The following is an 84,145-nucleotide window of genomic DNA, read 5'->3' as shown; positions in this document are numbered from 1 at the left end:
ATTTACCCTCCACCCCCAATCACCTCTTCCAGGCCGGTCTCGGGGGGGGTTAGTGGTTTATCCTCTCCGTGGGGGTTGGGTCGGGCCCGGGGCCGCCGCCGGGGGGGCCGCGGTCTCGGATTCCTCTTCCAGCACCAGCCAGCCATTGAAGCGTGGCGCTGCACTGGCGATGTCGATCACCGCCGCGGTATCGCAGACGCCCTTGCCGAGCATCGCCCATGTGCCGCTGGCATCGACATCCTTCAGGTGCACGTAGCGGATGCGGTCGCGATAGGTGGTGAGCGTATCGGCCATGTTCCGATGGCCACGCAAGATGTGGCCGGTATCCGGCACCCAGCCGACGAGCGACGGATCGACCAGCCCAAAGATCCGGTCGTAGTCGGCGCGATCGAAGAGCAGCGTGTTGTGGTGCGAACTCGGATGCACCGCGACCTGGACGCCCGCCTTGCGCCCTAGCTCCCCCGCCTTGTTGTAGACCTCCGCGGCGATGGCAAATTTGTCGTCGCGCGGGCCGTCGGAGACGACTGTCGCCGAGCCCATCGACACCAGCGTGTCCGGAAAGGCAGCAGCGAAGTCGATCCATCGCTTCGCGGTCTCGAGGTCGTTGCCGATCTTCTCCTTGAGCGTGAAGCCGCTCTTGGAACCGAAGGCGAAGGAGACGAGCGTCAGGCCTGACGCCTTGAGCGCGGTCGCGAACTCCGCCGGCTTGTCGGCATATCGGCCGATCATCGTGTCGGTGATCTCGATGCCGGCATAGCCGCCATCGGCGATCGCCTTCAAGAGATCGTCCGGGCCGCCGGCAAAGCCCTCTCCGAGCATTTCCCAGGTAAAGGTCTGGCAACCGACTTTCAGGTCTTTCACGATCGTCCTTTCATTCCTTGATGCCGCCCCGCGTTAGCCTTGCGGTCCTGCCGTTCGTTGAAGGCCTTGATTAGGTCGCCAAAGGTTTCCTTGCCGAAGAAGGCGGCGCTGGCAAGCTGATTTCGGAACGTGATTGCGCCCGCGCCGGTCGAATGCCGAGACCCGTGTCGAGCGCTGCGGCGCCCAGCATGCCGGCGCCGATGAGAAATTGCCGGCGATCGGCGATGGTGACGTGACCCACAGGCTTCGTAGCGGCGGTCGGCCGTTTTTCATGTCAGTCATTTCCTCCCCTGAAGGCTGGGGCCTCCAATGTTGCGCCAGCATTTTCGCATGTTCTGCAAAAATTTTACGCGCGTCAATATTTAAAGTGCTGTATAGCGGGCTGTGATTGCGGCTCGCGACCGATTCAGCAGGCCCGCCGAAGTGTCATCGCGTTGGGAGGCAGACTCGAAAATGCAAGCAAAATCACAGATTAAGCTCGGTATCGGCATTGTCGGATGCGGCAACATCTCGATGACTTATCTGCGCAACGCGGCGCTCTTCGGCGGCCTCGAGTTGCGTGCATGCGCCGACATTTCCACCGAACTGGCGGCACTGCGCGGCAGCGAATACGGCATCCGGGCAGTCAGCGTCGACACGCTTCTAGCCGATCCGGACATCGACCTTGTCCTCAACCTGACCGTCCCGGCGGCGCATTTCGACATCTCGTTTTCGGCGCTTTCGGCGGGCAAGCATGTTTTCACCGAAAAGCCGCTGTCAACCTCGGCTAGGGACGGCCGCCGGCTTGTCGCCGAGGCGGCGAAGCGCAATCTGCTCCTAGGCTCGGCCCCCGACACTTTTCTCGGCGCAGCCGGACGGCGGGCGCGCCGCCTGATGGACGAGGGCGCGATCGGCCGCGCCGTCACCGGCACCGCCTTCATGATGGGGCGCGGCATGGAGCACTGGCATCCCAATCCGCAATTTTACTATCAGCCGGGCGCCGGCCCAATCTTCGACATGGGCCCCTATTACCTGACCATGCTGGTCAACCTGCTTGGGCCGGTGGCACGCGTGATGGCGATGGCGACTCGGGGACAGGAAGTGCGCCTTATCACTGCCGAAGGTCCCTACAGGAACACCAGTTTCAAGGTCGGCACGCCGACCAACATCCTATCGCTGCTGGAGTTCCGATCGGGCGCCACCGTCACCTTCGGAGCCTCCTGGGATGTCTTCAGACACTCCAATCACCCTATCGAACTGCACGGCACGGAAGGCTCACTGCGCCTGCCCGATCCTGACACGTTCGGCGGCACCGTATCGCTTTCGGAACGCGGCGCCGACTGGGCCGACTTCCATAGCGAGAGCGAGCTCTACGGGGGGCGCAACTGGCCTTACGCCGCGCCCGACCGCGCCAACTACCGCATGCTTGGCGTCGCCGATCTGTCGCATGCGCTGAGGACGGGCAGAAAACCCCGCGCCTCCGGCGATCTCGCTTTGCATGTGCTGGAGATCATGGAGGCGATCCTCGCTTCGGGAGAAAGCCGCGAGTCCGTCGCCGCCAACGGGGCGGTCGACCAGCCGCCGCTTCTTGGCGAGGACGAGGCGACGAGCCTGCTTGCCTGAGGCGTAGGATCAGTCGATGGCTACGTTGCTTTCATCATTTCTCGATCCGGAAGCCCGGCATGTGCTCGACCTCGGCCGACAGGCTCCTGCGCGGCCGTTCGACGCCGGCACGCCTGAAGAGGCGCGGCGCGCCTATGAGGAGAGCTTTCCCACACTGCAGGGTGAACGCGAGCCGGTCGCCTCACTGAACGAACGCTTCATCGACGGGCCTAGCGGCCCGTTGACGCTCAGGATCTATCACGGGCGACGGGCGGCCTTGGCCAGTGCCCCAGCGTTGCTTTATCTGCATGGCGGCGGCTGGGTGATCGGCAATCTCGATTCCCATGACGAGATCTGCCGCTGGTTTGCCAACATGGCGGCCTGTGTGGTCGTCTGTCCCGACTATCGGCTGGCGCCGGAACACAAATTCCCGGCCGCCATCGAGGATTGTCGCGCAGCATTTGCCTTCATGCAAAGTGCGGCCGACGATCTCGGCATCGACGCGGAGCGGATCGCTGTCGCCGGCGACAGCGCCGGTGGCAATCTCGCTGCGGTGCTGTGCCTGATGGTGCGTAGGAGCAAGAATCCGCCGACCGTGCAATTGCTGTTCTATCCGAACACGGATGCCTCGCAGACAGCGGACAGCTATCGCCGTTTTGCTGAGGGCTATGGTCTCACCGCGGCAACGATGGCCTGGTTCCGCGACCACTATGTCAACCATGCCGGGGATATCGACGACTGGCGCGTGTCGCCGCTGAAGGTCGCCAGCCTTGCCGGCGCAGCACCAGCCTTTGTCGCGATCGCCGGTCATGACATTCTCGTTGACGAGGGTGAGGCTTACGCAAAGCGTCTGCAAGATGACGGCGTGCCTGTCGTGCTGAGGCGCTGGCCTGGCCAGATCCACGGCTTTGTCTCGATGGGCCGCCATGGTCCGGCCTCGCGGCAAGCCGTCGGCGCGGCGGTTGCCGCGTGGCGCGGCTTCGATGGAAAGCTCAGGCCGATTGACGCATAACCAGCGTCGCGTCGAGATTGACCTTAGCGGCAACCTCAGCTCCATCCTCGTTCAGCAGGGCCAGCAGCGTCTCGACGCTATATCCCGCCATGGCGGCGAAGTCCTGCGCCATGGTGGTGAGGCCTGGACATGTGTAGCGGCTCAGCGGGTGATCGTCATGAGCTGCGACACGCAGGTCGCAGTCGGCCTTGCGACCGACCTTGAGGCCTTGCGCGTAGGCGGCCGCCATCACGCCGAAGGCGAGACGGTCGTTGTTGCACAGAATGGTCTTGCCCGACAGGCCGCCATTGCCGAGCATTTTTTCCATTTGCTCGTAGCCGATCCGTTCGAAATCCCATGTGTACTCGTCGGTGTTGCCGATGACGACAGGCTCATGCCCGAGCCGCTTCATAGAAGCGATATAGCTTTTCAGTCGTTCTGGCGAGTTGTGGTTGACGTGCGGGATATCGAAATAGACCGGGGCGTCGCCGGACCGGCACAGATACTCGACGATGGTCGAGACGCTCTGGGCATTGTTGTTGCCGACGAACGGCGTTCCGCCTTCGAGATAGGTGTCGAAATAGACCACCGGTATGGCCTGCGTCAGCTTCTCCAGCGTGCGGTGGTCCGAGCGCAGGCCGAGCGGCGCGATGAGTGCACCGGAGACCTTCAGCGACAGGATGGTTCGCGTTGCCTCCACTTCGAGCTCGCGCGAGCCGTGCGAGGAGATCACGATCGGCCAGTAGCCTTCGTCGCGCAGCCTTAGTTCGATGCGGCTGACCATCTCCGAATAAAAGGGGTCGGCCACTGTCGGCACCATGATGCCGATGCTGCGGGTCCGCTTGCGGTTCAGGTTGCGTGCAAACAGATTGGGCTGGTAGTCGGACGAGCGCAGCGCCTCTTCGATACGCTGCCGTGTCGCTGGCTTGACGCTGGTCGGATCGTCGAAATATTTCGACAGCGTCGGCCTGGAGACGCCGCAAGAGCGGGCAAAATCATCCATCGTCTTGTGCGTCGTCGGCAATTCAAACGCCTCGCGTTCTGGACATCCAATCACTGGGTTGCCCTAGCGCTGCCCCAGGGTACCCGCATACGCTGCCGTGCAACGGCAAGGCAAAATTTTACAGAGAGCTTCAGCAGTTTCAACGCGTATCGCTGAATTTTTTCACGCGTAAATTTATTAGTTGACGCGAAAAGTACAAGCCATATTGACTCCGAATATCGGTTGCCGCCAGGCAGAATTGCACGCGACTGAGAGGGGTCGTTCGAGTCGGGCCCTGGGGAGAAACGCCGGGAGGTTCCGCGAGGTGAAGAAGCTGGTCTCAGCCGGCGAGATCGAGCTTCGGCGATTGACGCAGCGTCGGCACCGAGATGCTGAGGGCAGCAACAGCGCGCTTTCCAGTCTAGCGCGATATGAAGATCCTTAATGTGCTAAATTTGTCTTCGTACTCCGAAACGTCGGTTGCCAATGGGACACGCTGCCAATTCTGGGCACCACAATCCGGAAGGCACCTACACATAGCGCACTTCGACTCCCAGCTTGTCCAATCGACTGCGAATCCCATAGGGCATAGCGGTGTCGGTGATGATCAGATCGACACGTGACAACGAAAATGCCTTAGATGAGGCGCCAATATCCCATTTGCTTGAATCCGCCACAAGGATCACGCGCCTGGCCATACGAACCAGATTGCGTTTTGTGCGCGCAATGTCTTCTGAGACATCGACGACATCGAATGACTGATCGATCGCATGCGCGCTGAGGAACGCTTGGTGGGCCACAAGGCCGCCCACAGCCCTATCAAAATCCGACACGATCGTGCTGACCGTCGAGGGATAGACCCGACCGCCTATCATATGCACGTCCAGCCCAGGGCGATACATCAGATGCTGTGCAATGTTCATCGCGGTTGTGGCTACTACCACATTGTTGACCGGGGGCATCTGCATTGCGACCTGCAGCAACGTCGAGCCGCTGTCGAACACCACGGACTGGTTGTCTATGATCTGGCGCGCCGCCATCTGCGCGATACGCCGTTTGGCATCGAAATTGCGAGACATCCGCTCTTCGAAGGCCGCCGCTGGCGAATCAGCGGGCAAGGCGATCGCACCGCCATGCGTTTTGATCAACTGCTTTTTTGCATCCAGAATTTCCAGGTCGGACCTGATGGTCACCTCGGAGACGCCGAAGTTTTCCGCCAGTTGGCTGGTACGCGCCTGGCCGGTCCGCTGAAGCGCGAGCATGATCTGATGTCGCCGTTGTTCCGCAAGCATGTGTAACCCCGAATTGCTGTTTGGATAACTGCACGCCAACCTTTCGAAAATCGAATAGGAAACCGGCCTGCGTTTGAGAATTCGAGGGATACCGCCTCACCGCAGCGAACGCTAGCCGTTGCAGTTGCAACCTATATCGAAACGAAAGAAATCGAAATATTGAATATTGTTTTGCTTTCGAGTTAGGGTCCTCAACGTCAGATCAACAATTGCGAAGGGACTGCACTGATATGGGCCTTGGAACTAAAATTCGCTTGTCGCGGCTGTTCTCGCATCGATCTGGGAACCTGTTCGGTGGTGCCGTCGACCATTTCGTAGGGTACGGCAACGTCCGCGAGGGAGGCCTTGCGGATCTGCCCGGCGCGCTCAAGCGGGTGATGGCCGGAGAGCCAGATTACATCAGCATTCAACCTGGTGCGGCGCGTCATTTGTGGCCGGCTTACGCCGGCAAGGCAGCGCTGGTCATTCAGGCGGGATGCTTTACGCCCGACGATCGGATCAGTCAGTTGATCGCGACGCCCGAAGATGCAGTGCGCTATGGTGCCGATGCGCTGGCGGTCGCCATTCCGGTGCGGGGCGATACCGAGGGTCACTACATTCGTTGGCTTACCGATACGGTCAACGCGGCTGCTCGTTTCGAAATGCCGGTCGTTGCACATGTTTATCCCCGCGACTATTCAAACGGCTGCAAGATCGTCTTCACCCCCGACGAAATCGCCTACGCAGTGCGGATTGGTTTTGAGACCGGTGTTGACGTGATCAAGGTCGGATACACCGGGGACTTCGACTCATTCAAGGAAACCGTGGCAACTTGCCCGGTTCCCATCGTTATCGCCGGCGGTCCGAAGACCGAGGATCTTCTGGGCGCTCTCACCCAGACGTCTGAAGCCCTGCGCGCCGGTGCGAAGGGTGCCGTCGTGGGGCGCAATCTGTGGGGGCACGGTGACACCACGATGGCAGCGCGTGCATTCAAGTGCGTCATTCACGATGGGATGGCACCGCAAGACGCTTTGGCGGCTGCGGGCACGTGAGCTGTGACCGGCAATCTGCAGGTTTTGGGCTTCGGAGCCTTGGCGATTGACGACATCATCTATGTCGACAGCCCGCTGGGTGCTGGCAAAGGGAAGGTGACAAATCGCACGAAGGACCACGGCGGCAATGTGGCGACGGCACTCGTTGCTGTCGCCAAGCTGGGGGGGCGTGCCGGTTTCATCGGCTGGCTGAGTGATCAGCCACTTACGGATGTCGGCGCCCACGAGCTTGAACGACACGGCGTCGACATATCTTTCGCGCCACGTCGTGCCGATGCCAAGCCGATCCGGTCGGTTATTACGGTCGCGCCCGATGGTGACAGGTTCATCGCCTATGATGATGATGTGCCGCACGGGACCTCCGATGCGCTGGCCGATAGCGTCCTTGCGCAAGCCCAGGTGCTGCTGATCGACGGTTACGCCACGCACGCTGACATGATTGTTGCTCGTGCCCGTAAGCTGGGTCTGGCGGTGGTGGCCGATATTGAGTGGACTGTCGGACCTGCGACCGAACGATTGATCCGCCTGTCAAATCACCTGGTATTGCCTCTGAAATTTGCCCAAACCTATACTGGCGAGGCCAAGGCGACAGCGATCCTGCGCAAGCTGTGGTCAGATGACCGCTCCGCGGTCGTGTTAACCGAAGGCGATCGAGGAGCCTATATCCGGCAAAAGGACGATGTCGTTTTGTGGCACGTTCCGGCCTACAAGGTCAGGGCAGTGGACACGACCGGCGCGGGGGATTGTTTTCATGGCGCCTATGCCTTCGCCCTTACGCAGCGAAAGCAGCCTGTCGCCTGCGCTGTTTATGCAACTGCCGCGGCCGCGATCTCAGTGACGGGCCGGGGTGGCCGCATGGCTCTGCCGGATCACAACGCCTGTGTCGCGTGGATGGCGAAAGAAAATGCACCTGTGCCCATACCGATTACGTCGCCAGACTGAGAATTCATCACTCGGATATTGCCGCTGCTGGTGGGACGTCCGAGGCGCGCGGTTAACCGCGCAGATAGCAATGCCGGTTCGATCTGCAGTCGCGCCGCGCGGAGGCTATTCGATGTTTAGGTAGCGCTGACAATAGGGAGGATGTGACGTGGCTGTTGTTGTGTTGGACAAAATTTGCAAGACCTACGGGACGAAATTCCAAGCCATCAAGGATCTTAGCCTGACGATAAACGACGGCGAGTTCCTCATTCTCGTTGGCCCTTCGGGATGCGGAAAATCGACAGCCTTGCGCATGATCGCGGGGCTGGAGGAGATCAGCAGCGGAACCCTGACCATTGGTGGAGAGAATGTTGAGGATCTAGCGCCGAAGGACCGGGATATTGCGATGGTCTTTCAGAACTATGCCCTTTATCCGCATATGACAGTGTTCGACAACATAGGCTTCTCGATGAAGCTTGCGGGGAAGAGCAAGGCCGAGCGGACGAAGCGCGTCCATGAAATAGCAAAGACCCTGCAGCTGCACACGCTGCTCGACAGTAAGCCGGCCGCGCTGTCTGGCGGACAACGCCAGAGGGTCGCCATGGGGCGCGCGATGGTGCGCGAACCGGCAGCCTTTCTCATGGATGAACCCTTGTCAAACCTCGATGCCAAGCTGCGCGTGCAAATGCGCGCGGAAATTGTCAGCCTGCAAAGACAGCTGGGGGTGACCACGATTTATGTAACACACGATCAGACCGAAGCCTTGACCATGGGCGACCGGGTTGCGGTCTTGAAAGGCGGTGTCCTTCAGCAGGTCGACACGCCAAAGACGCTGTATAATCGACCAGTCAATGCCTTCGTCGCGGGTTTCATCGGCTCGCCGTCGATGAACCTGTTCGAAGGCCGTTTGCACAATGGCAGGATCAACCTGCCGACCTTTTCGATACCGGTGCCGACGAGTGCGTTTGAGCGCTCTCCTGGTCTGAGCGCCTTCGAAGGCAAGACGCTCATTTTCGGCATACGCCCCGAGGATCTTTACGACAGCAGTCTGGAATCGGGATCGCGACATGCCACTCTACCGGCCATCGTGAAGACGACAGAGGAATTGGGATCCGAGCTTATCGTTCATTTGAAGGTCGACGCGGTTCGAATCGATTCTGGCGACCCAGATGCTGTTGAAGATCTAAGCGGCGCAGCAAATGTCGTAGCGAGGTTTGAAGCCGTCAGCGCGGTCCGGCCGGGCGCGTTGATTGATCTGGCGATCGATGCGGCCAAGTTGCACTTCTTCGATCCCCAGACGCACCTCACAATCTAGCGTGATCCGCGATGGTTGACCCGGCTAAAGGGACGGAGACGCAAATGTCGCTTCCGTCTTCTGGTCCATTTGCGTAGGTGACGGTAGACGCTGGCTTCGCTCTCCTGGGCAATCCGACCAGTTCTCGCTCGCCCATCACAGCTCGGGCCGTCTTCGTTGGCAAATGGTGAGACTTGCTCGACATCGGTTCAGCGCGCGACAGCCGATTTTTCCACCGGAGGTGGAGATCGTCTTGTGCCCGGCGGCACCCTGTCATCGACAACCAAAACGATCGCCTGAACGCCTCTGAATTGCGACGTCTACGCGAGCGCGCGACCCCACCGAATGGCGTTTTTTCTCTTCGAATATACGACTTTCATTTGTTTTCTTTTTAGGGGAGTGGCTTTCATTTGTTTACGAAAATAGAGAAAGAAGCGGCACAAGCAATGTGCACAAGGGAAAAACTAACCCCAGAGAACTTAAGAAAACCATATACCAATCAATGGCTTACATTCAGTCATAACGTCCCGGCATCCTACCCATTTTTCACGATTGCAGTTCTTGATTGACACAAAGACCCGGAAAAGAACCTAGTTTGATCGCGATCGGGAGGATCGAGCCAAACGTCGCTCCTAGGAGGAAAACATGAACGTCAGAAGATATATTGCTGCGGCCACGTCCGCTGTGGCTGTCTGGGCACTGTCTGCTACCTGCGCCTTTGCTGAGACCAATCTCGAATTCATCCAATGGTGGGAGCCGGAAATGCCCGCCGGTGCTCTGCGTAGCATCATGGACGACTTCGAAGCCAAAAACCCTGGTATCAAGGTGACGCTCGTCAGCGGTCCCTATTCCGCCACCCATGATCAGATCGTAGTCGGCGCCGCGTCGGGGACGCTCAGCGACGTCGTCGGCCTGGACGGAGCATGGGTCAATGGCCTTGCAAAGCAGGGCGCAATCGCTTCCATGGACAGCCTGATGGCTGACGCCAAATATGATCAGAGCCAGATCGCTGACATCATCAAGGTCAACGGCCAAAGCGTCATGTTCCCGCTCGCCTCGTTCGTATACCCGGTCTTCGTCAACCTCGATCTGGCCAAGGCTGCTGGTGTCGACAAGATGCCGGCCAACCGCACAGAATTCGCCGCTGCCGCGAAGAAGATGACCAATGCGGACAAGAACGAGTACGGGTGGGTGCTGCCGCTATCGCTGCAAAACCCCGGCGGCATCCAGAACGACGTGATGTCTTGGGTCTGGGCTTCCGGAGCATCGATGCTCAAGGACGGCAAGCCCGACGTGGAAAATGAGGCCGTGGTCGGTACACTCGAATACGTCAAGTCGCTACAGGACGCCGGCGTCATATCGCCAGGCATCTTTGCCAAGAAGGAACAGGACAAGGTCGAAGAGTTCGTCAACGGCCGTGTCGGAATGATGATCGACTCGCTGGCTCATATCAATCTTATCCGCCAGCGTAACCCCAATCTCAAGTTCGGTATCTCTGCGCTTCCTGCGGTCGACGGCTATACGGGTAAGCGCGGACTGCCCTATGCCTCTTGGGGCATCGGCATTAGCAACAGCACCGAGCATAAGGCAGAAGCCTGGAAGCTTGTTGAATATCTGATGAGCCCGGAAGTGAACGGCCGCCTGGTATCGCTCGCAAATGCCTTTCCGGGCAACGTGCAAGCGAAGCCTGACTTCTCGAAATCGGACCCGCTGTTCGAGGAAGCCTTCAAGATCTTCCAAAGCGGTCACTTGGCCAATGAATTCGTGGGCTTGCCGGTGGCCGAAGACCTGATGCGCGACATGAACGTCGAAGTGCAAAAGATGTTCGACGGCCAGCAAACCGCAAAGGAGGCCGCTGCCAACACGCAAAAGCAGTGGTTGCTTGACTTCGCCAAGTAGGCGCTGCTTCAGACAATTCGGCAGCGCGATAACATCTATCGCGCTGCCGCTGCATCGGAACCGGACCATACGGTCGATGACCAAGCGGATTGTACCTCATGAGCCTCGCCAACGAAGGTTTGATCGTCACGCGAACGAAAATGCGCAAGCGTGGCATGCTTTCTTACAAGACGAGAAAGCGGCTCACTCCGCTGTTTTATGTGGCACCCGCCACGTTTTTGTTTTGTCTGCTAATGCTGTTTCCCATGATCACGGTCCTGCGCTATTCGCTGATGGACGGCGCAATCATGAAAAAGGACGCTGCTTTCATAGGGTTGCAGAACTACGAGACGATCTTCACAGATCCAGTCTTCTGGCAGTCGGTCGGGCAGACCCTCTATTTCACGGTGATGAGCGTCATTTTCCACCTTCTAATCGGCCTGGCCTTCGCCCTATTGCTGAACACCCAACGCGTCCCTCCGATGATTAGAAGCATCCTGCGTGTTCTCTACATTTTGCCATGGCTCTTTACGGCAGTCATCATCGCGATCATCTGGCGGCTGCTTTTGGATCCCAATGGCGTGGTCAACAGCATTTTGATGACGCTCCATATCGTCAACTTCAAGGTCGAGTGGTTCTCCTCGACGAAAACCGCGATCCATGCGTTGACGTTTGCGAACATCTGGGCGGGATACCCTCTATATATGGTCAGCTTGCTCGCCGGTCTCCAGGGCATCCCCAAGGACCTTTACGAAGCCGCCGGCATCGATGGCGCCAATGAGTTCCAAAAGTTTCGGTACATCACGATCCCGCAGCTGATGCCGATCATCATCAGCATCGCCCTGCTGGATTTCATCTGGACGATGCAAGTCTTCCCCCTGGTCTGGATGACAACGGGCGGTGGACCGATCCATTCGACCGAGGTGCTGAGCACGTATACCTATAAGCTTGCGTTTTCGAGTTACGAATTTTCACAGGCTTCGGCGAGCGCGATCTTCATCTTGATCATCTCGATGGGCGCGACTTACTTCTACATCAAACACCAGAAGGCCAGGTGACCGGCAATGGCAAAGCGCTCCTTCAAAAACACCGTTTTGCCGACCGTACTGACATATCTCGGGCTCGCGGCCGGTCTGGTCTTTGCAGGCTTTCCAATCCTGTGGATGTTTTTCACTTCGTTGAAATCGAACACCGAGATCTTTGCCCTGCCGCCGAGACTGCTGCCCGACCATTTCACGAACGTGGCCTATCTTTCGATCTTCAATGATCCGACCAAGGTGCGCTTCTTTCTCAACAGCTATCTGGTCGCGGGAGTGGTAACCCTTCTGACGTTACTGATCGCCATTCTGACGGCCTATGGCTTCAGCCGCTATTCATTCCGGCTTAAGAATACGCTTAACGTCTTCATCATCAGCACACAGACCGTACCGCCGATCACGCTTCTGATTCCCTATTTCGGCATGGTCGTCGCCTTCGGCATTTTCAACACCTATTTCGCGCTGATTCTAACCTACATGGTATTCACCCTGCCTTACGCAATCCTTCTGATGACCGGCTATCTCAATACCCTGCCAAAGGAACTCGATGAGGCAGTGCTGGTCGATGGGGGGTCAAGTTGGACAGCGCTATGGCGTGTGATTATCCCTCTTTCAGTCCCCGGCGTCGTCGCGACCGCGGTCTATACGTTTCTGTTGGCGTGGAACGAGTTCCTTTTTGCGCTTACTTTGACGAAGTCGACGGACATGCGGACCGTTCCGATCGGTATCGAGTTGCTTATGGGCCAACATGCGTTCGAATGGAACGAGATGATGGCGATGAGCGTGCTGGGATCACTCCCGCTTCTGATCCTGTATCTGATTGCACAACGTTACTTCCTCGCGGGCCTGGCCGCCGGGTCGGTGAAGAGCTGAGCAAACTGACTGCCAGTTCGCTGTTCGCTGCTGAACACATCAACCCATTCCGGCCCCGAAGGTCCGGTCTTTGACAGCGCCAGCGCTATGCCAAATCCTGCACGTCGAGGGTCGTGCAGGCCGAAGGCGGCGACTGATCGCGCTCGACATCTCTCCCGCGGTTTCCCAACTGTTTCGCCCCGATGGCCCGGCGCTGACGCCGCTGCCGTCGACCTGAGTGGCGCACTCGGAAGTTGAATCCGACTGCTGACCAAGCCGGCTTCTAGCCTGGCCTCGGCATCCCCTGCCTTGTCGATTTCGCCATCTGATGCCGCGATCGCTCGACACCGGTCTGCTGCAATGCAGCACATCAAAACCCGCGGCACACCATTTTAAATCTTGACGCGTGTCAAATTTTTATAAAACATGCGGAAACGCGGACAAGGCATCGATCAGCGCGGCTGGAAGTGACGAAAGCCGGCGTCGGCGGTCCTGTGACGCGGACATACGGGCCGCTCTATGGCGATGCCTTCTCCAATGAGCTCGAAAGCTTCCATCGCCACATCATGGACGGCACCAAACCTCTGACCGATCTCGCGGACTCTCGTCGCGACTTGGCGCTGATGGCGGAGATCATTGATCGCATGAAACAGACTACGGGGATTATGCGCTGAAGCTGCCCTTTTAGGGTAGATCCTACGAGGAGATTGCATTGGCTCCCGGCTGGCGGGTCTACGCTTTCCGGCTCGCGGTCTATCCGCCAACCATCAGCTTGACGACTTCGTCATGGTTGGTTTCCGATATCTTGCGCTCGCCGGCCTGGACGCCGCGCCGCAGCACGATGATGCGGTCGGACACGGCGAAAATATCCAGCAAATTGTGCGAGATGAAGATTACGCCCCTGCCTTGGGCCTTGAGTTGGTGGATGAGCGAAATGACCTTGCGCTGTTCGGGCACGCCGAGGGCCGCGGTCGGTTCGTCCATGATCAGGATCTGCGCGTCCCAATAGACGGCCCGGCCGATGGCAACAGCCTGCCGTTGACCGCCGGAGAAATTGCTGACCGGGGCATCGAGCCGGCTGACATGGAAGTCCAATCGCCCCATGGTCTTCTTGGCGGCGACGGCCATGGCCTTGCGATCGAGCACCGGCAAGAAACCGAAGGCCTTGCGCATGGGTTCACGGCCAAGGAAGATATTGGCGCCGATGGACAAATTGTCGGCGAGAGCGAGATCCTGATAGATGGTTTCGATGCCTTTTTCGCGCGCCTCATGCGGTGTCGCAAATGTCACCGGCTGACCCCTCAGCAGAATTTCACCGCCCGTCGGCTGAAAGACGCCCGATATCGCCTTGATCAGCGTGGTCTTGCCGGCGCCGTTGTCGCCCGCCAGGGCCACCACTTCGCCCGGCCGCACGACCATGGAGAAATCGTTGAGCGCCCGGACGGCGCCGAAGTGCTTGGAAAGATTCCGGACTTCCAGGAGGGGGGTGGTCTGGCCTGGGCTATTCATCCTGACGGGCTCCACTGAACCGGCGCTGCGCCTGGTCGATGAGAACGGAAATGATGATGACGACGCCGACGGCGATGAACTGCCAGAACGGCTCGACATTGACGAAAACCAGCCCGTACTGAATGACCGCGATCACCAGCGCACCGGCGACCGTCCCGAAGATCGTGCCCGATCCACCGAACAGGCTGGCGCCGCCGATCACGACGGCTGCGACGCTGTCGAGCAGCAACGGCTCGCCGGCCTGGGCCGCGCCCGCGGTGAAGCGCGCTGCATAGAGGGCGCCACCGAGGCCTGCGCACATCGCCGAAAGCACATAGAGGCGCAGGATATGGCCTCTGATGTCGATGCCGGCACGACGAGCCGCCTGCACATTGGCGCCGATGGCGTAGTTATGCTGGCCGAACCGGGTCTGGCTCAGGATGTAGTGCATCGCGACGACGAAAACGGCTGCAATGATGACGAGATAAGGCACACCGTAGAACCTGCCGTTGCCGAGCAGCGCGAACCAGGAATTCTGGACCGGCACCGTCGTGCCGCCGGCGAGCAGGAAAGCAGCGCCGCGCGCGACGCCAAACATGCCAAGCGTGCCGATGAAGGGCGGAATTCTGAGGCGCGAGATCAGCAAGCCGTTGATCATGCCAGGGACTCCCGCGACGATCACGGCCGCCAGAATGCCCACCATCATGGCCAGAGGCACCGGCATGGCGGCGCCAGCCAGATTCGTGGCATGGGCCGCAACAACAGCAGCAAGGCCCATGATGAAGCCCAGCGAGAGGTCGATGCCTCCCGAAATGATGACGAATGTCTGTCCGGTCGCAAGCAGCAACGGCGCCACGGCAAATATCGCAATGGATTGCACGTTGAACGGATTGAGCACGAAGGTCGCGCCGAAGGAGGCCCTCGACCAAACCTCGAAACAGATGATCAGGCCGGCGAGAAACAGCCAGGCGCGCCCTTCGGCGATGCGTCCGAGCCAGGTCCTGGCCGGATCACCATGGTCGGCCTGAGGGGCGACATGGGTTTCGCTCTGCTCGGTTGGTGATGTTGAAGTCATTGACACATCCGATCCGCAGCGCGGCCTCCGTCAACAGGGTCCCAGAGACCCGGCGCTGGTCTCCTCCCGGCAAGCCGGAAGGGGACCAAGCTGGTTGGAATCATTCGGAATAGAGGTACTTCGAGATGTTCGGGTCCGCGATGTTTGACTTGTCCATGATCGTAAAGCCGGTGCCGATCGCAACCGGGATCGACTGGCCGGTCAGGTGGGCGTAGGCAGAAACGACACCAAAATAGCCGATCTCGGCCGGATGCTGGGCAATCGCAACGTCCACCAAGCCGGTGTTGATGTTGTCGACGATGCTGACCGGTGCGTCGAACGCGACGACCTTGATGGTCCCGCTTTGCCCTGCCTGCTTGACGCCGTTCGCCGCGCCGATCGCCGAGAACAGATTTGCACCGAACACACCAACGAGATCGGAGTTGCGCGCGAACGTCGCTTGGAGCTGCGAGGCAGCCTTGTTGGCGTCGTCGTCGTTGAACTGCGTCTCGAGCACGGTGATGTCCGGATGCTTCGCCATCTCCTTCTTGAAGCCCTCTTCACGCTGATCGGTGGTCGAAATGCCGGGCTTGACGTTGGAAACATAGACCTTGCCCTTGCCGCCTATGGCCTTGACCAATGCCCGCGCGGCGATCTCGCCGCCCAGAATGTTGTCCGAAGCAATATAGGACAGCGGGAAATCCGCCTCACCGGCACCGGTCTGGTAGACGCCGCTGCCGATGAAAGTGTCGACGGTGATCACCGGGATGCCGGCATCATTGGCCTTGCGGAGCGGCTCGACCAATTGAACCTTGTCGGTTGGCGCGATCAGGATCGCGTCTGGCTTCTTGGCGATGACCGCGTCAAGCACGGGGACTTGCGTTACCGGATTGAAATCCGAAGCGCCCTGGAACACCAGGGTCACGCCAAGGGCATCGGCCGCCGCCTGAGCGCCTTTGCGCATGGTGATGTAGAAGCCGTCGGTGGTAAGGCCCGGAACGAGAGCAATGGTGAACTTCTTGTCCTGCGCCAAAGCGGGCGTGATCAGCGCCGTTGCGCAGATGGCGAGAGCCGCCAGGGCGGCAACAATCTTCTTCATAACATCCTCCTCATAATTGTTGGCAGATTTGCCGTTGCGATTGATATCGGGAATGGCCGTCAATCTGTTCAGGCTACGAATCGTAAATGCGCTGACGGCCGGAAAACGGGTTTCGCCTGCTTGCTGTTACGGGCAGCTCCTCCCAGGCGCCCAGTCATTAGATCAGCCAGTCGAAACCGACCAGCCCTGCTGCCCGCAGTCCCGTTTCCTCGCATCCGCAAGGTCCAGAGAACTGCGCCGCGCGGCGCGCATGCCCGCCTAGCGGCAGGTTGTAACACTTTGCTGAAAGAAATTGCAACCGGTACTTCCCTGGCCGGAACGCTTTTCAAACCGGACAACATCTGTCTGCTCCGCAGGGCCCGCACGGCAGACTATTGCCCCCAAGTCCCTGACGAGACAACAGGTGATTTCGGGGCCCCAGGCTCCCGGACCGCGTGGCGTCAATCGGTTCAGGATTGATCAGGCGCGCCGATGTCGCGCATCATGGTGTCCGCCTTCTATCGAGGCACGAGAGCCACGAGGATGGCTTGCGCCGTTTTCGTGTCCGTTATCAGGGCATTGATGAGTCTCGCGCGGACGGCACCGATGATGGCCGTCGCCTTCTCCGGCGAGGCGGCAACGCCGATGACCAAGGGGACGGTTCGAAGCTGGGCCGGCGACATTGCGATCATCCGGCCCTCCCCTTCCCACGGGATAAGGGTGCCTTCGGCGTCGAAGTAATGGCGGATGACGTCTCCAGCCGCATGAAACAGGGCCTGTTCGCCCAGTGTGGCCGCGCTCGCCTCGGGCGGATTGATGGCATGGGGCAGGCCGATGCCGACGATCGCAACGTCGGTCCGGTCCCAAAGCGCGACGCTGTCGCGGATGGCCGCATCGCCAAGGAAGACCTCACGCAATTCGGTGGACGGCAGATAGGGCGCATGGATGAAATGCGGCGTCCCGCCGAACTCTTCGGCGGCCAGCCGTACAAACTCGTTGATCTGGAAATGCGCCGCCTGCTGCTGCATGCCGCCGGTGGCAGCGACGGTAAGGACCCCGGGAATGCGCGGCAGGCCTGCCCGGATCACCTCGCGGATGGCTCGCCCCCAGCCGACGGCAACCACCGAGCCGGCCGTCAGTTCCGCTTGCTTGAGCAAGGCGCCGAGCGGTGCGGCGAGCGCCGTCAGCGCTCCGGCTGCCGGCGTTTCGACGACCGCGGCGTCGCGCAGCCCCAACCCGTCAATCAACTGCCTGGTGATGTCCTCGGGCGTCACAAGATCGAGAACCTCGATCCGCACGATGCCCTCTGCTCTCGCCCGCTGCAGCAAACGCGATATGGTGGCGGTGGAGACACCGAGCCGGCGCGCGATGTCGACCTGCGACATCTCCGCCTCGTAGTGCATTTTGGCGACCGTATGCAGCATCGTCCGCGATGCGGCCGCATCTTGTGTGGGAGGGACAGACAGCTTGCAATTCCTTTCAGCAATGTGTTACAGACCCATCAACCGATGGGAGTTATCGCGCAATTCCGGCAGACTCGCAACTCGGGTTCGTTTCCACCGAACGTTGCGGCCAAGCCAGATTTCCCGGTTCGATAGCGCATCAAAGCGGCAAACCTTCCTGCCGGCGGGCAGGCAAAAACTGAAGATTTCTTGTTCCACGGATCTGCGCCTTGGTGAATGGGCGCCAACATCGGACAAAAGACCATGACAAAGATGACGACGGCGGAGTTACGCGGCTATCAGCAGATATGCGGCAAGGACGGGGCCATGATGGCCATCGCCTGTGACCAGCGCGGCGGCATGCGGACCTTGTTGGCGTCGGACCCTGCCGAACAGGCCAAGATCACCAACGACATGCTCGGCGACACCAAGGCGGACATCACGCGATACCTCGCCAGCCAGGCATCCTGCGTGCTGCTCGACCCGCTCTGCGCGGTGCCGCGGGTTGTCGATGAAGGGGTGCTGAACCGAGATACGGCTCTGCTCATCGGCCTCGACGCCTCGGGCTTCGACGTCTCGCCCGCCGGCTACCGCCTGTCGCGCCTCGTCCCCGACATCGACGCACGCCGCGTCCGCGAACTCGGTGGCACCGGCGGCAAGATCATGGTCTATCTCAGGGCCGACAGACCGGAGGCGAACGAGCATAACGTCGCCATTCTGCGCCAGTGCATCGCCGACTTCGGGCAAGAGGACCTGCTGCTCGTCGTCGAATTCCTGACCTACCAACTCGAAGGCGAAAGCCTTGAAGATCATGCGGCCAAGATCCCCTGGCTTGTCGAAGAGGGCACACGGATATCGCTGGAATGTGGGGCAAAGGTACTCAAGCTTCCTTATCCCGGAACGCCGGAAGCCTGCGCCAGGATCACCAGCATGGCTGGCGAGGTGCCGTGGGCGGTCCTCTCCGCCGGCGTCAACCACACGACCTTCCTGGGCCAGGTCGAGATCGCGATGAAGAACGGCGCGTCAGGCGTCATCGCCGGCCGGTCGCTGTGGAAGGACTGCATCTCGCTGGACCGTGACATTCAGCGGGAAAGGCTTAAGACCATCGCAGTGTCGAGATTGCACGAGCTTCAGGCCGTGATCGGAAACTACCGGCAGAAAGCCGCTTAGTCATTCGCCGTTCACACCGGGCACACACGGGACGTCATGCCTCATAGTTCGATGGCCATCGGGATCGATATCGGCGGCACCAATCTGCGCGCCGCCCGCATTTCCGGCACAGGCGAAATCCTTGACCGCATGTCCGAAAAGAGCGCGCCGGACCCGGCGCTCATGCTCTCCCGGATCGCCGAGATGGTGCGCCGGCTCGATTCTCCGGAGGTTGCCGCCATCGGCATCGGCGTCCCGGGACGCGTCGATGTGCGGCGTCGCGCCGTCTTGTCCGGAGGCTATGTCAACCTCGCCTCGGTCTCCCCGGCACAACGGCTGGAAAGCCTGGCGGGCAAGCCCGTCGTGATCGACAATGATTGCAACATGGCACTGGTCGCCGAGATGGCTCGAGGCGCCGCCATGGGTCACGAAAACATCGTCATGTTCACCATCGGGACCGGCATTGGTGGTGCCGTGGCTCAAGACCGGCAGATCGTCCGCGGCAAGGGGACGGCGGGGCAGCTCGGCCATATCACTGTCGACATATCAGGCGAAGCCTGCGTCTGCGGCCGGCGCGGCTGCGTTGAAACCACCAGCTCCGGTACAGCACTTGGCCGTCACATCTCACGCGCAGGCCTCGGTCCGGATATCTCGGTCGATCAGCTTTTCGCCCGGGATGCGAGCGGCGACATGCCGGTGCGCGGGATACTGGAAGCCTGGGCCAGACCGTTGCGTGCGGCAATCGATACAGCGGTGGCGATGTTCGCCCCCGATCTGGTGCTGCTCGGCGGCGGACTTGGCCAGGCGGCCCATCAGGCGCTTGCCAAGGCTCCGGCCTTGGCTCCCTGGTACCAATGCCCGGTTGAACCGGCGCAACTCGGCGACGACGCCGGCGTCATCGGCGCCGGTCTGCAAGCGCTGGCAGGGCAGGCGGCAGTTACGGCCTCGCCGGTGACCTCGCCATCCGCTGGACTCAACCCGGGCCGGCGTGCCGTGCCCGGCCAGCGCGCCGTGCTGGTCAACGGCATCCCCGCCAGCGGCAAAAGCACGGTCTCGCGCGGTATCGCCGACCGCCTAGGATGGCCATTGCTTACGCTCGATACCATTAAGAACCCGTTCCTCGAAGTGCTCGGCGGCGGCGATCGTGAATTCAACCGCTCGCTCGGTCGCGCCAGTTATGAAGCCATCTGGTCGGTCGTCGGCGAAGCTCCCGCGGGCACAACAGTTGTCGTCGATGCCTGGTTCGGCTTCCAGCCGCGCCAGGTGCTCGAGGATCACCTGCGAAGGGCTGGTGTCGAGCGGACCGCCGAAATCTGGTGTCATGCACCCGGCGAGGTTCTTGCCGAGCGCTATCGCGCACGGCTCGACCAGCGTCCCGCTGGCCACCCCGGGGCGGCCTATGTCCCCGAGCTGATCGAGCTGGCCAAGCGCGCCGAGCCGCTGCGGCGTGGACCGCTCTTTGATGTCGATACGACAAAACCAATCGCTTTCGATGCCATCACGCAATGGCTGCGGGCGACGATTGACACATAGGCAGGCGAAGCTTGCGCGCCTGAAATGATGATCCGCGCGCGACTTATCCGCGGCGTGATTCACTCGTGCTCTTGATTTTGATGCCGGGAGCGGAAGCTCGCGCTGGATCGAGGTGACATGGATGACCACGCCCGAGCCTTGCTCCATCATCATCGGTAACAGGGCAGATCAAGCAGGGTTCATCGGCTTCGCGCGAGGATGATTTGGAACAACGGGAAGACCAAAGACGTTCGTGCATATTGCATCCGCCAGCCACAGGTCTAACGCTTGCTATTCTCAGTAGTTCGAGGCGTACCATGTTTCGCAACTCGGGCATCATTTCTCTGCCTCGCCCGCTTGAGCGTCGTGTGGACACTCTTGCCCAGTCGTTCATGCGCCAGCGGCTCGGATCTCAGATGGACTTCTCGACTCCGGAAGGCGAGCCGGCGCTGTTACCACCCAATTCCGTAACCTGGCGCATTTTCAAGAACCCTGTTGCGCTGTTCATCGGCGGGGTAACGGCGGTGCTGCTCGAATTGGCAGAGCCGCGGGTTCGCGACGCCATTTGGCAGCACAGCAGCTTCCGCTCCCTCGCGCTCCGACGATTGCAGCGTACGGGCCTCGCTGCTTTGGTCACGGTCTACGGCCCCCGATCCAAGGCTAAGGCCATGATTGAAGATGTGGTCAGGATGCATGGGCGCGTTTCGGGTCGAACCAGCGAAGGCGAGCCATACCACGCCACCGACCCGGAGCTGCTGGACTGGGTGCAAGCGACGGCCGCGTTTGGTTTCATGGAGGCCTATCACACCTATGTGCATCGTCTGCATTTTTTCGAACGGGACGCGATGTTTGCTGAGGCTCGCCCCGTGGCGCTTCTCTATGGTGCGGGCGGCGCGCCCACGTCTCAGGCCGAGCTTTACGCGCTGTTCGACGTGATGAGGCAAAGACTCGTCGCGTCGCCGATCGTCTCGGAGTTCCTGCAGATCATGGAAGAAGTTCCCGCCTTGCCGGGAGTTGCTCGACCCCTTCAGCGGCCGCTTCTGAAGGCGGCCGTCGAGATCCTACCCCAATGGGTCCGCAAGCGGTTGGAACTCGGCGACCGCTGGACCTTGAAGCCGTGGGAGCGTGCTGTTGTGAAGACGACGGCTGCAATTTGCGACAGCACCGCGCTTCATTCATCACCAGCCGTCCAGTCGTGCCGCCGCCTCGGCCTTTCCGAGAGCTATCTCTATCGCCGAACGGCATCCGAAAACTTACACAGAACCGGACAGTGTTCCTTGACCTAAATGTCAGGCCCGCGTCGTGCAGACGTTCAGCTTCTAGTTAACGCGTCTTGAAGGCACGAACTCGATAGCCCACTGGACGGTGGGGCGTGACGGAGGCCCGCCAAGCAGATGCGAACAAACTACCGGACGGCTGCCGGCAACAGTGAAGCCGTCGTACCGTCAAAACCGGCATGGGCCGGCTCGTGGCCGGAGCCGCCGCCCGAGATGACCGTGTAGCCCTTCTCGGTGACTGTCAAAGTCACGATCCTGATCCGCGGGTCAAAGAGCGCCTCCAGCAGCTGAGCGGGGCCCTCCGGTGCGACAAGAATATGGCCGATAGAACCGACTATCCGAAGGCTCGTCTGTTCATCTTGACGACTGACAACTGTGTACAAACCATCTTGGGGAGCAAGCGCGTCCCGCGTGTCCGAACTCCGGGGGAGGCTGCAATGATGCCCCAATCGAGTTGTCCCGCGGCCAAGCAATCACCGTATAGATTGCCTGATGGCCCTGTGGAAGTTGCCGATACCGAGATGCACGATTCCGGGCGTCACACTCCGTCGATCGTACCGATGAATTTGGACACCGGCCGATGCGAGCGCCAAATTGGCGTAAGAACGACGATTTTCCATTGTATGCAGCTCAATCGAAATGGAGACCACCGTTCATGTCGATAACCTCACCCGTGATGAACCCGGCTAGAGGTGACGCGAGGAATGAAACGGTGTGGGCGACTTCTTGAGGTTCGCAAAATCGCCCGACCGGGATTTGAGCAAGCTGGGCCGCGCGCTGTTCGTCGTTGAGCTGTTCGGAAACCATCGGCGACATTACGTAGGCGGGGGCAATTGCATTCGAGGTTACGCCCTGGCCAGCGGTCTCGCGGGCAATCGAAAAGGTCAGCCCTATCATCGCGCTTTTCGAAACTGAATACGCCGTCCCTGCGGTCAAGCCTCCGCTTTTGGCGGCATAGGAGGAGATATTGACCACCCGACCCCACCGTTTCGACCGCATCCCTGGAAGAAATATCTGGGCGAGAAGGAATGCGGCTTCTACGTTGACTATGTTGACCCTTCGCCATTCCTCGATCGAGGTATCTGCCATTTTGTGGTTCGACAGAATGCCAGCATTGTTGACCAAAATGTCGACCGAACCGAAGTGCTGAAGAACCTTCTCCGCCGCCGCGCGCGTTGAACTCTCAACTGCCAGATCAACACCGACGGCAACGGCGCCATGCCCTATCCGCGACGCCAGCGCCTCTGCGGCCTTGGGGAGCAGATCCAGGACTGCTACTTGAGCGCCGGCGCGCGCCAGTTCCACTGCGATTGCGGAGCCGATAGCGCCTGCGCCTCCAGTTACGACAGCGGTTTTTCCTTCTAGCGATTGCAAGCGGGAATTCTCCATTGCTTGGTCAGACGGCGGCATGGCGTGTGTCCGACGCATGCGCGTCGAAAAGGACAAAGATTTTATCGAGATGGGCGACCAATGCGGCTTCCGCACCGGGTCCGTCATTGGCATCCAGCGCATCCAGAATTGCCAAATGCTCCTGCAGCACAACCGCAAATCGTGCGGCATTGCCGGAGAAACGAATAAAGCGAGTCAGCTTGGCTTTAGCAGCGTGGATGGTCGTCCAAACTCCCGGTCGCTGCGCGAAAGACGCAAACAATTGGTGAAAATTCTCGTCATTGTCGTGAAATCCGTCAATATCGCCCTCAGCGATACTCCGTTCTTGAGCCGCCACCAGTGAACGCATTTCAGCGCTCATCGCTGGCGTCCAACGCGGCGCAACTTCGCGAAGAAGGCAAGTTTCCAGAGAACGGCGGACAAAATGGCTGTCTTGGATGCTGACGATATCAATTTGCGAAACAAAACTGCCGAGCTGCGGAAAGACACTTACAAGTCCGTCTTCGGCCAATCTTTGGATCGCTGCCCTCACAGGTGTGCGAGACACATTGAACTGGCGACACACCGCGTTTTCACTAATCGATTCGCCCGGCAAGAGCTTCGCACGCACGATTGCCTCGCGCAGGACGGAGTAAATTTGCTCACTCGCCGAACTGCGCCGGTTCAAAAACACGTCTAGTTCAGCCAATCCGGAAGACATGGCTTTCGCTCCATTCTGGTCGAAACGCGATATCGCGTTCCGCTCGCCTTCTTGCACAATGTCCTCCGAAAAATGCCATCAACAAAAAAGCAGTTGCACCTTGTATACAAGTGTACTAGAACTTCTGCGGTGAATGCAAGGCATTTGCGCTGGCGGTCTCGACAATTTTAAGCGGGAAGGCGGCGCTCTCAACGGGAGGAGTTTTGATGTCGAACTATTTGCGTCGCGTGCTCGCGATTGGACTGCTATCCGCAATAGGCGTGGGGTCCGCCTTCGCCGCTGGAGATTCAAAAATTGCGCTGGTTCCCGGAGGTCCGCACCCCTACTTCGCGGCGTGGGAGCAAGCTGGTAAGGATGCTGCCAAGGATTTTGGCCTGGCCGCAGCAGACTATAAGGTGCCGCAAAAGTGGGAACTCAGCCAGCAGAACCAGCTGCTCGAGAGCCTTTTGACCCAGGGTTATAACGGCTTTCTGATTTTCCCAGGTGACCCCGTCGGATCGGTCAGTACCGTCGACGAGCTCGTGTCCAATGGCGCGCCTGTCATCGGCGGCGCAGGGTGCTTCAAGGATCCTTCTTCAGCAACCTTCTGCCTCGGCACCGACACTGGCAATTCAGCATACATTGGAACCAAGGAGCTTTTGAAAACACTGACGGGCACCAAGAAGCGCATTGCTCATTTCACCGGCTTCCTTGTTGATCCGAATACCCAGCTTCGCATCGACGCCGTCAAAAAAGCGGCGGAGGAAGAAGGCGCAACGGTCGTCCAGGTCATCGCTGACATTGATGCGCCCGAGCCAGCCGAGGAAAAGATTAATGCCTACCTGGCAGCTCACGCCAACGACGTCGATGGCATCATCACGACCGCTTGGGTCCCTGCGGTTGTAGCCTCGAACGCAGTCCGAAAGATCGGCGACAAGCGGATCAAGATGGTAGCCATTGATCACGATCAAGTTGTGTTGAAGGCCATCAAGGATGGCTTTGTGAATGGCACAATGCTGCAGAATCCGTATGGCCAAGGCTATATCGGCACTTTCGTTCTCGACAAGCTTCGTTCGGGTTGCGCGGTCAAGACCGATGCGCCTTTTAAGAAGAATGCCCTCACTGACAAGTTCATCGACTCGGGAACCGTCTATGTCGCGGCCGACAAAATCGACACTTATGTTGACGCCATGCGCGACACGACCAAGAAGCTCTTTGAAACCTTCCAGGCGACTTATCTGACCTGCAAGTAACGAGACTTCCGCCAATGCCGCCGGGCTGCGTTCAAGCAGACCCGGCGGTCGTCCAACCAAATTGCACGGTGTCTGTCGTGACCCAGAGCCAGGCCTGATAAGATGGCAGCCTAGCCATTGAAGGTGCGAAACCATGTCTTATTCAGATGTGCCGGCGAAGGGTCCCAGTGGCGACATCGTCGGCAAGCCGCGCAGGAATGCCACCGAGACGCGATTCTATCTGACCAATGAGTTTGGGCTCATTGCCCTCATTGTGGTCTTTGCGCTGGGCTTCAAATTCACAACAGAGGGTTTCTTTTCGGCCTTCAATTTGTTCACCCTCGGTCGTATCGCAGCCGTCAACATCATGATCGGCTTGGCCATGATGGTCGTCGTTATAACTGGGGGGTTGAACCTTGCTGTAGGGGCGATCGGCGTTTGTGCCGCAATGACTTGCGGCTATCTCATTGAGGTCGTCGGGCTTCCGTGGCCACTCGCAATTCTCTCAGCCGTGGCCCTTGGCGCCTTGCTGGGCTTTATCAACGGATGGACTTCCGTTCGCACAGGATTGCACAGCTTCATCATCACGCTCGCGACAATGAGCATTTTCTTCGGCGTAATGATCTTCCTGACGCGTGCAGAATCCTATCGCGCTCTGCCACCCGTCTTTGCAGCGTTCGGACGCATCAAGCTGTTGGGTTTTTTCTCTCCGCTCCTCCTGGTTAGCCTCATGGCTGCATTGGTTCTAGGATATCTTTATAATTTGACAGCGGTTGGGCGGGAGATGCTGGCTGCTGGCGCCAAGCCCGAAGCGGCGGAGATGTCCGGCATAAATGTCGGGCGCATCTTCATATACTGCCACATGCTGTCTGGCGCGCTCGCCGCCTGCGCGGCTCTGATGCTAGTCGCACGCAATGGAGCGGCGATCCCATCAATGGCGGGACAACTCGGACAGGACTGGCTGCTCATCGCGTTCCTTGGTCCTGTGTTGGGGGGAACACTTTTGGCGGGCGGCAAGGCATCGGTGCTGGGGACGTGCCTAGGTGCGTTTCTGGTGACGATGCTGACTAGTGGTTTGCTTCTATTACAGCTGGGCGATTTCTGGATTCAGAGCTTTTTGGGTCTGCTTTTGCTGGCTGCGGTATTGATGGACAAAACACGCCGAACCTTTCTGGCCCGGAGGAACATGGCATGAACGGCTCCTTCGCCAACGCCGTGCGGAGCGACTGGTTTGGGCCGCTGCTGGTTACGATCGTCGCCGTTGCGATCGTGGGGGGCTTCAACCCATCATTCCTATCGCCATTGAATATTCAGGTGCTGCTGCTCGCAATTGCAGTAAATGGCCTGATCGCGTTTTCGCAAATGCTCATCATCGCTATCGGTCAGATGAATTTGTCTGTCGGGGCTATCGGCGGTCTTTGCGCTATTGTTTTCGCCGGCATGATGGACGCGTGGCACGTGCCCGCATCCCTTGCCGCCTTAACCGCGCTGTCGCTCGGGGTCATATGCGGCGTAATAAACGGATTTCTGATCGCCCGAACTGGCATTTCGGCGTTCGTAATTACCCTCGCCAGCCTGTCCGTTTACAAGGGCATCAATTTGGGCATCACACATGCCCAACCCTTTTATGATATCTCAGACGGCGTGAAATCCATCGGACAGGGCGCGATCTTCGGGATCATTCCTTGGTTGATGCTCCCGACCATGGCTGTCGGGCTAGCCTTGTGGTTCATGCTTAATCGGCAACCCATAGGGCGGTTTATTTTGGCAGTCGGCGGCAATCAACATGCCGCAGAATTGTCGGGAATATCGATTGCAAATACAGTTGTCATCGCGCACGCCCTTTCGGGGTTTCTTGCAGCGCTTGCCGGTCTTCTCCTTGTTGCCCGTTTACAAATGGGTCAACCGACGATCGGCGACGACTGGCTAATTTTGTCTTTTGCCGCGCCCGTGATCGGCGGCGCGGTCTTGGCCGGCGGACACATCAGCGTGCCCGCTACGCTGCTCGGGGTGGTGATCGTTGCAATAATCACACAAGCCCTAGTGCTTTTCGACATCGACCCGTTCCTCGTGCAGGTCGTGCTGGGCGCAATGATCTTGGCGGCAGTCGGCGCCAATCGTTTTCGCGAAAGTCGTTTGTCACGAAATCTCAAGAGGCTCTGAAATGGCGAGCGAGATAGCGTTCCAGGCTCTGGGCATTGAGAAGTCCTTTCCAGGCGTAAAGGCCCTAAAGGGCGTTTCCCTGACACTTAAAACTCATTCCATACATGCTTTGCTCGGCGAAAACGGCGCAGGGAAGTCAACGCTTATCAAGATCATTACCGGTGTTCACCACCCCGATGCCGGCCGCCTCATCCTGGAGGGCCAAGAGGTTCATTTCGGCTCGCCGCGCGAGGCCATCGCTCATCGTGTTGGCGTCGTACATCAAGAACGGAATCTTATCCCGAGGTTTTCTGTTGCGGAAAATATCCATCTCGAGCAACTTGGGGCTTCGTTGCTAAAGCCGGTGGACTATGCCGACTTGAACAAGCAGGCCGCGCGTTGGCTTGAGGCCCTCGGCCTAGACATCGACCCAAGAACCCCGGTATCGCGCCTTAGCGTCGCCAAGATGCAGCTGGTCGAAATCGCCAAGGCCTTGTCTCTGCGCTCGCGAGTGCTTCTCCTGGATGAACCAACCGCATCACTTACCTCGAGTGAAACTGATCTATTATTCTCGTTTTTGCGAAAGCTGCGAGACCAAGGCGCCAGCCTGCTATTTGTCAGCCATAAGCTGGAAGAAGCGCAGGAGCTTTGCGACAGCGTCACAGTGCTGAGGGATGGGTCGAATGCCTGTGAAAGCCGGCCAATGGAGGGCCTGGGGCGGCAAGACATTGTCCGATTGATGATCGGCCGGGCCGAGGGTGAAGGCGGCTGGCGGGAGCGCAACTCGACTGGGGCTCCTCCGGCCATCGAGCTCAAGAACATTGAAACATCTTTAGGCCATTCGGACGTCAATCTGCATGTCCGACAAGGCGAGATTGTGGGCCTCTATGGCCTCGTGGGCGCCGGAAGGACCGAGCTTGCAAAATGCATCCTGGGTCAGTTTCCGCTGACGGCTGGTACCGTCGAGATCGACGGGAAGCCGGTTAAGATCAGGTCGGTCGGCGAAGCCATCCACACGCATCGTGTGGGATACGTCAGCGAAGATCGAAAGGGCGAAGGTCTGGTCTTGATGCATTCGGTGCTGTCAAATGCTGGAATTGCAGTGTGGCGCCCCCTTTCGGCACTTCTCGGATTCCTCACCGACCGCCTCGTGCGACACAAGGTAACGCCATACATCGAGAAGCTTGAGGTGAAAACACCCAGCCTCGCGCAGACGGTGGCCAACCTTTCGGGTGGCAATCAGCAGAAAATCAGCGTCGCCAAATGGCTGGCAGCAGGCGTCAAGATCTTGCTGGTTGACGAGCCGTCAGTCGGCATCGACATCAAGACCAAGGCTTACCTGCACGATTTGCTGCGAGAACTTGCCGACAACGGCACTGCCATTTTGCTGATCACGAGCGACATGCCCGAAATGATCCTGCTCGCTGACAGGATTCTGGTCATGAACGACTACCGGCTTCAGGGCCAGTTAATCAATGACGGATCCTATGCCGGCATGAGCGAGGGCATCATGAATCTGATCCATAGGGCTGAGGCCGCCTAAGCTCCTCACACTTTCAGGACTTTTCACCATCGGCCAAGAGGATCCCGTGGACAGGCGTGAGTTCGATCTCGAACAGATCATGGAGCCACTGCTGGCCGCCAGGCGGAAGCTGCGCGAGGAATTTGCGCACCTGCACAGACAAGTGCTGGCGATCGCCAGGGGCGATGCTACCTGCCGGCGCTTGATGACGGTCCCTGGTGTCGGCTCCATAGTGGCGCTCGCGTACACCGCGACGATCGACATTCCACAACGGTTCAGAAACTCCAAGGCGGTAGGGCCGATCCTGGGGCTGACACCGAAGCTCGACGAGTCCGGCGAAAGCAAGCGCGTTGGAGGCATCTCACTCTGCGGGGACGGCATGATGCGAACATTGCTCTATGAAGCAGCCCAAGTCATGCTGACGCACGTGAAGAAATGGTCATGGCTGAAGGCCTGGGCGATGAACGTCGCCAAGCGGCGCGGCTTGCGCAGGGCGATAGTCGCGCTCGCACGTCGCCTGGCGGTCGTCATGCACCGCATGTGGCTGGACAACAGCGAGTTCCGCTGGACGCGGGAAACCATGGCGTCAGCCGTGTGACAAAAGGCCGGGAAGAAGAGGTAGAGAGTTCCGCCCAGCGCGGAAGCACGTCCTTCGCGGGACGAAGGATGAGGTGAGTTCGCGATCATGGGCGCACCGGTCATGTCATGCTGGCCAGGACGCGAATCAGATTGTTCCGCCTTATTCTCTGAATCCCATCAAGGCAGGGCCAATGGGCCGATCCCGGAGAGAAGCACGAACCCGCGAATGATGTCAGAAGCTAGTAAGGCAGAAAATGGCAAAAGCGCTTGACCCCAAGCCGCCGAATAGAGAAGCCATGATCCGAGCTCCAATCAGCTTGGGTAGTGGTTAGGCCGTGCAAGGTGTAACGAGCACCTCGTGCGGCCGCATCTTTGTCTTCCAAAATGTCACTTTTTGTGACTTTTAACAAGCAGAATATCATGAAAAAAGACATATCGCCCCAGCAGCTCCGCGCCGCCCGAGCCTTAATTGATTGGACGAGAGAGGATCTGGCTAACGCATCGGGGATAACCGTTCGCACGCTCGTCAGAATTGAGAATGCCCAAACCACTTCGAGGCAAACCACGTTTGACGCGTTAGTTGCGGCGCTCGAAACTGCCGGGATCGAATTCATCCCGGAAAACGGTGGTGGTGCTGGCGTTCGCCTGGCGCGTAGATCTAACAGTCCAAAAGGCCAAATGTGACCGTTTTGCATAGACCGGCTGTCGTTCGTAACCGTGGCCTGCGGGATTACCGAAAGCCGCAATTGCGTATCCGACCTGTTGGAGCGGCGCTCGACTGGTCAGAGGGAAGGCTTGGCGCGCTGCTCCTCAATAGGTGAGCTAGCAACAGCTCGTCTGGACCGAAGACGATCCGCTCCGAGGCCGCCCGAAACGGCGGCGAAATTCTCAAGGCTCTGACGGATGGAGCAACAGAATTCCTTGTGGAGCGCGGCAGCGGAACCTGGAGTAGGAAAGGCCTTGGTGAGCACCATACCTCAGCCGTCACATCCCGATTCCGCGCTTTCTGCCGAAGCTCCAGTCGATGCCGCCGCTGTTTTGCACGAGGCCGGTGATGTGCTGGCCGATGCGCCCTTCCAGCATCGGCTGCCAGGGCACGAGCCGAAAGCCGAGACCATTGTCCAGCATGGCGAAGCGCCCGCTCGCAAGACTGACGGGGCCAAGCAGCGTGCCGCCGACATGATTGCCGGGCTGGACGGGCGCGAAAGTGAGGCCGCGCGCAGCGGCCATTTCTTTGCCGACGCGCGCGACCTCCTGACGCTCCAGCGTAGCGACCAGGTCGCGCGAGAAGGTGATTGTCCCGCTCGTCGCATCGCGTGCGGCATGGCCCATCCCGACAAGCTGGGCAGCCCGTTTATCGAGCGCGTTGTCGACGTCGAGACCAAAGCCTGACCTCACCAGCGGCATGGGGATCCTGGCCGTAAGCTCCCGGTCGAGCCAGGTGGCGCCGTCGCTGCCGATCTGCGCGTCGAGGTCAAGCGTCGAAAGCACGCGGATGGAGAAGTCCTTGCCGCGGCTGCGGGCATCGTAGGCGATGCCGCGCTCGGGCAAGTTTTCCGGAATGCGCCAGTGGTCTTCGTCGATGCGCTCGACATGGCCGGCCCGGCGCAGCGCTTCGAGACGGCGGACATGGAAGCGGACGAAGGCGTCCGGGTCCTTGCCCTGCTGCAAAAATGTTTCCCGGATCGCCTCCAGGTGCCTGCTCGGCCGATAGATGCCATCCTCGCCGGCTGCGACGCCGATGTTGCGGTCGGCGGCACGCGGCTCCTCCTTCGGCGGGATCGGATCAAGCGCTACGATATGGCCGCGCTGGATGTCTTCGAGCTTTGCCGCATCGGCGGTCTCGACATAGTGGGTGCGCCCGTCGACTCCGTTGATGACGAGCGACAGCTTATCGCTCATCTCGCCGCCGGCAAGACCCTTGGCGAGCACACGGCCGACGACCGGCTCGGTGATGGTCTGGCGGTGCATGACATATTGCGCCGCGCCCCGTTCATCGGCGAGGCCGTGCTCCTCGAGTGCCCGGTGCATGGTCTTGATGATGTCGTTGCGCTCGCCAAGCGCGCGCAGCGTGCTTTCGGCTTTGTCGGAGATCAACCACCGGCCGGGCTCGATCTCGCTCGCCAGGCCGAAGTGCCGCAGTCTCTTTGCCCGATCGATCAGCAGGTAGCGGTTGCTGGAAATGGTGTAGCTGTCGCTGGCATTGGGACGGAGGTCGACAAGATCGTGCTCGTGCTGTTCGGCGATCAGCATGCGGTCGAGCCGGGTCAGCCGTTCGGCACCCACTTCGTTGGCCAGCTTGCGGGCGACCTCGACCTCGCTTTGCAGGCCGAGTTCCGTTCGACCAGCTCGCTTGCCCGGTGACGAATGCCATGGGCGATGTAGTCGCCGGCGATGTTCAGGATCTTGCTGTCATCGGTGACGCCGCGCACCAGGATATGGGTGTGCGGATGACCGGTGTTGTGGTGGTCGACGGCGATCCAGTCGAGGCGCGTGTTGAGGTCGGTCTCTATCTGCCGCATGAGATCGCGGGTGAAGGAGCGCAGGTCTTCCATCTCCGCGGCATCCTCCGGCGCGACGATAAAGCGGAACTGATGCCGGTCGCCGCGGCCGCGCTCGACGAAGGCCTTTGCGTCGGCCTCGTCGTCGACGGCCGAGTACACCCTGCCCTTCTCGCCGTCTCTGGTGACGCCGTCGCGCTGAAGATAGCGCAGATGCGCATCGACGGCCTTGCTGGTCGTCACGAACTTTTGGCCGCGCCCGGTGGTCCCCTTGCCTCGTCCTGGCAACTTGACGACGCGCGCCTTCACGACGACGCGGCGGGAGCGAAAGCGGACGCCATTGCCGTCCTGCTTCCAACCGCCACCATCCCTTGGCAACTCTGCTGCCAGCTTGCCGCCGCGGCCGCGGGCGTTGAAGCGGCCACTCCCCTTCCCGGCACCGCTGCTTGCACCGAGGCGATAGGGATTGCCGCCCTGCTTGCGGATGGCAATCTCGACCTGGCGCACAAAGGGCAGCGTGCGAGAATTGACCGGCGCGCCGCTACGCCGCGTCCGGCCGGTGCGAACCTGGAATTGGTCGCTGTCACGATCTGCCATGACGGCAGCATCGGGCGTCGGGATTCGCTCTTCAAGACGGCCGGAACGCTGAGCGTGCTATGGAGCGCAAAGACTTGCTGTGGCGTATAAACGGCGGATCGCACATCGCCCGGGCACCGCACCTTTACTTTTCAGATCAGCAGGATAGCGGACCAACCGGCACCCGCCACACCTCGCGTGGTGCCTCCCGGTGTCCGCATGTGCCGGAAAAAACAATGTGCAGACACACACTTACGAGCGAAGCGAGGGCGAGCGCCAGCTCGCTTTATCTTGCTGTCCCCCACCACCCTCGCTGTCCCCCACCACCCTCGGTAACCGTCCGGATCCTGCACATCTTTCGGGTCGTGCAATCTCGCAACATGTGACGTTCCTTGCTATTGAGAGATTTCCGGCGGTGCCTCAACGTTCCTGGGACAAGGCCAACAACCCGTGCTGGTCGACGCATGACGCGACCTGGTATCGGGCCGTTTTGAGGCGGAGGAATATTGCCGCCGGCGCAAGCTTTCGACGAAGACTTTTGAGCTGTGAGTGCGCCATCTGGTGAGCCCGGAAGATCGGCGCAAACGTGCGGAATATCTGCGGAAATTGCGCCAGGAAAAGCCGGAAAAGCGGGGCAAGAAAGGGCCGCCGAAGCGACGCAAGAGCCCGCGCCGCTACCGCTACAGCGTGCGTACGGACACCGGTCCGATTGCCCTGCAGGCGTTCTGGGGCAAGCATGTGGAGGCGATGAACTGGAGCGGGTTGGGGCTTGCCGAATATGCCGCGGCGCTCGGACTTTCGCCCCATGCGCTGCGCAAATGGCGCGCTCGTCCCCGAGGAATTCGAGGCCGAAGTGGACTGGCGATCTCTGTTGCATCCGAGTGCGCGGGCTCAATTCAGCAGCGCTGCTAATTGCGTACGGCGCCAATGTCACTTGACACCGCCGTTGACGGGCGGTCGAACCGGCGCCGCTTCAGCGACGCACAGAAGCAGGCGATCGTGCAGGAGACGGAGAAGCCCGGCGTCAGTGTGGCGGAGGTTTGCCGCCGCCATGGGATGGCCACCAGCATGCCTTCGGCCGGCGTGTCCAGTTCGGCGTGACCGCTCGCAAGGCGCCGCAATTGGCAACGGTTGCACTCATCCATGGGACGGAAACCGAACCGCCGGTACTGACTGCCCTGCGCAATCTCGTACGACCGCCGGACGGCGTGATGACAGCCCAACTGGACGACGGGCGGCGCGTCTTTGCATCCGTCGGCACAATGCAGATGCAGTCCAGCAGCATCTCGCGGCGAGGAAGAACGCATCATGATCTCGTTCCGACGGGGGTGAAGGTGCATCTGGCGCTCGGTCATACCGACATGCGCAAGGGGCTCGATGGGCTCGCGGCGCCGTGGTGTCAAACGAGTTGTCAGCTGCGGGGTGGCAAGCGCTTCAAAAGCAGCACGCCGTTCATCAGATATTCGTTGAGCCAGTAGGCGGCAGCCGTTCGGGCGCATGCCGGCTGCCATGTCAGCAACATCCATCCTGCCGATCGGCGCGAGGCGGTGCAGCCCACCTGAATGAGTCCCACAAGAGGTACACGCGAGGGCCAATTCATGCCGGGGCGAGACCAGGACCGCGGCACAGAGTGTCGCGACGACAATTGTTCATGGCTCAATCCTGCGACGCAGGAGCCATGATTCATGGCGCTGGCTTGCGTTGGGCTGTGCGCTTGGCGCGCGGAGAAGCGAGGGGGAAAGCCTTCCTGCTTCCCCGACGCGATCGGCAACTTGTCTGCAGCCGGACCGAACGATCGCAGCGACACTTGCCTGCTTGATATTTACACGGAATGAGGTTTGTTGGCGGAGTAACGAATTATTTGCCTGGATTGGCGAATAGACAGACCATCCGTTTTCAAAGCGCGCTTTGGACAAGAGGAAATTCGATGACCGTTTCTCCAGACCCAAGCGACCAGGCTGATCTCGTATCAATCACCGCTGACATCGTTTCCGCCTACGTTTCGAACAATCCGTTGCCGGTCGGCGAGTTGTCGAAGCTGATCGGGGATGTCTATGTCGCTTTGCAAGGGATCGGCACACCTGTGGCTCCGACCGCAGCCAAACTGGAGCCGGCGGTGTCGATCAAGAAGTCAGTGTCACCTGATTTCATCATATGCCTGGAAGACGGGAAAAAGTTCAAATCCTTGAAGCGGCATATCGGAACGCACTACAATCTGAGTCCGGACGAATACCGCCAGAAATGGAACCTGCCCTCCGACTATCCTATGGTTGCGCCGAACTACGCGGCGACTCGCTCGGCCCTGGCAAAATCAATAGGATTGGGCCGCAAGGCGGCAGCGCCAGCGACAGCTGCGGCGGAAAAACCAAAACGAGCTGCTCGCGCGCCAGCGGCGGCAGCAATTGCCACGGCAATCAAATCGCCGGTGAAGAAGGCGCGCAAAACACCCGTCAAAGCATAGCGTGCTGCACCAGATAGAGGTGCAGTGGCGAACCTGAACATGGCGAAGCCCCGCCTTGCGCGGGGCTTCGTGTTAGCTCGGATCACTCGGCGGCGCGGCGGGACCAGATGAGCGAGAACTCGCCCCCGGGGTCGGTTTCGACCAGGCTCGCATAGATCGGAGCGGGGAAGCTGGGATCGTCGAGCTTGACTGAGTGATAGTCGCGGCCCTCGCGCGAGGTCTTCTTCCATGCCGCCCCGAACTCGATGGCGCCGGCGAAGATGCGGAAGTCCGGACCTTTTTCATTGTCGCCGTCGACCGGGGTGAACGACACTGTCTTGACGTTGAGGTTGAGGGTTTTGACTGAGCCGGAGAAGCCGTTCGCGGTGCGGGAGAATGTGCCGATCGTCGCCACTGTGGTGGTTCCTTCTGTTTCTCGGGCCGCGCCCATTGCGGCCTCACATGAGGGACCACTCGTCAAGCTGTGGCTCTGAGCTGCTGAGTGGTCGTTTCTGGAGGACGCTCCGCTCGGTGCGAGGCGTCCTGTCAAGGGTGCTCAATCGCCGTTGCGGCGGTTCGGACGTGACCAGATGAGGCTGTAGCCCTGGCCGTCCTCGCCCACGACGAGGTTGGCGTAGATCGGAGCGGTGAAGCTCGGGTCGTCGAGCTTGAGACCCAGGTAGCTGCGACCCTCGTTGGACTGCTTGGACCAGGCCGCCCCGATTTCGATGCGGCCGACGAAGACCCGGTGGCTGGGAGCGTTTTCGCCGCTGGCGCGCGTATCGGGTACGATACGGACCTTCTTGGCCTGGAGGGAGAGGGTGACGATCTCGCCGCTGAACTCGTTGTTGTCCGATTGCTGGAAGTTGCCGATGGTAGCCATTGTCGTTCTCCTGACTGGTTGCCGAAGCCGCCCTGTGCGGCCTCGATAGCGGTCGTGAGGCGACGATCGGGCCGACTGCATCCTGTGGACCGCAGCGCCAGCGGAGGACGGCGGCAGCCGAGCTTGTTGTCCCGCGAGGAATGCGGCAAAGCCGCAGGGGAAGAAGGTCGGGGAAGCCGTTGCAGGCAGAGGCCCGACCGGCGCCAGACCAGCCAGTAGAGAGGCCGTATAGGGAGGATTTCAGCATCAGTCTCTCGAGAACGATGCTGGCCATCGGCCCTTCAGCCACGCATTCGGCACAAGCAGCGCGATCCCTACCGCCACATGAACCTGAGGTCTGAGCCCATTCCTGATCCGCGCGTTTGCACGTATCAACCTCACATCCGGTCGCCGCTCGAGCGGCCGCACCATAATCCCGCCTGCGGCGGCAAGGGCTCAGGAGGACGAGACCAGTCTCGATGACGGCGTTCAAAGCCATGCCGCAATGCGGTCGTCCACCTGGTTCCGGCGGGGCTGATCAGGCCCTGGCCGAACTGGAATGCGGTCAGATCGTCATGGTCTTACAAACGCTCCTTCGATCACCACGCCGGCGCGGACGTATTTCCACAAAGCCACGATCAGCTTGCGGGCCAGCGCGGTAATCATCACCTTCTTGAAGCATCCGCCATTCTGGGCAACTCGCTCGTTGAACCAGCGGCTGAGCGCCGAGGCGGGCTGGTGCCGCAACCAGAGCCACGCCATTTCCAGCAGCGTCGATCGCAAGCGTGGGTTTCCGGACTTTCCGATCCCCTGTTCCCGGTCGATCGACCCGCTTTGCCATGGCGTCGGCGCAAGGCCGGCATAGGCCGCCAGCTGCCGGCGATTGTCGAAGCACCGAAACAAGCCCTCTCCCCACAGCACGGCCGCAAACTCTGGTCCGATACCGACGACTTTCGACAGCATAACCACTTCACGCGCCGATTGGCGTTCTTCGGCGAGCATGGCGTCCCGTTCCGCCTCGACTGCCTTGATCTGATCGAGCAGCATTTCCATTCGGTCGACCTCACGCAGAACCTGGCGCTTCATATTTGCGGGCAGATCCCGTCCATCGCCGGTGTGAAGAGTTTCCAGCCGATCGCGACGATCACGCCGCAAAGGATCGTAGCCGGTGATGCCCCTGCGAGAAGAGCAGACCCTTGATCCGGTTGCCGTGCCGGATGCGTTCTTCCATCAACACCTTGCGCTCCCGGACGATGCGGCGGCGATCCTCCTCATAAGGGCTCGGCACGCGTAGCATGGAGCAGACTCGCGGTTCGCCACGCTTGAACGCCAGCAGCGACGCCGAGTGGTTTTGAAAGCAAGGCAGCGCACAAAGAGCTGGACGAGATCTTTGTTTCGGTGGAGTTGAGCAAGAAGTCCTGGCTGGTCACCTCGATTCGCCGGGAGCTGGCGAGAAGTTATCGCGCCATACCATCCCCGGCGCGGATATTGCCGGGCTTCTTGGCCGCCTCGCTCAGTTGAAGCAAAGGCTCGTAGCCGAACCGGCCGCGACTATCCGTTCGTCATCATTCAAGGGGCCGGCCTTGATGGCTTCTGGGTCCACCGAGTTCTGGAAGCAGAAGGCCACGACACTCATGTCGTTGACGCAGCATTTTGAACATCACTACGGTTCGGTCGCTCCTCCAAGCGCCCGCCGTGCGGGTGGCGGAGGAGTTGTATGGCCTCATGAGGGTTGAACGAATGTTTCGGGCAAGTTTGCAGCCAGCTCCGCCGACTGAACCAAGTCCGGAGATTCCATATCGACGCTTGGGTTGGACGCTCGCGCCAGCCGGAACCAACGGCGGCCACAAGCGGTTTACCAATCGAAGGGACTGCAATGGATGCAGGATAATGGAATTTTTGGATATGGAACTGGCTAGAGCCCGACAGCGGCTCAACGGAGCGCAGCTTTCCCTTAAACGTGCGAATGAAATGCTGGATGAAGACTGCGGCGTCGGCATCAATATCGCGCTGTGCAGCAGGATACGGGCTGCGCAACGGCGCGTGGTGGAGGCCAGATCGCGGTTGACGAAGATCGATCCCACCAGCGCTGACGGAGTTCGCACACGTTGAACCATCCGGGCCGTGAAAGCCTTCCGATCCGCCGCTGCCCCATGTCGTCACGGCTAGCGCCTCAGACCGCGCAGCAATATGTGAGGACCGGCCTCTCATTCGTCACGGCCCTCCGGCCAGCTCTTTGCGAGCGTAAGATCGGACAGCGGAACCAAAGGCGGATTCGCGAATTCTACCGCTAGACAATTGGATTGTTGCCCATGAGGCTCGCGACCCTCCACCTTGAAACTGCGAGATACGGCGATGTATATCGCGCCGCCAGGCTCGCGCGAATGACGCGGCAAATGATCCGGCACATCAAGCGCACTGACACCTCGGCTCAAAACGTCGAGCAAGCGCTGGCTAGGTTGGCCGAAGCAAACGCGCCCATGGACCGGCTCACGCTGCATCAGTAAGGCCGCCACGCTCATGCCCGCCCCCGCATCGGCACGATGTGCGGCTGGTTGTTCGGTTACTGCATGTGGCGTTCCCTCCACATCCGTTTCGCGGTGCCGGGGATGGCGCTGATGATCTTGGCGATCGGGCGCTCGCTGCCCAGTCGAGTAGATCGAGCTGCGCTGGGTCATGATATCGCTTCTTCGTGACTCCGCTGGTCCTTAATCGGTTGTTCTTGCGAGACTTATGTAACATCGTGCCAGCGCCGTTCAGCGCATCGTTGCCGCCACGGCCTCGGATGATGTCGGCGACATCGAAAGAGCCGAGCCGTTGATGCAGCCCAGTTCGCTGCTACGGTCAATGATCCTGGTCGGCGGCAGACTTAAAAGCGCTGACGGGTGGCTAGAATGTATCACGTCCACGGATATGCCTACGAGAACGTCTTCCCCTTCGCGGGTGACTTTACGCGGCTTCCTCATCATCGTCTGACTCGTACTTTCGAGCTCGTGACGCTAGATCCCGGGTGCTGTCAGGCCGCATGCCGGCGATAGCAAAAGAACGCCCCCTCAATAGTGGGTCTTGCGATGTAGCGGTCTCCCACCCTCAAATTCCAAACAATTCTCTGTTGGAATACAGCGCGCTCTGAAGCCCAGGATGGCGCCGAAAGCTGTTTGCTGGGCCGTGCGCCAAATCAGCCGAATTGCTCTCTAGAAAGCCGTTCTTCTCCATACCTCTGTGCTACGCTATTGAGCACACAGGTTGGCGATCTCAATGAATTCAAGTGCTTGGCGCATAGCGCCTAGCATCGAGTTTGCGGCCTGCTGCGCTGGAGCGAGAGAACCCGACGACGAACGCGAACGCCCATCGACAGGTTTGAGAGATTTTGCTCTAGTGAGAGTATGATCCACGCCGCATAGACCGGTGTTATTTCGCCTGGCGATTCTTCCAAGAGATCGCGTCCTCAAGCCGGTCGTCACCCCAGAAAATCTCCTTGCCGACGACGAAAGTCGGCGAGCCGAAAATGCCGAGGCTCTTGGCTTGGTTCGTCGCGTCAACAAGCCCCGCCACGGCTTCTTCCGCGTCCGCGCGTGCCAGCACATCCTCCACATCGGCGCCGGCCTCCGTGATACTCTGGCTGATGTTCGGCTCATTTCCGGCAGGAAGTCCTTGTTCGATCCATCGCCTGTAGCTTGCCCGGACATAGGCGGGACACCAGCCTTCTGCTGCCCCCACGATCGCTACACGGTTCGCCCGTTCCAGCTCCGCTAGAGGGTACGGCGCCGGGAGCTTCGGCGAGAGCCCGCGCATTTGCGAGCGCCGCTCGATGTCCCTCCACATATAGGCGGCCTTTGCCGGCTTGTTCACAAAGGGGACGTTGTTCATCTCGATCATCACCACCCGCACATTGAAGGGTTTCCAGACGAAACGAACGCCAGTCTGCTTCTCGACCTGCTCGATGCGCATGACCGACAGGTATGTGTAGGTGCTGCCTATTGAGAACCAGAAGTCGATGATTGGCATTACCTAAAACTCCAGAGCATGACCCGCCTTGTCGCCAGCGAGGTGTGCTCCCACCGCGGCGATCCCGCTCCCGACATTAAGGCAGGCCTGGCTTCGTTGCCATTGTAGTTACCAATACGTCACCGGAAACATGCGAGGCCAGGAAATTGCGAGCGTCGCGTATGTCCCGAGAGAACTCTGCATCTGCAAAGGGAACCAGGAGTTGCTCCAGCATCGAGCAGGGATAGAGCCCAGGGCTGGCCTCGTGTGCGAAACGCGCGAGATCTGTCGCGGCTCGAAGTTCCAACATTCGGGCGTCCTGCTGCCGCGCAACCTCCATTGCGGCGAGGAGGCTGGTTTCCACCCGGGAGAGGTCCGGCTGTGGTTGCTTCAGTGCCACCAGGCCATCGAGCCGATGAAGTTCAGCCAGCCAGAACTGCTCGCCCGACCGGCCAACGAAGGCGAAACCTTCCCGCACCGCAGCCTCTGCTGCCACCGTATTGCCGGCCTTCAGAAGGCATTCGGCAAGCTGCGCGACGAACACTGACTCGAATAGGTGAGCGTCGCGCGTTCGATTGGAATCGAGCGCCTGACGGATCGTCGCTATGTTCTCGTCGGTTGGCTCGCGCCGGGCTCGCACACATGCATGGCATAGAACGCCGTTTCGCTTCAGGTGCTCGACCTTCCGTTCGCCGCAATAGGTGACGAGCGCAACAGCATCGCTCTCGCAAGCGTCGAGATTGCCGAACAGAAATTGTGGCCACACGATCGTGTAGAAGTTGCCTGCCGCGACGGTGTGAGCGTTGCCATGATTTAACAGCTCTGACCGCACCTGTTCACTGGATTTCGCGACGCCCTCGTACTGTCCCAGCAGAGCTAACGCCATTGTCTTCCAGTACAGGACGTTCAGGCCGGGGTCGATGCCAAACCAGGAGCTCAACACCTTCTGGCGGTCGGGGTCACGATATCTTTCAGCCGACTGCAGACTTTCCAGAGCCTCGCGAGAACGTCCGGTCAGGACCTGGGTCGTCCCGAGAAGCCGATAGGCGACCAACTTGAATGTCGGGTCGACCTGGCGGTCCGCAAACTCTACAATCTGCCGCGCTAGGGCGAACGCATCCTCCATCTTCCCCGCGAAATAGCTGCTCGCGCAAAGGCCCTGCGGAACCGAGAAGCGTTGCAAGTCGGAACCGACGCCTGCGTCAAGCAGTGATTTGGCACTAGTCAACGCCGCAACTGTTTCCTGGAACGGCAGCAGCGAGTTGGCGCGGGCGACCAATAGAGCCAGTTCAAGTGGTCGACGCACCTGCTCGTCTTCGATTTGCCGGGCTGCCGTCAATCCGGCCCCGGTGTGCTGAGTGGCCTCGGCAAGAGCTGACCGCGACAGGGCCAATTCCGCAGCAGTCAGCCAATAGTGCGCCGCCGGCTCCGAGAGTCCCGCCTCAGTGTAGTGATGGGCGATCACCGCCGGCGCGGATTCGCTGCTATCAGCAAAGCGCTCGACAATTGACCGGGCGATGTCCGCATGGATGCGCTGTCTGCGGGAGCGAAGCAGCGAGTTGTGGGCTGCATCCTGCACGAGCGCGTGTTTGAAAACATAGATCGTGTCACCTATGGCGGCGCGAGAGAATACCAGCTCCGACTCGACCAGCTTGTGTAACGCCTCCTTAAGCGCGGTTCCGGTAATCGGCGAGATCGCTTCCAGCAGACGGTACGAAAATTCCCGGCCGATCGCCGCGCCAATCTGTGCGATTTCCCGGATCGACCCGAGCCTATCCAACCGCGCCATTAGGGAGTCCTGCAGCGTCGATGGAATCGCCAGTGCCGTCAACGGCGCGGCCAGCACAAAACACTGGCTTTGCTCGCGCAGTTGCCCCGATTCAAGGACCGCCTTGGTCAGTTCCTCAACGAATAAGGGAACGCCGTCAGTCTTAGAGATTATCGCGCTTTGCACTTCTGCAGGAATCTCCTTGCCGCCGGTGATGCGATCGATCATGGCTGCAGCGTGACGCCGTCCGAATCGGTTGAGCGCCAGCCCTGTCACATGGCCTTGACCGACCCAGGGATTTGTAAACTCCGGGCGAGAGGTCACTATCAACAGCGCCCGCAATCCCGGTACTCGCTCGACGATGCCGCTGAAGAAATCCAGCGAGGTGGGGTCTATCCAGTGCGCGTCCTCCAGCACGGCAAACACGGGCGCCTCTCGCGTCAGCCCGGCGAACAGCTCAATCAACGCGGCAATCGTCTGCTCCTTTGCCTCGCTCGGCACTACTCCGAGGTCCTGAAAGTGTCCCTCGGTCGAGATCGACAGAAGCGAGGCGAGATAGGATGCGACGCCCCGGCCACCGAGGCCCGAGCGGGCGATTAAAGCTTCGAGCCTTTCGATTTGCGCTGTCGGCGGCTCGCCGGACCTAAGACCCAGCGAAGATGATATCTGTCGGACGACCGGATACATCGAGACGTTGCGATGGTGCGGAGAACACTGGTAACGCACAAGGCCATAAGGTTGACCCACGATCCGTTCGCGCAGTGCCTCCAACAGGCGTGACTTGCCGATGCCTGCCTCGCCGGTCAGCAACACTACTTGGCCTTCCCCCGCACGCGTCGCTCCAGCGGTCGGCAAGCAACGCCACTTCCTGATCACGTCCCACCAGGGGCGCGTTCGACCGGGACGCCTCGAACCGATTGACGTTCTCCGTCTCGCGGAGGACCTCCCAGGCCGAAACCGGAGCATCAAAGCCTTTGATGACGTGGACGCCCAGGGCCTTGAGCTCGAATACCTCGCCAAGTAGTAGGCGCGTCGAAGACGCGATGACGATGCGACCTGCGTTCGCCAGACCCTGAAGCCGGGCCGCGAGATTCGGCGTATCGCCGACCACCGCATGCTCGCGCGATGCACCATGGCCGATCACGTCCCCCACCACCACCAGGCCAGTCGCAATTCCGACGCGCGCCTGGAGTGTGCCTGCTGCCGCCGTTTCAACCGTGGCAACCGCAGCTACGATCTCCAGAGCGGCACGCACGGAACGCTCCGCGTCGTCTTCATGGGCAAGCGGATAGCCGAAATAGGCCAACACGCCGTCACCCATGAACTTCGCAACAAACCCCCCGTACCGGGCGATGATGACGGAGCAGGCTTCTTGGTAAGCGCGCAGTACGTTGCGCATCTCCTCGGATCCAGCCGTGTCGACATTTGCGTCGAGCCGACGAGATCGCAGAACATAACTGTAATCTGACGTCGCTCAGCTGTGTCGACATGCGGCGTCGTCGGCTCTATGGGCTCGGGTTCCAATTGCCGCGCACCAAGGCGTTCGATTGCCTTCAACAACCGCTTGCGATGCCCGAGAAGCACGCCGATCTTTTCCAGGTCGGCGTCCGTAAGGTCAGGCAGCACTTCGCTGTCTATCCCGTTCTCACGGAACGAAGCTTCATATTGAACAAGACCGAGGCTCTGCAGCCATTTCCCTAAATTCATGGACGTATCGCAGCCCGATTGGACCAATAGTCCTCAAACGGGAGCCGGATGTCTAGTGAAGAGAATTCCGGGTAGTGGGTCAGTTTGAAATCTGACGCTGCGCTTTTTGCCGGGGCGCCGTTCTTCGCTCAGCTCTGGGCATATTTGTCAGTTCTTCGGCATTTGGGGTGGCACAAGTTGAACGTATGGCGTCGTCGGTTCCTTATCAGGGCGAATGCGACTGGGGGCCGGCTTCCCGTGTTTGCCGAGCGACCTAATGTATTGATAGAGCGATTGCATATCGCTCTCGTCCATCGCTCGAAGATTGTACCAAGGCGCTTCAGCATCCCTACAAATCCACGCTCGGTCATTACCGAAGCATCTATCCGAAGATTGGTCGCATAGGTCGTGCCCCAAGGACCGCGCCAACCGACCGAGTTGCCCATTAAAGCCTTTTCAGGATCAATCTTGCCTTCTGTTTCCCGGTAGCCTTCGGTATGGCAATCGTGACACCCGCCGATGATTGATACCTGCAACCCTCGTTCGACCGATACTTCGCCTTGAGCGAAGGCTGCAATTGGCATCGTGAGACCGGCTAATAGGAAAAACAGGCTTGTGACACGCATCCTTCCCTCCCATGCGTTCCGCTAAGCAGTATGAGCCAACGTCCGAAGGCGACGGCTAGCTTGAAAGGCTCTTTTTGTAAGGGCCGCGAATAGCCGGTTTCTCGGCTTCTCTCGCTTCGATCAGCGCAACGATGTCACCAATCTCCCAAAGCTTGTCAGTGACGCCAGTGGCCATCGCAGGCGTCATGCGCAACGTGGCATGGATGCGAACAAAATTGTAGTACATGAAATGCAACGCCACCGCATTGGCGTGAGCCTCCACCTTCTTGGAAAAGCCATTGGTCAGGCGAGTGAAGCGGCGCATGTGCATCCGCATGGTCAGGTTCTGGCGTTCCGCAAATGACGTGCTGACATGCTTGATGTCAGGATTTCCTTCGATCCGTTCTTTCCGCGCGCCAGTGCATTCGGCGGGGCTATAGCGGCCCTTGGCGCTGTCAGGCGAAGTGCCATAGAGCTTGATCAGCATGGCATAGTCGATATCGCCGCCGAACGCACCTTCAACAGCCTCTAGCGACTTGAACCCCCGACGTCAGCACCGAAACATTCTGCCGCATCTTACCCTGTCCGATTTGCACGTCGCTACTCGCCTTTCCCGAACGAGCCGGCCAAGCAGCTTCCGCACCACGCAACATCTCTTATCTTGGGCAACACGGTCTCTTCATTGCCGGATGTGCGGGATGTGGATTTGTTGTGCCGAGTGCAATATGGCCCCGTTTACCGGGACCGAGGCTTGTCGAAACAGTCAACCGCCTGGATTTGATATCGTTGTGCTGTTTCAGTACCGACGTTCTCGAGGCCGCGTCTATGAAGAGTGACGCGCTTTCGTACCCGCCCCGCGGCCTCTCTCGTGAGGAAGCAGCGCGCTATGTCGGCGTCGGATCGACACTATTCGACGACATGGTTGCTGACGGCCGCATGCCGAGGCCTAAGCACGTCAACAGTCGCGCGATCTGGGATCGTGTGGCGCTCGATATCGCTTTCTCCGCCCTGCCAGACAAAGACAATGGTCTCCAACAACTATTGGAGCGGAGCAAACGAGAGCCGACAAGGAGATAAGCAACTACGCACATTGCGTATACGCTGCAGGCGTAGTACAGTCATCGCCTGAGCGGATGAGATGACGTGAACGACAATGAAAAGCTCGCGCGAGAAGTGAAAGCCTGGCGGGCGAAGGGAGGATTCACCGCCGAGAGTGCAGCCAAGGTCTTGGGAATACCGAAACGCACTTTTGAAGGCATAGAGCAAGGTCGGGGCTTCCCTTACCCGGTACTCCTGCGCGTTGCTATAGAAAGCAAGACCCTTTCGCTTCAGGCAATGCTGGAGGATTCCCCGCCTGTTGAGCAACGGCAGCGGAAAACTCAAAGGGAGATTTAATGGCCAGGCCATTCAAAGATATCCGCTACCCCGGCGTTTCGTCGCGCATCAAGAACGGAAAGCTCGTCTATCGCTATCGCGGCAAAGGAATGCCCGAAATTCGGCTTCCTGGCGGACCAGGCGATCCTGAGTTCGAAGCCGCCTATGAACAGGCAACGCAAGGCCAAGGTCAAAAGGCCGTCATCATTGACTTGCCCGGTCGGGCGTTGCCAAAGACATTTGGTCATGCTGCGCGCCGACTTGAAGCGACGATGGAATGGCTGGACTTCGACGAAGCGACGCAGCAGAAGAATGCTCGGCTTATTGAGCGCTTCCTTCAGATGCAGGTCGATCCTGCCTATCCGTTGACTTGGCGCAACACGCCGGTGGAACATCTCGATGCCGACCATCTGCGTGCGATTATCGAAAGTGTCTTTGCCACCAACCGGACGGTTGCCAAGCACCTGCTGGTGGCAATCAAGAAGCTCCTGTGGGTGGCGATCGAAGTTGAGAAATGGATCAAACCGCAGGACGATCCCTCGCTGTCGATCCGCGTCCGTATTCCAAAATCGACTGCCAATCCCGCCTGGCCGATCGCCATTCGTGAAAAGTTCGAGGCGCACCATCCAATCGGCTCAGCGCCGCGCACCTGCTATGCGCTCGGTTTCTGGCTCGGCAACCGACGCGGCGATATCGCCTCACTGGAGTGGGACGATTTGGTCTTCGAGGAGGAGATCGAATTGTTCGATGGCTCCTTGGAAACAATCGAAGCCTTCGACTTCCGACAGCAGAAAAATCGTCATGGCGGGCGCGAGATGTTCATCCCTGTTGTGGACAAGCTGGCGCAAGCTTTAGTGCCACTAGATCGCTCTAAGGGTGGCACGGTATTGAAGAACGGCTATGGGCGTCCGTTCTCCGAAAAGAGCCTCACCGGCATGATGGCACATTGGAACAAGCAAGCCGGCATCCCGGAGGGCTACACCCTGCACGGGCTGCGCCGTACCTTCGGTACGTATCTCGCCGAATGCAACATCCAAGCGCGCGCTATCATGGAGGCGATGGGGCATTCTTCAATGACGGTAACAGACGAGTATGTGCGAGAGGCCAATAAGAAACGGATGGCTGTCGATATCGCCCGCGCCATTAACGAGCGGGAGGCCAAACGCGACGCCATGAAGCAACGGACACCGCTGCGCGTCATCAAATGAGCGGTTTCAAACCGACCACATGCAGGGTGGCCTATCGGCCGCCCTTTTTGTTGGGCCCATAACGGGCCCAAAACGTTTTTGGGCCGAGGCCACTTTTTATAAACAAAATCAATGGTCATGGTGGGCCCGGAGGGTATTCAGAAAGCCATAAAAATCAATTGGTAAGAGATCAGTGGGACTTCAGAGCATTCAAATCTTTTCCAATGTTTTTCAATGTTGTTGTCCCACTCAGAAGTGCCTCAGTCCACCAAGCCGACGCACTGAACGCCTCACTCGGAAGGGAGGTTTGCGCAAGGTGAAAGGAAGATCGCGTCGGTGTGCAGCCTTCCTGAGAAAGGTCGCGGTAGAGCCAACTGCTGACGCTCAGCGCGAAGACATCAATGTCCTGTTATGGGGCCGTCAGAGGACCGGCCGCTCCTCGCGCCCAGAAAGCGATAGCAGACATGCAATAGGTGGTACAAAAGTCTCTAGCGTGACCCTTTCGAGACATTTGCGTGCGGCATTTGCGTCTCGAAAGCGGTTCTTCAGTGCTACCAGCACCAACGACCGTCTGCGGTCGTTCAGAAACACGGGTTACCGTCTCTAAACCGGATATTGAACCGGGCAGCCGCCGGAAATTGATCGAATGGAGGTGATCGCCTGTCAGGAGGCGTTCAAAAACGACCTACGACCGCGATCTTCATCGCGGCCGTTTTCATGGTGTCATTCCCGGCTATGCTGACAAGTTCTTTATGATCGGCAGCTTGCGGATCGTCTTGCCCGTCGCCGCCCGTAGCGCGTTGGCGACGGCCGGGCCGATCGGCGGCACACCGGGCTCGCCAACGCCCGTGGGCGGCTCGTCGGACGGCACAATGTGCACCTCGACGCGCGGCATCTGCTCGATCCTGAGCGGCGTATAGGTGTCGTAGTTCTCTTGGTCTATGACACCGCCCGTCAGGGTCAGCTCCTCCTGGAGGATCGCGCCTAGCCCGAAGCCGATACCGCCCTCCATCTGAGCGCGGATCTGGTCAGGATTTATCGCGGTGCCGCAATCTACCGCGCAGACGACGCGGTCGACTTTGAAATCATTTCCATCGTTGAAGGTGATCTCCACCACCTCGGCGACATAGGTGGAGAGGCTTTCATGCAGGGCCACGCCGCGGAAACGGCCTTCCGGCAGAGGCTTGTCCCAGCCTGCCTTCTCAGCAGCCAATTTCAGCACGCCGGCATGCCGTGGATGGTGACCGAGCATCGACAAGCGGAAATCAACCGGATCACGGTTCGCAGCGGCGGCGAGCTCATCGATCAGGGTTTCCATTGCGTAAGCGGTGTGGGTGGAGCCTACCGAACGCCACCACAGCACTGGGATGTTCACGTCCGTCGTGGTCAGCTCGACCTTCAGGTTCGGGATCGCATAGGGCAGGTTGGTGGCGCCCTCCACGGAGGTCGGATCGATGCCGTTCTCGATCATCGCCGCAAAGGGCGAACCGCCCGCGATCGATTGGCCCACGATGTGGTCATGGAGAGCGACGACATTGCCTTCCTTGTCGAGCCCCGCCTTGACTGCGTGCACATAGACCGGCCGGTACCGCCCACCCCGCATGTCGTTCTCGCGGGTCCACTGCACCTTCACTGGCTTGCCGGGTCCCAGTGCACGCGCTGTGGAAACAGCTTCGATAATGAGATCTGCGTCCGAGACCGCTCGGCGGCCGAAGCTGCCGCCGGTCTTCATCACGTGCAGCCTCACCTTGTCCGGCGTGGTGCCGCCTACTTGAGCGGCAGCCGCCTGATAAAGGTCGGGCATCTGGTGTCCGCCCCAGACGTCGATGGTGCCGTCTTCGTTGATTCGGGCGGCCGCGTTGAGTGGCTCGATCGAAGCATGGACAAGATAGGGGAATTCGTAGTGCCCTTGGATGACTTTCTCAGCACTGGCCAACGCTGCGGGAGTGTTACCGTCGTCGCGCGCGGTGGCCGCGCCCGGATCGTCTGCTGCCTTAGTGTATTCGGCCATGATCTCGGCCGTGCCGCGCCTTTCGGCCTTCTCTTCGTTCCAGGTCACCTCCACGAGATCGCGGCCCTTGAGCGCCGTCCACATGTCCCTGCCAACCACGGCAATGCCGCGCGGCGTCTGGACGACATCGACAATGCCGTGGAGTGCCTTGGCCTTGGAGGCGTCGAAGCTCTCGATCACAGCGCCGAACTTCGGCGGATGGATCATAACGGCCGTATTGAGTCCATCCATCTTGAGGTCGATCGTGTAGGTCTGCGCGCCATTCGTCTTGCCGGCGGAATCGTAGCGCTTGAGGCTGTCCGATCCGATCTGGGCCCACTTGTCGCGCGGCTTTAGCGGCACGTCGTCGGGAACCGGCATTCCCGCTGCGGCTTCAGCCAGGTCACCGAAGCGCGCCTGCATCCCTGAGGCGTGCGACACGACCCCGGAAGCGACTGTGATCTCGCCGGCTGGCACGTCCCACCGCTGCGCCGCGGCCGCCACCAGCATGGCCCGTGCGGCAGCACCCGCCTTGCGGTAGCGCTCCCACGACGAGCTCATCGACGTGGAGCCACCGGTTCCCTGCGCGGCCCCGCCCCAGGCGAGATTGCCGTAGAGCGCGGTATTGCCATATCCGCCGACCACGTGGACCTGCGCCCAGGCGCCGTCGAGCTCTTCCATAACCAGGGTGGCGATGCCGAAATAGGAGCCTTGTCCCATCTCGAACTGCGACGAGTGGACGACGATTCGGTTCTCCGGTGTGATCTCGACATAGGTCTGGAAGGGGTTCGCCTGGACCGTTGCAAGCGTCGTTTGTGCGTTGGCGGGCGCGGCCATCATTAGCCGGTAGCCCACGGCGAGGCTCGCGGTGGTGACGGCCGTGCCGAGGAGGAACTGGCGGCGCGTGGGTCCCACGGCATTATGCTTCGGGAGAAACTGCAACATGCCTCAAGTCTCCAGCCGGTTGGCGGTCTCGTGGATGGCCGCGCGGATGCGATGATAGGTGGCGCAGCGGCAGAGATTGCCGCTCATCGCCGAATCAATATCATCGTCCGTCGGCTTCGGCGTCTCTGTCAGGAGGGCCGCGGCCGACATGATCTGGCCAGACTGGCAATAGCCGCATTGAGGTACGTCGAACTCGGCCCACACGGCCTGGACCGTTTCGCCGATCTTGCCCGACACGCCCTCAATGGTGGTGATCGAGGCTCCTTCGATGTCCCCGACTGCGGTCTGGCACGAGCGCGTCGGCATGCCGTTAACGTGAACCGTGCAAGCGCCGCACTGGGCAAGGCCGCAACCGAATTTCGTTCCTGTGAGTCCGATGCCGTCACGGATCGCCCAGAGCAGCGGCATCTCTGGATCGACGTCGAGTGTTCGCGCCTCGCCATTGAGGGTAAAAGCGACCATGGTTTGCTCTCCTTGTCCTGAGCTGGCTATCTCGTTGCGCCTCCGCCCGGCTAGGAACCGGATTCTTATTGCTGAGGCATAGCGACCACAGACTAGGATCGCGCAGCTCGAGCAACAAGCCGCTAGCTGGCAATCGCGAGATCGTGAAGTGGCTCGTGTCGAAAGGCTGGAGGCAACTGAATGTCATTTTTGGGCCGACCGGCCGGTCAGTTTCCGGCTCGATGACCTGGTTGGCAGTCATTCCGCTTCTAAGCCTAAACCCCAGACATGAACGTAAGCGCCCGGTCATGACCCGGGGCTCTTACCGGCCATCATTTTGACCTCTGCCGCGATTGGCTTTGTGTTCGCGGATGAAGTCGGTCAGGCATTCGAGGCCGAAGTCTGTGAAGGCGGGGATCTGTTGATCGTCGGGCCCGTAGACCCAGAGGCAACCGTCCTCCGGTTCCATGTCGACATAGACCTCCCACAGCAGCTCGGCGTCCTCGCCGAGCATTTCGGCGGCAAGCGGGAGGGTGTAGACCCGGGTGATCGCGGCCACGGTCAGGCCGCCAGTCTGGTGTCGGATCGGGGGCGCCAGTTCCAGGGGAGAAGCTCGTCGATGCGATTGGCTGGATGGTCGCTGACGCGGCCGATCAGGTCGGCGAGATAGGCCTCCGGATTGATGCCGTTCAACTTACAGGTCTGGATCAGGGTGTAGAAGACCGCGGCGCGCTCGCCGCCGGAGTCCGAGCCAAGGAAGGTCCAGTTGCGTCGTCCGAGCGTCAGGGGGCGGATCGCCCGTTCGGCGGCATTGTTGGTCATCTCGAGACGGCCATCTTGGGTGAAGCGGCAGAGCGCCTCCCAGCGATTGAGGCTGTAGCGGATGGCCTTGGCGAGGTCCCCCTTGCGGCTGATCCTGCCCAGGCTGGCCTCCAGATAATTCTTGAGGTCGGCCAGCAACGGCACGCTCTGAGCCTGGCGCACGGCCAGACGAACTTCGGCGCTCCGGCCGTTGATGTCGCGCTCGACGGCGAAGATCGCGCCGATCTTGTCCAATGCCTGACGCGCGATCGGCGATTTGGTCTTAGCGTGCTCGTCGAACAGTTCGCGCCTGGCATGGGCCCAACACGCGACCGGCTCCAGGCGCGGGCGACCGGTGATCGGATCCGGTTCGTAGAGCTTGTCAAAGCCGGCATAGGGGTCGGCGTGCAGGAAGCCGGATGCCGGCGCCAGCAGAGCGTGGGCGTGCTCGCCCTTGCGGTCAGGTGAGTAGCGATAGAAAGCCGCCGGCGGATTGGGCGAGCCCCAGGTGCCTTCGTCGCGCACAACGACCCATAGCCGGCCGCTTTTGGTGCGCCCGCGTCCGGGATCCTGAACCGGAATCGGCGTGTCGTCGGCATGGATGGCCGGGCCGGCGCGAGCGTAGTCGCCGATGCGCTCGGCCACCGGCGCGACCAGCCAGGCGGCCCGTCCGACCCAGTCGGCCAGGGTCGATCGATCCAGGTCGACGCCCTCGCGGGGGTAGATGCCGGACTGTCGGTTCAAAGGCAGGTGGTCGCAATATTTGGACACCAGCACGTGCGCGATCAGCCCTTGGCCGGGTCTGCCGCGCTCGATCGGCAGGCTGGGCATCATCGGCTGGGTGATGGCCTCGCAGTCCCGGCAGCTCAGTTTCGGCCGCACATGCACGACGACCTTGAAGTGTGACGGCACATATTCCAGCACCTCGCGTTCATCGTCGCTGATCCTGCGCAGCCGCTCGGAACCGCAGGCCGGGCAGGCGCAAACCCCGGCGTGGGTGATGAGCTCGCGCGGCAGGTGATCGGGCAGCGGTCGGCGATTGCCCACGCGCTGTGGCCTGGTCGGCGCCGGCATCGCGCCTGGCATCGCCGCAGTCGCATCGTGGCGGGCTTCGCTGGCGGCCTCGGCCTCCTCCAGATCGCCGATGATCAGCTCGAGCAGATCGATCTGCCGATCGAGCTTCTCGGACGACTGGCCGAAGCGCGCGCGCCGCAGCGTCGCCAACTGGGCTTTCAGCTTCTCGATATGCAGCGTCTTGGCGTAGAGCTCGGCCTGCAAAGCCGCCGCGAACGCGCGCAGCGCGTCCGGATCCGACGGCAATTCCGCAGTGGCGAGAGACATGCCGGCTTATAGCAAAGTCATGACTCGCGAGCGAGGATAAATGCTTGGAATCAGGAACTTATTTAGATGGATTCCGGGCGCGTGACCGGTTCCGGCGCAACTGTCCGCCGCCAGTCGATCCCTTCGACGAGCAAGGCCAACTGGGCCGCTGTCAGCTGAAGCCGACCCGCCACGATCGGCGGCCAGACGAACTTTCCCTGCTCCAAGCGCTTGGCGAACAGGCACAGCCCGCTTCCGTCCCAGGCCAGGATCTTCAACATGTCGCCGCGCTTGCCCCGGAACACGAACAGCGCCCCGGAGAAGGGATCGGCGGCCAGCACGTTCTGGACCTGGGCGGCCAAGCCATCCATCCCTTTGCGCATATCGCACGGCTGCGTCGCCAGATAGACCCGCACCCCAGACCCAGGCGCTATCATGCCACCGCCTTCAGAGCCGACAGCACCCGCCGCAGCGCTGCCTCGGTGACCTCGGCGTCCACCCGCACGCGCACACCGCCGACCAGGACGATCTCAATCATGCCGCGCTGTTCCGCCCCGGCCGCCGCGGCTGGTGAGGCAGCCGACGCGCTGCTGATAACTTCGACGGGGACCAATTCCAGCGGCGAAGCCGCCGACGTCGGCGTGCGCATCTGCCGGCGCCACGCGAACAACAGGTTCGCATTGATGTCATGCCGCCGCGCCACCAGCGACACCGACGCCCCAGGCTCACAGCTCTCGGCAACCAGCCGCTGCTTCTCTTCGAGAGTGTATGACTTGCGCCGGCGGGCGCGCGCCGTCTCGCCACGAGAATGTTGGCCTGCCACTCCATCCGTCGCGATCGTGTCCATTAAGCCCCACTCGTGGACACTATCTTCAGCGTCCAGAGCCCGACCCCTATCCGATCCGAACCCCGCCACGGAAGGCGGTCGTCACCGGGCACTTACACATGAACTGTAGCAGCATCATAAAAGACGACATCAAGCGGCGATTTTTCGTTGCGCTGCACCGCTAGCTCGTTCGCGTGGTTCATGATCCGCTGGTTATCCGCGGATGCTGGTTCACCATAGATGCCAACACAGAGCTTGCGAAACTTGCCACGCGCTATGCGGTTAACGATGTGGTCGTCATTCGTAGCGAGCGAATGGCCGAAAATGAAGAAGCAATGGCTGGCGGTCTTCACATTCGCGGTGAACTGCTTGAAGCCTTGGTACAGGTAGGCATTGTGACGGATCTTCGCCTTCTTCTCGGCGCTGGTGGGCTGATGAAGGGCGCCTTAGGGTCATGATTTCCGGTTCATCGCGCTGCAATGACCGATGAGTCACAGACGCTGCATTTCGCGCTAGACCGCAGCTGCGGTATTCTCGATCATACGCTCAGCCATCCTATTCGCACCTCGTTGCCGCCGTTCGCCGCACCTATCGATCGGAGGCCTTCCAGCCTCGCGATAGCCGCGCTATGTGGCTGCACACAACCTGACGACGAACAGGAGCAAGATTGGACACATAGAAACCAGCACAAGATCGCCCTCCCCCTGTCCTTGCTCGTTTTCAACGAAAACAATCAAACTGAGTGCTGCGGGGATAGCGAGCTCGATTTGGCCCACTTCAGAGCGAAGTCGGCCATAAGCCCATTGATATAACTTTGGTGGGCCCTGAGGGTGCTTGGAAAGTCAGAAATATCAAAGGCTATTCGACAGTGGGACTGTGTTGCGTTACTATGCTCTCCGGTCTTTTCCGGTTGATTTGTCCCACCCTGATGCCGATTGCGGTCATTCGCCGCTGCCTTGGTCAATTCCCGATTCCACAAGCATCCGGTCCTGAGTGGGCAGACGGCCTTCCTAGTGGTAATTAGTCAGCGACACGTTGACCGTTCTCGTCATGCGGGTGAATCTACGTTCGACCATATACGTCGTCGAAGCGAACGATATCATCCTCGCCGAGATAATCGCCGCTCTGCACTTCAATGATCACCAGGTCAATTCTGCCTGGGTTCTCCAGCCGATGCTTATGGCCGCAGGGGATGTAGGCTGATTGGTTTGTCGCCAGGAACAACTCCTGCTCGCCATTGACGATTTTCGCGGAGCCGCTGACCACGACCCAGTGCTCCGAACGATGATAGTGCATCTGCAGGCTCAGCCGCCGACCGGGCTTCACCTCGATGCGTTTGATCTTGAAGCGCTCGCCTTCCTCAAGAACCGTGTAGGTACCCCACGGCCGGTGTACCGTGCTATGGACCAGGTGAGCTTCATGTCCTGAAGCCTTGAGGCCCTCGAACAGCTTCTTGACGTCCTGAACGCGGTCGCGGGATGCGACAAGCAAAGCGTCCGGGGAATCGACGATCACCAGATCGCTGACACCGACCGTGCCGATGACGCGCTTGTCGGAGCTCACATAGCTGCCGGTCGTGTCGACCATATGCACATCGCCGCGTATCCTGTTCCCGCTTTCGTCGGGGGCGATCAAATCGGCCATTGCGTTCCAGGATCCGATGTCGTTCCAATCCATGTCGCAGGCAACCACGGCAAGTTTGTTCGTCTTCTCCATGACAGCGTGGTCGAGCGAGATTCGCGGGGCGGAGCCGAAATGCTCAGGCGCGAGTTCGATTTTGGCAAAGCCTTCGCCTTGACTGAAGCGCCCGTTCTCGTAGCTGTCGGAGACGGCCTGGATCACCGCGGGGCAATGCGATGCCATCTCGTTGAGCATGGTTTGTGCGCTAAAGCAGAAAATGCCGGCGTTCCAGAAGAAGCGCTTGGACGCGATATAGGCTTTGGCTGTGTCCAGATCCGGTTTTTCAACGAAACGGACGACTTTCTCACCATCCGCTTCGATATAGCCGAATGCCGTGTCCGGTCTGGTTGGGGTGATGCCCAATGTGGCGATCCGCCCGAGCTTCGCATGTTCGATGGCCCGGCACATGACGTCTAAAAATGCAGGCAGGTTGCCAACCATGTGATCGGCTGGGAAGACGCATAGAATCGCGTCAGGGCCTTGCGTTGCCTTGGCATGGATGGCGGCTGCCGCAACGGCTGCGGCCGTATCCCGGCCTTCAGGCTCGAGCAGAAAGGTGCGTGGCAGGACCACGGAATCTAGTTCGTCGAACTCGTCCTTGGTAAGGAAGAGGTGTTCCCCAGATGTCACGGCGACGAGTTCCACTACGCCCTTTATGGAACCGACGCGCAGCAAAGTGTGCTGAATGAGAGAATGTCCATCTGCTACTTTAAGGAAAGGTTTGGGGTGCGATTGCCTCGAAGCGGGCCATAGCCGCGATCCGGCTCCACCGCTGATGATGACGGGAACCACTTTCATTAAACAACCTCGATTTCGTCTCTGGAGTGATTGCCCGCGCCCTTTCGAGCGTTAGCGTCACGATCGCCGTCGCTCTGGCTTGGTCTGCGGCCTCCGAGTAACAGCGAAGTTCTGGCGCGTTGCCGAACGGCCTCAGATGACGACGCTATCGGTATCGTACGACGCTTCCATGGCCTCGATGAGAAATGGACATTCAACTATGCCTGTTGGTTGCATCCGCCGAATTGTGCAGGTGGCGGGTCTTAACTGAGAGCAGAGATTCTTTGGCTGTCTTCTATCAAAATCAAACGACTTGGCTCCTTCAGATCGAACTCAATTACCCGTGGTACGAAAAGGCGTGCATATCGTGTAAAGGCGCTCGTCGGAGGAAACCGAATTACAGTATCGCAGCGCCCGAGAAGATACATCTCAACGAGGGCGGAAATTGCGCCGTCCATCCCAAGTGCTGCAGTGTGTAAGGGGCCGTCTTGATCGGATCGGAAATGCTTGGGGACGGTGAGAAGATCGGGAAACTTGGCCGACAGATGATCCAGGATTTGCTCGCTGTCCGTGCACAAGAACAGCCGCACAGGCTTGGGGTGCGGTAACGCTTTAGCCTTATCAACCGCAGTGCACACTTGTCGAACGGCGAACTCCGGATCGGCCCAGTAGGGGGCATGGTCCATGATGTCTTCACCGTTACCATGTCGAACATGAACCCCGATGATGCTGTGCCCCTCAAAACATTCCTGGTAAATGGCATCTATGCGTGTTTGAATTTCAGACCGAGGCTTGACACTCTGGAAGACCTGCCGCTCGGCATCCTCATCGCAGCGCCACATCAAGCAAGCGTCACACACTACTGTGTTCGCTTCGACATCGTGTTCGGCCTGAAAGAGCTCGCCCAACTCGTCGCGCTCTTGGAAAATCTGCTCATCTGGGCGGTAAAGGCAGTCGATCGCTGGCCTATTCCACCATTCCGGGAAGAATGGACCCGGGAAGGAAAAGTCGTTGATCCGGTCGTCGCAAATAGCCGGTACGCCAGCGATGTCATTGATCGGTTGGAAGAACACCGGAAAGGCGTTTGTGAAGGGTTGGTCGAGATAGCAGGACCCGCGCCAGTCGACGGCTAGCGTTCGTCCCGACCGCTGAGCGTAGCGCCAAGCGGCCGCCAGCGACCACAGACAATCACCGAACCCCGTACGCCTCTGAGAGACGACGAACCGGCCCTTTACCAATCCACTGACCTGCATTTTCGGAAATCTCGTTTCAGAGACGAGGTTGCATCTGGCTTGGGATCTCTTAATCGATACTAGTCGATCGTTACGCCGGGCGATTTGGTAGAGGCTGCGCGTGGGGCAGAAGAGCTCCCTCAGCACTGCCTATCCTTATCTCTGTGACGCTCGCAAATCTTGACGCCGGGTACACTCGCTTCCGGTTTAAATTCAGCGTTCTCTAATGCGCCCGGCGACATGTGTAAAATTGATTGCGTGGATGTGGCCCATCCATGTGATGGATACTAAGGCGGTCCTTGACCATGAGCCTCTGCTGACGTGGGGCCGCGCTTTGCTAAGCGAAACAGCCGGTCGAGGCAGTCCACAAAGTCCCTTTTTCAAGTCCAATTCTTAACTGCCTCAACGTAACATGTCATTTGCGGGCGTTTCCTGAAGGACGGATGTGCAGGACCCGCCAGCCGTCGAATGTCAGGCGCAGGCCATCCACGTCATTTATGGCCATCATGGCGTCCGGTCCCATCGAAAGATGCGACACGGCGCCCTCTGACGCTTTCAAGTGCGCCAACATGGCGCAACTCCTGCCGGATAGCTTTCGAGCCGGCTGGACTGAGCGACTGGCACGCGATGCTGTGCGACGATGGCCGGGAGAGGAATTTTGGCGTCTGCAGCCATGTGGAGGATCGTTCCGACGGTTCTGCGGGTTCTCGGTGTCAGAGCCGACACCTCTGCGAACCCGCTCTCGTCCGTTTTCGACAGGCCCTTGAGGTTCATGACCCTGTTGTTCGCCGAGATCACCGGCCAGTTCAGCGATCCAGGTGAAGATCGGCACGCCTGTCGATGCGGCGATCATCGCCTCGGCCAGCGAAGATGATGAAGAGGGCCATTGGGTCAAGTACAAGCGCCGACCAGCGTTTCATTGCTTCAAAGCCCATTTCGGTGCCTACGCCGATACGGCCCTTGTCGAGGAGATCGCCGTCACGGCGCCCACACCGAGGACGGCAACGCCGTTCCTGATGCTCTGCCCGACAATCCCGGCGAAGTGTTTGCCGACAGCGCCTACCGAGGCAATCATCTCGGCGACGCGGTGCGCGCCAAGGGTGGAAGGCCGCGCATGTCGCAACCGCTATGTGGGGGCGCGACGAGGCCGAAAGCTCGACGCCTAGAACCAACCGATCCACAGAATTTGTACTCGGATCGAGAAGATCTTCGGCACCTGTAGCCGGATGCGATGGCGAGGGCTGGCAAAGGCGGCCGTTCAAATTCGCCGCACTGCGATCGCCTACAGTATGAAACACAGTTTGATGGTCGCCTCGTCCCGCCCATCGTTGAAGCCCAGCCACCGTTTTCGGGCTAGCGCGCCCGAAATTCCTTGGAGGTCAATACGTAATGCCCTACCCGGCTTTTCGCCGCCGTCTCAGATGTGCGGTTCGCCCGAAGCCCCCGACTGCCACGAATTTTGTCTTCGCGCGGAGCGAAACCTCGTGCCCACGACTTTGTGCCGCCGATGGTGCCGCGCTGCCCTGTCAAACAATCCATTTTATGGATGCACCTCATCCAAACAATCGATTTCACTGATCAAAACAATTTCCATTAGAAGACGCTGAAGCAGGCAAAGATTACTTGGTCAGCGCAAAAGAGGGATGGTGGAGTTCTAGTGTGGGTTGGACCCACATGCTCGCCATTTTATCTGGGAGCCCTGTTGGCGCAGGGCAATACGATTCTACTGGCCACCCACTTCGTGGAAGAAGCGGAGCGGCTATGCAACCGACTGTGCGTGCTTGAGAACGGATGTAGAATCCCAGAAGGGCGTCCTAACTCGCTGATTGATGAGCAAATCGGGTGCGACGTGATTGAAATCTATGTCGCTCACCCCGTGAGCTGAGTTCGGCACTCAGGCCGCATGTGCGACTTAGGCAGGTTAGCGGCGAGACTCTGTTTTGCTATGCCTCGAAGCAGGAGCAGGTGTGCTCGCTGGCTGACACTGTCAATGACGAGCTCCGCGCCGCATCTGTCGAAATCCTACCATAGGGTATGAGGCGGGCCGCCGGTGTGGCGAGCCAGATTCGAAACTTCAACTACCATAGAGCAGGAAGAAAATGGGCGAGAACAGGAAAGTTGCTCTGGTTACGGGCATAACGGGACAGGATGGTGCCTATCTCACGCGTCTTCTGCTGGAAAAAGGCTACGTCGTTCATGGGATTAAGCGACGTTCCTCTTCCTTCAACACGGGTCGCATCGAAGACATCTACCAAGACCCGCACGATCCCGATCCGCGCCTAATTTTGCATTACGGTGACCTCACTGATGCGACTAATCTCATCCGAGTAGTTCAGGAATCCCAGCCAGACGAGATTTACAACTTGGCCGCTCAGAGCCATGTCCAGGTGTCGTTCGAAACGCCGGAATACACAGCAAACGCCGACGGTATCGGAACATTGCGACTTCTTGAGGCGATCCGCCTCCTCGGTCTGAAGGACAAGACCCGCTTCTATCAGGCCTCGACTTCAGAGCTCTACGGCCTCGTGCAATCCGTACCGCAGAACGAAACAACGCCCTTTTATCCGCGCAGCCCTTACGCCGCCGCCAAGCTCTACGCCTACTGGATCGTGGTCAACTATCGCGAGGCCTATGGTATCCATGCTTCCAACGGCATTCTATTCAATCATGAAAGCCCACTGCGCGGCGAAACTTTTGTGACGCGCAAGATCACCCGCGCCGCCGCTGCTATCTACCTCGGCAAGCAGGACAAGCTTTATCTCGGCAATCTCGATGCTCAACGCGATTGGGGCCATGCGCGTGAGTACGTGCGTGGTATGTGGATGATGATGCAGCAGGATCAACCGGATGATTACGTGCTGGCGACGGGCAAGACGACCCCTGTCCGCCAATTCGTCGAATGGGTTTTCGAAGATGTCGGCGTCGAGCTCGAATGGCGTGGTGAGGGAGTCGACGAAAAGGGCTATGATGTCGAGACCGGCAGATGCCTAGTCCAGGTAGACCCACGCTACTTCCGCCCCACGGAAGTCGATCTTCTCCTGGGCGATGCCACCAAGGCGAAGGAGAAGCTCGGCTGGGTGCATGAGACATCCGTGCGCGAGCTCGCCGCGGAAATGGTGCGGGAAGACCTCAAGGTCATGCAGACATCGGTAATAATGAAGGAAGCATAATGTACGATGTGAAGGGAAAAGCCGTGTGGGTCGCGGGCCACAAGCATGGTGGGCAGCGCTGTTGTACGCCGCCTCGCGTCTGAAGACTGCAAAGTTATGGCCGCCCTGACGTTTCCCCCAAATTTTATCCAGTCGTGAGTTCGTTTCCGGGGGTGGATTTGCCCTGATCCGATGTGCGAGTGCGGACGCGCGCCGTTGTAATCGGCGCGCCATACATTGAGCCTCGCGCGGGCCTGGGCCAGGGACGTGAACCGCGTCTCGTTGAGGAGTTCATCGCGAAGGTGGCCGTTGAAGCTCTCGCGTTAGGGTCCTAGCCAACCTCTGACTGTGAACTCGCGGAAGCGATTTACGGCAAGCGCACACAGCAGCTCGTCCACGGCGTTCGTACATGAAGTTTGGAAACTTATAACACTGGTACACACCTCCATGGCGGAACATTATCTCCAATATCTCAGCGATTACCGGATAGCTATCTGCCTTCACCTACCTCGGCCTAGTGCAGAATCTTGGCCGAACGAACTCGGCGCTCTTGCTGCACACCAATGGTCCGTCCCGCGCGAAGTGCGATCATACCGCCGCAGCTTACCTTCAAATCCGGCACTGGCGAGGATCTAGATCCAAGCCGACGGCGCCGGGGATCAAAGAAAAGCCCGCCGACCGAAACCAGCCGCGGGCTTGACTGGGATGGCCCGCGCGGACGGTCAAGGCTGCGCCGGCCGACCATGGCGCAGGGACCACCTTAGTCAACGGCACGGCCCGATGACGGCGTGCCGATGTACCACAACATGCGGCGAGATAGAGCCTTCCGGCCTCGCGGAAAAAAGCCCGCTGGTTTTGAGCCAGCGGGCAAGTTCTGGAGTGGCTGAGATCAACCCAGCATCAGTCAACGACCGGCGGAAGGGTTGGTTGCAGTGGATGCAAGCTAGCCGCATCATGCTGTGAATCGTAGCAAAGTGAAAAACAAACTCTGGACTTCTAGGTCGGACTCGCCCCAATATTTGTTTGGGGGAATTCACATGAAAATTGGAGCACTCATCGCAAGTGCAGCCCTGTGCGTCAGCGGCTGCTCTACGAGCACTGTCGTGTCGGACAGCGATCTCACGGCAATGAATACCGTTGCGCTATGTCACGTTCTCGCCAGCAGCACGGACGAACAGTATCGTAGTCGGGTAGCGTCCCTTCTAGTGCGCAGGCGCGCAACAGCAGAGAAGTGCACCAGGCTTGTGCAAACCGACAATGCTGTCGCGACGGGCATAGCGGTCGCGGCTGTCGGCGGCGCAGCTGTGGGTGTCGCTGCCAACAACGGCTATGGAGGCGGAACATATTACCGGCCACCGCCACCACAAACCTATGGCGTCGCGTGGGACCAATTCTATGGCCAGAACTACAGCGTTATCTGGCGCTGCCGCGACCGGTCCACCGGGCGGTTCGTTGACGATTACTATTGCGCCGGCCTGCCCATGGTCGACAGCGCATGGCCGGGCTGGTCGGCGTAGCGGATGAGCAGGCCATACCGCAAATATCGATCCAATCGGTGGCAGAGACCCACCGGTGCCAAGCTGTGGCGGCGCCAACTTGCGAGCGTGCCGGCAATGCTCGGTCTTACCGCAGCGGCGGCAGTGGCCGCCTTCCTGGCGCCGTCGAGCGCGCAACGTAGCAACGATGCATCAAAGGCCAGCCCACGAAGGGTGGCGCCCGCTTCGCTTACCGGTGTCGCTTCCGTCATTGACGGCGATACGATCGAAATCCACGGCCAGCGCGTCCGCTTCAACGGCATCGACGCGCCAGAGAGCCGGCAGCTGTGCCGCGATGCGAATGGCGCCGAGTATCCTTGCGGCCGGCGATCGGCCGAAGCGCTGGACACTTTCCTAGCCGCGTCGAGGCCGCTCGAATGCACATTCGTGACGTGGGACCGCTACCACCGCTTTGTCGGCCATTGTCGGCGCGCCGACGGCGCGGGCGTGGCCGCCTGGATGGTCGAGCACGGCCAGGCGCTGGATTGGCCTCACTACAGCCAGGGCGCTTATGCGGGGCAGCAGGCGCAAGCCCAAGCCTCAAAGATCGGCCTGTGGGCCGGGACGTTTCAGGCACCCTGGGAATGGCGCGCTGCGCACGCCGACGGCGCGGCACCGTCGAGTCGCCCGCTGGGCATCATCAGCCGTAAACTGCTCGCGCAGAGCGGCTATTCTTGCGAGCCGCGGAGAACGTGCAAGCAGATCGGTTCCTGCGACGAAGCCAACTGGTACCTGCAAAACTGCTCTTGGGGCGGAAAACTCGATCGCGACAAGGATGGGATCCCATGCGAAACACTCTGCTAGCTGAAATGCGAGCTACGGCCTGTTGGGCTTTCCGCTTACACCGATCCAACGAAGACCATCCATGGGCGGCGCGGTCTGCTAGCCCCATTTTTGACGAGGTATTCTATATCTGAAGGGCAGAAAAAGTTTGTTGCGGCAATAGAGAGAAGACGCCTTAACTAAGAGTTCAAAATCGTTAACATAGTTACTTTTCAGTGTATGCTGATAGGCGATCAAGGCGTGATGTTGTCCTGTCGGGGGTTCGAGTAAAATGCAGACTGTGATGAGTCAAAAGCTGGCAAGCTATGGCAGTGGACCTACCGTGGTGCCTGGGCCCTAGTGATTGCGGTCGCAGCGATTGGTCTTACGACAGGTGTAGCATTAGGCGTACAAGCGTTTTCTGCAAGCGAGTCTGTCACTGCAATGGATTTGACGCTCGCCAGTGCACCCTTTCTCATGATGGCAATCGCGGAGCTCACCAAGAAAAATCCCCATAGCAATCGCCTGTGGTCCGCGGGTTCCTTCCTCGGGGGCTTTCGTACGCCTGCCGGCGCCCGAAACTCTTATATGGGATGGTCAACTACAAACGGCGTCACGTCGACATTGTCATGTACCTCCGCGGCAATCCGTAGATCCATTCGATGGGTCCGTTTGCGTGACGCGGTTCGCGAACGAACCCAGTCCACCTTATATTCGGTCAGGGCGCATGCACCTGTTCCATGATCCCGCTTGCGGCGGATTCGGACCCAAGAGACGAAACCATTCTTCAACGGCGGCTGTTTGAGGCCATGAGTTTCGTCGGTTCGTCTACCGAGGATCTGCCAGGCCTGATCGGCCTGGAGATTGTTAGAATCGATTGGCGTCTACGCTGATGGTTTCGTCAGGAGAGCTCCTTCTATAACGACTCCGGCGTTCACGTATTTCCATAGCGCAACAAGCAGTTTCCGAGCGAGGGCGATGATCGCCGTCTTCTTGTACCGGCCACCATTCTGGGATGACTCGCGCCCTGAACCACTGGCTGAGTGCGGAATTGGGTTGATGGCGCACCCAGAGCCACGCAACCTGGACAAGCGTCGACCGGAGCCTAGGATTGCCGGACTTCGAGACTCCCTGCTCGCAATTAATCTGCCCACTTTGCCAGGGCGTTGGCACCAAACCAGCGTAGGCGGCAACCTGTCGTCGATTGTCAAACTTGCGCGACAATCCCTCAGACCACAGGACGGCCGCGAACTCCGGACCTATTCCCTTGAGGCTGAGCAGCAGGGCCGGTGTTGGCTCATCTGCCGCGACGAGCAAGGCGTCGCGTGCCTCTTCAACATCCTTGATCTGCTGGATCAGCAACTCGATGCGATCAAGCTCGCGGCTGATCTGCGCCATGAGCGCTGGCGGCAGTGGACGCCCATCTCCGGTAATGAGCGCGTCGAGGCATCTGCCTCGATCGCCTTTCAACGGTTCGTATCCGGACACACCTTGGCTGAACAAAAGGCCCTTTATCCTGTTGACGTGCCTGATCCGCTCGTTCGTCAGCGCCTTCCGCTCCCGCACCAACCGGCGACGGTCTTCCTCCTCCGGCGTTGGCACTCGCAACATCGCGCAAACCCGAGGCTCGCCGCGGTTGTAGGCCAACAACGCTCGAACCAGTGCTTCCCCATCAATCCTGTCGGTCTTGGCCCGCCGGCGGCGACGCGATGTGGCAATGGATGCCGGGTCCACGACATAACTTTCGATGCCTTCGCGTTCGAGGACCCGATGTATCGAGAATCCATCCAGACCAGCTTCCTGGATTGATATGACCCGGAAACGCTGCCCTGTCCGCGCTTCCGCCTTTCGTTGCAGCTCTGCGAAGTGATCGAGCAAACCCGGAATGTCGCCCCCCGGCACGAGGTGTCTCGACATTCTCTCGCCCCACCTGGCGAAAGCGAAGTCACGAGCCATTTTGAACGAGACAGCTCTAACGAGACAAATATTGCGGCAAGATCGACGCGGATCGCGGCCGGGGCTTTGGTGGTGTTGGCTTGCATGCTGACCTCCAGGTGATGTTTGGCGACTTCACTCTCGCAGAGCGCTGGTCGCCTTCCATCCCCATAGGATCTTCACGCCAGGTGACGGTCTGCTTTCGGGTAGCATATGCAAAGAGCAGTCGTTCCGTTATTCCGTGAACGATTTTGGGATTTGGTACAAGTTCGCCCGTCCATGAGATTTTCCAGCTTAGGATCAGCTTTGCTAAGTCTATCCCTTGGCTGTTAACGGACGAGCAACTGGATCATCACTGAAATGAAGGATGATGTGATCGTCCTCCTCATCCAGATTCCGTGGAGCCATCTCCGCGCCTGAGATCGTCAGGCCCTTGTTGAGCCAACTAGCAAGAAAATTCTTTTCACCGTTTCTTTCACCGAGGAAGTATCGAAATTGTGCCTCGGTGATGCGTCCCGCCATAAGATCCAAGAACATCCGTGCAGGAATTCTCACGCTTTCCTGTCGCCCACTATTTGGATTCCTATCTCGAAGTTTGCTCTCCATACTCATTCCCAGATACCATCCCCTTGCCTTCGGCGAAAAACAGCCCTGACGGAATAACGACCTAACCTGATATCCAGCGAAGCGTGGAAGTGCCAAGGCTTCAAGGATTTTCGAGAGCGCCACACACGCATCTTCCCCCACGTCAGTATAGAAGCCCCGAGCCACCCATTTTCGTTCGCTACTCCCCATTCGCAGTTCTTTTCGCGGACTCAATGCCACGACGCCGTCGATCTTCCGGTTATGTAATTGGACAAAGCGGTGAATAATCTGCCGCGCGGAAAAATTTCGTCCCCCTGGGTCATTTTCCCCGATCTTACCCATGCGGTTCAAAAGGGTCGACCCAACATCGGCGACGACGATGATGCGGACTGTTCCTGTTGTCGCCGCGCGAAGCTGATCCGCCTTTCGACGAAGAAGCGCGAAAAGCGGATTCTCCTCAAGCGAATAGGCCTGCGGCGGCAAGGATGTCCAGATGTTATGGTATCGGATCTGGCGATACGTCTTCCACTCCACTTCTACCAAAAGTCCCAGCTCACTTAGAGTGATTTTCTCTGACTTAAATCGATCTTCACGTACCCATTCCCTTAACCTCTTCCCCAGCTCTTCACTCAACTGAAAATCAAAAGGTGCCAAGACTTGTCGAAAGCTTCGTCCCTCGACGCGCTTTGTGGTTTCGCCGAAACGAAAATAGAGGTGGTGGCCCACTCCCTTGGACAGCCGATTGCAGAAGTCGATAATGGAAAGAGCAACACGGTCCATCGCCTCTTCTGGCGAAATTGAGTTATCCGTGGCCGCCGCGATCTCAACAGCAACTTGCGTGCCCAACACGACGGTCTCGGAGACGGCATCCGGCCGCCGGGTGTCACCCCACCACTCCGGCTCGACGACGATGTCGCCGGTGTTCGCAATCGCCCACAATATCGCCAATTCCATTTCGCCTGGCAGTGCCTGATCGACTTTCTTCGATTCGAGTCTCTGAACGAGATCGCAGAATTTCTCTTGATCGAGATAAGCCGAAAGGTCATCAAGCATCTGCTGGAGTCGACGCCGGGAGAATACGGGCATCAACAGAATCTTTGAGATGATGTCGGGTCGGCGCAGAACTTGTCGGAGTCCGTCACGAGCAGTTTGTAGAAGTCTTCGGAATTCTCGATTGCAAACGTGATTGCCTCCATCGGGTGAGGGGAGATGTCGTTTCAATGAAGCTAACAGAATTCGACCTGGAGCAACGCCGGAGTCGCCGGATTCCCTCCCCGGGCAGGTGCATCTACTGCGGGGTCGTAGGAGCGCCGTTGACGGACGAGCACGTGATACCCTTCGCATTGGGCGCCAACAGCCTCGTCCTCAAGAAGTCTTGTTGCTCCGATTGCCAAAAGATCATCCAGAAATACGAGCAAGAGGTGCTTAAGAAGCAACTCGGGGTGTTCAGGGCGCAGGTGGATGCCCCAACCAGGAACAGAAAGGATCGACCTTCCGACGTCCCAATGCATTTTGTCGAGGTCGACGAACAGGGTCAACCTATACGGAATATCGGCAAGCGCAGAGTCGTCTTGGCAGAGGCGCCCTTGATGATCAGCCTCTGGTCGTCGCCTCTCCCCAAGCTGCTCAACCCTAGCTGCGCCGGGTCGGCGCCAATTGGCCAACCTTGGAACTACGTCGATCGGCAGGCTATGGCGAGCATAGTCAAGCAGGTTGCGGAAGAGACTGGAGCCAAGCACGTGGCAGTGAAGGTCGGTGAAGTCAATCGTCGGCACTACCTGCGGTCGCTGGCGAAAACGGCACACGCCTATGCCGCCGCCGAAATGGGCATGGATGCTTTCGACCCGCTGCTTGTAGGCCTCATCCTCAGCAGACGCGATGACGTCGAGACCTTCGTAGGTGATCTCCCGCATGAAAGCCCGTTTGAAGCCGATGACTCCCATACGCTCCAAATAGCCATTGGCGAGCCCCTCGATGGACCAGGGGCAGGCTATCTCGTCGCCCGAATCGTCCTATATCCAACGCTCGGAAGCCCAGCGCACGTAGTGATCTTGGGGCGACCGCGGTAGAGACTGATACCTTGCGGCCATTTGCGCGCCGCGACTACCCGCTCTATCAGGACACTGCAGCGACCCCAGCGGACCAGTAGCTTTCAGGTCTGGGCGACGCCCATCGCTATGGCCGAGATGGGCGCGCTCCTGCCCGGCAGCAATGTGGCCGATACCGGACTGTGCGGTTTCGGTCCGGACTCGCGCCAAGCTCCCATTCCGCATCCGACCCATAGCGGAAATCCGCGCTAGGAACTCGGATCGCTGAAGCCTCGGTCAGACGCGCGCTTTAACGGCGAGTCGCGCAGCGGCTCGGTCCATGCAAACGCGTGTTTAAGGGGTCGAAACGGCAGCAGCGGTGTTAGCAATGGTGTGTGGAAATACACTGCCGCGGTGGTCCGGTGAGTGCCGCCACGCCGGCGCCCGTACCGCTCGCGCGAGATCGGACCAACCACCCGGCAATAAACCTGGAGGGCGACCAGCTCGGCGAGCTTGGCCGCGACGTCTGCCCTCGGCTCCTCTGCAGTGCTCAGGCCGCTTCGCGAGCCGAGCAGGAGGCTGACTTCGCGGAGAGCTTCATACGTCGTGTCATGCACAATGGGAACGAGCAGGTCTCGCGCTAGGAGTGCCGAAAGCTCTTTGTCGGCGATGAACGCGGCGCAGCAGCGCAGGGGTCACAAGCACGATCCCCGCGCGACTTCGCCAGTCCCTTGTCGATTTCGCGGAGCAACGGCGTACCAAGGCCACGTCCTTCTCGCTGAACCAGACCGAGACACCGCGCGACTCGAGCAGATCGTGCAGCTGCTTGGCAGCCCCGCTCCGGGCGTCCCATGCGTGGCAGAGAAAGACGTCCCGACGGTCCGGCAGGGACGCTCGATCTCGACGCTGCTGCGGACCGGCGCGAGTGCCCGCACCTGTGCGTCCGTGTACACCACGGACGATCCTGCTCGCGACCAGCGAGGCCTGCTGCTGCCGGACCTGCCGACGCTGCTGCGGCCGCCCCCGCCGCTCCCCGACGGGGAGTAGTAGAACTGGGACGAGTACGACCCGTAGCCGCCGTTGCGGCCATAGCCATAGCCGGCACCGCATGTAGGGCAGGCCGCCGCGCCGCTCGTTGTGCGATGGCCATGTACTGGTGCTGTGCATCTTGCCATGTGGCGGACGATACTAGGTATCACTGCCGCTCTCAATCGCTTCGGAGAGCGGCTTGGGGCCGTGACGTGACGGTCCGGACTACGAAAACTTTGCGGTAAGCCGCTCTTCGGCCCAATCTCTGCTATTCTTCCCGATTGCCCAATCGTTCCGATGGCCTTCTCGATCGAAGCCACGCACACTGGTCTATGGGTGCTTGGGTTTCCTCATCAATCAAACCCATGAGGACGCATAGGCCCCAATCGTGTCCGTCAGTTCTATTCAAATTGTGGGCGGCGATCGTCCGAATTGAGAGTTCATTCCAACGTTCTGGAAACAGCGAAACAGCCCGAATTATTGCAGCATCTCGGATTTGAAACGCTGTTCGATGTCGACGATTTGTGAGTCCGCAAGCAGCGCCGAGTCTGACTATCGACCTGCCCGGGGGCGCCTTCCGCGGATATCGGACTGCCGCTTTGCGCTGGCAAGCACGCGCGTCTTGGCGGCTTGGAATGTCTGGTGGGACTTGTGCGCAAACATTTCGGTTTCAGGCATACCCAACGAATAAAGCGATCGCTCGCGATCTTCTTCCGATCTGAGGTAGGTGATGTATTCGCCGACGCGGTGCAATCGAACCTTTACTCGCTCCAACCGGTCTCCCTTGATGAACAGGCCGTACTCGCGCCGCGCGGCTTCAGCCAGGTAGTTGTTCACGGTCTCATTAAAGACGGCGCTGTCCGTACAAATCAAGTCAAGATACGTGAAATCATAGGCGAGCTCTTCATACATGTAGAGCCCGTAGTTCGTGATCTTGATCGAGTCCACTTCATCTGAATAGGCGTCCACCCTGTTGTTGGATTCCACGAAACCATGCTTGAGGAGTATATCGGCATTTTTCACGAAATCGTCCAACATGTTGAATGTCTCGGCGAAGTACGATTTCAATTCCGAAACTGACATATAGGCTGGCGCAGAGCCGTCTATGTTCTTTGACAGTTTGCGGAGAATTCGCAGTCCGGTGAAGTGTGAGCCGTGACGAGCGTACCGGATTTGATAGATGTTCGGAATATCGCTCAACCCCTCGTCGTAGAAGTAGCGGGTGGGTATCATCACCGGCTTTATGACCTGGTGGATTAAGAAATTCCAGGTGCCGGCTGCGAGCATTTCTTCCACATTTGTGTAGCCGGACAGCAGGAAGCTGCGGAACAGGTCAAGCGACAGACGGATATCGCCATGCGCACAAGCGGTGAGAAAGCTGTTCAGCGGCGAGGCCGTACCCATGAACTCTCGACAGAGAATGTTGAGGTACTTGCAGCAGTCGTCGACCGTCGCTTTATCAGCGCCGTGGATGAAGTCACTTCGCCGCGCCTCGTTCTCCAGAAGGCCCACCGTGTAGGCGAGGCGCTTCTTGAAGACCTCTGCGGGCTTGGGTGAGCTGATATGGAAGCCGGCGTTTTGAAACGCGTCCAAAACACCGTGAATCTTTGAGTTATAAAACCTCTCTTCTCGCATCGAAATCAGCGTGACGCAGCCAAGCTCGTCCGCAATCTGCTGCGCCGAAGCGAAGCAAAAATCCTGCGTCGGGCCTGCGTACTGGTCAGTGTTGTCGACAACGACAATTATGCCTTTGGCCCGATCTTTCCAATAGTCCACCAACTGACGCGCGCAGTATGTTTTGTCCAACTTCCATTCGCTGATTAAATTGTTTAGTCGCAGATTATATGCTTCGGACGCCTTCGGCAGGCCAGAAAGCTCCTGTTTCGAAGCAGTCTGGAAACGATCGGAAAACAGCTTCGCGATGAGCGTCGAACGATCCGATTCCAGGATGCGGTCAACGTCGAGACTTCGAACAAGAATATCCCAGATGGCGACCCGTATACCCTCAATGTCTTCTGGTATTTTCAGGAGATCCACAATCGCGACCACCGAGTGGTCCTTTAGCCACCGCGGCGGATTGTGGTGCAACAGACGTTTGATAAAGGTGGACTTGCCCGACCCCTTCCCGCCGAAGAGAACCAGCACCTCGCCTTTGCGGCCCTTCTTGATGTTCTTGGTCAGCCTGCCCCCAAGTTGTCCGCCTTTGCCGGTCTCATCGAGTTGCTGAACGCCATACGACTGGAAGTAGGGAGAGAGAGAGTCGTGGATAAGCGTGCGCATACCGTCGTAGGACGCCTGCGAATCCCTCTGAGAAACGTAGCACCGCTCCATGAATTCGGTGTCGTCATCCCCAATAATGCCGAAGTAGTGATTGATTATAGGGCGGAGGGTAGAGGCGAGCCGATTGGCGGTGATTGTGTGAGAATAGGCCGGAATGTCGTCTTTAGGAAAATAGAGCTGCCGGTCTTTGGGAGGAGCGCTTGTTAATAGGGAAACAAGCGAAGAGTTCTCCGTTATCGCCTTGAATGAGAGCGCGTTCACCGCGCGCGTGTATTCCTTCGCGAAAAACGTGAGGTCTCTCACCACAAAGGCAGAGAGTGTTTCCCAGCGCTTTGCCTTCTCGAAGGTCTTGAAGAGCACCCACTGAATGCCGTTCGTGATACAGGCATATTCGCAGCCCGTATCAAAGCAGTACCTGCGAACCTGCCCCATCGCGTCATTGATGTTTGGATCGGAAAGCAGCTTTTGGATAGATATGTAGCTCGATACCTCGCCAGCAGTGGCCGCATCCGGAAGCTCGAAAAACACACCATCCTTCTTTGCCTCGATGAAGATCAGATCGTCGCCATTGGCCTTTTTGAGGATGTAGTCCGCGAACCCGGGCCGAATGTACTCCTCTGTCGCCACGCGGTTCTTCGGCCAAGCTAGGAATTCATGCAGGACGGTATCAATCACCTTGTGGCGCGTATCTGCCTCATTGTGATCTCGCGTGGCCGACCACTGTATCAGATCGGTAATACTGGTCATTTTGTCAGGCGATGCGGCAGGCTGGTTCATTCTTGTTTCTGAATCCCACTCTTCGCTATTGCGAAAACTCTCGCCTGACGGCGCAAGTGAGCGCCATTCAACATTTCCAGCTTGTGACCATATCTAGGATCCCTTCTCAAGCAAGTGGTGCCAGTGATTCGACCACCCCTATCGAAATCCCGCAGAAAGAGTCGGGAATGAACCCAGACGCCCTGTCGTGCGCGTCAGCAGTGAATGTCTGCTTTCAATTCTTCTAGCGCAAACGCCAATGACCGATTTGGGCGCAGAGCCGGCATTGGTTCGGGGCAGATCAGCTCGTCTATCGTGCCCTGTGTTTCGGCTTGCCGTCGGCAGGTTGCTTCAATGCATTTGCCCGCCTAGAAAGGTGCCCCCTCGGACTCACTGGTCGCTGTCACTTATTCGGACCCTGAAATTGGCTGCCGCCGCGATTTCTCTGACTTGTCGACGACAGGGAGCCCTTCCTTTCTGGCCTTGGCAAACGCTCGATCGCTCTCCAGGAACTCCGCCAGCATGAACGGGATCAGTTCCGCTACCGATTCGGACTCGCCATAGGTCTGACGATAAAGCGCCGCATAGTCCTTCAGTGCTTGGTTCAGGTCTGCACTTACGCTTATGGTGATCTTCGAAGGTGTCCGATCCGGAAGTTTGCCGAGTTTCAGATTGGTCATGATGACTCCAGTCAATTCGGGTACGGCCGCAGCACAAGATCCTTGTGCACGATGACGCGCAGTGGCCAACCGGGCCGGACAGTGATGGTGGGTTGGATATTGAGGTTCTTCTCGGTGATGCGCTGGCCAGCTTGACTGACGTTCTGCTGAGCGGATTCGCGGATTGCTTTGACCAGGTCGCTTTCGTCTTCTCCGAGGCTCAGCTCGGTGCCGACCCCTAGCAACGTGGCCAGCGCAACGCCTTTGATCAGCTGCCAGGTGTGAAAATCCACCTTGTCCTCAAGCCCGGCATAGCCGGCGGTGTCCGTCGCCGGCAGGTTGTCGATTTCGATCGAAGAGCCGTCGGGCAGCAGTATCCGTTGCCAGACCAGCAGCGCGCGCCTTTGTCCAAAGGCAACAACGCTGTCATAGGTGCCAATCAGGCGAGAGCCTTGCGGAATGAGCAAGGTGCTGCCGGTGACTGTGTCGTGCACATTCTCGGTGACCTGTGCGACGACGAGGCCGGGCAAGTCGGAATTGATGCCAGAGATAAGGCTCGCTGCGATGACGCTGCCGGCCATCAGCTGATACGGCGAAGCCGGCGTCTGCAGTGCATGCAGATTGTAGATTCCACTTGTGTTCCGCTGGCTGACAAAATCGAGCTTGCGCTGTTGATTGTTTTGGTCGCCCTCGGCCGGTGCAACGGAAGCTGAATCGCGTGCGGCATCGGATTGAGGAGCCGTTCCATCAAAGGGTGGACGCCCGCCCTGCCCGTTGCCGGCGGCATCCGCTTGCCGGGGTCGATTTTCGATCCGGAAGAAGACTTGCGATTCGCGCGCTTCGATCGCCTGCTGTGCAAGGCGCTGCTCCTCCGCCGAAACCTCCTGGCCCGGCGCGATGCCCAGCTGGCGTTGGTGCTCAAGGATGGGGCGGCCGAGGTCGCCGGGCAGCGGTGGTCCAAGCACTGGAGGCTTGGGCTTGATCCCGGAATAGTCCTTAGGCAGCCTTTCAATTGCCTCCGCGGTTGGCTTCCGCTCAGTGTTGTAAAGCTCTTCAGCCTGCTCTTTGATGCGCAGCGCCGGTCCCTGCAACGCCATCATGGTGACGCCTAGAACGGTGCCGGAACCAACAGCTGCAATGGCGACAATAATGCCGCGCTTGAAGCGCACAGCGCGGCGAGGCGAGGCCCGCAGCTGCAGCTGTTCAGGATCGAGTTTCGGTGGAGCATCGGAGCGGGAAGTATCCGTCATGGGCCGTCCCTCACCTGCTGGAACGCGAAAAGAGCAATATCCGCCGCGGCGCTTGCCTGCCGTCGGTCCTCGTGATGCGCACCACCTGCTGCTGCTTGGCGCCGAGGCGCAGTTCGGCTGCGGCGAAGAGGCGATCGACGATGTAATAGTTGCCCCGTATGCGGTAGTTGACGAGCTGGTTGTCCCCGTCAGCACCGACGATGAAGAGCGGCGGAGCCTCGCCCTGATCGATGCGGCGCGGAAACTCGATATAGACCTTGCTGCCATCATCGAAGGCGCGCGTCGGCCTCCAGGGCGGCATGTCGCCCGTAATCGAATAGCGGAAGCGAATATTTTCGAGAGCCACATTCGACGCCACTGGCATAGCAGCCTCGGCCTGCGCATTGCGCCGGCGTAGCGCGATGATCTGGTCCTCGCTGTAGGTCCAGGAGATCGCCGCCATGGCGGTCTTATCCGTGCTTTGAAGCTGCAGGTGATAGCTTCGCCGGTCCGTGGTGATCACCAGATTCGTGGCAAGTCCTGGTGCGAAGGGCTTCACCAGCACATGGGTGCGCTGGTCATCGCCGGAGCCACTGACGGTGTCGCCAATTACCCAGCGCACTGTATCGCCGGCCGACACGGATTGGAGTTTCTCCCCTGATTGCAGAGCGATATCGCTGACGCGCTCCGGTGCGGCATAGAGCTGGTAGAGCGCGCCTTCGGCAAAGGGGTAAACCTGCACCGCATTCACATAGCCATATTTGGTGGGTTGCTGCGTCGCCGCCTTGTTGGCATCGGCGACACGTTCTTCAGGCGAGCGCTTGTCTTCAGCAACCCTGCCCGGCTCGGGCTGCAACTGGCCGGGCAGCGGCAGCGGTTTCGGCACTTCCACGACCTTGACGGGCTTCTCCGGCGCCTTCTCGATTGCCGCCGGTTGGAACTTGGCAGCATCATAGGAAATCTGAGCTGGCGGCACCGGCTTCGAGGCACAGGCGGAAATGACCGCAGCCGACGCAGACAGGATTAGCGCAGTGCGGAGCGACGAGAGTTTATTTATCATTCGCAGGCTCCTTTGGGGGAACGGAAGTTTGCGCGGCACTGTCGAGCTCGCGCGACCAGTCGATGGCGTTGATGAAGAGGCCGAGCGGGTTTTTGCGCAGCTGATCGGTATTGTTCGGCGGCCGGATCACAATGGTGAGGATCCCGGTCCAACGCGTTGTGCTGGCGAGGCTGCTGCGCTCAAAGACCTGCTCGGTCCATTTGACTTGATAGGAGCTGTCGGATGCTCGAACCACGCTCGTCACCTGCACCGAGACGCTGCGCGTGCCGATCTTGCCGAACGGGTCGTTGGCCTTAGCGTACTCGTTGAGAAAGAGGGCTCCACGGTCGGTGGCAAAGTCGTAGGCCGAGAGCCAATTCTGCCGCACCAGCACCGCATCGGTGGAAACAGAGCGGACATTCTGGATGAAGCGGCCGAGATGCCAGGCGATCTGGGCATCGGTGGGCTCGTAGTCCCGGATTGCTGGAGCGACGGCGCGCGCCTCGCCGAAACGATCAACCTCGACGACATAGGGCACGACGCGGCCCTGCATCGACTGCCACAAGAGTCCACCAGAGAGCCCGGTGGCCAGAGCGAGGCAGCCAAAGGCCATCAGGCGCCAGTTCCTTGCCTGCACGCGCGCAGTGCCGATGCGCTCGTCCCAAAGTTGGGCGGCCTTCTGGTATGGTGTGACGGGGTGGGGCGTCTTCCCGTAACGCTGAACAGGTCGCTTGAAGAGCATCTAGTCTTCCTTATCGTTGAGAGAGGGGTTGGCGCCGCTTCCACCCCGATCGCCATCGCGGACGGCCTGCGTGGCGGCGTGGCGATGGGCGCGCGCGGTCTGTTCGGAACGCAAGCGCCTCGCCCACGCCGGCGCGGCATTGGCACCTGACGCGGCAGGGTTTCCGGTCATTGATGCGGTCGGCGTGCCGCCCGTCGCGGTCCAGGCGGCATCGCGGCCGGCATCGGCGCTGCGCCGGAATGGTTCTGTTGCAGATCGCATTCCCCGAATCGCGGCGCCGCCAGCTGCGCCGGCAACGCCCTGCAGTCCAGCAGCTACGCCGGAGAGGCCGGACTCGGGCGATGTTGCACGCCTCATCTGCCAAGCTGTGGAAGCAGCCGATCCCATGGCCGTGCCGGCTCGAACGGCGGCGAGACCGCCGCCGGTTGCCATGCGCGCGCCGGCAAGCGCCGCACCTCCGGCAACGAGCGTTGATCCGGCGGCCGCGGCGGTGGTTCCGAGTGCGGCTCCCGCGCCAAGCTGCGGCGCGCCGGAAACAAGACCCGAGGCAATTCCCGGTCCGAAAATGCCGAGCCCAAGCAGCGCCAACGCGCCCAGTACCTGTGACATGGCCGCGGCCAAGTCCGGCTCCTTGCCTTGCAGGGCGGAAGCGAACTCGCCGAAGAGCGTGGAGCCGATGCCGACGATGACGGCAAGCACCATCACCTTAATGCCCGACGAGATCACATTGCCGAGCACGCGCTCGGCCAGAAACGCCGAGCGGTTCCAGAGCGCGAAGGGCACCAGAACAAAGCCGGCCAATGTGGTGAGTTTGAACTCCAGGATGGTGATGAAAAGCTGGATGGAAAGGATGAAGAAGGCGATGAGGACCAGGAACCAGGCGAGAAGCAGCACGAAGATGGTCAGCGCGTTGCCAAAAATCTCGGGGAAGCCGACTAGCTGGCTCGCTTGATTGAGCAGCGGCCAGGCGCCCTCGAAGCCGGCCGCGGCAATGCGGCCTGGCCGCAGGAGACTGTCGGCGGACAAATTGCCGGACGAAGCGTTGATGCCGAGCCCGGCAAAGGAGCGGTAGATAATGTCGGCAAGGCTTCTGAAATTGTTCAGGATGAACGCGAAGGCGCCGACATAGAGCACCTTTCGGACGAGCCGGCCAAGAACGTTGGGTTCGCCGCCGAACGCCCAGACCAGGCCCGCCAGCGTGATGTCAATGCCGATCAGGATGGTAGTGAGAAAGGCGACGTCGCCCGAAAGCAGACCGAACCCGCTGTCGATATAGCGGATGAAGGTCTGCATAAAGCGATCGATGACGCCGAGGTCATTCATGTCGCCGTCTTCCTCGTTGTCTTGAAGAACTGCTGATCAGTTGCCGGGATAGGCCGTACCGGTGCCCAGGAAACGCTTCGTCGTCTCGCGGGCGGCTTCCTCAGACTGCGCCTTGCGGGCAGCATCTTCGGCTTCAGCCCGGAACTGGGTCGCGAGCAGCGTCTGGATCTGCATCTGCTGCTTGGTCGAAAGCGCGATCAGCTGATTGGTGGCCTGGCTTGCCTCAAGGGCACCTGCCGCGCCCTGACTGCGGTTGACGAGATCGGTAAGCAGGTCGCCGTCGGCCCGCACGTTCTCCACGATCTGCGACTGCGCGCTCATGGTTTGGCGGAACGCCTGCATGGCGTTTTGCCAGCGCTCGCGCGCGGCGCTCGCCACATCGTTGACCTCGATTGTGGCGTCGTAGCTTTCCGGATATTGCACACGCCACTGGTTCTGAAGCTTGTCGAGATCGAAGCTCAGGCCGCTGGCCTGGGTCATCAGGCCGTCGATCCGTTGGAGCGAACCTGTGAGCTGGCCCACGGAAGAAAAATCCAGGCGCTGAAGGTTGCGCGCCATCTTCTGCAGCATGGTCGCCTGGTTCTGAAGCGACTGGATCTGGTTGTTTATCTGCTCCAGGGAACGTGCCGCTGTCAGCACGTTCTGCGCATAATTCGACGGATCGAACACGATTAGGGCGTGGGCCGGCTGGACGTAGTCGGCCATCGGTTTTGCGATTAGGGAAACGGTGATCAGGCTGGTGAGAAGGCGGCGCCGCATCATGACGATTGCTCCTTGTCTGGTTGAGGGAATTGCTGGAGAAGCTCGGCAGCCCAATCGAGGCCGCGCGCACTCAGGAACCGGGAGGCAAAGCTGTCCTGCCCGTGCTCTGACAGGACGCTGTCGATCAAAGCTTGCGTGGCCGGATCAGAGGCGCCGCAGAGCGCAAGAGCGATCGGGCCGAGCCCGAGCTCGAAGAGGCGGTTGCCGCGGCGCGACTGCAGATAATACTGGCGCTTCGGTGTGGCACGGGCGACCAATTCGATTTGCCGCTCGTTCAGGCCGAAGCACTCATAGGCTGCCCGCACCTGCGGTTCCACGGCACGGTCATTGGGAAGAAAAATGCGCTGTGGGCAGCTCTCGATGATTGCCGGCGCGATCGACGAGGCAGCGATGTCTGCAAGTGACTGCGTGGCGAAAATGACGGAGACGTTCTTCTTTCGCAGCACCTTCAGCCATTCGCGGATGCGGGCGGCAAAGAGCGGGTTGTCGAGATAGACCCAGGCCTCGTCGAGCATGAGCAGTGTTGGCCGGCCGTCGAACCGCTCCTCGAGGCGATGGAAGAGATAGGTGAGCACCGGCAGCACGGCGCCTTCCTGGTGCATCAGCTCTTCGGTCTCGAAACACTGCACATCCGACAAAGCCAGCCGATCTTCATCGGCATCGAGCAGACGCCCGAACGGGCCATCGAGCGTGTACGGCATCAACGCGGATTTCAGCGCATTGGACTGAAGCAGGACCGACAATCCAGTGAGCGTGCGTTCCTGCGCCGGCGCGGTGGCAAGGCTGGTCAGGGCCGACCAGATCGCCTCCTTCACCTCCGGCGTTACGGTGACATTCTCATGGGCAACGAGGCCGGCGATCCATTCCGCCGCCCAGCTGCGAGTAGCCTGGTCGCCGATATTGCTCAGTGGCTGGAAGGCAAGCGCACCATCCGCGCCCAGCGCGTGGTGTTCTCCGCCCATGGCCAGTGTTGCCGCACGAGCCGAATTGCCCTTGTCGAAGACATAGACCTGCGCCCCGGCATAGCGTCGAAACTGCAGAGCGACTAGCGCGAGCAGAACCGACTTGCCGGCACCGGTCGGCCCAACGACCAGCATGTGGCCGACATCGCCGACGTGGGTGGAAAGCCGAAACGGTGTCGACCCGTTGGTCTCTGCGAAGAGAAGCGGCGGGGATTCGGTCCCAGTCACGTTGGCGAGATGCTCGTTATCCACCGGACCGGCCCACGCCGACGACAGCGGCATGACATGGGCAAGATTCAGCGTGTGAACGAGCGGCTGGCGAACGTTAGCGTAGACATGACCGGGCAATGAGCCGAGCCACGCCTCGACCGCATTGATGCTTTCACGGATTGTGGTGAAGCCGAGCCCATTGACTATGCGCTCAACCGCTCGGAGCTTTTCCGCGGCGGCCTGCCGGTCCTGGTCCCATACCGTCACCGTTGTGGTGAGATAGCCGAAGCCGACATGATCGCCGCCCAACACCTGAAGTGCTTCGTCGGCATCGAGGGCCTTGTTGTCGGCGTCACTATCGACGAGAGGGACGGGTTCGTTGGTCACGACCTCGCGCAGGATGGCGGCGACCGATTTGCGCTTGGCAAACCACTGACGGCGCAACCGTGACATCGTCTTGGTGGCTTCCGTCTTGTCGAGCGGGATGAAGCGCGTCATCCAGCGATAGGCGAAATCCTGATGGTTGAGCGCGTCGAGGATCCCTGGCCGGGTGACGTTCGGGAAACCAAGGATGGTGAGGGTGCACAGATGCTGCTCACCCAGCATCGGCTCCAGGCCGCCGGTAAGCGGCGCGTCAACCAGAACACCGTCGAGATACATTGGCGTTTCCGGCATGGCGACCGGATGGCGGTAGGTCGAGATTGTGCCGTGCAGATAGGTTAGCGTCTCGGCATCATCGAGGGCGCGCACTTCCGGCATGAAGCCGGACAGCAAATCCAGGACGCGGTCGGTCTCGCCGCGAAACCACGCCAGCTCCTGGCGCCAGTCTCTAGCCCCTCCCGAGTGATGCGAGTCGACCAGTGCGCTTTCCGCCCGCGCCTGGCCATCTGGCGCCGGCATGAAGACCAAGGTCAGATGATAGCGACTCTCGAAGTGCGCGACCTTGCCCTCGAAGGCCGCGCGCCGTTCCTCATCGACCAGCCATGAGGCAGCATCGGGAAAAGCCGAGCTCGGATAGCCCAGCGCTTCCACGCGCTCGGCCTCGAAAAACAACCCCCATCCGGAGCCCAACCTTCGTAGCGCATTGTTGGCTCGTGCGCAGATGCCAACCAACTCGGCTTCGGTCGCGCTTTCGAGGTCGGGGCCACGGAACCGGAAGGTTCGCTGGAAGCTACTGTCTTTATTGAGCACGATGCCGGGCGCGACCAAAGCGGCCCAGGGCAGATGGTCGGCAAGCCGATCGGCTTTGCCGCGATACTCCGAAAGGTTCAGCATGCAAGCCACCCCTTCAGGCGAAGATGACGGACAAGCACGCTGGCGAAGTCCGGATCGCGGCGAGCGGCAAAGACCGCGAGGGTGTGGCCGGCGATCCAGAGCGCCAGTCCGGCGATCCACTGCTGCAGGCCAAGGCCTATTGCCGCGGCCACCGTGCCGTTGAGGATCGCCACCGCTCGCGGCGCGCCGCCCAGCAGGATCGGCTCAGTCAATGCCCTGTGAACGGGGACTTCGAAACCCTCGACATGCTGCTCTCCGGTGGCCATCAGACGAGTGCCCCGCCGCCGAAGGAGAAGAAGGAGAGAAAGAAGCTCGATGCCGCGAAGGCGATCGACAGGCCGAAGACAATCTGGATCAGCCGGCGAAAACCGCCTGCCGTGTCACCGAAAGCAAGGGTCAGGCCGGTGGTGATGATGATGATCACCGCGACGATCTTGGCGACCGGTCCCTGCACCGACTCAAGGATCTGCTGCAGCGGCTGTTCCCAAGGCATGCCGGAGCCCGCTGCGTGGGCCGGGAGGGTGAGAAGAAACGCGAGCGCGGTGGACGAAAGGAAGCGAAGCTTCTTGAGCATGAGGTGACCTTTCAAAACTGCTGGAGTTGCGGAAGCGTGAGCGGGGTGACGGCGTAATCACCGCTGCTGTCGAGACCGGTGACCTCAGCGATCGCGTCAATGCGGCGCGAGGATCCGCGCCCAGCGATGAAGACGATCAGATCTACCGCATCAGCGATGAGGCGGCGGGGAACGGTGACGACGGCTTCCTGGGCGAGCTGCTCGATACGGTAGAGAGCGGAGCGCGCCGAATTGGCGTGAACCGTCGCGATGCCGCCGGGATGCCCGGTGTTCCATGCTTTCAGCATGTCCAGGGCTTCCGCGCCCCTGACTTCGCCCACGATGATGCGGTCGGGTCTGAGCCGCAGGGTCGAGCGCACGAGATCGGCGAGCGTGACCGACCCCCGCCTCGTCCTCAAGGCAACGCAATCCTTCGCCGCGCATTGCAGTTCGCGCGTGTCCTCGATCAGGATCACCCGCTCGTCGCAATTGGCGGCTTGTGCCAGCAGCGCATTGGCAAGTGTTGTCTTGCCCGACGACGTGCCGCCGGCGACCAGGATGTTGCGCCGCTCGCGGACCGCCTTCTTCAGCGCATCGGCCTGCAGCGGCAGCATGACCCGGTCGGCGACATAGTCGGCCAACGTGTAGAGTTTCGCCGCAGGCTTTCGGATGGCGAAGCATGGCCCCAGCACGACAGGCGGCAGCAGACCCTCGAAGCGCTCGCCCGATGGCAATTCGGCGCTGACAATCGGATTGTCAGCATGCGCCTCGGCGCGCACGTGGGAGGCGACCAGGCGGATGATGCGTTCGGCCTCAGAAGGATGCATGTGCACGCCGGTGTCGACCCGGCCTTCACCCAACCGGTCGAGCCGCAGCGCACCGTCGGGATTGACCATCACCTCAATGACGGTCGGATCGGCAAGGGCTTCGGTGATCGCCGGACCCATGGCGGTGCGCAGCATGACGCGACGGCGATGGTCGGCTTCCGGATGAGAACTCATCCTTCCCCTCCCCTGCGATCGTCGGTGCCAAGTGACCGTTTCCCGGAAGCGATTTGGCGGCCGACCTGTTCGACGAATTTGTCGAAGCGCTCCTGGGCAATCGCTTGCGTGGCCCTGTCCGGCACCGGCGTGTGAGCATGAAGCGTGATCGAAAAGCGGATGAAGAGCGCCAGGCTCTCCAGGATCATCTCGACATCGCGCCTGACATGTCCGAGGTCGCGGGAAAGACGGTCGAGCCTCTTGCCGTAGCGCTGGTCGAGTTCATTCTCCCCACGCCGCTCGATAAAGGTCTCGACCGCGTGCGCCACAATGGCCGATTTGGTGGTCGATGGATTGCGGCTGAGGTTCTCCAGCTTCTCGCTCAACTCGGGTTCAAGCAAAAACTGGTGACGAATGCGGTGGGGCTTCATGCTGCTCGTTCCCTCTGACCGGCGCTGATGCACCGGCGACGGGAACGAGCATCGTCGAGATCCTCGAAATCGCTTACGGCCGTTATCTACGCTGAGATGCGCCCGCGTATGGCGCGCCGTTCAGAAGCCGGGCACGATGTCCTTGTCGTCGCCCATTCCCTCGTTGAGGCCGTACGCACGTGCGGCGGTGGAAATCCGATCCATGACGCGCTTGTCGGCGAGCGTCTCGCAGTCATCGTCTGCGGGCGTGAACAGATCGCCCTGATCAGGCTCCTGGACGACGAGGGTCCGTTCTTCGCGCAGGCCCGGATGGCGCTGCTGCTGGACACCTCCGTCTTCGATTGCCGCGCTGGCACTGTCGCCGTCGCCAGCAAGACGCCGATCCACGCCGCGCACCTGTCCGCTCCAATCGTCCGGGCGCGACGTGGGCCGATCCGCGTAGGCACCGTCGCGCAGCACCGGCGAAGGCAGCACTCGCTCCGTGAAATTCGGATCCTGGTAATAACGCAACTTCTTGGCGCGAATCGGCGGCAATCCCGAAACCAGGATTAGTTCGTCAGCCTGCGGCAACTGCATCACCTCACCCGGCGTCAGCAGGGGGCGAGCAGTCTCTTGGCGGCTTACCATGACGTGGGACAACCAGGGCGCCAACCGATGGCCGGCATAGTTGCGCATCGATCTGAGTTCCGTCGCGGTACCGAGCGCGTCCGAAATGCGTTTGGCCGTGCGCTCGTCATTTGAGGAAAAGGCAATCCGCACATGGCAATTGTCGAGAATGGCGTTGTTCTCGCCATAGGCCTTGGAGATTTGGTTCAACGATTGCGCTATCAGATAAGCGCGGATGCCGTAGCCTGCCATGAAGGCGAGCGCAGTCTCGAAGAAGTCGAGCCGACCGAGCGCCGGAAATTCATCCAGCATCATCAGGAGCTGATGCTTGCGGCTCTTCTTTGGATCGCCCTCCAGGCGCTCGGTCAGCCGCCGGCCGATTTGATTGAGCACCAATCGCACCAGGGGCTTAGTGCGCGAGATATCCGACGGCGGCACGACCAGATACAGCGACATCGGTCGCTCGGCATCCACAAGGTCGGCAATGCGCCAGTCGCAGGCCGATGTTGCCGCAGCCACCGCTGGATCACGATAGAGCCCGAGAAACGACATGGCGGTCGAGAGAACGCCTGAGCGCTCGTTCTCTGACTTGTTCAGCACCTCACGAGCCGCCGAGGCCACGACCGGATGGACCTGGGGCTTGTCCACCGTGCCGAGGTGGTTTGTGGTCATCATCCGCTGCAGTGTCGCAGCGAATGAGCGTTGCGGGTCCGACAGGAAGGTGGCGACACGGGCGAGTGTCTTTTCCTCTTCGGCGTAGAGCACGTGCAAGATGGCGCCAACTAGGAGTGAATGACTGGTCTTCTCCCAATGGTTCCGCCGCTCCAGCGCGCCTTCCGGATCAACGAGAATGTCGGCGATGTTCTGAACGTCGCGGACCTCATCTGGACCTTTGCGCACTTCCAGCAGCGGGTTGTACCGCGCCGATCTCGGATCGGTCGGATTGAACAAGAGACAGTGCGAGAACTTCGACCTCCAGCCAGAGGTCAGCTGCCAGTTCTCGCCTTTGATGTCGTGAATGACGGCCGAGCCGGTCCAGGAAAGAAGGGTTGGAACAACGAGTCCGACGCCCTTGCCCGAACGTGTCGGCGCAAAGGCCATGACGTGTTCTGGTCCGTCATGGCGCAGATAGCGATAATTCAGTCCGCCAAGGAAAACGCCGGCCGGCTGAAACAGCCCCGCCTTCTCGATTTCCAGCTTCATGGCCCATCGTGAGGACCCATAGGTGGTGACCAACCCCCGCTGCCGTGCGCGCCAGAGGGACCCAGCTATCGCGGCGGCACAGCCCAGGAACCCGCTGGCTCCGGCAAGTATGCCAGCCTTGTCGAAGACTTCAGGCGCATAGGCGTCAAATTGGAACCACCATTCGAACAGTTTCCACGGCTGGTAGATCGGCCAGCCGACTGTCACAAACCATGGCGCGCCGAGTGGCGGCTGATAGGAGAGCATGTGGGCGCACCATTGGGTTGCAGTCCACACGCCAAGAATGACAATTGCGAATACGACAGCGATCTGCCCAATCAGCAACTTCGTGGGTGTCAATGGCTTGCTCCGCTCTTCTGGCCAGACGGACCAAACATCGCGCCGAGCGATGAGAATTCGAACGGCCGCTACGTGCGACTAGGTGCGATGACAAGGTTGATAGGCATTGTTCAGCTGCGAACAGCGAAAATCCGCCGCAGCAACCGATCGGCGGTGCCAGGTACGCGGTTTGGTCGCAGAAGATGTTGGGGCTTCAGGCGCGGGCACATTGAAGATGTGCTGACAGACAAACCTTTGGAGCCGACGCGTTTGTACGAGTAGCGAGCTGAAAGGCTCGGCGAGAAGTCGTCGTTCTCAATCGGGCGACGGGGGATACATCGGCGAAGACGGCATAAGGCAGGATGGGCCAGACCGAGCCGACGGCAAGGTCGTAGCCAAGGCCTTGGAGCGCATAGCGCCTGGCCGGGAGGCCGCCGCCAGTCAGGCTTACGCGGCGCGTCGTTGAGCGAGGTGGAGACCCGAACGGGCTCGACGAGGGTCCACGGCGGTCACAATGTTGTGGTGGTGATCGCAGTAGACGCGATCCGGCGAAGTTGGCCCAGCACAAAAACGATAACCGCCAGGTACAGAAGCGTCTTCGCTCACCGGGAAGCGGCACTGATAGAGGCCTAGCTGAATGAGGGGGACGTCTCTCGAAGTTGGTCTGATATTTTCAGGCATGATGGTTTCCTAGTTCGTAGCAATTACCAGCTGACGGCCGCAGTGCGACCCGTCGGGACGAGCTTCTCTCGTTTTGGAGGGCTATGGGTCACCATATGGTGTTGGTAGCACCATCAATGAAGCCCTACGCCCTGCTTCTGAAGCCAATAGTTTGCGACTTAAGGCCACACGCGCGAACGCATTAGCAATCTACCATCGTGTCCCCGAGGCACTCGCCCGCCGCGGTTTGCCGGCGGCGGGGTCGCACTGGCTTGTGGGGCCCTAGGCCCACTCGCGGCGCTCGCACTCGATTTCGGTGCGGGTTTCCCGTGTCTCATCGCCCTGTCAGCGCGTTGCAAATGAGCGAAACCAAGCTGTCGCGCGCTCGCTCGTGGAGTGCGCCTTTCGGCCGCCATGCAAGGAAATCATCAACGCTCATCCAATCAGCCGGGTTTGTGTCGGCGTCTGGCTGGCTGAATTCCACATACAAATGCAGTTCGTCCGGCACGAAGACGACCCTCCATAATCCTTTGATGTCATTGGCAAGGTTGTAGGCGAGGACGGTCATGGCGGGGCACTCCTTTCGCCGTGGAGCGTGCCTATCTCACGGGAAAATTCCATCACCAGAAGTTAGTATTGACGCTCGCGCTTTCTCAGAAATCCAACGTCCACGTGATGCCGGAAGGTGCAGCTACCTTTTTGTGCATCTCGATGGAACACGGGATCGCCGCGAAAGTTCGGTGCACGCAGCGAATCCTCCCCCTCCAGGTATTGCTGCAGATCGGTATTCCGATCGGCCCGCGCTCCCCGCAAGGGCGCGGGCCTCGGCCTGTGGTGCTCATGCCATCTACTTCGATCCGCAAGATGGAATATG

73 protein-coding genes and 10 pseudogenes are annotated in these 84,145 nt (G+C 59.8%); 32 read left to right on the top strand and 51 right to left on the bottom strand.

The window, feature by feature from the left end:
• Nucleotides 1-57: 57 nt before the first annotated feature.
• Entirely contained in the window at nucleotides 58-819 is a 762-nt protein-coding gene (locus tag NKJ28_RS26695) for a sugar phosphate isomerase/epimerase family protein (RefSeq protein ID WP_352637593.1), read from the bottom strand.
• A gap of 495 nt (nucleotides 820-1,314) precedes the next feature.
• On the opposite strand from NKJ28_RS26695, the gene NKJ28_RS26690 reads away from it, so the two are divergent.
• Together NKJ28_RS26690 and NKJ28_RS26685 are read left to right on the top strand one after the other, a co-directional pair.
• Nucleotides 1,315-2,463 carry a Gfo/Idh/MocA family protein gene (locus NKJ28_RS26690; RefSeq protein WP_352637590.1) on the top strand — a complete coding sequence of 383 codons (1,149 nt, stop codon included), beginning with the start codon at nucleotides 1,315-1,317 and terminating at the stop codon, nucleotides 2,461-2,463.
• Between the two features lie 16 nt (nucleotides 2,464-2,479).
• Entirely contained in the window at nucleotides 2,480-3,454 is a 975-nt protein-coding gene (locus NKJ28_RS26685; protein WP_352637588.1) for an alpha/beta hydrolase, read from the top strand.
• Here the strand turns inward: NKJ28_RS26685 and NKJ28_RS26680 are convergent.
• Both NKJ28_RS26680 and NKJ28_RS26675 read right to left on the bottom strand, forming a co-directional pair.
• Nucleotides 3,435-4,436: a LacI family DNA-binding transcriptional regulator gene (locus NKJ28_RS26680; protein WP_352637592.1), complete on the bottom strand. Its 1,002-nt coding sequence runs from the start codon at nucleotides 4,434-4,436 to the stop codon at nucleotides 3,435-3,437. The two genes, NKJ28_RS26685 and NKJ28_RS26680, sit on opposite strands and share 20 nt — an antisense overlap.
• A 509-nt stretch (nucleotides 4,437-4,945) precedes the next feature.
• A complete protein-coding gene (locus NKJ28_RS26675) occupies nucleotides 4,946-5,707 on the bottom strand; it encodes a DeoR/GlpR family DNA-binding transcription regulator (protein ID WP_023680295.1) in 762 nt (253 codons plus the stop codon).
• Nucleotides 5,708-5,937: 230 nt separating this feature from the next.
• On the opposite strand from NKJ28_RS26675, the gene NKJ28_RS26670 reads away from it, so the two are divergent.
• The 7 genes from NKJ28_RS26670 (at nucleotide 5,938) to NKJ28_RS26640 (ending at nucleotide 13,394) form a co-directional block, all read left to right on the top strand.
• Nucleotides 5,938-6,738 carry a beta/alpha barrel domain-containing protein gene (locus NKJ28_RS26670; RefSeq protein WP_352457857.1) on the top strand — a complete coding sequence of 267 codons (801 nt, stop codon included), beginning with the start codon at nucleotides 5,938-5,940 and terminating at the stop codon, nucleotides 6,736-6,738.
• Between the two features lie 3 nt (nucleotides 6,739-6,741).
• Nucleotides 6,742-7,680: a PfkB family carbohydrate kinase gene (locus tag NKJ28_RS26665; protein WP_352637587.1), complete on the top strand. Its 939-nt coding sequence runs from the start codon at nucleotides 6,742-6,744 to the stop codon at nucleotides 7,678-7,680.
• Nucleotides 7,681-7,828: 148 nt separating this feature from the next.
• Nucleotides 7,829-8,974: an ABC transporter ATP-binding protein gene (locus tag NKJ28_RS26660; RefSeq protein ID WP_352457855.1), complete on the top strand. Its 1,146-nt coding sequence runs from the start codon at nucleotides 7,829-7,831 to the stop codon at nucleotides 8,972-8,974.
• A gap of 624 nt (nucleotides 8,975-9,598) precedes the next feature.
• Nucleotides 9,599-10,852: an ABC transporter substrate-binding protein gene (locus NKJ28_RS26655; protein ID WP_352637586.1), complete on the top strand. Its 1,254-nt coding sequence runs from the start codon at nucleotides 9,599-9,601 to the stop codon at nucleotides 10,850-10,852.
• A gap of 140 nt (nucleotides 10,853-10,992) precedes the next feature.
• Nucleotides 10,993-11,889: a carbohydrate ABC transporter permease gene (locus NKJ28_RS26650; protein WP_502898200.1), complete on the top strand. Its 897-nt coding sequence runs from the start codon at nucleotides 10,993-10,995 to the stop codon at nucleotides 11,887-11,889.
• Between the two features lie 6 nt (nucleotides 11,890-11,895).
• Nucleotides 11,896-12,741, top strand: a complete 846-nt coding sequence (locus tag NKJ28_RS26645; RefSeq protein WP_352524729.1) for a carbohydrate ABC transporter permease — start codon at nucleotides 11,896-11,898, stop codon at nucleotides 12,739-12,741.
• Between the two features lie 446 nt (nucleotides 12,742-13,187).
• Nucleotides 13,188-13,394: a hypothetical protein gene (locus NKJ28_RS26640; protein WP_023680287.1), complete on the top strand. Its 207-nt coding sequence runs from the start codon at nucleotides 13,188-13,190 to the stop codon at nucleotides 13,392-13,394.
• Nucleotides 13,395-13,473: 79 nt separating this feature from the next.
• Here NKJ28_RS26640 and NKJ28_RS26635 read toward each other — a convergent pair whose 3' ends face one another.
• From NKJ28_RS26635 to NKJ28_RS26620, 4 genes are all read right to left on the bottom strand, one after another.
• Nucleotides 13,474-14,229, bottom strand: a complete 756-nt coding sequence (locus tag NKJ28_RS26635; RefSeq protein WP_023680286.1) for an ATP-binding cassette domain-containing protein — start codon at nucleotides 14,227-14,229, stop codon at nucleotides 13,474-13,476.
• The gene (locus tag NKJ28_RS26630) at nucleotides 14,222-15,283 is read right to left on the bottom strand and encodes an ABC transporter permease subunit (RefSeq protein ID WP_023680285.1); all 1,062 of its coding nucleotides are present in this window, start codon (nucleotides 15,281-15,283) and stop codon (nucleotides 14,222-14,224) included. Before NKJ28_RS26630 ends, NKJ28_RS26635 begins: the two co-directional genes overlap by 8 nt.
• A 100-nt stretch (nucleotides 15,284-15,383) precedes the next feature.
• A complete protein-coding gene (locus NKJ28_RS26625) occupies nucleotides 15,384-16,361 on the bottom strand; it encodes an ABC transporter substrate-binding protein (RefSeq protein WP_352457851.1) in 978 nt (325 codons plus the stop codon).
• Between the two features lie 497 nt (nucleotides 16,362-16,858).
• A complete protein-coding gene (locus NKJ28_RS26620; protein WP_352637583.1) occupies nucleotides 16,859-17,764 on the bottom strand; it encodes a sugar-binding transcriptional regulator in 906 nt (301 codons plus the stop codon).
• 282 nt (nucleotides 17,765-18,046) lie between these two features.
• Between NKJ28_RS26620 and NKJ28_RS26615 the strand changes: the two genes are divergently transcribed.
• Together NKJ28_RS26615 and NKJ28_RS26610 are read left to right on the top strand one after the other, a co-directional pair.
• The gene (locus NKJ28_RS26615; RefSeq protein WP_352637582.1) at nucleotides 18,047-18,952 is read left to right on the top strand and encodes a tagatose-bisphosphate aldolase; all 906 of its coding nucleotides are present in this window, start codon (nucleotides 18,047-18,049) and stop codon (nucleotides 18,950-18,952) included.
• A gap of 36 nt (nucleotides 18,953-18,988) precedes the next feature.
• Nucleotides 18,989-20,464 (top strand): ROK family protein, encoded by a 1,476-nt coding sequence (locus tag NKJ28_RS26610; protein WP_352637581.1) that lies wholly within the window; start codon nucleotides 18,989-18,991, stop codon nucleotides 20,462-20,464.
• A gap of 84 nt (nucleotides 20,465-20,548) precedes the next feature.
• Here NKJ28_RS26610 and NKJ28_RS26605 read toward each other — a convergent pair.
• Nucleotides 20,549-20,629 (bottom strand): annotated as a pseudogene (locus NKJ28_RS26605) (short-chain dehydrogenase); the annotation flags it as partial.
• Nucleotides 20,630-20,760: 131 nt separating this feature from the next.
• On the opposite strand from NKJ28_RS26605, the gene NKJ28_RS26600 reads away from it, so the two are divergent.
• Nucleotides 20,761-21,729, top strand: a complete 969-nt coding sequence (locus NKJ28_RS26600) for an oxygenase MpaB family protein (RefSeq protein ID WP_352637580.1) — start codon at nucleotides 20,761-20,763, stop codon at nucleotides 21,727-21,729.
• 119 nt (nucleotides 21,730-21,848) lie between these two features.
• Here NKJ28_RS26600 and NKJ28_RS33065 read toward each other — a convergent pair whose 3' ends face one another.
• The 3 genes from NKJ28_RS33065 to NKJ28_RS26585 form a co-directional block, all read right to left on the bottom strand.
• The gene (locus tag NKJ28_RS33065; RefSeq protein WP_502894702.1) at nucleotides 21,849-21,971 is read right to left on the bottom strand and encodes a hypothetical protein; all 123 of its coding nucleotides are present in this window, start codon (nucleotides 21,969-21,971) and stop codon (nucleotides 21,849-21,851) included.
• A 379-nt stretch (nucleotides 21,972-22,350) separates the two neighbouring features.
• The gene (locus NKJ28_RS26590; RefSeq protein ID WP_352571722.1) at nucleotides 22,351-23,130 is read right to left on the bottom strand and encodes an SDR family NAD(P)-dependent oxidoreductase; all 780 of its coding nucleotides are present in this window, start codon (nucleotides 23,128-23,130) and stop codon (nucleotides 22,351-22,353) included.
• On the bottom strand, nucleotides 23,117-23,866 hold the full coding sequence (locus tag NKJ28_RS26585) for a GntR family transcriptional regulator (protein ID WP_352571721.1): 750 nt from the start codon (nucleotides 23,864-23,866) through the stop codon (nucleotides 23,117-23,119). Before NKJ28_RS26585 ends, NKJ28_RS26590 begins: the two co-directional genes overlap by 14 nt.
• 149 nt (nucleotides 23,867-24,015) lie before the next feature.
• Here NKJ28_RS26585 and NKJ28_RS26580 point away from each other — a divergent pair, with 149 nt between their 5' ends.
• The 6 genes and pseudogenes from NKJ28_RS26580 (at nucleotide 24,016) to NKJ28_RS26555 (ending at nucleotide 29,947) form a co-directional block, all read left to right on the top strand.
• Nucleotides 24,016-25,041 carry a sugar ABC transporter substrate-binding protein gene (locus NKJ28_RS26580; RefSeq protein ID WP_023680812.1) on the top strand — a complete coding sequence of 342 codons (1,026 nt, stop codon included), beginning with the start codon at nucleotides 24,016-24,018 and terminating at the stop codon, nucleotides 25,039-25,041.
• 133 nt (nucleotides 25,042-25,174) lie between these two features.
• On the top strand, nucleotides 25,175-26,215 hold the full coding sequence (locus NKJ28_RS26575) for an ABC transporter permease (protein ID WP_352637577.1): 1,041 nt from the start codon (nucleotides 25,175-25,177) through the stop codon (nucleotides 26,213-26,215).
• The gene (locus tag NKJ28_RS26570) at nucleotides 26,212-27,183 is read left to right on the top strand and encodes an ABC transporter permease (protein ID WP_352637575.1); all 972 of its coding nucleotides are present in this window, start codon (nucleotides 26,212-26,214) and stop codon (nucleotides 27,181-27,183) included. Before NKJ28_RS26575 ends, NKJ28_RS26570 begins: the two co-directional genes overlap by 4 nt.
• A gap of 1 nt (nucleotide 27,184) precedes the next feature.
• The gene (locus NKJ28_RS26565) at nucleotides 27,185-28,705 is read left to right on the top strand and encodes a sugar ABC transporter ATP-binding protein (protein ID WP_352457841.1); all 1,521 of its coding nucleotides are present in this window, start codon (nucleotides 27,185-27,187) and stop codon (nucleotides 28,703-28,705) included.
• 67 nt (nucleotides 28,706-28,772) lie between these two features.
• Nucleotides 28,773-29,282, top strand: a pseudogene (locus NKJ28_RS26560) (transposase); the annotation flags it as partial.
• A gap of 401 nt (nucleotides 29,283-29,683) precedes the next feature.
• On the top strand, nucleotides 29,684-29,947 hold the full coding sequence (locus tag NKJ28_RS26555; protein ID WP_036239966.1) for a helix-turn-helix transcriptional regulator: 264 nt from the start codon (nucleotides 29,684-29,686) through the stop codon (nucleotides 29,945-29,947).
• 300 nt (nucleotides 29,948-30,247) lie between these two features.
• On the opposite strand, the gene NKJ28_RS26550 is transcribed toward NKJ28_RS26555, so the two are convergent.
• Nucleotides 30,248-31,549 (bottom strand): DUF3363 domain-containing protein, encoded by a 1,302-nt coding sequence (locus tag NKJ28_RS26550; protein ID WP_352637573.1) that lies wholly within the window; start codon nucleotides 31,547-31,549, stop codon nucleotides 30,248-30,250.
• Nucleotides 31,531-32,361 carry a relaxase/mobilization nuclease domain-containing protein gene (locus NKJ28_RS26545; RefSeq protein ID WP_352637571.1) on the bottom strand — a complete coding sequence of 277 codons (831 nt, stop codon included), beginning with the start codon at nucleotides 32,359-32,361 and terminating at the stop codon, nucleotides 31,531-31,533. The genes NKJ28_RS26550 and NKJ28_RS26545 overlap by 19 nt, the downstream gene beginning before the upstream one ends.
• 528 nt (nucleotides 32,362-32,889) lie before the next feature.
• Between NKJ28_RS26545 and NKJ28_RS26540 the strand changes: the two genes are divergently transcribed.
• Complete coding sequence (locus tag NKJ28_RS26540) at nucleotides 32,890-33,252, top strand: hypothetical protein (protein ID WP_352637569.1); 363 nt, start codon at nucleotides 32,890-32,892, stop codon at nucleotides 33,250-33,252.
• On the opposite strand, the gene NKJ28_RS33060 is transcribed toward NKJ28_RS26540, so the two are convergent.
• Entirely contained in the window at nucleotides 33,249-33,851 is a 603-nt protein-coding gene (locus NKJ28_RS33060; RefSeq protein ID WP_502902220.1) for a hypothetical protein, read from the bottom strand. The two genes, NKJ28_RS26540 and NKJ28_RS33060, sit on opposite strands and share 4 nt — an antisense overlap.
• Before the next feature lie 416 nt (nucleotides 33,852-34,267).
• On the opposite strand from NKJ28_RS33060, the gene NKJ28_RS26525 reads away from it, so the two are divergent.
• On the top strand, nucleotides 34,268-34,801 hold the full coding sequence (locus NKJ28_RS26525; RefSeq protein ID WP_023680033.1) for a Ros/MucR family transcriptional regulator: 534 nt from the start codon (nucleotides 34,268-34,270) through the stop codon (nucleotides 34,799-34,801).
• A gap of 82 nt (nucleotides 34,802-34,883) precedes the next feature.
• Here the strand turns inward: NKJ28_RS26525 and NKJ28_RS26520 are convergent, their stop codons facing one another.
• The 3 genes and pseudogenes from NKJ28_RS26520 to NKJ28_RS26510 form a co-directional block, all read right to left on the bottom strand.
• On the bottom strand, nucleotides 34,884-35,195 hold the full coding sequence (locus tag NKJ28_RS26520; RefSeq protein ID WP_023680034.1) for a DUF736 domain-containing protein: 312 nt from the start codon (nucleotides 35,193-35,195) through the stop codon (nucleotides 34,884-34,886).
• A 141-nt stretch (nucleotides 35,196-35,336) separates the two neighbouring features.
• Nucleotides 35,337-35,663 (bottom strand): DUF736 domain-containing protein, encoded by a 327-nt coding sequence (locus NKJ28_RS26515; RefSeq protein ID WP_352637565.1) that lies wholly within the window; start codon nucleotides 35,661-35,663, stop codon nucleotides 35,337-35,339.
• 552 nt (nucleotides 35,664-36,215) lie between these two features.
• Nucleotides 36,216-36,981, bottom strand: a pseudogene (locus tag NKJ28_RS26510) (IS110 family RNA-guided transposase); the annotation flags it as partial.
• 38 nt (nucleotides 36,982-37,019) lie between these two features.
• On the opposite strand from NKJ28_RS26510, the pseudogene NKJ28_RS33055 reads away from it, so the two are divergent.
• Nucleotides 37,020-37,293, top strand: a pseudogene (locus NKJ28_RS33055) (IS110 family transposase); the annotation flags it as partial.
• A 239-nt stretch (nucleotides 37,294-37,532) separates the two neighbouring features.
• Complete coding sequence (locus NKJ28_RS26505; RefSeq protein WP_023680037.1) at nucleotides 37,533-37,754, top strand: hypothetical protein; 222 nt, start codon at nucleotides 37,533-37,535, stop codon at nucleotides 37,752-37,754.
• A 95-nt stretch (nucleotides 37,755-37,849) separates the two neighbouring features.
• Here NKJ28_RS26505 and NKJ28_RS26500 read toward each other — a convergent pair whose 3' ends face one another.
• From NKJ28_RS26500 to NKJ28_RS26470, 7 genes and pseudogenes are all read right to left on the bottom strand, one after another.
• Nucleotides 37,850-38,320, bottom strand: a complete 471-nt coding sequence (locus tag NKJ28_RS26500) for a hypothetical protein (protein WP_352637564.1) — start codon at nucleotides 38,318-38,320, stop codon at nucleotides 37,850-37,852.
• Nucleotides 38,321-39,053: 733 nt separating this feature from the next.
• The gene (locus tag NKJ28_RS26495) at nucleotides 39,054-39,650 is read right to left on the bottom strand and encodes a 2-hydroxychromene-2-carboxylate isomerase (RefSeq protein ID WP_352637562.1); all 597 of its coding nucleotides are present in this window, start codon (nucleotides 39,648-39,650) and stop codon (nucleotides 39,054-39,056) included.
• Nucleotides 39,651-39,726: 76 nt separating this feature from the next.
• Entirely contained in the window at nucleotides 39,727-42,210 is a 2,484-nt protein-coding gene (locus tag NKJ28_RS26490) for an ATP-binding protein (RefSeq protein WP_352637560.1), read from the bottom strand.
• A gap of 169 nt (nucleotides 42,211-42,379) precedes the next feature.
• A pseudogene (locus tag NKJ28_RS26485) lies at nucleotides 42,380-42,796 on the bottom strand (adenylate/guanylate cyclase domain-containing protein); the annotation flags it as partial.
• A gap of 149 nt (nucleotides 42,797-42,945) precedes the next feature.
• Nucleotides 42,946-43,104 (bottom strand): annotated as a pseudogene (locus NKJ28_RS26480) (SAM domain-containing protein); the annotation flags it as partial.
• Nucleotides 43,105-43,232: 128 nt separating this feature from the next.
• Nucleotides 43,233-43,709 carry a hypothetical protein gene (locus NKJ28_RS26475; RefSeq protein ID WP_352637558.1) on the bottom strand — a complete coding sequence of 159 codons (477 nt, stop codon included), beginning with the start codon at nucleotides 43,707-43,709 and terminating at the stop codon, nucleotides 43,233-43,235.
• A gap of 55 nt (nucleotides 43,710-43,764) precedes the next feature.
• A pseudogene (locus NKJ28_RS26470) lies at nucleotides 43,765-44,220 on the bottom strand (IS1 family transposase); the annotation flags it as partial.
• A 293-nt stretch (nucleotides 44,221-44,513) separates the two neighbouring features.
• Between NKJ28_RS26470 and NKJ28_RS26465 the strand changes: the two are divergent.
• The 3 genes from NKJ28_RS26465 to NKJ28_RS26455 all read left to right on the top strand — a co-directional run bounded on the left by NKJ28_RS26465 (nucleotide 44,514) and on the right by NKJ28_RS26455 (nucleotide 46,270).
• Nucleotides 44,514-44,765 carry a hypothetical protein gene (locus NKJ28_RS26465; protein WP_031212899.1) on the top strand — a complete coding sequence of 84 codons (252 nt, stop codon included), beginning with the start codon at nucleotides 44,514-44,516 and terminating at the stop codon, nucleotides 44,763-44,765.
• Between the two features lie 66 nt (nucleotides 44,766-44,831).
• A complete protein-coding gene (locus NKJ28_RS26460) occupies nucleotides 44,832-45,083 on the top strand; it encodes a helix-turn-helix domain-containing protein (protein ID WP_023680045.1) in 252 nt (83 codons plus the stop codon).
• Entirely contained in the window at nucleotides 45,083-46,270 is a 1,188-nt protein-coding gene (locus NKJ28_RS26455; RefSeq protein ID WP_352637557.1) for a tyrosine-type recombinase/integrase, read from the top strand. Before NKJ28_RS26460 ends, NKJ28_RS26455 begins: the two co-directional genes overlap by 1 nt.
• A gap of 712 nt (nucleotides 46,271-46,982) precedes the next feature.
• Here the strand turns inward: NKJ28_RS26455 and NKJ28_RS26450 are convergent.
• The 10 genes from NKJ28_RS26450 to NKJ28_RS26405 form a co-directional block, all read right to left on the bottom strand.
• A complete protein-coding gene (locus NKJ28_RS26450; protein ID WP_352509242.1) occupies nucleotides 46,983-49,184 on the bottom strand; it encodes a xanthine dehydrogenase family protein molybdopterin-binding subunit in 2,202 nt (733 codons plus the stop codon).
• Nucleotides 49,185-49,187: 3 nt separating this feature from the next.
• On the bottom strand, nucleotides 49,188-49,646 hold the full coding sequence (locus tag NKJ28_RS26445; protein ID WP_352637555.1) for a (2Fe-2S)-binding protein: 459 nt from the start codon (nucleotides 49,644-49,646) through the stop codon (nucleotides 49,188-49,190).
• A gap of 301 nt (nucleotides 49,647-49,947) precedes the next feature.
• The gene (locus tag NKJ28_RS26440) at nucleotides 49,948-50,184 is read right to left on the bottom strand and encodes a hypothetical protein (protein WP_352637554.1); all 237 of its coding nucleotides are present in this window, start codon (nucleotides 50,182-50,184) and stop codon (nucleotides 49,948-49,950) included.
• Between the two features lie 2 nt (nucleotides 50,185-50,186).
• Complete coding sequence (tnpC, locus tag NKJ28_RS26435) at nucleotides 50,187-51,767, bottom strand: IS66 family transposase (protein ID WP_352637552.1); 1,581 nt, start codon at nucleotides 51,765-51,767, stop codon at nucleotides 50,187-50,189.
• Nucleotides 51,768-51,829: 62 nt separating this feature from the next.
• Nucleotides 51,830-52,183, bottom strand: a complete 354-nt coding sequence (gene tnpB / locus NKJ28_RS26430; RefSeq protein WP_352637551.1) for an IS66 family insertion sequence element accessory protein TnpB — start codon at nucleotides 52,181-52,183, stop codon at nucleotides 51,830-51,832.
• A complete protein-coding gene (gene tnpA / locus NKJ28_RS26425) occupies nucleotides 52,180-52,593 on the bottom strand; it encodes an IS66-like element accessory protein TnpA (RefSeq protein ID WP_352637550.1) in 414 nt (137 codons plus the stop codon). Before tnpA ends, tnpB begins: the two co-directional genes overlap by 4 nt.
• A gap of 92 nt (nucleotides 52,594-52,685) precedes the next feature.
• Entirely contained in the window at nucleotides 52,686-52,958 is a 273-nt protein-coding gene (locus tag NKJ28_RS26420) for a DUF4917 family protein (RefSeq protein ID WP_352637591.1), read from the bottom strand.
• Nucleotides 52,959-53,634: 676 nt separating this feature from the next.
• Nucleotides 53,635-55,050 (bottom strand): mannose-1-phosphate guanylyltransferase/mannose-6-phosphate isomerase, encoded by a 1,416-nt coding sequence (locus NKJ28_RS26415; RefSeq protein ID WP_352637549.1) that lies wholly within the window; start codon nucleotides 55,048-55,050, stop codon nucleotides 53,635-53,637.
• A gap of 242 nt (nucleotides 55,051-55,292) precedes the next feature.
• Entirely contained in the window at nucleotides 55,293-56,282 is a 990-nt protein-coding gene (locus tag NKJ28_RS26410; protein WP_352637548.1) for a nodulation protein NodZ, read from the bottom strand.
• Between the two features lie 394 nt (nucleotides 56,283-56,676).
• On the bottom strand, nucleotides 56,677-56,832 hold the full coding sequence (locus NKJ28_RS26405; RefSeq protein WP_352483792.1) for a hypothetical protein: 156 nt from the start codon (nucleotides 56,830-56,832) through the stop codon (nucleotides 56,677-56,679).
• 247 nt (nucleotides 56,833-57,079) lie between these two features.
• Here NKJ28_RS26405 and NKJ28_RS26400 point away from each other — a divergent pair, with 247 nt between their 5' ends.
• The 3 genes and pseudogenes from NKJ28_RS26400 (at nucleotide 57,080) to gmd (ending at nucleotide 59,431) form a co-directional block, all read left to right on the top strand.
• The gene (locus NKJ28_RS26400) at nucleotides 57,080-57,427 is read left to right on the top strand and encodes a hypothetical protein (RefSeq protein ID WP_352637547.1); all 348 of its coding nucleotides are present in this window, start codon (nucleotides 57,080-57,082) and stop codon (nucleotides 57,425-57,427) included.
• A 495-nt stretch (nucleotides 57,428-57,922) separates the two neighbouring features.
• Nucleotides 57,923-58,229 (top strand): annotated as a pseudogene (locus NKJ28_RS26395) (nodulation factor ABC transporter ATP-binding protein NodI); the annotation flags it as partial.
• Nucleotides 58,230-58,360: 131 nt separating this feature from the next.
• Complete coding sequence (gene gmd / locus NKJ28_RS26390; RefSeq protein WP_023718702.1) at nucleotides 58,361-59,431, top strand: GDP-mannose 4,6-dehydratase; 1,071 nt, start codon at nucleotides 58,361-58,363, stop codon at nucleotides 59,429-59,431.
• A gap of 167 nt (nucleotides 59,432-59,598) precedes the next feature.
• Here gmd and NKJ28_RS26385 read toward each other — a convergent pair.
• A pseudogene (locus NKJ28_RS26385) lies at nucleotides 59,599-59,730 on the bottom strand (integrase core domain-containing protein); the annotation flags it as partial.
• A 924-nt stretch (nucleotides 59,731-60,654) separates the two neighbouring features.
• Between NKJ28_RS26385 and NKJ28_RS26380 the strand changes: the two are divergent.
• Both NKJ28_RS26380 and NKJ28_RS26375 read left to right on the top strand, forming a co-directional pair.
• Complete coding sequence (locus tag NKJ28_RS26380) at nucleotides 60,655-60,927, top strand: hypothetical protein (protein WP_023803258.1); 273 nt, start codon at nucleotides 60,655-60,657, stop codon at nucleotides 60,925-60,927.
• 123 nt (nucleotides 60,928-61,050) lie between these two features.
• Nucleotides 61,051-61,749, top strand: a complete 699-nt coding sequence (locus NKJ28_RS26375) for a thermonuclease family protein (RefSeq protein WP_352637546.1) — start codon at nucleotides 61,051-61,053, stop codon at nucleotides 61,747-61,749.
• 842 nt (nucleotides 61,750-62,591) lie between these two features.
• Here the strand turns inward: NKJ28_RS26375 and NKJ28_RS26370 are convergent.
• Both NKJ28_RS26370 and NKJ28_RS26365 read right to left on the bottom strand, forming a co-directional pair.
• Nucleotides 62,592-63,749 (bottom strand): annotated as a pseudogene (locus NKJ28_RS26370) (IS110 family RNA-guided transposase).
• A gap of 208 nt (nucleotides 63,750-63,957) precedes the next feature.
• Nucleotides 63,958-65,313 (bottom strand): hypothetical protein, encoded by a 1,356-nt coding sequence (locus NKJ28_RS26365; RefSeq protein WP_352637545.1) that lies wholly within the window; start codon nucleotides 65,311-65,313, stop codon nucleotides 63,958-63,960.
• A 227-nt stretch (nucleotides 65,314-65,540) separates the two neighbouring features.
• Between NKJ28_RS26365 and NKJ28_RS26360 the strand changes: the two genes are divergently transcribed.
• Nucleotides 65,541-66,296, top strand: coding sequence for a hypothetical protein (locus NKJ28_RS26360; protein WP_352637544.1), 756 nt, complete (start codon nucleotides 65,541-65,543; stop codon nucleotides 66,294-66,296).
• A gap of 1,539 nt (nucleotides 66,297-67,835) precedes the next feature.
• Here the strand turns inward: NKJ28_RS26360 and NKJ28_RS26355 are convergent.
• The 14 genes from NKJ28_RS26355 to NKJ28_RS26285 form a co-directional block, all read right to left on the bottom strand.
• Nucleotides 67,836-70,340, bottom strand: a complete 2,505-nt coding sequence (locus NKJ28_RS26355) for a hypothetical protein (RefSeq protein WP_352518140.1) — start codon at nucleotides 70,338-70,340, stop codon at nucleotides 67,836-67,838.
• A gap of 386 nt (nucleotides 70,341-70,726) precedes the next feature.
• Complete coding sequence (locus NKJ28_RS26350; protein WP_023718715.1) at nucleotides 70,727-70,999, bottom strand: DUF2274 domain-containing protein; 273 nt, start codon at nucleotides 70,997-70,999, stop codon at nucleotides 70,727-70,729.
• Nucleotides 71,000-71,010: 11 nt separating this feature from the next.
• Nucleotides 71,011-72,228, bottom strand: coding sequence for a TraB/TrbI/VirB10 family type IV secretion system protein (locus NKJ28_RS26345; RefSeq protein ID WP_352637542.1), 1,218 nt, complete (start codon nucleotides 72,226-72,228; stop codon nucleotides 71,011-71,013).
• A gap of 10 nt (nucleotides 72,229-72,238) precedes the next feature.
• A complete protein-coding gene (gene trbG, locus NKJ28_RS26340; RefSeq protein ID WP_352637541.1) occupies nucleotides 72,239-73,267 on the bottom strand; it encodes a P-type conjugative transfer protein TrbG in 1,029 nt (342 codons plus the stop codon).
• A complete protein-coding gene (trbF, locus tag NKJ28_RS26335; protein ID WP_352637540.1) occupies nucleotides 73,257-73,988 on the bottom strand; it encodes a conjugal transfer protein TrbF in 732 nt (243 codons plus the stop codon). Before trbF ends, trbG begins: the two co-directional genes overlap by 11 nt.
• The gene (gene trbL, locus NKJ28_RS26330; protein ID WP_352637539.1) at nucleotides 73,989-75,311 is read right to left on the bottom strand and encodes a P-type conjugative transfer protein TrbL; all 1,323 of its coding nucleotides are present in this window, start codon (nucleotides 75,309-75,311) and stop codon (nucleotides 73,989-73,991) included.
• 36 nt (nucleotides 75,312-75,347) lie between these two features.
• The gene (trbJ, locus tag NKJ28_RS26325; RefSeq protein WP_352637538.1) at nucleotides 75,348-76,073 is read right to left on the bottom strand and encodes a P-type conjugative transfer protein TrbJ; all 726 of its coding nucleotides are present in this window, start codon (nucleotides 76,071-76,073) and stop codon (nucleotides 75,348-75,350) included.
• Nucleotides 76,070-78,520, bottom strand: a complete 2,451-nt coding sequence (trbE, locus tag NKJ28_RS26320; protein ID WP_352637537.1) for a conjugal transfer protein TrbE — start codon at nucleotides 78,518-78,520, stop codon at nucleotides 76,070-76,072. Before trbE ends, trbJ begins: the two co-directional genes overlap by 4 nt.
• The gene (locus NKJ28_RS26315) at nucleotides 78,514-78,786 is read right to left on the bottom strand and encodes a VirB3 family type IV secretion system protein (protein ID WP_352571685.1); all 273 of its coding nucleotides are present in this window, start codon (nucleotides 78,784-78,786) and stop codon (nucleotides 78,514-78,516) included. Before NKJ28_RS26315 ends, trbE begins: the two co-directional genes overlap by 7 nt.
• Nucleotides 78,786-79,094 (bottom strand): TrbC/VirB2 family type IV secretion system protein, encoded by a 309-nt coding sequence (locus tag NKJ28_RS26310; protein ID WP_352547795.1) that lies wholly within the window; start codon nucleotides 79,092-79,094, stop codon nucleotides 78,786-78,788. Before NKJ28_RS26310 ends, NKJ28_RS26315 begins: the two co-directional genes overlap by 1 nt.
• Nucleotides 79,095-79,105: 11 nt before the next feature.
• Nucleotides 79,106-80,074, bottom strand: coding sequence for a P-type conjugative transfer ATPase TrbB (gene trbB / locus NKJ28_RS26305; protein WP_352637535.1), 969 nt, complete (start codon nucleotides 80,072-80,074; stop codon nucleotides 79,106-79,108).
• Nucleotides 80,071-80,484, bottom strand: a complete 414-nt coding sequence (locus NKJ28_RS26300) for a CopG family transcriptional regulator (protein WP_352541492.1) — start codon at nucleotides 80,482-80,484, stop codon at nucleotides 80,071-80,073. The genes trbB and NKJ28_RS26300 overlap by 4 nt, the downstream gene beginning before the upstream one ends.
• A 120-nt stretch (nucleotides 80,485-80,604) precedes the next feature.
• Nucleotides 80,605-82,632 (bottom strand): conjugal transfer protein TraG, encoded by a 2,028-nt coding sequence (locus NKJ28_RS26295; protein ID WP_352637534.1) that lies wholly within the window; start codon nucleotides 82,630-82,632, stop codon nucleotides 80,605-80,607.
• Between the two features lie 973 nt (nucleotides 82,633-83,605).
• The gene (locus tag NKJ28_RS26285; RefSeq protein ID WP_352637533.1) at nucleotides 83,606-83,839 is read right to left on the bottom strand and encodes a hypothetical protein; all 234 of its coding nucleotides are present in this window, start codon (nucleotides 83,837-83,839) and stop codon (nucleotides 83,606-83,608) included.
• Between the two features lie 68 nt (nucleotides 83,840-83,907).
• On the opposite strand from NKJ28_RS26285, the gene NKJ28_RS26280 reads away from it, so the two are divergent.
• A partial coding sequence (locus NKJ28_RS26280) for a hypothetical protein (protein WP_352637532.1) occupies nucleotides 83,908-84,145 on the top strand: 238 nt, incomplete at its 3' end.

This window comes from Mesorhizobium sp. M0145, assembly GCF_040322355.1.
Lineage (GTDB): Bacteria > Pseudomonadota > Alphaproteobacteria > Rhizobiales > Rhizobiaceae > Mesorhizobium.
This window is presented reverse-complemented; position numbering and strand designations above follow the sequence as displayed.

Bases quoted from the DNA above. Each gene is read 5' to 3' on its own strand.
- NKJ28_RS26555 (WP_036239966.1), top strand. From the start codon at position 29,684: ATGAAAAAAGACATATCGCCCCAGCAGCTCCGCGCCGCCCGAGCCTTA.
- trbB (WP_352637535.1), bottom strand. From the start codon at position 80,074: ATGAGTTCTCATCCGGAAGCCGACCATCGCCGTCGCGTCATGCTGCGC.
- trbE (WP_352637537.1), bottom strand. From the start codon at position 78,520: ATGCTGAACCTTTCGGAGTATCGCGGCAAAGCCGATCGGCTTGCCGAC.
- trbJ (WP_352637538.1), bottom strand. From the start codon at position 76,073: ATGATGCGGCGCCGCCTTCTCACCAGCCTGATCACCGTTTCCCTAATC.
- trbL (WP_352637539.1), bottom strand. From the start codon at position 75,311: ATGAATGACCTCGGCGTCATCGATCGCTTTATGCAGACCTTCATCCGC.
- NKJ28_RS26625 (WP_352457851.1), bottom strand. From the start codon at position 16,361: ATGAAGAAGATTGTTGCCGCCCTGGCGGCTCTCGCCATCTGCGCAACG.
- tnpC (WP_352637552.1), bottom strand. From the start codon at position 51,767: ATGTCTCTCGCCACTGCGGAATTGCCGTCGGATCCGGACGCGCTGCGC.
- NKJ28_RS26680 (WP_352637592.1), bottom strand. From the start codon at position 4,436: ATGGATGATTTTGCCCGCTCTTGCGGCGTCTCCAGGCCGACGCTGTCG.
- NKJ28_RS26355 (WP_352518140.1), bottom strand. From the start codon at position 70,340: ATGAACCAGCCTGCCGCATCGCCTGACAAAATGACCAGTATTACCGAT.
- NKJ28_RS26615 (WP_352637582.1), top strand. From the start codon at position 18,047: ATGACAAAGATGACGACGGCGGAGTTACGCGGCTATCAGCAGATATGC.
- NKJ28_RS26570 (WP_352637575.1), top strand. From the start codon at position 26,212: ATGAACGGCTCCTTCGCCAACGCCGTGCGGAGCGACTGGTTTGGGCCG.
- NKJ28_RS26580 (WP_023680812.1), top strand. From the start codon at position 24,016: ATGTCGAACTATTTGCGTCGCGTGCTCGCGATTGGACTGCTATCCGCA.
- NKJ28_RS26690 (WP_352637590.1), top strand. From the start codon at position 1,315: ATGCAAGCAAAATCACAGATTAAGCTCGGTATCGGCATTGTCGGATGC.
- NKJ28_RS26505 (WP_023680037.1), top strand. From the start codon at position 37,533: ATGGAATTTTTGGATATGGAACTGGCTAGAGCCCGACAGCGGCTCAAC.
- NKJ28_RS26675 (WP_023680295.1), bottom strand. From the start codon at position 5,707: ATGCTTGCGGAACAACGGCGACATCAGATCATGCTCGCGCTTCAGCGG.
- NKJ28_RS26495 (WP_352637562.1), bottom strand. From the start codon at position 39,650: ATGCCAATCATCGACTTCTGGTTCTCAATAGGCAGCACCTACACATAC.
- NKJ28_RS26635 (WP_023680286.1), bottom strand. From the start codon at position 14,229: ATGAATAGCCCAGGCCAGACCACCCCCCTCCTGGAAGTCCGGAATCTT.
- NKJ28_RS26590 (WP_352571722.1), bottom strand. From the start codon at position 23,130: ATGCCGCCGTCTGACCAAGCAATGGAGAATTCCCGCTTGCAATCGCTA.
- NKJ28_RS26345 (WP_352637542.1), bottom strand. From the start codon at position 72,228: ATGACGGATACTTCCCGCTCCGATGCTCCACCGAAACTCGATCCTGAA.
- NKJ28_RS26575 (WP_352637577.1), top strand. From the start codon at position 25,175: ATGTCTTATTCAGATGTGCCGGCGAAGGGTCCCAGTGGCGACATCGTC.
- NKJ28_RS26685 (WP_352637588.1), top strand. From the start codon at position 2,480: ATGGCTACGTTGCTTTCATCATTTCTCGATCCGGAAGCCCGGCATGTG.
- NKJ28_RS26465 (WP_031212899.1), top strand. From the start codon at position 44,514: ATGAAGAGTGACGCGCTTTCGTACCCGCCCCGCGGCCTCTCTCGTGAG.
- gmd (WP_023718702.1), top strand. From the start codon at position 58,361: ATGGGCGAGAACAGGAAAGTTGCTCTGGTTACGGGCATAACGGGACAG.
- NKJ28_RS26500 (WP_352637564.1), bottom strand. From the start codon at position 38,320: ATGACCCAGCGCAGCTCGATCTACTCGACTGGGCAGCGAGCGCCCGAT.
- NKJ28_RS26445 (WP_352637555.1), bottom strand. From the start codon at position 49,646: ATGGTCGCTTTTACCCTCAATGGCGAGGCGCGAACACTCGACGTCGAT.
- tnpB (WP_352637551.1), bottom strand. From the start codon at position 52,183: ATGATAGCGCCTGGGTCTGGGGTGCGGGTCTATCTGGCGACGCAGCCG.
- trbG (WP_352637541.1), bottom strand. From the start codon at position 73,267: ATGATAAATAAACTCTCGTCGCTCCGCACTGCGCTAATCCTGTCTGCG.
- NKJ28_RS26405 (WP_352483792.1), bottom strand. From the start codon at position 56,832: ATGTTGGCGCACTTGAAAGCGTCAGAGGGCGCCGTGTCGCATCTTTCG.
- NKJ28_RS26650 (WP_502898200.1), top strand. From the start codon at position 10,993: ATGCGCAAGCGTGGCATGCTTTCTTACAAGACGAGAAAGCGGCTCACT.
- NKJ28_RS26600 (WP_352637580.1), top strand. From the start codon at position 20,761: ATGTTTCGCAACTCGGGCATCATTTCTCTGCCTCGCCCGCTTGAGCGT.
- NKJ28_RS26300 (WP_352541492.1), bottom strand. From the start codon at position 80,484: ATGAAGCCCCACCGCATTCGTCACCAGTTTTTGCTTGAACCCGAGTTG.
- NKJ28_RS26670 (WP_352457857.1), top strand. From the start codon at position 5,938: ATGGGCCTTGGAACTAAAATTCGCTTGTCGCGGCTGTTCTCGCATCGA.
- NKJ28_RS26545 (WP_352637571.1), bottom strand. From the start codon at position 32,361: ATGGCAGATCGTGACAGCGACCAATTCCAGGTTCGCACCGGCCGGACG.
- trbF (WP_352637540.1), bottom strand. From the start codon at position 73,988: ATGCTCTTCAAGCGACCTGTTCAGCGTTACGGGAAGACGCCCCACCCC.
- NKJ28_RS26515 (WP_352637565.1), bottom strand. From the start codon at position 35,663: ATGGCTACCATCGGCAACTTCCAGCAATCGGACAACAACGAGTTCAGC.
- tnpA (WP_352637550.1), bottom strand. From the start codon at position 52,593: ATGGACACGATCGCGACGGATGGAGTGGCAGGCCAACATTCTCGTGGC.
- NKJ28_RS26475 (WP_352637558.1), bottom strand. From the start codon at position 43,709: ATGCGTGTCACAAGCCTGTTTTTCCTATTAGCCGGTCTCACGATGCCA.
- NKJ28_RS26315 (WP_352571685.1), bottom strand. From the start codon at position 78,786: ATGGCCACCGGAGAGCAGCATGTCGAGGGTTTCGAAGTCCCCGTTCAC.
- NKJ28_RS26695 (WP_352637593.1), bottom strand. From the start codon at position 819: ATGCTCGGAGAGGGCTTTGCCGGCGGCCCGGACGATCTCTTGAAGGCG.
- NKJ28_RS26365 (WP_352637545.1), bottom strand. From the start codon at position 65,313: ATGCCCGTATTCTCCCGGCGTCGACTCCAGCAGATGCTTGATGACCTT.
- NKJ28_RS26410 (WP_352637548.1), bottom strand. From the start codon at position 56,282: ATGCAGGTCAGTGGATTGGTAAAGGGCCGGTTCGTCGTCTCTCAGAGG.
- NKJ28_RS26645 (WP_352524729.1), top strand. From the start codon at position 11,896: ATGGCAAAGCGCTCCTTCAAAAACACCGTTTTGCCGACCGTACTGACA.
- NKJ28_RS26350 (WP_023718715.1), bottom strand. From the start codon at position 70,999: ATGACCAATCTGAAACTCGGCAAACTTCCGGATCGGACACCTTCGAAG.
- NKJ28_RS26620 (WP_352637583.1), bottom strand. From the start codon at position 17,764: ATGCTGCATACGGTCGCCAAAATGCACTACGAGGCGGAGATGTCGCAG.
- NKJ28_RS26310 (WP_352547795.1), bottom strand. From the start codon at position 79,094: ATGCTCAAGAAGCTTCGCTTCCTTTCGTCCACCGCGCTCGCGTTTCTT.
- NKJ28_RS26415 (WP_352637549.1), bottom strand. From the start codon at position 55,050: ATGAAAGTGGTTCCCGTCATCATCAGCGGTGGAGCCGGATCGCGGCTA.
- NKJ28_RS26450 (WP_352509242.1), bottom strand. From the start codon at position 49,184: ATGTTGCAGTTTCTCCCGAAGCATAATGCCGTGGGACCCACGCGCCGC.
- NKJ28_RS26630 (WP_023680285.1), bottom strand. From the start codon at position 15,283: ATGACTTCAACATCACCAACCGAGCAGAGCGAAACCCATGTCGCCCCT.
- NKJ28_RS26565 (WP_352457841.1), top strand. From the start codon at position 27,185: ATGGCGAGCGAGATAGCGTTCCAGGCTCTGGGCATTGAGAAGTCCTTT.
- NKJ28_RS26455 (WP_352637557.1), top strand. From the start codon at position 45,083: ATGGCCAGGCCATTCAAAGATATCCGCTACCCCGGCGTTTCGTCGCGC.
- NKJ28_RS26610 (WP_352637581.1), top strand. From the start codon at position 18,989: ATGCCTCATAGTTCGATGGCCATCGGGATCGATATCGGCGGCACCAAT.
- NKJ28_RS33060 (WP_502902220.1), bottom strand. From the start codon at position 33,851: ATGGCAGCCGGCATGCGCCCGAACGGCTGCCGCCTACTGGCTCAACGA.
- NKJ28_RS26525 (WP_023680033.1), top strand. From the start codon at position 34,268: ATGACCGTTTCTCCAGACCCAAGCGACCAGGCTGATCTCGTATCAATC.
- NKJ28_RS26655 (WP_352637586.1), top strand. From the start codon at position 9,599: ATGAACGTCAGAAGATATATTGCTGCGGCCACGTCCGCTGTGGCTGTC.
- NKJ28_RS26285 (WP_352637533.1), bottom strand. From the start codon at position 83,839: ATGACCGTCCTCGCCTACAACCTTGCCAATGACATCAAAGGATTATGG.